Origin of the sequence: Paenochrobactrum gallinarii, assembly GCF_014205685.1 — a bacterium.
Classification (GTDB): Bacteria; Pseudomonadota; Alphaproteobacteria; order Rhizobiales; family Rhizobiaceae; genus Paenochrobactrum; species Paenochrobactrum gallinarii.
This window is the reverse complement of sequence record NZ_JACIIU010000012.1, coordinates 1-92,242: the sequence shown is the minus strand read 5'-3', so window position 1 is coordinate 92,242 and position 92,242 is coordinate 1. Positions and strand designations below refer to the sequence as shown.

Genomic DNA, 92,242 nt, shown 5'->3' with positions numbered 1-92,242 from the left:
AATCTTGGCTTCATCCATGTGAAGTACCTCTTTATGTCTATCCAAACAGGATAAGGGAAAATAAAGGCACTTACACAAAATTTAGAACAGTCCCATGTGTAACGTATATATACGTTACACTCTTGTTAAAATTCTTTTTGCTCAATTGATGGCAGCAGGTTTAGTTTTTCGAATTTAAGATGGTCGGTGATGACGGGATAAACCGCCAGAGCTTCCTGCATTAATTTAAGATTGGCTGCATTTGAATAACGCATCTGCCCCTCGGTTCCACCAAGGTGCCCGGTTATGTCCTCAATCGTTGAGAGCTGAACGCCATTCTGCTTGAGTGTATCCGTAAAACCGTGCCGCAAAGCATGTATGGTACGATCCCATAACTCTCCTTTGAAACCGTTTTTGGTATCAAGCAGCGGCATGAAGCTTTTATAAAAGCGGTCACCAGTATCGGTTATTTTTCCTGGCACATGTAACTCAGGGAACAATTCAACATATCCAAGCTTCTTGATGCAATGAACATAATCGACAAAACCAAGCCTCAGGATTTCTATTGGTATTGGCAGCACACGATCTGACTGCTCATTTTTAATAGAACGAAACTGATTTTCACGTATGTGTATCGCCCACACGCCCTCGATATTCAGCACATCATCGACTGAAAGACCTGTGATTTCAGCGCGGCGTGCACCAAGATAAGTCAAAAACATCGGCACATAAAATAGGGAAGAGTGAAATACTTGATCGCCAGACACCCGCCATTGTTTGGGTAGTGGACCGGAGCATCCTGTAAAGAGTGGTATTTGAAAAATTGGTCTGATCCGCTCAGGATCAGGCTTTTGGGTTAAACTACGAGCTTTGGATGCACTTATCTTTTTAGGCATTAGCCCATCAAGGCTTAAAGGCTGCATTGTATAGCCTGAAGCGCTCAGATGGCCCAGAAAATGTTTGAGATTACCAAGGTGGCGGCGAATGGTGGGAACAGCCAGGCCAATTTTAGGTGGTTCTTGTTTCAGCCGAATAGCTCGTTCGTGAACACTCGCAGATTCTTCACGTAACCGCGCAGTTGTCATAGCGCTCAAACGTCTGCTGCGGCCATAACCCGGCAGAATCTGATTAAAGTGCTGTCTCAGTGCAGCAAGGTGTACCTGTTCTACTTCGGAACTGTTCTTAATGCCATGCTCGGCCAGGATGCCAGTGAAGATACGGATAATAACGCGTACGTCTTCTGCCGTATCAGCTTGCCAGGTCGACTTATTGTTCTCAATGAGTAGCTCGCACTCCTTCATAAAGTTTTTGAGAGGAACTGCTTTAACTTTTGTGACAGATGGTGCCATCACAGGGATTGTCGGTACCACTGGTTCTGGATTTTCGGCAGGTGCTGGCGGTGTTGCCTCGATAGGTTCTTCTATCGGTTTCGGCGCAACTACCTGAGTAACAACCTCCTGTATAGTGACAGGGTATTCGAAGATGTATCGACCTTCGGTATTTAGCAAGACATCAGCACGGGCGCGAAAATACTCAGCCTTGGCCTTCTCTGCATTGAGAATACCAGCACTGATACCATGCTCTTGCATAAGAGCTTCGATTTCAGCTCTGAATGCGGGTGTTTCCGCAGCGTGCTTTTCGCCAAAATAAGTCGTAATAATATTGGTGTGTAATTCTTGCGGAACTGCAGATTGCTTGAGGTAACTATGTCCTACGCAATCAGGGTGCTGAAAGAGTGCCTGACGCGTGCCAAATTTCTCCAGTAGTCGATAAGCCCAGCCCACTTCCATGTCAGCAGTCATATTATCTAGATTCTGAAAGCCGCTACCAAAACGCTGCCCAGCAAATTGTAAATTTTCCATATGCTCATTCATCCGTATAATTTCGGATTGAAAGAGTTTTTCTAGGGCTTCTTTATTAATCATAGTGCTTTCAGGTTTCAGGCTGATTTCATGTAGCAGCAGGTTCAATTTACGAACCATATAGCCAGCCCGATGATGATCAGATTGTTTTAAGCTGAAAGCAAGATGCTGAACATCAATTGATGACCGCATTCGCACGGGGATTCGAGCCCGCCAATAAAATATATTCCCGCGTCTTTGAAGATTTTGCACTTCATGTCTAATTGCCATGAACCAACTCGCCAATGGGAGCAAAACACAGCAGAAGAATCATCTGAATGTGTCATAGCTCTGTGTCACAGTTTCGTGCACATTTGCGTTGGTCATTTGGAGAAGGGATTCTCAGCGGTTAATTTCTCAATTAAAATCAATAAGTTACTGATTTAGCTTGAAAAATTGGCTGGGGAACCTGGATTCGAACCAAGACTAACGGAGTCAGAGTCCGTCGTTCTACCATTAAACTATTCCCCAGTATGACCTTAACAAAATCAGTATCTTATGAGTGATTTTGTTGTCAGCACTTGATTAAATCATCTGCTGTCATCATCTGTGGCTCCCATCTAGCGAAGTGAAAGAAAGATGGCAAGAGCTAATTTAAAAATAATTGCATTTCTGTTGTTAATCAGCGGAAAAATCTGATTTCACTCAATTTTGTGCATAAAAAAATCGCGCAAAACCCAAATTTTAAGGGTTCTGCGCGATCAATTTGTTCAGATTTTTGATGATTAATCTTCAGGATCAATCAGAATACGACTCGCTGCTCCGTCCATATCCTCATATTGGCCGCTTTTGAGTGTCCAGAGAAACATCACCAGCCATAGTCCGCCTAAAAAAAGCGCAATCGGGATGAGGAATAATAAGATACTCAACGGTTTACAGCCTTCCATGTGGTTGGCGCGGCCTGTAATTTTTCATTGGCCGCTTTAATCTTCTTCGCTTCAGCTCTGCCTGCTTTTAAACGTAAAGCATTGCTGATGACAACAATAGATGAAATCGACATGGCTAATGCAGCTACCAGTGGCGTGACAAAGCCAAGTACCGCAAAAGGTACGGCCAGAAAATTATAACCAATAGAGATCATGAAATTTTGGCGGATCAGCTTATTGGCTTCTCTTGAGACTGCATAGGCAACCGGAACCGCACCTAGGCTTTCACGTAAGAACACGAAATCCGCAGCATTACGGCCAATATCGGCAGCGGTTGCCGGTGCCATGGATACATGCGCCGCAACGAGGGCAGGGGCGTCGTTGAGGCCGTCGCCGACCATCAGAACCTTGCTGCCTTCATTGCTTAAGCTTTGCACCAGCTTAGCTTTGTCAGCAGGCAAAACTTCGCCCTGAAAGCGCTCAATGCCTAAATATTTTGCCAGTGACTGAACAACGCTGATTTTGTCACCAGACATGATCGCAAGCTTGAGGCCGTTCTTCTTCAGCTTGTTGATAGCTTCCAGTGCATCTGCGCGTGGGCGATCTTCAAAGGAGAAGACTTGTACAATTTCACCATCAATAGCCAGGCAAGTCTGCGGGCCATCTGCCTGCATGGACGCTTGCTCTGTATCGCCATCAGCGGCAATCCATGCACGGCGACCAAGCTGATAGATCTTACCGTCTTTCATGGCTTTAATGCCGGAACCCGGAATTTCTTCGATATGATCAAAGCGGGTCGTTTGGCTTTGGGCTGCAAATTGTGCCAATGCCCTTGATAGCGGGTGAAGTGAATAAAGCGATAGCTCTGCGGCCATTTCCAGATGTTCAGCCGGAATTGTATCTTGATCGATCAGCCAAGGCTGTCCGAGAGTCAAGGTTCCGGTCTTGTCGAAAATGACATGATCAATTTCGGTCATGCGTTCCATCGCAGAGCCATCCTTGATCATAATGCCGTTTTCAAACAAGCGACGCGCGGCCACAACCTGTACAATCGGCACAGAAAGGCCAAGCGCACAAGGGCAGGTGATAATGAGCGTGGAAATACCGATATAAATTGATTTATACCAATCGCCGCTGATGAACATCCAGATCAGAAATGCCGAAAAAGCGGTAAGATGTACGGCAGGAGCATAAAGTTCTGCGGCACGGTCTGCAATGCGGCGATAACGGGCACGGCCACCTTCGGCCATATCCATCAGGCGTACCATTTCAGCCAAAAAGCTGTTGCTGGCGGCAGCTGTTGCGCGAATAACCAAAGGACCGGTAAGGTTAAGCGTACCGGCACGAATATCTGAGCCGGGGCCAACCGGCACAGCCAGACTTTCACCGGTTGCAATAGAGCAATCGAGTTCCGAATGGCCTTCTTCGATTTTCGCATCCACCGGAACGCGCTCACCAGCCGCCAGAATAATTTGCATATCCGGTTTGATTTCATCAATCGGCAGATAATTGCGCTCGCCATTTTGGCTGACGACAATTGCGCCGCGAGCCGCAAATTGTGAAAGGCCACGTACAGCCGAACGTGCGCGTTCACGCATCACATGGTCAAGGGTGCGGCCGATCAGCAGAAAGAAGAGCAGCGAAACAGAGGCATCAAAATAAGCATGCTGACCACTATGAATGGTTTCATACAAGCTCATGATGAAAGCAAGTGAAATGGCGATCGAAATCGGAAAGTCCATATTAAGGCGACCGGCTTTCAGGCCGCGCCATGCGGATTCGTAAAAAATACGACCGGAAAAAATCATGGTCGGCAGCGCAATCAGTGCCGAAATCCAATGGAACAGATCACGCGTTGCTGCTTCCGCACCAGACCAGACTGAAACGGAAAGCAGCATGATATTACTGCTGGCAAAACCTGCAACGGCCAGCGCAATGATAAGGCGGGTTAAGACCTCGTCTTTTTCTTTGCCGAGTTCAAAAATATGCGCCTCATAGCCCGCTTTATTGATGATATCGATCAGGGCAGGAGGTGTGGTATCTTCATCCCAGCGCACCGTTACGCGTTTGGAGGAAAGATTAACGCGGGCATATTTAACCTGTGGCTGCGCATTCAGCGCTTTTTCAATGGTTTGAATGCACAATGCGCAATGAATGCCCGGCACGGAGAGGTCAATCTGCCGTAAGCCGTCACCCAGTTTGCGGCTTGCAAGAAGCAGCTCATCGGGAGAGTAAATCTGGCCAGTGCTCATGTTTTGAGCATTGGGAGCGCAGCAGCTCATTTATATTCTCCGTTTACAATGATGAAACGGCGGATTTGACGATAAGGATCATCAAGGCCGGCTTCGGAATTAAGTTCGACAATCCATGCGCCTTCACCCAATTCAATTTTTGAGACGAATTGGCCTGTACCGGTTTTTTCCATGGTCACGGAGGTGTCATTGGCATCGCCGACAGGACGTTTGAAATGAGCGGTTGCGCTTGATGCATCGATTGCTTGCCCGTCTTTATCGAGCAGGTGATAGGTGAACTCACCGTTTTTATAGTCGAGCTTAGTTTCCCACAAGAGCGCTGCCTGTTCCTTACCGGTCAGCGCTTTCTCGTTAAATTCCTGACTGGCGACATAGGAGTTTTTAACAACCAGGCCACTCCAGCTGCCGATGGCAAAATAGGCCATAATCAGGTTCACGGTGATGATGACACCGAAGAACAGGCACATGATGCCCAACATGTGCCAACCGGTAAAGCCACGGCTTGTCATGCTTTTCTGTGTCATCAGTTTTTCTCCGGTGCAATAAAGGTCGCTTTGTAAGATGCAGATTCTTTGCCATCCACATCGCTGACCCGAATGGTATAAGTGGTACGGGCATCGGTGATTTCACGTGCCGGTATACTGACGAATAATCTGAGTGTTTTCAGACGATCCGGTTCTACAGGTATAATATAGTTACCCTCTGCTGTTGGTTCCACATCCTGCAATGTCACAGTCGCATTTGGCAGACCGTCAACGGAGACGCTGAATTCACGCGGCTGCGGGATCATGTTGAGCAATTTGACGGTGTACCCATTACGGATAGAGCCATCAGACAACAGAACATATTGCGGATTTCTGTCTTGCAGCACGTTAACGCCAATACGCTCACGCATATATAGCGAACCGAGCAACATCATACCAACCAACGCCCAGATTGCGAAGTAAACCAGGGTGCGCGGGCGCAGGATTTTCTTCATCGAGATGAGGTGAACTGCATCTTTGAACTTGTTTGGTGCTTCATAAACGCGTGCCGGATCAATCGGTGTAGTGCCGCCATTGGTCGCAAGGTTCATGTTCTCATGATAATCGTTCAATGTTGCGTAGGAGATCAATCCACGTGGCTTGCCGACCTTATCCATCACCGAGTTACAAGCATCAATGCAGAGGGCGCAGGTGATGCATTCGAGTTGCTGACCGTCACGGATATCAATGCCCATCGGACAAACAGCAACACAAGCGTTACAATCAACGCAATCACCAACCACTGCACCGGCAGCAATCGCTTTTTTCGAGCCGCGTGTGCGTGGTTCACCGCGCCAGTCATTATAGGTCACCGTCAATGAATTTTCATCAAGCATCGCCGCCTGAATACGTGGCCAAGGGCACATATAGGTACAGACCTGCTCACGCAGCAAACCGCCGAAAACATAAGTGGTTGCGGTCAAAATGGCGACGGTAATATAGGCAACAGGTTCGGCATAGCCGGTCACAACATCCATGAAGAGTGTGGGCGCATCGGCGAAATAGAAAATCCAAGCGCCACCCGTCATCACGGCAATCAGTAACCATATGCCGTGCTTAAGAACGCGCTTGATAATTTTATTGGCGTTATAAGGGCCGTTATTGAGCTTGATACGTGCATTGCGGTCGCCCTCAATGGCACGTTCGATAACCAGAAACAGGTCAACCCAAACGGTTTGCGGGCAGGTATAGCCACACCATGCGCGACCGGCAGCAGAGGTCATCAGGAAGAGACCGAGCCCCGCCATAATCAGCAAGCCAGCTATGTAGTAAAACTCTTGCGGCCAGATTTCGATAAAGAAGAAATAGAAGCGGCGATTGGCAATGTCGATGAGAACGGCCTGATCGGGCGCATATTCACCGCGATCCCATCGCAGCCAAGGCGTCAGATAATAAATGGAAAGCGTGACAAACATCACGATCCATTTAAAGCGGCGGAATTCGCCTACAACACGCTTAGGGAAAATTTTCACACGTGCGGCGTATAGGGCCTGACGGGTTTTAGGCGAGTTGACCGCTTGTGCATCGATCTGTTCGACGTCTGAATGATCTGACATCTTCCACTCCTATTTGAGTATCGCACAGGATTGGGGGAGGCGGTGGCGATACCCACATTACAATTATATGTTTGCCTAAATCATGGTTGCCTTTGGTAAGGCATTAACGACTTAGGAAAGCATATAGTGCGGAAGAGAGCCGGAAGGCAGTTGCCCGCCTTCCGGAAATTTATATTTATTCACCACCACCGAGGGAGTGAACATAGACAGCAAGCTGCTTGACAGTCGCGTCACCAAGGCGTTCGCCCCAGGCTGGCATAACGCCGTGCTGCGGGTGTTCGACCTGACGCATGATTGCATCTTCACCAGAACCATAGAACCAGATTGCATCGGTCAGGTTTGGTGCGCCGAAGTCGCGGATACCCTTGGCATCTTCACCATGGCAAACGGCACAGTTGTCAGCAAAAACCTGCTCGCCGGCCGGAACATGGGAAGCATCACGCGGGGTGCCGTTTAGGCTTACGACATAGGCTGCGACATCACGGATTTCCTGCGGTTCCAGCACGTCTGCATAGGCAGGCATCTGGGACATGCGGGTATCGTCGTCTTCTTCAAAACGAACGCCATGCTGAATGGTGAGCAGGATATCATCCAGCGTACCGCCCCACAGCCAGTCATCGTCATTCAGGTTAGGGAAACCAGGCGCACCTTGCGCGCCCGAACCGTGACACTGAACACAGTTGACCTTAAATGCAGCTGCACCACCGGCAATCGCATATTGACGCAATGTTTCGTCACCTGCGATTTCGTTGACATCTTTTGCCTTGATGGCATCGATGATGCTCTGACGGCCGGCTTCAACGGACGCATTTTCCTGCCAGAAGGCGCCACGGCTCGACCATTCCAGCATGCCGCTGGTGGAAGAGGAGATCAGCGGCCATGCCGGATAAGCAATTGCATAAGCCAGTGCCCATGCAATGGTTGCGTACCAAGTCCACAGCCACCAACGCGGCATAGGATTGTCAAGTTCGCGGATCCCGTCCCATTCGTGACCGGTCGTCTCAACGCCGGTTACTTCATCGACTTCTCTTTTAGTCATTCGCTTCATCCTTGAACAGAATGGCTTGTACTTCTTCTGCGCGCTTTTTGCTGCCCGGACGGAATGTGTAGGCAATGACAAAAAGGAAGAATAATGTCATCGCCAGCAGACCCCAACTGTCCGCAAAATGGCGCAATGTGTTATAATCCATGACTAAACTCCTTATCGCGCCTTAGGCGACTGATCGTAAGTTGAGAAGTCAACCAGAGTTCCTAACATCTGAAGATAGGCAACCAATGCGTCCATTTCAGTGATCTGCGCCGGATTGCCGTCAAAATCACCTGTCTTGGCCTTAGGATAACGTGCCAGCAAATCATCTGTATCTGCATCAGGATCTGCCTGTGCGACCAGATCTGCCTGGGCATTATCCAGCATTTCCTGGCTGTAAGGCACACCGACAGCGATATTTGCCTTCAGATTGGCAGTCATATCGGTGACTTTCAGCGGTGTATCTTTCAGGAACGCATAACTTGGCATAACGGATTCAGGTACGATTTTACGTGGCTCAATCAGATGCTGCACATGCCATTCGTTCGAATAACGGCCGCCCACACGTGCCAGATCTGGACCAGTACGCTTGGAGCCCCACTGGAAGGAATGGTCATACATGCTTTCTGCTGCCAGCGAGTAGTGACCATAGCGCTCCACTTCATCGCGGAACGGACGGATCATCTGGCTGTGGCAGAGATAGCAGCCTTCCCGGACGTAAATATCACGTCCGGCAAGTTCGAGAGGTGAATAAGGACGCATGCCGTCCACCTTCTCAATGGTGTTCTGCAACCAGAACAGCGGGGCGATTTCAACGATACCGCCGATGGTAACCACGAACAACGAGCCGATGAGCAAGAGCGTGGCGTTTTTCTCAATAGCTGAGTGCTTTTTAAGAAATGACATAGATCAACGTTCCTTATTCGGCTGGCTGCATGGTTGGTGCAGGGGTCGAGCCAGGAATGGCTGTCTCGTTTCTGAGTTTGCCACGAACAGTCATGTAGATGTTCCAGGCCATCACGATACCACCTGTCAGATACATCACGCCGCCAAGAGTACGGATGACATAGTAAGGGAACATGGCGATTACTGTTTCTGCGAAAGAGTAAACCAGGAAGCCCTGATCGTCATATTCGCGCCACATCAGACCCTGCTGAATACCGGCTACCCACATTGAAGCGGCATAGAGAACAATACCCAGAGTTGCGAGCCAGAAGTGCCAGTTGACCATACGGATCGAGTAGAGGCGGTCACGCTTCCACAGTTTTGGAGCAAGGTAATAAACCGCACCAAAAGTGATCATACCATTCCAGCCAAGTGCACCGGCGTGAACGTGACCAATGGTCCAGTCAGTGTAGTGCGAGAGGGAATTGACGGCCTTGATCGACATCAGCGGACCTTCGAAGGTCGCCATACCGTAGAAAGCAATAGCGGCAACCATCATACGCACGATCGGATCGGTACGCACTTTGTCCCATGCACCTGAAAGTGTCATCAGACCGTTGATCATACCACCCCATGAAGGCATCCACAGCATGATGGAGAAGACCATACCAAGGGTCTGCGCCCAGTCAGGCAGAGCGGTGTAGTGCAGATGGTGAGGACCTGCCCAGATGTAGAGGAAAATAATCGACCAGAAGTGCACAATCGACAGGCGATAGGAGTAAACCGGACGGTTTACCTGCTTAGGTACGAAATAATACATCATTGCAAGGAACGGAACGGTCAGGAAGAACGCAACAGCGTTATGACCATACCACCACTGGGTCACAGCATCCTGCACGCCGGAGAAAGCTGAGTAGCTCTTGGTTCCGAGGAAGGAGACAGGGATCGCCAGATTGTTGATGATGTGAAGCATCGCAATGGTGATGATGAAAGAGAGGTAGAACCAGTTGGCCACATAGATATGCGGCTCTTTACGGCGCAGAACTGTGCCGAGGAATACAGCCAGATAAACAACCCAGACAATGGTCAGCCAGACGTCGACATACCATTCTGGTTCCGCATATTCGCGGGACTGGGTGATGCCGAGCAGGTAGCCTGATGCCGCCATGATGAGGAACAGGTTGTAACCCCAGAAAACGAACCAGGCCAGATCGCCGCCAAAAAGGCGGGCGCGGCAGGTGCGCTGTACGACATAGAATGAAGTTGCGATCAGAGCGTTACCGCAGAAAGCAAAAATCACCGCTGATGTGTGCAGCGGGCGTACACGGCCAAAATTCAGCCATGGTTCGAAGTTTAAACTTGGGAATGCAAGTTGCGCTGCGATAACAACACCAACGAGAAAACCGACGACACCCCAGAATACGGTGGCAATAACACCATAACGGATCGGACCATCCATATAAGTGCTAGGGTCGGTTTCTTTCGATTTAAGGCTGTAATCTGCATTACGCAGAAGCAAAATAGTGAAAATTGCTATGACAGCAAAAGTAATCCACATGTGAGTTCTGAAGAGCTCATCATGTGAAAAACCGGCCATCAGCATTGCACATAATGCCAACAGTCCGGATATGACGGTTCCAGCTGCGTAGTTCATAAAAGTCCCCTCGCGGCGCATGACAAAACACTGCTTTGGTCACCGGAAGACTTTGGGATGCAAGATGCGTCGGTGCCAGAACAGTTATGACTGAAATTTTCTATCTGCAATTGTAGCGCGAGTGCATTGATTTTAATCAATGGAATTCACGGCTACAATGCGAACGGAAATTTATCCATTTATCGCAGATTCTTTTAAAATAAGAACTGCTACAGTCTGCCGCAGGTTTTTTTGAGCCATCTCAGAATAAGGCAAATGTATAGAGTCTGTGTAAAATATGTATCTAAGACTTATTTAAGAGAATAGTTTATGTCTCATTTTCAAAATTTGCTGTATTGTTTGTATGTATTAGAATAATTAAAATTTTTTGGCTTTTAAATCTATGGGAATTTTAGGTATTATTTTTATTTTAGATGATTATTATATTCGTTATTCTATTCTCACACATAATAATTGCTACTAATTTTGTGTGATTATGTCTTGATCTGATACATTATAGCGCAGTTGCACAAGATTCATACATTAGTCGCATAACGATAATTTTTCTGTGCATAGCGCGGGACTCGGAGAGGTTGCAGAAAAATCAATCAGTTGGTGGCTTAAACGGGAAGCGTCAGCACTACTTTAACCCCTTTCGCCTCACGGTTGATAAAATTAAGCGAGCCATTCATGCGGTTGGTTGCTGCCTTCACAATTGCAAGGCCTAAGCCGCTGCCATTTTCCGATTTATAACGGCCGCGGAAAAAGCGTTCGCTGATGTGTGGTAATTCTTCCGCCGGAATACCGGGGCCTTCATCCTCGACGATGATAGATACTTGTTCGGCTTCCATGTGGCAGGAACAATCAATATTGGCGCCTTCTGGGGAGTGATTGACGGCATTTTCCAAGATATTGCGTAAAGCCAGCGTGAAGAGCTGCGCATCTTTGATTTTCAAATTCTGGCACGGATCCTGAATTGTAATCGTGATGTTTTTGGGCTGTGTCAGCATGCGCAAATCCTGCGCAATCAGATGCATTAATTTGCCGGCATATTCCTCTTTAGATTTTGACGGATCTTCATCGGTTTCTAAGGAGGCCAGATCCAGCAACTGCTTAACCAGACGGGTGGTGCGGTCAACGCCGGTTGCAATCTGGCGCACGGCATTGTCGCGCACATGCTCATCTTTGCTGTTCATCGCAATGTGAGCTTGTGTTTTAAGCCCTGCCAATGGTGTTTTCAGCTCATGGGCTGCAAAAATAGCAAAGCTCTTTTCCCGTTCGCGTGCTTCTTCAACGCGGTTAAACAGGCCGTTAAGCGCATTGACGGCAGGCGCTATTTCGCTTGGCAGATTGTTTTCTTCCAGAGCGCTTAAATCATCGGCGGAGCGTTTTGATAAGGTTGAGGCAAGCAAACTTAATGGCAAAAGTCCGCGACGCACACTGATCCAGATCAGGCCGGCCAGAAACGGAAAGATCAAAAGTGCAGGTAAAATCAGGCCGGTGATCACATCACGCACAAGGCTGTTGCGCACGCTCATATTGTCGCCAACCATAATGCGCATGCCGAGCTGGGTGTTTTCAATGGTATAAACACGCCATGTCGAGCCCGAAACCACTGTATCGGAAAAACCGTTATTGGTTTGGGTCAGCATATCTTTGGGCGCACTTGCCGAACGGCCAACCAGATTGCCGTCAAGCGACCAGATCTGGCAGAATAATTGCCGGTCATAATTGGGAAAATCAGGAATGGGCTTTGGCGTAAACTGGCCGATGCCGCCTTCATCACCCACCTCGACACGGCGGTCGGTCAGCAGCGAATTGACCATATGCGCAGATTCCATCAAACGCGCATCCAGTACTTTTTTAACTTCTGCCTGCGTGCTGAGGTAAATCCAGCCGACCGCAAACAGCCAGACAAGGCCGGTCGTGCCGATAAGAATGGTAATCAGGCGTTTGCGGATAGAGCTCATTGTTCTTGTTCTGCCAGTCTGTAGCCAAGGCCGCGCACGGTTTTGATAAATTTCGAGCCTAATTTGGCGCGAAGATGATGGATATGCACTTCAACGGCGTTGCTTTCCACTTCTTCTTGCCAGCCATAAAGCGCTTCTTCGAGTGCGGTTTTGGAAAGGGTGGCGTTGGGGCGCTCCATCAATGCGCGCAAGACAGCAAATTCGCGGCGGGTGAATTTCAATAATGTATCACCGCGATGAACGGTCATTTGCGCCGGATCGAGCACGACATCCTGCCACTCAATTTTACCGGATGAGCGGCCATTGCTGCGTCGTGCGATGGCGCGGATACGCGCGGCGAGTTCATCTAGGTCAAAGGGTTTGCCGACATAATCATCTGCACCGGCATCAAGACCGGCAATGCGGTCGGCAATCTGGTCACGCGCGGTGAGAAGAAGCACGGGCAGATCGTTTTTGTTGCGCCTTAACTGCGCTAATATATCAAGGCCGGAGCCATCCGGCAGCATCAGGTCAAGCACAAGCGCATCATAATTTTGTGAGGCGATGGCGCTATAGGCATCTTCGCAGCCGGCAACCGCATCAACGGTAAAACCGGCAATGTTAAGTCCGACACTCAAGCCGTCCATAAGAATGGGATCATCCTCGACCACCAAGATGCGCATATATAAAGACCCGTTACTTTTTTTAACTTTTACTATTCCTAATGTTGCAGGCTTATCTTAAGGCTGACTTAAGGTGCATGTTTCATTGACTGATCTTAGAACCAAATCAATTATTTTATTTTTGTCTGACCGGAGCCGATTTATGAGACTGCTAACAGTGATATTAATGATGTTAATATCATCCGTTACCACGGCAAGTGCTAATCCTTTGCCTGTGGATGAAGCATTTCGCTTACAGGTTTTGAGTGCTGACGACCAAAAACTGGTTGTTAGCTGGAGCATTCATGACGGCTATTATCTTTATAAAGATCATATTGAAGCAACTGACAAACAAGGCAGTGCTCTGAAAATTGATGCGCCTGAAGGGGTCATGAAAGATGACCCGACCTTTGGCGCGATGCAGGTTTATTTCAACCGCACGACTGTTTCGTTTGATCTGAAAAATGATCAGCCGGTGACACTGACCTATCAGGGCTGCCAGAATGACGGTATTTGCTATCGTCCGGAAACGCGCACTATTGATCCGCTGACTTTAGCTGCTAGCAACCCGCACAGCGGCAATCTCGTGCAATCATCTTCTGCTGCGGTGCAGTGGAAAATGGAGGCGCCGGCAGTAAATGCGCCAATAGAAAGCACGTCAACGGCACCTGTTGCGACCTCCGCCGATGGTTTTCAGATTGCCCAGGACAAAGGCATGATCCAGTCATTGCTGGAGCGCGGCGGCACAGGTTTTCTGCTGCTGAGCTTCTTGGCTTTTGGTATTTTGCTGGCATTTACGCCTTGTGTTTTTCCAATGTATCCGATTGTGGCTGGCACTTTGGCGCGTGAAGGCGATAAGCTCACCCCGATGCGCGGTTTGCTGCTGACCTCGACTTATGTGGTGGCGCTGGCTTCAGGTTTCGCATTGATTGGCGCGGTTGCCGGATGGTCGGGACAAAATTTGCAAATGGCTTTGCAGTCGCCTTGGCTGGCATTGGCTGTGGCGATAGTCTTTATCATTTTAGCACTTTCAATGTTCGGGCTTTATGAATTGCAGCTCCCAAGCAGCTGGATGAGTGCTGTCAGCCGCCGCACCGGTGGTGGCAAGGGCTCACTTGGTTCGGCTGCCGTACTGGGCTTTAGCTCTGTGTTGATTGTCGGGCCATGTGTGACCGCGCCCTTGGCTGGCGCGCTGCTTTATATTGCCCAGACTGCCAATGTAAGTTTGGGTGCTGCTGCACTTTTTGCGCTGGGTCTTGGTAAAGGTATTCCGCTGATTATTCTGGCAACTTTCGGCAGTTCTGTTTTGCCGCGTGCCGGTGGCTGGATGGAAAATGTCAAAACCCTGTTTGGTTTTGGTTTTCTGGCAACCGCCATTTGGATGGCCGCACCTTTATTGCCATTGGGCGCTGATCTGTTCTTATGGGCGATCCTGCTCTTTGCTTTCTCGGCCTATCTGTTTGCCAAAGAATGGCACCGCATCGGTTTTCGTGTGGTTGCACGCACAGCTGCAACAACTGCGGTTGTTTATGGTGCCATCCTTATGCTCGGCGCATCTTTGGGTGGCGTTGATCCGCTCAAACCTCTGGCGCCGCTTGTCGCCTCTAACGGGCCATCGGGAGCATCGGTTCCGGCACTGCGCTTTGCTAATGTCGGTTCATCACACCAGTTGCAGACCAATTTGAAACAGGCACAGCAAGAGCGCCCGACAATGGTTTACTTTACCGCTGACTGGTGCGTGGCGTGCCATACAATTGAGCGCTCGGTACTCACCGATATGGCTGTGCGTCGCGGTCTGGCTGATTTTGATTTGATCAAAGTGGATTTGTCTGATGTCACACCGGAAAATGACGAGCTGATGCGTCAGCTTCGTGTGGCTGGGCCTCCGACGATGATTTTCTTTAATGAGCATTCAAAAGAAGTGGCGGATACGCGTCTGGTCGGTAATGTCACAACATCAACACTGACAGGCTCTGCGGCCAAAGCAGGTGGTGCCTGATATGAATGCTGTTTCAATGGGGCCTCTGGTAATGGATGGCAGCCGTTTTGCGGTGGTGCTGGCAATGGCCGCCTTTTTAATCATCACCGGCGTGATGAGCAGCAAAGTGGATCAGCGCTTTAATCGCTGGTCATGGATCGTGCTGATCGGCGCGGTTGTTGGTGCGCGTCTTGGCCATGTGATTTTAAACTGGGAGAGTTTCTCTCAGGAGCCATTACGTATTTTCTCACTATGGCAGGGCGGTTTCTACTGGCCGGGTGCAGCTGTTGCAATTGGCTTAGCAGTTATCTTTGCGCTGCCATCAATAGCCTTGCGGCTTTGGGCGCTGGTTCCGGTAGCATGTGCGGTGTTTGTGTGGAACGGTATCGGCATTTTAACCGCTACGACGCAGGCGATTGCATTACCGCCGCAAAGCTTTCAGACCATGAAGCAAGACGAATTTCGTTTTGATCAGACGAGTGGCAAACCGCTGGTGGTTAATCTCTGGGCGAGCTGGTGTCCGCCATGCCGCCGCGAAATGCCGATGATGGCGGATCTGGCTGCCAATAATGATCAGGCAGAATTTATCTTTGCCAATCAGGGTGAGGGGCAGGCTGCTATTCAAAAATATTTGCAGCAACATAATATAGTCTTGCCGCAAATCATTATGGATCAGTTTTCTGATCTGTCACGCCATTATGGCGCTCCCGGATTGCCTGCTACTTTATTTATCAGTGCCGATGGAATTCTGAGATCTGCACATCTTGGTGAAATATCCCGCGAAACACTGCAATCCAATATCAAACGTCTCAGCAATTAAAGCTTTAATTAAGCACAGAATGAAGGACATCACTGTGGCACTCACTTCACATATCAAAAACCGCACCGGAAATGTTACCGGACGATTGCTGATGCTGGGCGTTTTGCCTTTGCTGCTTGCTGCCTGCAACACCACCAAGCCTGCAACAACAGCCGGTGCAACAGTTGCCGCATCTGTAACGGCACCTGTTACACCGGTTGAAATTGCGAAGTCTAAGCAGGAGACGAAAACTGCTGATCTCAGCAATTACGCAAAAATGTATGCTGCCGTTAACGACAACGGCAACGTCATTCCGGCTATTGATATTTCAAAGGTTGAAAAGCGTAATCTGCGTCAGGAAGTAAATTATAAGACCTCGCATCCGGTCGGCACTGTGATTGTTGATCCTTATAAGCGTTATCTTTATCTGGTGATGCCGAATAATCGCGCCATGCGCTATGCGGTTGGTGTCGGCAGGGCGGGACTTGCATTCTCCGGTTCTGCCGACATTGCCCGCAAGGCTTCATGGCCGCGCTGGACGCCAACACAAAATATGATCAAGCGTAATCCGGAACACTATGCCAAATATGCCAGTGGACTGGAAGGCGGTGTCAGCAATCCGCTTGGTGCGCGCGCCCTTTATCTGCACCGCAACGGTCAGGACACACTTTATCGTATTCACGGCACCAACCAGCCCTGGTCAGTCGGTAAGGCCGCATCGTCAGGCTGTATCCGTCTGTTTAACCAAGATATTCTTGATTTGCACAAGCGTGTACCGGCTGGCTCCAAAGTGGTGGTGCTGAACCAGCAGGAATCCGGAAAAGGAGAATTTTAAAATGTTGAACCGACGTCAGATTTTGGCGGCTTCTGTTGCAGGTACCGCAGGCATGATGCTTGGGACGACAGCATTTGCCCAGAATATGCCAAGCGTCAATGAGGTGCTTTATGATCCGGAAATTCCGGTTCTGGGCAATCCGAAAGGCGATGTCACCATTGTTGAGTATTTCGATTACCAGTGCCCTTATTGCAAAAAAGGCCATGGCGAATTGCTTGATGTGGTTAAGCGCGACGGCAATGTGCGTCTGGTGATGAAGGACTGGGTGATTTTTGGTGAGCCTTCCACTTATGCGGCCAATCTTGTTTTGGCGGCAGAAGAAAATGGCCAATATGTCAAGGCGATGGATGCTTTGATGAAAACGCCTGGCCGTTTGACGAAAGAGCAAGTTGATGCAGCATTAAAAAAAGATGGTCTTGATCCGGCAAAGCTGGAAGCCACCTATAAAAAGCATGCCAATAAGATTGACGGTATTTTGCAGCGCAATATGGCGCAGGGTGATGCGTTCAATTTTGGCGGTACACCGTCTTTTGTCATCGGTACCCGTTTATATGGTGGCGTGATGAAGGAAAAAGACCTGATCGAAGCCATTAAAATGGCGCGCGCCGGCTGATTTTTGTCAATCAGGCGAAGATTGATAAGGCAGGTGTGTTCAGCGCACCTGCCTTTTTATTTGGCAAGGTTCATTTCAATGCGCCAATGCTTTAGAAGAATATCAGAAGTGATATGAATCGGAGTGTTAAGCGATGAGCGTGACAATTTATGGGATTAAAAGCTGCGATACGATGCGCAAAGCCTTTAACTGGCTGGAGAGTGCGGGGATCGACTATAAATTTCATGATTATAAAAAAGAGGGTGTCACGCAGGCAGATCTGGAACAATGGGCTGGAAAAGCCGGATGGGAAAAATTGCTGAACCGTGCCGGTACTACTTTTCGTAAATTGCCGGAAGAAGATCGCGCTGACCTGAACGGGCAGAAGGCAATCAGCCTGATGCTGGCACAGCCTTCGATGATTAAACGTCCGGTTTTGCTTAAAGGCGATCAGATCATCGTCGGCTTCAAGCCTGAGCTTTACGAAGAATTTTTCAAATAAGATTTACAATATAAAAAGAGTGGCCGGTTTGACTGGCCACTCTTTAAGCGCTTTTAGCGGGAAAATGCAGAAGTTTCCGCCAGATAATTTTGATAGCTGGTGCATTTCACATCCGGCTTGTCGCAAACCTCGCGGGCGAGACGTTCCATAGCGCGCCAATAAGCGCCATCATTCATCAGGACAAAATGGAAACCCATCTGAAATGGTGCGCGTTTGCCATTATATTCTTTGTCAAAAGCTGTTTTGAAAGCCTGATAACTGCGCTCTTCAAAACTGGCGGCTTGTTCCGGCTGTTCTTTGCCTTTGGAGTGGCGCACATATAAATTATAGTCCATGGCAATGACCGGGCGTTTGGACGGGCCTTCGGGAATAAGCGGCAGACCGAAAGTTGCCAATCCTTGTTTAACGGTCGGGCGCTCCGGTGCATTGGCAACACCCGATGCCTGATAAATAAAATTGTTCTTCCGCAGTGCATCCTGCACCGGTTTATCGTCGGACAAATAAGGGGCGCGAAAGCCGTTGATTTTATTGGCGACGAAATCCTGCCATTCGGCCGGTTCTCCGGCAATGTCATTATCTTTATAGGCCTGGGCGGTGATACGGTTGAACTCGCTGATCTCCTGATCCCAATCTTTGGCGCTCCATGCTTTGCCGTCAAAATGGCCGCAGCCATGACTGGCAATCTCGTGGCCTTCCAAATGCGCTTGCCAGATATGCTGAAGGCGCGTTTCCACTTCCTGTTTATCTTGTGCAAAGCCGACATTAGAGCTGCTGCGTTTTAATTTGGGCGGCTGATATTGGTTGCGGTCAGCGCGCTGCAATAAAAAGACACATGAGAGAAAATAGGTGAATTTCGCATCCGTTTGTTTGGCAAATTCGCGGCTTCTTGCCCAAAGTGCATTGTCATGCGCGCCGTCAAAAGAAATCAGCACATATTGCGTCTTGGGTTCTGCCGCTGTTGCCGTCATTACGGTTTGGCTGAAAATCAAGGAAAAGGCGGCGGCAAAATTGAGAAAACGCATTAACAAGGCCAATCATAGTTCGGACAGAATAGCAGGCAAAAAGCCATGCCACGAAGATATTATCTGTTCCTGATTCTTTGAAACGGGTTGTTATAACCACATTTATAATGCAGATGTCAGGCAACAGGGCTGTTTTCTAGATGTTGAATGTGGCAAAGGTCAGGTCATTGATATCAGAGAATAATCAGACTTGCGGTGGAAGCGGCAGCTTATTTGTCTGTCAGGGCTTACAAATGCTGCAAATTCCGATTAAAAGCTCATTTAAGTTAAAGTGATCAGCTTTGGTGTCCGGTTCTGTGGCTGGCATTAAAGCAAATAGAAACTCAAGGTTCAGACGGCAGGTTCATGGCAGACGATAGCTTCATTCGCGAGGTAAACGAAGAACTCCGGTCCGATCAGGCAAAAGCTGTCTGGCGGCGGTTTGGTCCGTTGATTATCGGTTGCGCAGTGGCCATTGTTTTGGGCACGGCTGCTAATGTCGCTTATACAAGCTGGACAGCCAGCAAATCGTCTGCTTCGGGCGATAAGTTCTTGGCGGCTCTTGATCTGGCCTCCGAGGGCAAAAATGATGAAGCTTTGACTGCGCTCGATGATCTGGAAAAAACCGGTTATGGTTCTTATCCGGCCTTGGCGCAATTACGTGCAGCCACTGTGCTGTTGCAAAAAGGTGATGCGAAAGCTGCCGTTGAAGCTTTTGATAAGGCTTCACAGGATAATGCAATTCCTGCACCATTGCGCGACATGGCGCGTTTGCGTGCAGCTTATATTCTGGTCGATAGCGGCTCTTATGACGATGTGGCCAAGCGCGTGGAAACCCTGTCAGCTGACAGCAATCCGATGCGCCACAGCGCCCGCGAAACTTTGGCTCTGGCTGCATGGAAGGCAGGGCGCAACGAAGATGCGGCCAAGCTGTTCAAGCAGAATGCCGATGATGCTGTTGCTCCGCCTAATCTTCGCCAGCGTGCCAACACCATGCTCGACCTGATGCGTGGCGCAGGCACTTTGTCTGAAGGCTGATATTTTACGAATAATACCGCTGTTTGATAGACGGTATTAAACTTTAAGAAAAACGGGGCATCTGATGGCATGGCTTTCAGGTGCTCTTATGACGATATGGGGAAAGCCCTTCAATGTCTTTTACTCTTGCTATTATCGGACGTCCGAATGTCGGCAAGTCAACTTTGTTCAACCGACTGGTCGGGCGCAAGCTCGCGCTGGTGGATGACCTGCCAGGCGTTACCCGTGACCGCCGGATGCATGATGCGAAACTTTATGATTTAAGGTTTCAGGTCATCGATACGGCAGGTTTGGAAGACGCTGCCAATGACACGCTGGAAGCACGGATGCGTGCCCAGACAGAACTGGCGATGACCGAAGCGGATGCCATTTTATTTGTTGTTGATGCAAAATCCGGTGTGACACCTGCCGATCTGACTTTTGGCGAAATGGTGCGCAAATCCGGTCGTCCGGTTATTCTGGTTGTGAACAAGACCGAAGCGCGCGGCAGTCAGGGCGGTCTTTATGATGCCTATACGCTGGGCCTTGGTGAGCCATGCCCGATTTCTGCCGAGCATGGTCTTGGTATGGCTGATCTGCGTGATGCTATTGTTGAAGTACTTGGCGAAGAGCGGGTTTTTGCCCGTGAAAAAGCCGAGGAAGCCGAACAGGCTGCTGACGCTGTTTTCACACCCGCTGCCATCGGCGCACTCGTTGGTGATGATATCGAAGACCCGGATGCAGAAAATGTTCCGGCCTATGATCCGACCAAGCCATTGCGTATTGCTATTGTTGGCCGTCCGAATGCCGGTAAGTCGACACTCATCAACACGATGCTGGGTGAAGACCGGCTGCTGACTGGCCCTGAAGCCGGTATTACCCGTGATTCGATTTCTGTCGATTGGGAATGGCGTGGTCGTCAGATCAAATTGTTTGACACAGCTGGTCTGCGCCGTAAATCACGCGTGCAGGAAAAGCTCGAAAAGCTCGCTGTATCTGATGGGCTGAATGCTATTCGCTTTGCAGAAGTTGTCATCATTGTGCTTGATGCGACTATCCCGTTTGAAAAGCAGGATTTGCAGATCGCTGATCTGATTATCCGTGAAGGCCGCGCTCCGATTATTGCGTTCAACAAGTGGGATCTGGTGGAAGACCGCCAGATGGTGCTTGCTGACCTTTACGAAAAAACTGCCCGTTTGTTGCCGCAGGTGCGCGGTATCCGTGCTGTGCCGATTTCAGGTGAGCGCGGGCAGGGCATTGATAAGCTGATGGAAAATGTGGCGATTACAGATGAAATCTGGAACCGTCGTATTTCGACAGGTAAGCTTAACCGCTGGCTGGAAGGGGTTATCACCCATCATCCGCCGCCAGCCGTTGCCGGCCGTCGTCTGAAGGTCAAATATATGACGCAGATCAAGACCCGCCCGCCAGGCTTCGTGGTTTCCTGCTCGCGTCCGGATGTGATGCCGCAATCTTATGTCCGTTATTTGATTAACGGTTTGCGTGACACATTCGAGATGCCGGGGGTTCCGATCCGCTTGTCGTTGCGTACATCGGATAATCCTTTTGCCAACCGCGCAAAGAAAAAGCGTTGAAATTAACGTTTTCTGAAATGATAAAAACTCCGGGCAATGTTCCGGAGTTTTTTGTTTTTTGAAAAAGATGTTATTTTTTTGTATTGAATAAGTAAGTTTTTTTCTTTTATTGTAGCGGTTAATATTTTGTTTTATGTGGATTTATATTTAATGAATAGGTGGATTGTTTAATCGTTATTTTAAATTTGCAATTAATTACATGATTTAATAAATCATTTACCAATATTACCGAGATATTAATGCACTCTTGTTAACTATCCATCAAGGTTAATACTTCATTATCGGCGTCAGTTGAGTGAGTTCGGTGTTAATTGAGTGGAGAGTTCGGTGCGCTTTTTGTCACTGCGGAAGTTTGGCCGCCGTTCCAAAGGCCTGTCACAAACAGAGTGGCAATATCCGGCTCAGGGTTATTGCCCTGAGGATGGGCGTTATTATGCCGTTCGCGCTTATCCGCGCGTTGAGCAGTCACGTCACGGTGTTATTGCTCCTGCAATGATGGCAGCGGCATTCAGCCTGCTGAGCACAACCGCTATTGCCTTTCAGGATATGGCCAGCCTTGTGACATCATCCGAGCAGGGCGATAATCGCTGGACTGCTTATATGACGCCAGCGCCTGCGGGTTCCGTTCATAAGGCGGAGATGCAATTTGTTGACGCCTCGTTGATTACAGGCTCGGTTGCGGCCGCTGGTATTAATGTCGAAGGTATCGGCAAGGTGGCTGTGGGTGGTGTCAGTCGTCAGGCAAAGCTTGGTGTTGATGATCCTGATCCGGATGAGGGGCGTATCGTGCGCGCCGATAAGCAGGGGCGAATCGTTACTATTGCGCCGGTCGCGCCGCAACGCGCTTTTAGTGCCGGCAGTTTGCTTGACCGTGTGAGCATGATTTCCCGTCCGGCAGAAAAATCCGATGCAAAAATGCGCTTTGATAAATCGCCGATTGAGGGGCAGGAAATTGCAATTACGATGGCTTTTCACAGGCCGGTTGTTGCTAAGCCTAAAGTGCCGGTTCCGTCCATGCTGGCAAGCCTGATCACCAATGATACGCCTGATTCTCTGGCGCTTGGTTATGCGCCGCCAAAACCGGATTATGCGCGTAATTCACCTTTTGAAACGATTCTCACGCCGGATGAATCGAATGGGCGCTTTGTTCCGCCAATCGGTCCTAAAGATCACGCATGGGCTGCAGCCCCTCTGCCTCCAGCTGCATTTGAGAAGAAGCAACAGCAGTGCCTGGCTGAAGCGGTCTATTATGAAGCACGCGGCGAAACCGTAAAAGGCCAGGTGGGTGTTGCACAGGTTGTGCTCAATCGCGTGCGAAATCCAGCCTATCCGGCCACGATCTGTGGTGTGGTTTATCAAAACCAAAATATGCTGAATGCCTGCCAGTTTTCCTTCGCCTGTGACGGGCAAAAGCATCGTGTCACGGAAATGGCTGAGTGGGAGATGGCCAAGCAGGTGGCAAAAACTGTCTCTGCCGGTCAGATCTGGTTGCCGGAAGTGGGCTCTGCTACTCATTATCATGCCACTTATGTCAGCCCCAAATGGGGTCCGACAATGGTGAAAGTTTCACAAATCGGACTGCATATTTTCTACCGTACTCGTTACGGCGGATGGAGCTGATTTTTGAGAGATTCGGTGCTTTGAGTGGCCTTGTAAAGCGTGTGCAAAAATGAATTTTTTATAACACATTGATTTTATTAGGTAAAAAACCTGCTAAGTGATGTGTTTCAGCGCCTTGACTAGAAGGCGGCGTGCCAATATGTTGCGCGCAACTTGAAAGTGAGCTTTTTTCTCCTCTTACGCATATAAAGGAGGTTCTTCATGGCAGGTGACAAAGACCTTAAGAAGCCATCGGAATCTGACGGTGCACAAGACGGACAGCAAGGTTCACCTTCATCGAATTTTGCTGAACGCTTAAGCAAGCTAGAGGCCAATTTGGTCAAAAAAGGGGCGCTTAAGAAACAAAATTCAAAGGACGAGCGATCTGAGAATTCAGCTCAAGTTGCGCAGGCCATGAAAATATCCAGCGAATTTATCGCCGGAATTGTAGTTGGAGCGCTAATTGGCTGGTCTATTGATCAGGTTGCTGCTACATCGCCTTGGGGATTAATTATCTTCCTCATGCTTGGCTTTGCAGCAGGCGTTCTGAACGTGCTACGCGTTACTGGCAAAGTCGCTGAAAAAGACGACTTAAGTTTAAGAGCGCAAGAGCACGAAAAAGAATAGATATTGTGTTGGCGTATTGCTAAGACAATTTTGACTTAGTGCGAAACTTGTGTAATGCACTTTTCGTGAAAGGCTTGTAAAAGCCGGTGACTTCAACGCCTGCGGGCAACGGACGATAGACGAGGTTAAGGTGGCAAACGATCCGATCCATCAGTTCCAAATTTCCCGGTGGATTCCTATCGACGTCGGCGGTGTCGACCTCTCTTTCACCAACGCATCAGCTTTTATGGTCGCAACTGTGGTTGTGGCTTCAGCGTTTCTTTTCCTTTCTTCATCGGGTCGCGGTCTTGTACCAACCCGTATGCAGTCAGTGGCAGAAATGGCTTATGAATTTGTCGCGACGAGCCTAAGGGACTCGGCCGGGTCAAAGGGTATGAAATTCTTCCCCTTTGTATTTACCCTGTTCATGTTCATTCTCGTTGCAAACTTCCTTGGTCTGTTCCCGTATTTCTATACGATTACCAGTCAGATCATTGTTACTTTTGCCCTCTCCATCCTCGTTATCGGAACTGTGATCATTTACGGTTTCTACAAGCATGGTTTTGGTTTCCTGAAACTGTTCGTGCCGCAGGGCGTCCCGATGATCATCGTACCACTGGTATCGATCATTGAAGTGATTTCGTTCCTGTCACGTCCGATCAGTCTTTCAGTTCGTCTTTTCGCCAGTATGCTGGCTGGACACATCACCCTTAAGATCTTTGCAGGCTTCATTGTTTCAATGGCTGCACTTGGTCCTATCGGTATTGGTGGCGCAATTCTCCCGCTCTTCATGACGGTTGCCATCACTGCACTGGAATTCCTCGTTGCATTCCTGCAGGCCTATGTTTTCACAGTCTTAACTTGCATGTACATCAATGACGCGGTGCATGCTGGTCACTAAAACTTCTCGCCGGCGGATTTCCGCCAGAACAGAAATCCGCATAGCTAATTAATCCAAAAGGAGCTCATCATGGAAGCGGAAGCAGCAAAATACATCGGCGCGGGTCTTGCCTGTTTCGGTATGGCCGGTACGGCCCTCGGTCTCGGCAACATCTTCGGCAGCTACCTTTCAGGTGCACTGCGTAACCCATCTGCAGCTGACAGCCAGTTCGGCCGTCTGGTGTTCGGTTTCGCTGTTACGGAAGCTCTGGGCATTTTCTCCTTGCTCATCGCGCTTCTGCTCTTGTTCGCTGTCTAAGATCGACGCAACAAATATGGCCTGACCGCGCTGTTCTTAAATTTTAAGGATTATGCGCGGTCGGCTGTTGCATATGACGCCTGAGTGAAGAGGAAGATTGGATGTTCGTGTCCACGGCGTTTGCCCAAACAGCAACGGAAGCCCAGCCTGTTGAAGCTGTGCATACCGAAACCGGTGTTGCCCATGAATCCGGCACGGGCGGCGTGTTTCCTCCGTTCGATTCTACCCATTACGCATCGCAGCTCTTGTGGCTCGCTATTACGTTTGGGCTTTTCTATCTGTTCATGTCCCGCGTGGTTGTACCGCGTATTGGTGGCGTGATCGAAACTCGTCGCGATCGTATCGCACAGGATTTGGATCAGGCAGCACGTTTGAAGCAGGACGCAGACAATGCGATCGTTGCTTATGAAACAGAACTGTCTCAAGCCCGTACCAAAGCCGCAGCAATCGGTAATGAAGCACGCGAAAAAGCGAAGGCAGAAGCTGAAGCTGAGCGTAGCGCTGTAGAAAAAACTTTGGAAGCAAAGCTTGAAAAAGCTGAAAACAACATTGCTGAAATCAAGGCGAAAGCCATGAGCGATGTTGGTTCGATTGCTGAAGAAACTGCAGCTGACATTATTGACGAGCTGATCGGTACCAAGGTTGATAAATCAACTGTTACCGCTGCTGTTAAAGCAGTCAGCGCCTAAAGGAGACGATGATGGACGCTACGTTTTGGGCACTCGTCGGCCTCGTAATTTTCCTAGGCATTGTTGTTTATCTTAAAGTGCCTGGCATGGTTGCCAAGTCTTTGGATGAGCGCGCTGCAAAGATTTCTAAAGAACTCGACGAAGCACGCACACTGCGCGAAGAAGCTCAGGCACTGTTGGCCGAGTATCATCGCAAGCGCAAGGAAGCGGAAAAGGAAGCAAGCGACATCGTTGCTGCAGCCGGCCGTGAAGCCAATGCGATTGTTGATGATGCCAAGCAGAAAACAGAAGAATATGTTGCTCGTCGCAACAAGCTTGCTGAACAGAAAATTGCCAGCGCTGAAGCTGAAGCAATTAAAGAAGTTCGCACTGCTGCTGTTGAACTGGCTGTTGCTGCTGCAACCCGTATCGTCGCCGACAAGGTTGATGCGAAAGCTTCTGCAACATTCTTTAAAGACTCGCTTGAACAGGTTAAATCCCGTTTGAACTAAGAGTTTTCATCAGTCTGATTTTTAAAACGCCATCTCTTGATTGAGGTGGCGTTTTTTATTTGGGGCTGACATAGATAGCTGTGAAGGGCTATTCTTGTCAGATGATGAGAGCAAGGCGGCGAAGCAGGCTCCGGAAAACTATTCAACCTGAGCTTTTGAAGTATTTTTGCGCAGGTATCACAGCTCGCTCCGCGGCCCAATTGACGGGTGTTAATCGCAATACGGCGATCCTGTTCTTCCATAAGTTGCGCGAAGTGATTTTCGAGAAGTTGGCTTCATCAGTGACGGGCTTGATGGGCGGCGATATCGAAGTCGATGAAAGCTATTTTGGCGGGCGAAGAAAAGGTAAACTCGGGCGTGGTGCAGCGTGCAAGGTTCCTCTCTTCGGGCTCTTGAAGAGAGGTCGCAAGGTTCATGTCGTTATCAGCTCAAATATCCGCACAGACACGCTTTTTCCAGCCATCAGGGACAAGGTGAGGCCGGACTCCGTCATCTAAACCAATAGTTTCGCTGCCTATGATGTTCCGGACGTTTCCGAGTTCCATCATGTCCGGATTAACCACTCGGGACTGTTCGCCGAGGACATCAATAACATCAACGGAGTCGCGAACTTCAGGAAGAAGGCCAAGCGTTATCTGTGCGGTTATAACGGTATTCCTAAGCAGCACTTTCACCTGTTCATCAAGGAATTTGAGCGGCGCTTCAATCACCGTCCTGTTGCCAGGCTCATCAAAGTTTTGCGGCAGTTGTGGCTCAAGTAACCATAGACTCACTATTTATGTTAGCCCCTTTAATTTTGGCTACAAAATTTGATTGTCTATGTCATGAGTTAAACAACAGTATTGGCTCTGCTGGGCAGAGCTGTATGGCATGTTAGATGCTCTTTAGGCTTAATTAATATAGAGCAAATCGCATTTCATCATATCTACGATGAGCGCATACAGACTTTTTGCCATAACTTTATCCCGTCAAGGGAGGAGCAGAAACCAGTTTGGCGAACTGATTTGCCTGCAAAGACGATAGCCACCTTGAGGAGCGTGCTTTTCTAGCGGATGAAGCGGCCTTTAATCGGGGCGAATGTATAACGATGAAGGCCGGGAACGGGCCCTGTTGTTTCAATCGCCTCACGGTGTTTCGCAGTGCCATAGCCGGCGTGGCCTTCAAAACCATATTCAGGATGATGTTTGCCTGCAAGTTCCATCATGCGGTCACGGGTAACCTTGGCAACAATAGATGCGGCTGCAATTGATATGGAACGCTGATCGCCTTTAATCAGTGCTTCAGCATTGCATGTCAGGTGAGGGGGCACATCGCGCCCGTCAACAAGCGCGTAATCTATTTTAACTGCTGACGCTGCCACAGCACGCTGCATAGCGGTGAGAGCGGCTTTACGGATATTGCTGTTATCAATTTCATCAGCCGACAGGCTGACGGCAGAGACGGCCAGAGCCTGCGTTAAAATCAGATCGTAGAGCTTGACGCGCTTTGCGGCGGTCAGACGTTTGGAATCGTCCAGACCTTCAGGTAAATTATCCGGATCCAGCACAACGGCTGCTGCCACGACCGGCCCTGCCAGCGGTCCACGACCTGCCTCATCAATGCCTGCTACAAATTGGCAACCATCTTGATAGAGCCGCTTCTCATGCGAGAAATCGGGCGTATAGATTAGGGGAAGGGCGGATGAAGAATCACTAATTTTACGAGCCATGCGCGAGATTAGAGCATTGAACCGTTAAAATTAAACAACGGAAATGCTCTTCTTGCCCACACAGGCACGTGAATAGAAGAGTGCCTCATTAAAACAATGAAAGTTGCGTGCCGCCTTCTTGCCTTGGACTGAACAGGTCGGTGCGTAATCGCTTCTTAGTCGTATTGAGGCCAAGTTTCTTGGCGGCAATTTCAAAACGTCTGCCGATCTGCCAGGCATATGGGCCTTCACCGCGCATGCGCTTGCCCCATTCCGCATCATAATCCTTGCCACCACGCATGGAGCGTAAAAGCGACAACACATGGCGATATTTGTCAGGATAATTGCGCAATAACCATTCTTTAAATAAGGGTGCAACTTCCAGCGGGAGACGCAGCAGAACATAACCGGCTTCTTCAGCTCCTGCGGCGGCAGCTGCATCCAGAATACGCTCGATCTCATGATCATTAATACCGGGAATGACAGGCCCCAGCATTGCAGATACAGGAATGCCAGCTTGTGAAAGTTCCCGCATGGTTTGCAGGCGCAATGTTGGCGTTGCAGCGCGTGGCTCCATTGTACGGGATAATTTGGCATCCATAGTGGTGACGGAGAGAGCGACCTTGACCAAGCCTTTTTCCGCCATACGGCTTAAAATGTCGATGTCACGCGTAATCAAGCCGGACTTTGTGATGATGGCAACTGGATGTTGTACATCTTCCAGCACTTCGAGAAGGCCACGCATGATACGCCATTTTTTCTCTACCGGTTGGTAAGGGTCGGTGTTGCTGCCAATGGCAATAGTGCGGGGAATATAACCGGATTTGGACAATTCACGCTGTAACAGATGCGGTGCATCCGGTTTGGCAAAGAGTTTGGCCTCAAAATCAAGACCTGCCGACAGCCCCATATAACTATGGGTCGGACGAGCGAAACAATAGATACAACCGTGCTCGCAACCACGATAGGGGTTAATGGAGCGGTCAAAGCCAAGATCAGGCGAATCATTGCGGGTGATGATGCTGCGCGGCTTCTCAACCTGCACTTCAGTTTTAAAGGGCTCAAGCTCTTCAAAGCTTTGCCAGCCGTCATCAAAATCATCACGCGAAAATTGTTCGAAGCGACCGGACGGATTGATGCCGGCAGCACGTCCGCGTCTTCTGGATTGGTCAACCCGTAAGCCGTTTTCGGCGATGATCGCATTGGCATGTTCGGTGCGCCCGCTGCCAAAAGCTGCTGTATCTGCCTGCTGGATAGCATCCATCGTCTTCTCCTTCGCGGAAAAGTGCCGCCCTGAGGGCGTTTCCTGATTATTTGATAGTTACGGGCAAGATCTTAGAATCTGTACTCCGTCTGTTCTTTTATATATAGAACGGAAATCAGAACATTACAAGAACAATATCTGTGGTTATTTTTTGCGGCGCAGATGCTCGTCAAGCCGAGGCATGATCTCGACGAAATTGCAGGGCATGTGGCGGTAATCAAGCTGATATTGCAGAATATTGTCCCATGCATCACGACAGGCACCGCTTGATCCTGGCAGGGCAAAGACAAATGTCTGGTTTAACAGGCCGCCGAGTGCGCGTGACTGAATGGTCGAGGTGCCGATTTTCTCATAAGAGATTCGATGAAAAATGGTGGAGAAACCATCCATCCGTTTTTCAAATAAAGGTTCAAGCGCTTCCGGGGTGACATCGCGACCGGTAAAACCTGTGCCGCCGGTGGTGATAATCACATCGATATCGGCCTGTTGCGACCATTTAGTTACAATGTTGCGGATGGCTTCGATATCATCCGGTACGATGGCGCGTTCAACGAGTTTGTGCCCTGCATCGCTTAGCCTTTGTTGCAATGTATCGCCGGACTTGTCATCGGCCGGTGAACGCGTGTCGGAGACGGTCAGAACTGCGATGCCGACCGGAATAAAACTGCGTTCATTGGCCATGGCATAGCTCCTTTAATGATTGCCATAGGTTTGGGTGGTGACCACAAACCAATCAGGATGGGCTTGGCGAATTTGCTGTTTTGCTTGCAACATGTTTTCGCAGGAGGAAAAAATCGCAAAACATGTGGCGCCTGAGCCGGACATCTGGACAAAATCAGCACCCGATGCTGCCAGCTCATCTAAGCGGGATTGCAATTGTGGTGCCAGTGTTTCCGCAGGCCTGAATAAATCATTGCGGGTCTTGCGCAAATAGGCACAAACCTCATCAATGCTTTGAAAAGCATTGGGAGCAATCAATGACGGATTATCGCGCTTATTCAGTGCTTTAAAAATGGTTGGGGTGGCAAGTGCCGTGCCGTCATTAATCAGCAAAATATGCAGAGCCGGAAACTCAACGAGCGGTGACAGGTCTTCACCAATGCCTCGCACCAGAAGTGGGGCGCCGTTTTGCTGGCTGTGCAAACACATTGGCACATCGGCACCCAGATGTAAGCCGAGTTCCAACAGCGCTTCATAAGGCAGATCAAGCTGCCAAAGCTCATTGAGCGCTGTGAGGGCCGCTGCGGCATCGGTTGAGCCGCCGCCAATACCGGCTGCAATCGGCAGTTTCTTTTCCAGATGAATATGAACCGGGGGGCATTTTGATGGGGTCTGTGTGCGTAGCAGGTCACGCGCTTTCAGCACCAGATTGTCATTATTAAGCGGGATAAAAGGCGCATAATAACCGCTAACGGTAAAGTCATCGTGCAGAGCAGGTGTGACACTGATGTGATCGCCGAAATCGCCAAAAGCGACAATCATTTCCAACTCATGATAACCATTGGCGCGTTGGCCGGTAACATGCAGCGCAAGATTGATTTTTACCGGCGCCAGACGGGAAATCGTCGCGCCATCACTAGCGGAAACACTGATAGACATGAAAACAGTTTAATCCTTGCGGACGCGATATTCGCCGGTTTCAGGATCTTGCTCCAAGGTGCCGTGGGCGCGGTTTTGCGCTTCTTTTTCCTCACGGCGGACTTTCTTGGAAACCCGCACCGCTTCACGTTTGAAAGAGCGGTAAACATACCATGCAGCGGCTGCAATCAGCAGAAGAAAGAGTATCTGGGGCATGGTTCATTCGTCCTTAAACCGTCGTGCTTGTGGGGGCTCTGCACTTATCCAGCTGGATATATCTATCATAATGCAGAGATAAAGCGTTGCAATGCTTTTATTCAGTTCACGCTTCAAAGGCCATAGCGGGACCAGAGCGCTTTTTCTTCTAATTTGGAAAGCATGGCATCACCGGTTTGCATCGCCACTTGCGCCATCGCATCTGTGCTGAAGCCTATGGAGGGGAGTTTTTTGCCTAAAAATCCGCGCTGTGGCTGAATGAGGTTTAGTTTGGTTTTGGAGCCATAATGTTTCATCAAATGGCTGCGAATATCGCCCAGACTGTCTACAAGACCAAGTTCCTTACCCTTGATGCCTGTCCAGAACAGACCGCTGAAAAGATCAGGGTCATCACTTAATTTTGTGCCGCGACGCTCCAGCACCATATCAATGAAAGTCTTATGCACTTCCAGTTGCAGTGCTTTCAGGCGTTCGATATCTGCTTCTTTTTCCGGCAAAAACGGATCAAGCGAAACTTTGTTTTGGCCAGCGGTATAAACGCGGCGTTCGACACCGATTTTCTTGATCAGTTCAGTAAAGCCGAATGAGGAAGAAACGACACCAATGGAGCCGACAATGGAAGATGGATCAGCAATGATTTCATCGCCTGCAAGTGCGATCATATAGCCGCCTGATGCAGCTACATCTTCAACAAAGACAAAGACTTTTTTCTTCTTTTCCTCAGCCAGTGCACGGATGCGCTGATAGATAAAGCGTGACTGCACAGGCGAGCCGCCCGGTGAATTGATGGTGATGGCCACAGCGGGGGCTTGTTTGTCGCTAAAGGCTTTTTGAAGTTCGGCCGCTACACCTTCCAATGAAAGGCTCGGACGCAGACTGTTGCCGCCGCTCATAATGGCGCCATGCAGCCGCACAACCGGAATTTCAACGCTCGTTGAGCGAAAACGACGTGGCATGAGTCGGGCAAGAAACTTAACCAAAGTGAGTGGCTCCGTAGTCTGAAGGGCAGTATGTTTTCTATTCATTGTCTTCATTAAATGCTTATTTAGGAAGCAAATTTGAAAACGCAAAGAAAAACGCCCGATCAGAGGACTGATCGGGCGTTTTTTATCTGTTTTTTGTTTAAATGCGCGTTTTAGTTGGAGCAACACGCAGGAGCAGATAACCGATCACTGCGGAGGGGCCGGAGCCCATCAGAACGCCGAGTTTGGTTTCTGTCTGCATCAGCTCGGATGGGAAGGACAGCAAGCCGATAAAGATACTCATGGTGAAACCAATACCGCAAAGAATGCCAACGCCATAAAGCTGCAGCCATGTGGCACCCATCGGCTTTTGTGCAAGACCCAGTTTGATGGCAAGCCATGCCGCACCAAAAACACCGATCTGCTTACCGATGAACAAGCCACCGGCAATGCCGAGTGTCAGGCTGTCGGTGACCACATCCATATTGATGCCGGTGAAGGAAATACCCGCATTGGCAAAACCAAAAATCGGCACAATCAGGAAGGCAACAGGCTTTGCCAGCGCATGTTCCAGAATATGCAATGGCGATGACATATTGTCAGGGCTGCCCGGTGCCGGCTTCAACGGAATCGACAAAGCGGTAATAACACCTGCAACGGTTGCATGTACGCCGGAATTCAGCACGAAGAACCACAAAGCAGCACCTACAACCAGATAGGGCAGGATCTTCATCACGCCCATGCGGTTCATAGCAAAAAGCACGATTGCAGCACCGGCTGCCGCGCCCAAAAATGGCAGCGAGATTTCAGCCGTATAAAAGACAGCGATGATTGCAACGGCTGCAAGATCATCAAGGATCGCAAGCGTTGCTAAAAACACTTTCAGGCTGGTTGGCACGCGCGAGCCAAGCAGCGATAAAACACCAAGCGCAAAGGCAATATCGGTGGCGGAAGGCACCGCCCAGCCACGCACTTTGGCCGGATCATCAAAGTTTAGCCACGCAAAAAGCAGAGCCGGAACAATAACACCGCCTGCAGCAGCCAGACCCGGTAGCATACGATTCGGCCAGCTTGCCAATTGTCCGTCGACAAATTCGCGTTTGATTTCCAAGCCAACAAGCAGGAAGAAAACGGCCATCAACAGATCATTGATCCATTCCAGCACGCTTAAAGGCCCCACCTTGGTGGCAAGGCCGCCAAAATAGCTGGTAGCAATAGGTGAGTTAGCAACAACCAGCGCAAGCGCAGCTGCGGCCATCAAAGTTATACCACCGGCGGATTCTGCATCGAGAAAACGGCGCATGATGGAGGTCGGGCGGACGGGCTGGGAATTTTGATTCATCAGTCAGAGTGCCTGTTGGTTATTTTTGCATGGAATGGCCAAAAAGCCATTTGAAGAAAGCAGTCAAAAAAGACTTGTGAGACCGTTATTAATGGCAATAGCCCGTTCTGTGAAGCTATTACCGGTATTTTCGTGCAAGTTTAGCACCGGCTCAAAACTTAGCGGAGCCTTACTGCCCTTCACGCCAATCACGATCAGGCGGATTGCAGCTGCTTGCGGGCGCGGGTGGACAGGGATAATGCGGATAGCACCAAAGCGTGAAGATAATGCGGTGAGAATCGCAAAAATCGATGCAGGACGGGCGATAATTGCCACTGAACCAGTTGGTTTTACGATTGCTGCTGCCGTTTTAATCCACGCCTCAAACATGTCGGGCGGCATCACATGGGCTTCAGCTTTAAGAGCGTGTGGTGTTGAGCGGTCGGCTGCTGAATTAAACGGCGGGTTCATGATAGCAAAATCAAAATAATTACTAATAAGACCCGCTTCTTCACGCTTCTTTCCGGTCAAAGACACGTCGGCATTTAACAGTGACAGCCGCGGTGCCAATTGGGAATTGACCTCTAAGGCCATGGATTTGCGTGCAAATTCCGTCATCAGTTCGGAGCGTTCAATCAGCGTTACCTGCGCTTGTTCACAGCGCGCCGCAACGGCAAAACCGGCCGCACCCGCACCCGCACCCAGATCTGCAACGCGCCCGATGAAGCCATCCGGCACTGAGGCTGCCAGCATCATGGCATCCACGCCGGAACGGTGACCTTTTAAGGCTGGCTGGATGAGGTGAAAACGCCCGCGATGAAAAACATCTTCTGTCTCGCCGAAAGCTTCAGGAAGTGCGGTTTCTGGCAATGTTATTTCAGGCATATATTATTGTCGCAATTCAGTTTCGATACCGGCATCGATCAGACATTGTCTGGCGCGCTCTTTTTCTGATTTTTCCACCATCAGACGGCGGGGTAAAATGCCTAAGGAACCTTCGATGATGCTCATATTGGTGTCGGCAATAAAATAGCCGATATCGGCCTCTTTCATCAAAGCTTCGGCAAAGGATAATAAAACCGGATCATTGGTGCGCAATAATTCATACATGGTCTTTAAGCACCCTTTGTCATATTTGCACGAACCGGCATATTTTATTCCCCGGATACCGTATTTATTGATTTATATCACTGTGCCGACAATTAGTAGCGTTGACAACAGGTGCCTGACGATGTTGTGAACAGCTTAACAATCATTTATAGCGCAGATTATCAAAATTTGCTGCTTGAGCATTAAGTGACGCTTGAATAATGTATGGGCGCATACAGGAGTAATGACATTGGGTGTGGTTCTCAACATCGGCGATACAAAAACGAATGCAGGTTCGGTTCAGCCTTTGATCGACCTGACCAAGGCCGATATGGCACGGGTTAACGAATTTATTCTGGCTCGGGCTGGTTCTGATGTCGAAATGATTCCTGAAGTGGCGAACCATCTGATTTCGTCAGGCGGCAAAAGATTGCGTCCGATGATGACTTTGGCAACTGCCCGAATGTTCGGCTATGAAGGCACTGGTCATATCAGTCTCGCAACATCTGTTGAATTCATGCACACGGCTACGCTTTTGCATGATGATGTGGTGGATGAAAGCGATCTGCGCCGCGGCAAAAGCACAGCGCGCATGATCTGGGGTAATCAGGCCAGTGTTCTGGTTGGCGATTTTCTGCTGGGTCAGGCCTTTAAAATGATGGTGGATGTCGGCTCATTGGAAGCACTCGATGTGCTGGCGACATCGGCTTCGGTTATTGCTGAAGGTGAGGTCATGCAATTGGCGGCAGCCAAAAACATGGACACCACAGAAGAAGAATATCTGGCCGTTATTAAAGCTAAAACAGCTGCGCTTTTCTCAGCTGCGGCAGAAGTTGGCCCGATCATTGCCGATGCAGGTGATGGGCCGCGCAAAGCTTTAAGTTCTTATGGTCTTAATCTCGGCCTTGCTTTTCAGCTGATTGATGATGCGCTGGATTATGGCGGCAGTGCCGCGGATTTGGGTAAAAATACCGGTGACGATTTCCGCGAAGGTAAAATCACCATGCCGGTTCTGCTTGCCTATAATCGCGGCTCGGATGAAGAACGTGTGTTTTGGAAACAGGCGATGGAAGAGGGCAATAATGATGATGCTTCTCTTGCTAAAGCGACCGAACTGATGCTGAAAGCCAATTCCATCGCGGACACTGTACAGCGTGCGCGCGATTTTGGTGAAATGGCACGCGAAGCACTTGTTGATCTGCCAAACGGCGCTCATAAAGATGCGCTGATTGAAGTGATTGATTTTTGCATCAGCCGCGTGAACTGATTTGTTATACTGCCTCTTAAATAGCGGAGGCAGTAAACATCACCGCAAAAAAGCCATGGTTTGAAGTCCAGCTGTTTATTGGATCAAATAACCGGACAATGCGGATCAAAAAGCCGGAAGCAACGGCTGTCAGATAAGGATTTTCATTTATCAATCTTACTGACAGAATGAAAAAGGATAGTTTGGAATGCGGCGCCGCCCAGTTTTACGTCCTCTTTATGCAGCTTTGAGCATTTTGCTCTCCGGTGCTGTTTTGCCTGTTTCCGGTTTTGCTTCGACCACTGACAGCACGACACAGGCAGAGCCTTATAAATCCATCCGCGTTGGTTCTTTTGCCGGTGCTTATCTGGCGGGTCGTGTTGCTGAAAACGACAATAATATGCCTGCAACGATTGATTTTTATCGTCAGGCATTGGCGTTTGATCCGGGCAATTTGCAGTTGAAACAGGATTTGCTGCTGGCTTTGCTGACCAATGGTCAGTTTGAAGAGGCGCTGCCATGGGCAAAAGAGCTGCAAAATAATGCGGAAATTGAACGTTTTTCCCGCCTTGCATTGGCGGTGGATGCTATTTCACGCAAACAATTTCGTCAGGCGCGACCGCTGCTCAATTATTCCGTGCAATCGGACATGGATAAATTATCCTCGCAGCTGATTAAGGCCTGGGCAAATTATGGCGCCGGTAATCCCAAAAATGCGGCATCTGCGGTTGAAGCGATCAAAGGGCCGCAATGGTTTACGCTTTTCCGCACCTACCATTCGGCATTGATGGCGGATTTGTCTGGTCAGGTGAAGGCGGCTGAAGATTTTTATCAAAAGGCTGTTGCCGATAAAGCTGGTGGTGGTGCTGCACCTGATACATATGAGCGTATTGTCATTTCATATGCCAGTTTTAAAGCGCGTCATGGTGACATGAAAAGTGCGGTTGAGATTTTAAAAAGCGCAGAAGAATTGCTGACAGGGCGTAAAACTCTGGCTGAAATGCGCCATATGCTTGAGGCTGGCAAAGCGCCGGTACAACTGATTGCTACACCACAACAAGGGGCGGCAGAGGTGCTTTATGCGCTCGGTACGGCGATTAATCGTTCCGGTGCAGAGGCTTTTGCCAAATTATATTTGCAGATGTCACTGCCGTTGCGACCCGCTGATGATGCAACAATGTTTCAGCTTGGCGATATTTCAGCCAAATTGCGTCAGCCGCAAAGTGCAATTGATTATTATGGCCGTGTTTCGGAAGATTCGTTCTATCGTATTGATGCCGAAATGCAGCTCGCGCTGAACCTAGCGGAAAGCAAAAGAGAAAAAGAAGCGATTGAGCATCTGAACGCGCTGCTAGAGCGCGACAGCAAAGACATGCGCACCTATCTGGCTTTGGGCAGTGTTTATGCGCAGGCAAAAGACTATGCTAATTCGGCCAAAACTTACGATCAGGCTGTGGCGCTGATTGAAAAGCCGGAGCGCGCCGATTGGACGATTTATTTTCAGCGAGGCATTTCTTATGAGCGCTTGAAAGAATGGGACAAGGCCGAGCCTAATTTTAAAAAAGCGCTCGAACTTTTCCCCGATCAGCCGCAGGTTTTGAACTATCTGGGCTATTCATGGGTTGATATGGGTATCAATCTGGATGAAGCGCTGGATATGATCCGCAAGGCGGTCGAACTGCGCCCGCAGGATGGTTACATCACAGATTCGCTCGGCTGGGCTTATTACAAGCTCGGGCGCTATGATGATGCGGTGGCGGAACTTGAAAAGGCGGTCAAACTGCGCCCTGAAGATGCCACCATCAATGACCACTTAGGTGATGCTTATTGGCAGGTCGGGCGCCAGCTGGAAGCAACTTTTCAGTGGCACCATGCCATCGCCGGTGAGCCGGAACCCGAAGAGCTTGCCAAGATTGAGGAAAAACTCAAAAAAGGTTTAAACCCGCCTGAAAATCCGGTCAAAGCGGATACACCGGCAGATGCAAAGCCGGAACCGAAGCTTTAAGGCGGTTTTCATATCCCGATCGATATCATTTACAGGCTTGGTTCAGCTAAAGCTTGACCCATGCAGACGGACAATTTAGACCGAGCTATTCTCTTGAAACACAGACGAGGCCCGTACGTGACTACCACGCTGCCTGACCACATGCATCCGACCCGCTCTTTTCAGGGCTTTATCATGGCGCTCCAGAATTACTGGGCGAACCATGGCTGCACAATTTTGCAGCCATATGACATGGAGGTCGGCGCAGGGACGCTGCATCCGTCCACCACATTGCGCGCGCTGGGGCCGAAACCTTGGAATGTTGCCTATGTGCAGCCTTCACGCCGCCCGAAAGACGGTCGCTATGGTGAAAATCCGAACCGTATGCAGCATTATTACCAGTATCAGGTTTTGCTTAAGCCAAGCCCGCCAAACTTACAGGAGCTTTATTTAGGCTCGCTGAAGGCGATTGGTATTGATACTGAATTGCACGATATCCGCTTTGTGGAAGATGACTGGGAAAACCCGACCACCGGTTCTTGGGGCTTAGGCTGGGAATGCTGGTGTGATGGCATGGAAATTTCGCAGTTCACTTATTTCCAGCAGGTTTGCGGCATTGAATGTTCGCCGGTTGCGGGTGAGCTGACCTATGGTTTGGAACGTCTGGCTATGTATGTGCAGGGCGTCGATAATGTTTACGACCTGAACTTCAATGGTCTGGAAGGTGAGGACAAGGTCACTTATGGTGATGTGTTCTTGCAGACAGAGCAGGAATATTCGCGTTACAATTTCGAGATCGCCAATACAGAAATGCTGCACCAGCATTTCATTGATGCGGAAGCAGAATGTAAGGCTGTGCTTGCTTTTGGCGCACAAGAGGCGGGGAGTGCTGAAAGCACGACTGGGAATAAAAAAGATGCGACGAGTGCTGAAAGCACGAGCGGGGCATTACATAAGTGCGTTTTCCCGGCCTATGACTATGCGATTAAAGCATCGCATATTTTCAACCTGATGGATGCCCGTGGTGTTATCTCGGTGACTGAACGTCAGAGCTATATCTTACGTGTTCGCAATCTGGCGCGCCAATGTGGTGAAGCCTTCCTGCAGACCGAAGCCGGTGGCGTAAACTATAAAAATGAGACACGCTGATGCCTGATTTATTGCTTGAGTTATTTTCGGAAGAGATCCCAGCTCGCATGCAGCGTAAAGCAGCAGGCGATTTCAAAAAGCTTATCACTGATGGCTTGGTGGACGCAGGGCTGACCTATGAGGCGGCCACTAGCTATTGGACACCACGTCGTCTGGCGCTTGATATTCGCGGCCTGACAGTGCGTTCCAAAGATATCCGTGAGGAAATCAAAGGCCCGTCCACATCAGCGCCGGAGCAGGCGATTGCAGGCTTCTTGCGTAAGGCTGGTTTAAACGATGTCAGCGAAGCGCATGTGCATAGTGACCCGAAAAAGGGTGACTTCTATGTGGCGCATTTGGTGAAAACCGGCCGTACGGCGGAAGAGATTGTTGCGGAATTAGTACCTGCAACCATCCGCAATTTCCCGTGGCCGAAATCCATGCGTTGGGGCAAGGCTTCTGCCAAGTCCGGTGCGTTGCGCTGGGTGCGCCCGCTGCAATCAATCCTTTGCACCTTCGGTCCTGAAACCGAAGAAACCAAAGTGATCGAGTTTGAAGTGGATGGTATCCATTCCGGCAATGTTACTTTCGGACATCGTTTCTTAAGTGATGGTCAGCCGATCAAAGTGCGCCGCTTTGACGATTATGTCGAAAAGCTGGAAAAAGCTTTTGTGGTGCTGGATGCTGAACGCCGCAAAGAAATCATCGCCACCGATGCCCGCAATCTGGCTTTCGCTTCCGGTCTTGATCTGGTTGAAGATGCTGGTTTGCTGGAAGAGGTTTCCGGTCTGGTGGAATGGCCGGTTGTGCTGATGGGTGAGTTTGAGGAAGAGTTCCTCGCTATCCCGCCGGAAGTGATCCAGCTGACCATTCGCGTTAACCAGAAGTGCTTTGTTACCCGCAAACAGGGTGAAGAAACCGCGCTTTCAAACAAGTTCATTCTGGTATCCAATATTGTTGCCCGTGATGGCGGCAAGGAAATTGCATTTGGTAACGGCAAGGTTGTGCGGGCACGTCTGTCTGATGCTTTGTATTTCTGGCACACTGATCAGGCGAACATGCCTGATATGGACAAGTTGCAAGCGTCTGCTGCCAAATTTGCACTTGATCTGGCCAAGCCGCTTGATCAGCGCATGGCGCGTCTGGATAGCTTGAATGTGACCTTCCATGCCAAGCTTGGTACACAGGGCGCACGTGTTGCACGTATCGAAAGTCTGGCCGCAGCAATAGCACCGCTGGTCGGTGCTGATGTCGCCTTGACCAAGCGTGCTGCCGTGCTGGCAAAAGCAGATTTGCAGACCGAAGTTGTCGGCGAATTCCCTGAATTACAGGGTGCGATGGGGCATAAATATGCGCTTCTTCAGGGCGAAAACCCAAGTGTTGCGCAAGCATTGGAAGATCATTACAAGCCGCAAGGCCCATCCGACCGCGTGCCGCGTGATCCGGTTTCCGTTGCGGTTGCCTTGGCCGATAAGATCGATACGCTGACCGGTTTCTGGGCGATTGATGAAAAGCCGACAGGCTCAAAAGATCCTTACGCTCTGCGCCGTGCAGCTTTGGGTGTTATCCGCCTGATCCTCGACAACGATGTGCGTGTAGCGCTGAAATCTTTAATCCAAAATGCTGAAAGCGGCCTTGCATCCGTTGATGGCTTGGCTTCGCGTGATGTGAGCACAGATCTTCTCTCCTTCTTCCATGAACGCTTCAAAGTTTATTTGAAGGATGAAGGTGCGCGTCATGATGCGATTGATGCGGTTCTGTCTGCTGATGCCGACAATCTGCTTCTTGTTGCACGTCGCCTTGAAGCACTGATTGTCTTTATCAATACAGAAGACGGCAAGAATTTGTTGGCCGGTACAAAACGCGCTGCCAATATTCTGGCCGCAGAAGAGAAAAAAGGCGCTGTCGCTGATGTCGCCATTGATGCATCGTTATTCACGCAAGACGAAGAAAAAGCATTGCATCAGGCTGTGAAGGCAGCTTCTGTAGAAGCTGAGGCTGCAATCAAGAGGGAAGACTTTGCCGCAGCAATGACGGCAATGGCACTGTTGCGCGCGCCGGTTGATGCTTTCTTTGAAGGCGTTCTTGTTAATGACGACAATGAAAAAGTGCGCGCCAACCGTCTGGCTCTCTTGAAGGCCATTCGTGATGTGACCTCGCAGGTGGCGGATTTCTCTAAAATCGCTGGCTGATAAGACCATATAAAATTATTAAAAACGCGTCTCTCACGGGGCGCGTTTTTTGTTTGGCCAGGCTCTATGTATTTTGTCGCATTATCCCGCGCAAAACCGGTACCCACTTTTGCTGGAAATGCTCTAATAATTTTCTGGGCTTGCTCGACAGCTTTGGTTAAACAGAGCTGACAGGAGATTATAACGTGTCCCGAATGATGAAACTGGATCAGAGCGGTGTTCAGGCTGCTGTAGATGTGCTGGCGGATGGTGGCTTGGTCGCTATCCCGACCGAAACCGTTTATGGTTTGGCGGCAGATGCCACCAATGGCGAAGCGGTTGCCAGTATTTTTGCCGCCAAAGGTCGTCCGCACTTTAATCCGTTGATTGCGCATGTCAGTGACTTGGACATGGCCAAACGCTATGTGCAGTTTGATGCCGTGTCGGAAGCGCTTGGCCATCATTTCTGGCCGGGGCCGTTAACGCTGGTGCTGCCGCTTTTACCGGCAAATGAAGGGCATAATATTCATCCACTTGCCACTGCCGGACTTGAAACATTGGCTGTTCGTATGCCGCAAGGGGCAGTGCGCGATATTATCAGGCAATTTGATCGTCCTATCTCTGCGCCAAGTGCCAATCGTTCCGGTCGTATCAGCCCGACCAGTGCTGAGGCGGTGGCGGAAGATCTGGGCGGGCGCGTGGATCTGATTTTAGATGCTGGCGCTTGCGAAGTGGGCTTGGAATCCACCATTGTGAAGGTGGAGGGTGACGCACTTTATCTGCTGCGCCCGGGCGGTTTGGCGGCAGAGGAAATTGAAGCATTTACCGGTAAACCATTGCTGCGCCTTGATCAGCGCGCCGCCATTCAAGCGCCGGGAATGTTGAAATCCCATTATGCACCGAATGCGCAAATGCGTCTGAATGTGGATGCAGTTCATGCCGGTGAGGCATTGCTTGCTTTTGGCCAAACCCGTGTGCAGGGCCATGAAAAGGCGGTTGCTACGCTCAATCTGAGCGAGAGCGGAAATTTGCGTGAAGCGGCGGCCAATCTTTTTGATTATATGAAAAAACTCGACACCTATGGCGCTGCAACCATCGCGGTGGAACCTATTCCGGTGAGTGGGTTGGGCGAGGCCATTACTGATCGTTTGGCGCGCGCTGCGGCTCCCAGAGATTGATAAATTAAAAGGTAGATAAGATGGCTGTGGCTCTATCGTCTGAATTAATCGGGCAATTTAAAGCGATTGTCGGTGATGCGTATGCCTTGACCGATCAGACCGACATCGCTCCTTATCTGACAGAACAGCGTGATCTTTATCATGGGCGCTCAATGCTTGTGCTGCGTCCCTCCAGCACTGAGCAGGTTGCAGCTATTTTAAAGCTTGCCAGTCAAACCGGAACGGTGATTGTGCCGCAGGGCGGCAATACGGGGCTGGTTGGTGCGCAGCAGCCGGACGAAAGCGGTAAAGCGGTGGTTTTATCGCTTGGTCGTATGAATAAAATCCGTGCCCTTGATCCGGTTGGAAATCTGATCACCGTTGAAGCCGGTGTGATCTTGCAAAATGTACAAGAGGCGGCAGATAAAGAAGATCGCCTGTTTCCCTTGTCACTTGGCTCGGAAGGCTCTTGCCAGATTGGTGGCAATTTAAGTTCCAATGCGGGCGGCACAGCGGTGCTAAGCTATGGCAATATGCGTGAGCTTTGTCTGGGGCTGGAAGTGGTATTGCCGACAGGCGAGATTTTAAATGATCTGCGTTACGTCAAAAAAGACAATAGCGGCTATAATCTCAAAGACTTATTTATCGGTGCGGAAGGCACGTTAGGCGTTATCACCGCGGCTGTTTTGAAGCTTTTTCCCAAACCTAAAGGCAAAGCCGTTGCCTATGCGGGGCTAAAATCGCCTGCTGCTGCATTGCAATTGTTTAAAATTGCCACCGAAAAGGCAGGCCCTGCTCTAACCGGTTTTGAACTGATGCCGCGCATCGGCGTGGAGTTTACCGTCAAACATGTGGAAGGCGCGCGCGATCCGCTGCAAGCGCCGCATGACTGGTATGTGCTGATAGATATTTCTTCAAACCGCAGCCAAGAAGACGCACAAAACCTGATGGAAGATATTCTGTCAGTGAGCTTTGAGGCCGGTATTGTGCAGGATGCAGCATTGGCCGCCACAATCGCACAAGCGCAATCTTTCTGGAAAATGCGTGAGGAAATGTCTTGGGCGCAAAAGCCGGAAGGCGGCTCAATCAAACACGATATTTCTGTACCTGTCGCATCCATTCCGGCTTTCATTGCGGAAGCAAGCCATGCTGTGATGCAAATGGTGCCCAATGCCCGCATAGTTTGCTTTGGTCATATTGGCGATGGTAATTTACATTTTAACATTTCGCAGCCATTAGATGCCGAAAAGCAAGCGTTTTTAAGCCTTTGGGCGGCGGTTAATCATGAAGTTCATGCCATTGTGGATAAGTATCATGGCTCAATTTCAGCCGAACACGGCATTGGCCAACTGAAACGTGAAGAGCTTTTGCACTATAAATCACCTGTTGCTGTGGATTTGATGCGCCGTATCAAGCGGGAACTTGATCCGTCAGACATTATGAACCCCGGAAAAATATTATAAAACAATGTGTTAATGGATATTTGATTGCCTGAAGCACAACTGTAGCAAGATTGCTACAGTTGCGCGTTGTTGTCTTTATAAGGTTTCCGAAACCTTACAGGCGTTTTTGTTCTGGTAACCAATAATAATGGTCAGGATTTCTTAACCTAACTTCTTAAAGCCGTCGGTAATAACCATCGCCTATTGTTACCTCCAACGAAGCCGCAAAAGGCTCGCAAAGTGAAGCCTCTAAAGAGGTTCGCAGGCAAACAGGGCGTAAGATGCGTAAACAGGAACAACAACAGCCGGTATGGGCAAACAGAGAGCTGCGGCTCAACCCGTTTCGTTTTCCGCAAGTGGTCAGCTATGCTAATCACGAGCGCGAAGAGCTGGTGACTTTTACCCTCAATGAGCGTGGCGCTGTTATTCGCCGCGTTATGCCGTCAAGCGGTATGCCAATGTCTGTTTCGGTGCCTGCATCAGCATTTATTGGTGTGACGGCACGTGCGGCGGAAGATGCAAATGGCCATATCACCGTAACGCTTGAGCTGATGCATGCTGATCCGCAATTGTCGGTGCCGTTGCTGGTGGCGCATGATCTGGCCGATGTGGCTGATGACTGGCGCGCATGGGCAAGCGCCTTTGACCTGCCGATGATGCTGGTTGAGCAAGACGGCGTTGCACGTTGCTTGGATGAAAGCGCAAGCCTGACAGTGAGCGAGCAGGGGACGCAGAAGAATATCCGCCGCCCTCGTTTTATGGCTCGTCACAAAACATCCGGTTTAGGCATGCGACTGGTGGTCGGTGGCAAAGCTGTTATTTCGCCACGTTAAGCGTTCAAAATTGTTTTTGCGGCCTGCAAAATATGCGCGCCGCCAATGATGCTGTGTTTAAGCGCCATTGTTTCTACTAAGATATAACCATTGAAAAACTGGCTGAGATGAATGCGGGCTTCATGGCTTTCGCTTAACGCTGAGCGCAGCAAATAGGCCGCTCCCGCTGTCAGTGACAAAAGTCTTAAATAAGCGGTTGCACCAGCCAGCGCATCATCTGTTTTTTTATCCGCCAGACATTTCTGCAAATAGCTTGTGGCTTGTTTCAGATCATTGATCGCATTACTGAGTGCGATGCCGCATTGTTGCAATTCAGGTCGTTTGGCTTGCGCGGCAGCATCTGCCTCTTGGGAAAGTTCAGTAATAAACCCGTGAATATGCTGACCATCTTCTAATGGCAATTTGCGCGTGACAAGATCAATCGCCTGAATGCCGTTAGTGCCTTCATAAATCGGTGTGATGCGCGCATCACGCAGTAATTGTGCAGCGCCCGTTTCTTCTATATAGCCCATGCCGCCATGCACCTGCACACCAAGGGATGCAACGTCCACGCCTGTATCGGTGGAGAAAGCTTTGGCAAGCGGGGTGAGAAGGCTGGCCCGATTTTCCCAAAAACTCTTTTGATCCGGCTCGGCCATATTGGCCATATCGAGCGCAAAGGCGCAATTATAAGCAATTGAGCGGGCGGCCTGCGTCAACGCTTTCATAGTGAGCAACATGCGTTGCACATCAGGATGAACAATAATGGCTTCTGCCTGCGCGGATGAGGGCGTGCCGCTGCTTCGTCCCTGCATACGTTCTTTGGCGTAAGCTATGGCTTTTTGGGTGGCCGCTTCAGCAACGCCGACCCCTTGGATACCGACCAGCAAACGGGCATTGTTCATCATGGTGAACATGCAGGCAAGGCCGCGGTTTTCTTCGCCGATCAGATAGCCGACAGCGCCGGCTTCGTTGCTTTCGCCGCTGCCATCACCAAAAATCATTGTGCAGGTAGGGGAGGCATGTATGCCGAGTTTATGTTCCAGTCCGGCACAAAAAACATCATTGCGCTGGCCGAGGCTTCCATCTTGTTTACTTAAAAATTTCGGCACCAGAAACAGTGATATGCCTCTGCTACCTTCCGGTGCATCAGGCAGACGTGCAAGCACCAGATGAATGATATTGTCGCTCAGATCATGTTCGCCATAGGTGATAAAAATTTTCTGGCCGAAAATACGATAGGTGCCGTCATCATGTCGCTCTGCACGGCAGCGCAAAGCGCCAAGATCAGAGCCTGCTTGCGGCTCCGTCAGGTTCATGGTGCCCATCCATTCACCGGAAATCAGCTTGGGCAAATAGGTGTCTTTGATGGCTTGGCTTGCGTGTTGTTCCAGTGCTTCAACAGCGCCAATGGTGAGAATAGGGCCAATGGCAAAACCAAGTGATCCGGCATTCCACATTTCATTGACGGCAACAGAGAGGGACACCGGCAGCCCTTGGCCGTCATAGTCCGGTGATCCGGTCAGGCTGTTCCATCCGGCGGCTGCCCAATCCTGATAAAGCTCTTTCCAGCCTTTCGCAGTGGTGACGTGTGCTTCTTGTAAAGTCGCGCCTTCCTGATCGCCTGATTGGCGCAGTGGAACAATGCGGTTTTCAGTAAAGCGCGCTGCCTCATCCAGAATTGCACTGAGCAGATCTTGGCTTAGGTCGCCAAAGCGCTCTTCTTGCAATGCCTGCTCAAGTCCGGTGGTTTTTGTGCCGGTGACTTTTAGCAATGTGTGCAAAATATCCGTGACGGGTGCGCGATACATGAAGCCCTCCATCTGTCATGCGTGTGATAGAAGTATCGGCTGGGCTTAGAGGGGTCAATGAGCGTTTTTACTTATGAGGGATATAAAAATCCCGCCTTTTCGGGGCGGGATTTTAAACTTATTGCTCTTGCTCGCGGATAATGGCGCGCCAGCCGATGTCGCGGCGGCAGAAACCATTTGGCCAGTCGATCTTTTCGATCGCTTCATAAACCTTGGTCTGGGCTTCGCTCACTGAGCTGCCGGTGGCTGTCACATTCAAAACGCGACCGCCATTGGCAACAAGATTGCCGTCTTTCAGCGCGGTGCCTGCATGGAAGATTTTCACATCTTCGGTTTTGGCGGCTTCGTCGAGGCCTTTGATCACGCTGCCTTTTTGCGGTGCTTCCGGATAGCCTTTGGCCGCCATGACGACTGTCAGTGCAGTTTCATCTGAAAATGTCGGGCTGACTTCATCAAGTTTGCCGTCAGCAGAAGCTGTCAGAAGTTCCAAGAGGTCAGATTGCAGGCGCATCATCAGTACCTGACATTCAGGGTCGCCAAAGCGGGTGTTATATTCAATCAGTTGCGGGCCGTCTTTGGTGATCATCAGACCGGCAAAGAGAATGCCCGAAAACGGATGACCAAGCTCTGCCATGCCGCGCATGGTTGGTTCGATCAGCTCTTTCATGGTGCGCTCAACCATTTCGGCAGGCATCACCGGCGCTGGTGAATAAGCACCCATACCGCCGGTATTCGGCCCCGTGTCGCCGTCGCCCACGCGCTTGTGGTCTTGTGCGGTGCCGAAAGGAATAGCGGTTTTGCCATCGCAGAGGCAGAAGAAACTTGCTTCTTCACCATCAAGATAGGCTTCCACGACAACTTCTGCGCCAGCCTGCCCAAAAGCCCCTTCAAAGCAGGCATCAACTGCTTCAAGCGCATCTTCCAGCTCCATTGCAACAACCACGCCCTTGCCAGCGGCAAGGCCGTCAGCTTTCACCACGATTGGTGCGCCTTGCTGGCGGATATAGGCTTTAGCTTTGGGCGCATTGTTGAAGCGGCCATAAGCACCAGTTGGAATGTTGAAACGGGCGCAAAGGTCTTTGGTAAAGCCTTTGGAGCCTTCAAGCTGTGCTGCACCTTGTGAAGGGCCAAACACGCGGATGCCGTTTTTGCGTAAAGAATCGCTCAAACCATCAACAAGCGGTGCTTCAGGGCCAATAACGACGAGGTCGATTGTTTTTTCTTTGGCAAATGCAACCACCGCATCGTGGTCTTCTACATTGAGGCTAACCAGTTCAGCATGGTCAGCAATACCGGGATTGCCCGGTGCACAATAGAGTTTATCAAGCAGTGGTGAGGCTGAGATTTTCCATGCTAAGGCATGTTCACGTCCGCCGGAACCAATCAACAGGACTTTCATAACTTGCTCCATCTTCGCTTGATCAGTAATAAGAGAGTATGTTGCTGGTTGTCTATTGACGAATGGGCAGACGGGCAAGGCCAAAGGCAAAGATTTTTCATGCTTTTGGTATGCTCAACCGCAAAAGTTTAAAAATTTTGAACAGGACAGATCGCATTATGGCGTCATCAAAAGCAGATCAGCATATTCAATCACGGGATGTCCGTGGTCGCGTTAAGGATGCGCCGTCCGGTCACTGGGCTTATAAAATACTTCCGCCAACGCTTTGGCCTTATGCGCAGCTGGCACGTTGGGATCGCCCGATTGGCTGGCAGTTGTTGCTTTGGCCGTGTCTGTGGTCAACCGCTTTGGTGGCCGGCGCAGGGCTTGCCAATGTGGATGCAACAAGCGTTGAAAGCGTTTGGAGTGTCCTGCCTTCCATCTGGCACATTATTTTGTTCACTATTGGCGCAATTGCGATGCGCGGTGCAGGCTGCACCTATAATGATCTGGTGGATCAGGATATAGACGATCAAGTTGATCGCACCCGTTCGCGTCCTTTGCCGTCAGGGCAGGTAACCCGCAAACAAGCCAAGATTTTTCTGGTTCTGCAAGCATTGGTTGGTTTGCTGGTTGTTTTGCAATTCAACTGGTTTTCTATTTGGTTGGGCGTCGGCTCTCTGGCGATTGTTGCAGCCTATCCGTTTATGAAGCGCATCACTAACTGGCCGCAATTTGTGCTGGGGCTTGCTTTCTCATGGGGCGCGCTGATGGGCTGGGCAGCTGATCGTGGCAGCCTCGCACTGGCACCCGTGCTGCTTTATATCGGCTCGATCATGTGGGTCATCGGCTATGACACCATCTATGCTCATCAGGATAAGGAAGATGATGCGCTGGTGGGCGTACGCTCAACCGCGCGTTTGTTTGGCAGCCGCACAAAACAGGCTTTGTTTGTGCTTTATGGCGGTGCATTGATTTGTTTTGCGGCAGCTTTTGCGGTTGCCGAAGTGCCGATGCCGGCTTTAGCCGGATTGCTTGCGGCAGCGGCGCATATGTTCCGCCAGATCAGAGTGCTGGATATTGATAATCCGGATCAGTGCCTGCATTTGTTTAAATCCAATCACATTGTCGGATTTTTGATTTTTGCAGGGCTTGTTTTCGGCTCACTTTGGTTTGTGATTAAGCCGCTCATTTGAGCGGCTTAATTTTTTGCGTTTTACGGGTAGAGACGGGCAGATTGCCAATCTGATTCCGGGTCAGGACGCGTAAACTGCACGCGGTCATGCAGACGGAATGCACGATCATGCCAGAATTCAATGGATGTCGGACGGATTCTAAAGCCTGACCAGTATGCGGGGCGCGGAATTGAGCCGATTGCATAACGTGTAGTGTATTCAGCAACCGCTTTTTCTAAGGCGAAACGGCTTTCCAGCGGGCGCGATTGTTTGGAAGCCCAGGCGCCGATACGGCTGCCGCGGGCGCGCGATGCATAATATTCATCGGCTTCAGCGTCGCTTACTTTTTCAACCGGTCCGCGGACGCGCACCTGACGGCGCAGGGATTTCCAGTGGAAACACATGGCGGCTTTTTCGGCAAAAAGCACTTCACGACCCTTTTGGCTTTCGTAATTTGTGTAAAAAACAAAGCCCCGTTCATCGAAATCTTTGAGCAAAACCATGCGTACATTTGGCATGCCATTTTCGTCGACGGTTGCAACTGCTACGGCATTCGGGTCATTCGGTTCAGAAGCTTCTGCTTCTTTCAACCATTCACCAAACAGTTGAAATGGTTCGGAAGCTTGCGTAAAGTCACCATTCGTTAACTTGCTATCGCTCATAATCACGCCTTTATCGCACCAAAAAAAGGAAACGCATTGGTCAGCCGTAATGCGCACCTTATGTTAAAGACAAGTTTCGTACCTTCGATCGCACCCAAATGCTATCGTTGGGTGGCCTTGTGCAGCCTGATTTTTGTGACAGGTTGCGCGATGGGTGGTGTCAGTATCGAAAGTGCTGTTCCTGATGCATCATCCATAACAGGTTCAGTTACACCTTCACAACAGCCGGATACGGACAATGAAACGCTTTCCGACCGCAATGCCATCCGCAATGTGGTGTCGGGACTTGATTTCAACACATGGGGCATGAAACCGGTGCCATGGGCAAATCCCGATACAGGCAGTCAGGGCGTGATTAATCAGGTTTCTGAGGTGCAGAAAACGGATGGTCTGTGCCGTGAATTTGAAACATCACGACAGGCATTTAACGGTGTTTCGCTCTATCGCGGTGAAACTTGCATGCGAAAAACTGGCGATTGGGTGCTGAAATCCTTCGCACCTTTGTAATTATTGCGCTTTATTTGCACTTAACCTGTCATTTTTTACGCGTTTCGGAGAATAAATCTGGAACTTTGCGGCTATGATGCGCATATATGATTTAACTATGTTATTTTATCTATCATTCGTGAGAGAGGGTGTATATGCGCGATCCCTATAGCGTGTTGGGCGTCGCTAAATCTGCGAAGCCCGAAGAAATTAAATCTGCATTTCGTAAGCTGGCGAAAAAATATCATCCGGATCAGAATAAAGATGATCCGCAGGCTCAGACTAAATTTTCTGAGATCAATCAGGCTTATGAAATCATTGGTGATAAAGACCGCCGTGCGCAATTTGACCGCGGCGAGATTGATGCTGAAGGCAAACCTGCCTATCAAGGTTTTGGTGGAGGCGGTGGTGGTGACCCGTTTGCAGGCTTTCGTCAGGGCGCTGGGCAAGGTGGCTTCCGACAAGCAGGCGGCTTTGGCGGTGCGGAAGATATTTTCAGCGAGATTTTTGGCGGCGGATTTGGTGGCGCACGCCAACGCGCCAGTCGTCCAGCCAAGGGGGCTGATCTTGCGGCCACGATTTTTGTGAGCCTTGAGCAGGTGATGGGCGCCGAAAAGGTTGAAGCTGTTTTCCCGAACGGCAAAAATCTGGCGATTAAGTTACCGGCCTTTGTGGAAGACGGACAGGTGATCCGCCTGAAAGGGCAGGGCGAGCAACCCATGGGTGGTGTCGCCGGTGATGCGATGGTGACGGTCAAATTCAAGACGCATCCGCGTTTTGAAGTGAAGGGTCGTGATTTGCATCTGGATCTACCGGTCAGCATTAAAGAGGCAGTGCTTGGCGGTCGTGCGGAAGTGGAAACACTGACCGGACGTCTCGCGGTTAAAATTCCGGCATGGTCAAGCTCTGACAAAGTACTGCGTTTGAAAGGCAAAGGTTTACCGGTCAAAACAGGTGGACATGCTGACTTGTTTGTACATATTCGTTTGATGCTGCCAGAAAACGGCGATGAAGCATTGAAAACATTTTTTGAGAAAGCAGATGCCTCGTAATAAAATCAGGCAATAATCATGCAGTATTCACGCAAACTTGTGCTTGAATTTATAAAGTGAATGGTTTTATTACGTTACTCAACTAAATCATAGTGCCTTGGAAAATGCCGGTTCCGCTTTGAACCGGCATTTTTTAAGGATTTCATAGGAATGAATCCTCATCATCACCAGCAATGATGATCGTGAGGATTTGTTTTTTCATGTCATTTCACTCACATTGCTTGAACCTTGAGCCTAGCTGTGCAATAGGGCAAGTAGTGAAAAATTTCGATGAGGACCGGTGTATGACCGCAAAGTCTGGGTTGTTGCAAGGCAAACGCGGATTGATTTTGGGCGTAGCCAATAATCGGTCAATCGCCTGGGGTATAGCAAAAGCTGCTCATGAGGCGGGGGCTGAACTGGCTTTCACCTATCATGGTGATGCTCTTAAGAAGCGCGTAGAACCACTGGCAGCAGAATTGGGCGCATTTGTTTGCGGCGATTGTGATGTTGCTGATGGTGCCAGCATTGATGCAATTTTTGAAACATTGGAACAGAAGTGGGGCAAGCTTGACTTCGTCGTGCATGCTATCGGCTTCTCTGATAAGGATGAGCTGACAGGTCGTTATGTCGACACGTCAGAAGCCAACTTCAACAACACCATGTTGATTTCAGTTTATTCGCTGACAGCGATTTCGCGTCGTGCAGAAAAACTGATGAAGGACGGCGGCTCCATCTTGACGCTGACCTACTATGGTGCAGAAAAAGTTATGCCTAACTACAATGTTATGGGCGTGGCAAAGGCTGCTCTTGAAGCCAGCGTTAAATATCTGGCAGTGGATTTAGGCCCGCAGAACATTCGTGTTAATGCGATTTCCGCAGGTCCGATTAAGACGCTTGCTGCTTCCGGCATTGGTGATTTCCGCTACATTCTGAAGTGGAACGAGTATAACGCACCACTGCGTCGTACCGTGACCATTGATGAAGTGGGTGATGTCGGTCTGTACTTCTTGTCAGATCTTTCCCGTTCGGTGACCGGCGAAGTCCATCACGCAGATTCGGGCTATCATGTCGTTGGCATGAAAGCTGTCGACGCTCCGGATATTTCTGTCATTAAAGATTAAAGGTGTCGCTGTGACCCGGGAAATTATTTACTTTTCGCGTCACGGCGAAACTGACTGGAATGTTTCACAACGCGTTCAGGGTCAGCTTGATATCGACATTAATGATAATGGCAGATCTCAGGCCGACCGGAACGGGTTGATGCTGAAAGAACTGATCGGCACTGCCGACGGTTTTGATTTTGTTGCAAGCCCTTTGCGCAGAACGCGCGAAACGATGGAGCGTATCCGTCGTGGTATGGAGCTTGATCCTTCCGCATACCGCACCGACCCTTTGCTGATGGAAGTCAATTTTGGCGACTGGCAGGGCTTTATGCTGGAAGATATCGCGAAAAAACGCGATGATCTCATCCATGAGCGTGCCCACGACAAGTGGAACTTTGTGCCGCCGGGTGAATTTGCTGAAAGCTATCAGATGCTGTCAGAGCGCATCCAGAAATGGATTGCGACTGTTGATCAGAAAACTGTTTGCGTGACCCATGGCGGCTGCATTCGCACACTGTTTCATGTCTATGGTGGTTTGGACGGCCATGATGCAGCCAATCTGATGATTCCGCAGGATAAAATCCTGAAGCTGGAAAATGGCCAGCTGAGCTGGCACTAAATTTCTTTAACTAGTCACGAAAATCAAAAACAAGCGCTCCTTGAATATCAAGCAAGGGGTCGATCAGCTTTTTGAAATTGTGATGGGTGGCATCGTAAAATTGCGGGTTATGAACCAGCGGTTCTCCGACATAATAATTACGGTCGCCCTCGGAGTTAAACGTGACAATAAAGCCAAGCGTGAAGCCTTGGCTCACACATTCACCGCTTATCTGTTCGCCAAAAGAGATGGATTGAATATAGGGCTTGCCATCGCGCAGGCAGTGCTGTTGCAGGTTTTTAAACTCTGCAACGATCTGATCTTTCTGCGCTATTGTCACATCAGCTTTAAAGCGAAACAGAACAATATGTCTGATCGTGCCGGATTTATAATCATTCTTTGTAAATTGAGCTGCGCCGACACGGTTTAAATCTTGCCTAAGCTGGGCTTCTGCCGGTAATGCTTGGCTGATTGCTGCCATGAAAATATCTTTTAAAAAATGTGAAGGTTAGCTCTGCCGCTCATACGCGCAGAGCTGTGATGTAAATTCTCACAATCAAGGGGCATCTTGCAGGTCGGTGACATAGCGCACATCATCCACCTGATCATAAAGAATGATAACCTTCATGCCCGGTTTGATAAAGCTGTAGTCAAACTCGTCAGGCAGTTGGTAGCGTTTATTGTCATCAAGTGTGATGGTTTCATTGGCTTCATCGATGGAGCGTATTTTACCCTCGACATCTTCTGCCATCACGCTGGTGGTGAAAAGCGATACAATAATAAAGGCAAGGCCGAATAGATATTGCATGTCTGCGCCTCTTTTTTGTGTTGCTGACCGGTTGCTGCGATTCGGTCATTGCGGCACGGTCAGAATATTTTATGATAACATTTTGCTGTGCCAGCGACTTACTCAATTTTAGTCGTAGATTGGATTGTCTCTGTTTGCCTGTATATTGTGTCAAAATGAGAGTTTTAACGGGGTTAAATCAGGGAAATAGTACTGAAATGGCAGCATTTGATTGTCGCTTGTTTGACCTTGAGGCAAAAGCTTCATAAAACCAGTTCAGTCATATTGTACCGGCACATATAATTCAGGCAGCACACATGTCTCACAATAGTTTCGGCCATCTTTTCCGCGTTACCACATGGGGTGAAAGCCATGGGATAGCTTTGGGCTGTGTTGTTGACGGATGTCCTCCGGGCATCACTTTTACTGAGGCAGAGATCCAGACTTATCTCGATAAGCGTAAACCGGGTCAGTCTAAATATACCACACAGCGCCGCGAGCCGGATCAGGTGCGCGTGCTTTCGGGCGTGATGCTGGGTGAGGATGGCGTGACCATGACCACCACCGGCACACCGATTTCGATGATGATCGAAAACACCGATCAGCGCTCAAAAGATTATGGCGAAATCGCCCGTCAGTACCGTCCGGGTCATGCCGATTACACCTATGATGTCAAATATGGCATTCGTGATTATCGCGGTGGCGGACGCTCATCAGCACGTGAAACGGCAGCCCGTGTGGCCGCCGGTGCTATCGCCCGCAAGATCGTTCCGGGGTTGAAAGTGCGCGGCGCATTGGTTGCCATGGGGGTGCATGATATTGATCGCAGCCGCTGGGATTGGAATGAAGTGGATAATAATCCGTTCTTCACACCTGATGCCGGTTCGGTTGAAGTGTTTGCCAATTACCTTGATGGTATTCGCAAATCCGGTTCTTCCGTTGGCGCTATTCTGGAAGTGGTGGCTGAAGGTGTGCCAGCCGGAATTGGTGCACCGCTTTATGCCAAACTCGATCAGGATATTGCCAGCAATCTGATGTCTGTCAATGCAGTTAAAGGCGTTGAAATTGGCAATGGTTTTGAAGCTGCCCGTTTAACCGGCGAGCAAAATGCCGATGAAATGCGCGTGGATGCGGATGGTAATCCGCATTTCCTTTCCAACCATGCCGGCGGCATTTTGGGTGGCATTGCAACCGGCGCGCCGGTAGTTGCCCGCTTTGCAGTGAAGCCTACATCTTCCATTTTGACGCCGCGCCGCTCAGTTGATGCAGATGGTAAGGAAGTGGATGTGGTGACTAAAGGTCGTCATGATCCGTGTGTCGGTATCCGTGCCGTGCCGATTGGTGAGGCAATGGTGGCCTGTGCAATAGCCGATCATTATCTGCGCCATCGCGGCCAGACCGGCCGCTGAATCAAATTCTCCGTGTTTTTATAGAAATCACTGAATTTTAAGAGGTTTTCTCTATGGCGACACGGCTTTATTGGCACGATGTTTTTCTCCAGCATCTGACACCGGCTGGTCATCCTGAACGGCCGGATCGCCTTCGCGCTTTGTTGAGCATGCTGGATGAGGGTGACTTTTATAATCTTGAGAGGGTGGAAGCACCATTTGGTGATGAAGCGACCATCCTTTTCGCGCATAGTGAAAAATATGCCGAGATAATTAAAAATCAGATCCCGCTTTTTGATGATGCAGATGCGGGATCAGACAAGCCTGAACCGATCATTAAAATTGCCAATGACACTTATGTCAGCCCGCAAAGCTGGCAGGCAGCTTTAACGGCGATTGGCGCGGCCAATGCAGCCGTTGATGATGTATTTAGCGGTCAGGCAGATAATGTGTTTATTGCGTCACGTCCGCCTGGTCATCATGCCGAGCCGGAAGAGGCAATGGGTTTTTGTTTCTTTAACAATGCCGCCATTGCCGCCCGCTATGCACAAAAGCGCTATGAGGCAGAACGGGTCGCGATCATTGATTTTGACGTGCATCATGGCAATGGTACGCAAGCAATTTTTGAAAATGATAAAAGCGTACTTTATTGCTCCACCCATCAGGAGCCGCTTTTTCCGGGCACCGGACATAAGAATGAGCAAGGGCTTGGCAATATCGTTAATGCGCCTTTATCGCCTGAGAGCGGAAGCCGAGAATTTCGTGAGGCAATCAAGACCCGTATTTTGCCGGCGCTTGATAATTTCCGTCCCGATTTAATCCTGATATCTGCGGGCTTTGACGCGCATTATCTTGATCCGCTGGCGCAAATAAACTTGGATGAAGGTGATTTTGACTGGGTAACCGGCAAAATTATGGAGCGGGCAGATCGTTTTTGCGCTAATCGTTTAGTGAGCATATTGGAAGGCGGTTATGATTTGCAGGGTCTGTCAGTGTCGGCAGCAGCACATATTAAACGCCTGATGGAAGGATGAGCGAAATGAATGCAGAACAGCAGAACGCAGATATTGCACAAATGAGCTTTGAGCAGGCGATGGAGCAGCTGGAGCGTATTGTTGAAGATCTGGAACGTGGCGATGTTCCGCTGGAGCAATCTATCCGCATTTATGAACGCGGCGAAGCTTTAAAAAAACATTGCGATACATTACTGAAATCGGCTGAAGATAAAGTTGAAAAAATCCGCATTGGCCGTGATGGTCAGGCGGTGGGTACCGAGCCGCTTGATCCGGCTTAACTCCATAAAGATTTAATATAAGCCGCTAGGGGTGCCAGCGTCCCGCCAAACAGATAGGGGCCTGCACCCCAAACGGCAGTCCAGCCGAGTGCGTCGATGATATTAGCGCCTAAAAAATGCGAAAAACGCATATGCATGGAACCGGCGATAATGCCGTTAAGCTGGCGCAGGATGACAACAAAACGCGCTGTGGCGACCATATAAATGCCGCGTTTTTCAAACTGTTCTTCAAAGCTTTGCAGGCGTTCAGGTGTGAGTTTGATATGGCTGCCGTAACGCTCTAATAATTTGCGCCCGCCAAAGCGTCCGATCAGATAGCCGGTGCAGTCACCCAGTACCGCAGCAGTAAAACAAGCGATCAATATGGCTGGCAAGCTTAAACTGCCTTTGAGTGCGAGAAGAGAAGCGGCAATCAACGCGCTTTCTCCCGGCACTGGTACGCCGAAAGATTCAAAATAGATAATGATAAAAAGAGCCAGGGCTCCATAAGATGCCAAATAGGGTTCAATATATTGCATTTACACTCTGGCAGTTTGGTTCGAAAAGATGATCCGGCGTTTATGGCCGGATCATTATAAAAATAATCTATAGGTGATTATCTTAAAGTGCGTTTGCCGGTGATGGCATGATAAATCACCAATACGATAATCGCACCGGCGACGGAAACAATCAGGCTGTAAATATTCAATCCTGTGACACCCTGCTCGCCGAAGGCGGTGAACACCACCCCGCCGATGATGGCGCCGAAAATGCCCAAAGCGATGTCAAACAACATACCTTGGCCACTTTTATTCACTATTTTACTGCCGATAAAGCCTGCAACGAGACCTAATATAATCCAACTTATAATAGACATTGGTTTTCTCCTAAAAAATAGGCAATGCGATGGATACAGAGCAGAAATTTTCACAACACTATCAGATTGGCAAGGCATAATACTTGCCAGATCCGAATATTGGCATAGGATCAAGCATTATAGATTATTAAATTATAGCCACAGGAGTTTTTTATCATGGGAATGTCTGACAATAATTCACCTAAATCTCCGGTGCCGGGCGGTAGTCTGGCAAAGCCAGTTTTAGTGGCGCTTGGCGCGTTGCTGGTCGGGCGTATGCTGAGCGGCAAGCATGATGAAACGAATGAAGCGCAGACCATTGAACCGCCTGTACAACCTCAAACGGAAGACAATAATTCCGGTGGCTTGCTCGGCGCGGTATTGGGTGGTCTTGGCGGGTTGCTGGCCAGTGCCGCGGGCGGTGCGGCTGCTTCAACGCCAACCGCTGGCGGTACTACAGGGCTTGGTGGTGTTCTTTCCGGTGGCCTCGGCGGATTGCTGGATCAGCTGACGCAGGCCGGTCACGGCAGCAAGGTGGAATCATGGTTGGGGCAGGGCGAAAATGCCGCCATTCAACCCGATGAACTCGGCAGTGCTATCGGCCAGAAAACACTAAGCGAAATTGCCCAGCAGGCTGGTGTTAACGAGCAGGAATTGCTGGCACAGCTTTCCAATGTTTTGCCAGGTGTTATCGATAAGCTGACGGCTAATGGCAAGGTGCCGGATATGCATGAGATTGCACAACTCTTGCAAAAACAGCCTTAAAACTAAGGCCAGTTCAGTTAAAGCACTTGTGCTTGTTCTGATAATTCCCACATATCCACTTCAGAGATCATGCAGCATTGAATATGCTGCATGATGATAATGCTTCTTTAAAATGAGAGGTTGCAGCATGAGCTTTTTCCCCGGTGAAGATCCGGCCATTGGCGATAAAAAGGCTGTCGATCTGATTGAAACTTTGATTATTCCGCGCACCAGTGATGTTGGCGGGCTTGAAGTGCGACGTGCTTTGCCAACCGCCAAGCGTCGCTTGGTCGGGCCTTTCATTTTCTTTGACCGGATGGGGCCTGCCATTTTGCGTGCCGGTGATGCGCTTGATGTGCAGCCACACCCCCATATCGGGCTCTCTACCGTCACTTATCTTTTTGATGGTCATATCAAACACCGAGATAGTCTCGGCACAGAAATGGTGATTTCGCCGGGTGATGTGAACCTGATGACTGCCGGACGCGGCATTGTGCATTCCGAACGCTCGCCGGAAGAATTGCGCGGGCCGCCATTGTCCATTTCCGGTGTGCAGACATGGTTGGCGCTGCCGGAACACTTGGAAGATATGAAGCCGGATTTTGCCCATACGACCAAAGCTGATTTGCCGGAAATGCGTGACAAAGACTTTTCCGGTCGGTTGATTATGGGCGGTTTACATGGGCTGAAATCACCCGTGCATCAATATAGCGATACGCTTTATGCCGATATCCGGATTGAGGCGGGTGGACGCTTCCATATTCCGGCGGTGGCTGAAGAGCGTGCGATTTATATTTTGGATGGCAGTGTGAATATTGCCGGCGATGTTTTCGGCTCCAATCAGCTGCTTGCCTTTCGTGAGGGCGATGACATTATCGTGAATGCTGCACCGGGTGCTAATGGAGGTTCGGCGCATATTATGCTGTTTGGCGGCGCAAGTCTGAATTCAAAGCGTTATATCTGGTGGAACTTTGTTTCATCATCAAAAGAACGCATTGAGCAGGCAAAAGAAGAGTGGCGCACCGGAAAGTTCGATATAGTTCCCGGCGATGAAGAAGAGTTCGTGCCCCTGCCGGAGTGAAGCGGCAGAATGTATCTTGTTGGAGTACAGCCAGCAAATGATACCCTGCCGGAATAAGTAACAGCTTAGAAATAAGCCTTAGGATAAAAGCTCTGTCATGCTACTAAGCCCACCAATTAAGGCTGTCAGACCTTTGAAGCTTGCCATAATCTTATGGATTCTATAGGCAGGTGTCCAAATAGGCGGAGAATTATCATGACACGACCTGTCACCCCCTTACTTGATCAGGTGAACATCCCTTCAGACTTGCGCGATCTGCCCGAAGCAGAACTGCCGCAACTGGTCGATGAGTTGCGTGCCGAACTGATTGATGTTGTTTCGACAACAGGTGGTCATTTGGGCGCTGGCCTTGGTGTGGTGGAACTGACGGTTGCTTTGCATCACGTGTTTGATACACCGCATGACCGTATTATCTGGGATGTGGGGCATCAGACCTATCCGCATAAAATTCTGACAGGGCGTCGTGATCGTATCCGCACCCTTCGTCAGGAAAACGGGCTTTCGGGTTTCACCAAGCGCTCTGAAAGTGAATATGATCCGTTTGGCGCGGCGCATTCTTCCACATCGATTTCGGCCGGCCTCGGCATGGCTGTGGCCAGCGAACTTTCAGGTGATGCACGTAACGTCATCGCGGTGATCGGTGATGGCTCAATGTCGGCTGGTATGGCTTATGAAGCCATGAACAATGCCGGTGCGCTGGATGCCCGCCTGATCGTTATTCTCAATGATAATGATATGTCGATTGCCCCGCCGACAGGTGCGATGAGTGCCTATCTGGCACGCCTCGTATCTGGCCGCACCTATCGTTCACTGCGTGAAAATGCCAAGCAACTGGCTAAAAAACTGCCGAAATTCTTGCAGGATAAAGCGCGTAAATCTGAAGAATATGCACGTGCTTTCTGGACAGGCGGCTCACTGTTTGAAGAACTTGGCTTTTATTATGTCGGGCCGATTGATGGTCATAATCTTGATCATTTGCTTCCCGTATTGAAAAATGTCCGTGACATGCAAGACGGGCCGATCCTTATTCATGTTGTGACCCAAAAGGGTAAAGGTTATGCGCCGGCAGAAGCGGCCGCAGACAAATATCACGGCGTGAACAAGTTTGATGTGATTACAGGGGCGCAGGCCAAACCACCGGCAAATGCACCAAGCTATACCAAAATTTTCGGCACCAGCCTGATTGAAGAAGCACGCCACGATGACAAAATCGTAGCGATCACTGCGGCTATGCCGGGTGGAACCGGCATTGATCTTTTTGGTGAGGCTTTTCCAAGCCGGACTTTTGATGTCGGTATTGCCGAGCAACATGCGGTGACTTTTGCCGCAGGTCTGGCAAGTGAAGGTTTTAAGCCATTTGCCGCGATTTACTCGACATTTTTGCAGCGTGGTTACGATCAGGTTGTGCATGATGTTTCCTTGCAAAATCTGCCGGTTCGTTTCCCGATTGACCGCGCGGGGTTGGTGGGAGCGGATGGTGCCACCCATGCAGGCTCCTTTGACACAGGCTTTTTGGCAGCTCTGCCGGGCTTTGTGGTGATGGCAGCATCCGATGAAGCAGAGCTGCGCCATATGGTGCGCACCGCCGCTGAATATGACGAAGGCCCGATTTCATTCCGCTATCCGCGTGGTGATGGTGTCGGTGTTGAACTGCCGGAGCGCGGCTCAGTATTGGCAATCGGTAAGGGACGCATTGTGCGTGAAGGCAGCAAGATAGCGCTCCTCTCATTCGGCACCCGTTTGCAGGAATGTTTGGCTGCTGCCGATGTGCTTGATGCAGCCGGGCTTTCGACCACTGTTGCGGATGCACGTTTTGCCAAGCCGCTGGATCAGGATCTTATCCGCCGCTTGGCGCGCGAGCATGAAGTGCTGATCACCATTGAAGAAGGTGCAATCGGCGGTTTCGGCACGCATGTGTTGCATTTTCTGGCGCGTGAAGCTTTGCTTGATGGCGGTTTGCGGGTCCGTACACTGACATTGCCGGATGTGTATCAGGATCATGCTAAGCCGGAAGTCATGTATGCTAATGCCGGTCTTGACCGTGCAGGGATTGTCCATGCAGTTTTTGCCGCGCTTGGCCGTGAGGAAATTGCCGCACCTTTTCGCGCCTGATCATGCCGCTTTGTGACGATTGGCCACTTGCTTAAAATGCTTGGCTGCGTCATGAAAGCGCGATGAATGATATGAGTGATCCTTCCGCCCGATTGCGTCTCGATCAGCTATTGGTTGAGCGAAAGCTTTTTGCCACGCGTTCGCGTGCGCGGGATGCTGTCGCACGTTCAACTGTGCAGGTCGACGGACAGGTGGTTGCCAAGCCGGGTGCGCTGGTGGCGCGCAACGCAGATTTAAGTGTTGATGATCCGGCAAGCAGCTATGTCTCACGGGCAGCGCTCAAACTTATTGCAGGGCTCGATCACTTTGAATTGGATGTGAAGGGTCGCTTTGCACTTGATATCGGCGCTTCTACTGGTGGCTTTACACAAGTACTGCTGGAGCGCGGTGCTGCTCATGTGGTGGCGGTTGATGTCGGCCATGATCAATTGCATAAAAGTCTGGCGTGCCATAAAAATGTGACCAATCATGAGGGCTTAAATGCCCGCCATTTGGATTTCAGTCATCTGGATGGCCATGCGATTGATTGTGTGGTGTCTGATGTCAGCTTCATTTCGTTGAAACTGGCTCTGCCGCAAGCATTGCAATTGGCGGTTCCCAATGCCATTTGCGTGTTACTGGTGAAGCCGCAATTTGAAGCCGGACGCGAGGCCATCGGCAAAGGTGGCTTGCTGCGTGATCCGTCACAAGGCCCCGTTATTGCAGAGAATTTGCGCGATTGGCTGAATATGCAAGCCGGCTGGCGCGCATTTGGAATATGTGTTTCCCCCATTGAAGGCGGAGACGGTAATTTAGAATATTTACTGGCAGGAATAAAAGACCAATGAGCACACGCGTAACAATCAGCTCGGTAGGCGCAGGCGGCGATGGTGTTGCCATGACCGCCGATGGTCAGGTTTTCGTGCCGTTTACACTGGCGGGTGAAGTAGCCAATATTGCGCGTGATAAAAATCGCGGCACCGTCATGTCTTTGCTTGAGCCCTCACCAGAGCGTCAGGCCGCAGTGTGTGTGCATTTTGAAGATTGCGGCGGTTGTTCTTTGCAGCACTGGCAGGCCGAACCGTATCAGGCGTGGAAGCGCGGACTCGTCGTGGCTGCGCTTAAAGGCTTTGGCATTGATGTGGAACCGGAGCCATTGGTGGCTTGTGCGCCTTATAGCCGCCGCCGTGTGGTTTTTGCTGCCCGCAAAACTGAAGGTGCGATGCTGCTGGGCTTCAATCGTCATTTGAGCCACGAGATTATCAATATCTCTGAATGCGTGGTGGCCGTGCCTGAAATCACCGATCGGCTGGAAGATTTACGCGGCCTTGCTTCTGTCATCGCGCCCGGTTCCAAGCCTTTTAAATTAGCGGTAACAGTTACAGCCTCCGGCCTTGATATTGCAGCACAAGGCTGCGGTTCGCCGGATGACAAAACACGGCTTGCTTTGACCGAATATGTGGTGGCGCATAAATTCGCGCGCCTTGCCTCTGACGGTGAAATTATTGTTGAACCCAAAAAGCCGCTTATTCATTTTGGCAAAGTTCCGGTCAATATTCCGTCTGGCAGCTTCTTGCAGGCAACGCAAGCTGCTGAAGAAACGATGGTGGAACTTGTCACCAGACATATGGGCAAGTCTAAAAAGACCGCCGACCTTTTCTGCGGTGTTGGTACATTTGGTTTGCGTATTGCCGAGAAAAATGCCGTTCACTGCATTGAAAATGATGCGCCGGCTTTGGCAGCCCTTGATCGCGGTATTCGTCATGTGCAGGGCTTGAAGCCGGTGACAGTTGAGCGTCGCGATCTGTTTCGTCGTCCGCTTCTGGTGCGCGAATTGACGCCTTATCAGGGCGTTGTGTTTGATCCGCCACGCGCTGGTGCTGAGGAGCAGGCGCGCGAACTGGCAAAGTCTAAAGTCACAAAAGTTGCAGCGGTTTCGTGCAATCCGGTGACATTGGCGCGGGATTTATCCATTCTGGTTAAAGGTGGTTATAAGATCGACAAGATCGTGCCGGTTGACCAGTTCCTGTGGTCATCACATGTGGAAACAGTTGCTCTGCTGACCAAGAAATAAGATGAACATTTCGTTGACTTAAACAGCGATTTCGCTTCTAATCTTAAAAAGACAGCCGATAGCGGCTGTCTTCAACTGAAGGAGATTTATGCGCAGCGTTCTTATTGTCGGATTTTCGATTTTGGCCATGGGCTCAAAATCACAATAAGTATTGCCCGAATTTTGGGTAGTGAGTTTCGCATATAATTAACTCTTCAGGTGCTTTCATGAAAGAAAGAACAAGTTTTATCCGCCCTATGGTTGCAGGGGATGTCGAGCGTTCGGCCGATATTTGGTTGCGTGCCTCTAAAATCGCCCATGGTTTTCTTGGGTATGAATTGCTGGAAGATCAGCATCAGCTAATGAAAGATGTCTATCTTTTACAGGCGGAAAACTGGGTGATTGTCAGTGATGATCAGGTGGTTGGCTTTGTTGGTTTCATCGATAATTTTATTGGTGGCCTGTTTGTTGATCCGGATTTTCAAGGGCAGGGCTATGGTTTAAAACTATTGCAACATGCGCATGATTTGAAAAAACATCTGGAATTGCAGGTCTATGAACGTAATCAGAAGGCCGTGAAACTTTATCAGCGATATGGTTTTGAAATCATTCAGCGTGATGAAACGGATGATGATGGATTGCCATTTGCACAGCTGACGATGGTGCTGAATAGCTGATTAGAGCGCCGTTTGCCAGACTTGGCACACAAAGGTCGCTCTAACACTTTAAAATTAGAGCATAATTTTACCTTAAACTGATCCAGGTTTAAGGAATTATGCTCTAAAATAAAAAGAGCGGTTTTCATGAATCACTTTCATCGAAAACCGCTCTTATGCTTTGATTTTTATAAACAAAAGCTTTTTTTAAAATTAAACAGCCGTGCCGCCGACAGTCATCTGATCCATACGCAAATGCGGTTGGCCAACGCCGACAGGCACCCATTGGCCGCCTTTACCGCAATTGCCTGTGCCGTTATCCAGCTTTGAATCGTTGCCTAGCATGGTGATGCGCTGCATGGCTTCAGGACCATTGCCGATCAGCATTGCGCCTTTAATAGGGGCAGTGATTTTGCCGTTTTCGATTTTATAAGCTTCGGTGCAGCCGAACACGAATTTGCCGGAAGTGATGTCCACCTGACCGCCACCGAAGGAGACAGCATAAATACCGTTTTTGACCGACGTGATGATTTCCTCCGGTGTTTTGTCACCGGACAGCATAATGGTGTTGGTCATACGGGGCATAGGGGCATGGGCATAAGATTCGCGGCGTCCGTTGCCGGTTGGCTGCATCCCCATCAGGCGGGCATTTTGGCGATCTTGCATGTAATTAACAAGCTTGCCATCTTCAATCAGCACGGTGCGATTGGTTGGGGTGCCTTCATCATCAATTGTGAGTGAGCCTCGACGCTGCATGATGGTGCCGTCATCAACAACAGTCACACCTTTAGAGGCAACCTGCTGCCCCATCAGGCCTGCAAAAGCTGAGGTTTTCTTGCGGTTGAAATCACCTTCCAGACCATGGCCAACGGCTTCATGCAGCATGACACCCGGCCAGCCATTGGCAAGCACAATATCCATGGTTCCGGCAGGTGCGGGCACGGCCTCCAGATTAACCAGTGCCTGACGCAATGCTTCATCAGCTGCATATTGCCATGCGTCAGTTGCAATAAATTCACCAAACAGCGCACGTCCGCCATGGCTGAAAGAGCCGGTTTCCTGACGGTCGCCGGAACCTGCAACAACAGACACGTTGAGACGAACCATCGGGCGCACATCACGCACGAAATGGCCGTCGGCACGCAAAATCTCAACTTGTTTCCAGGATGCTGCAACAGATACGGAAACCTGACGCACTTTTGGATCTTTGGCGCGCAAATAGGCGTCAATCTCTTGGAGAAGCCGCACTTTGGCATCAAAACCCGGAGAGCCGATCGGATTTTCATCGGTGTAAAGCTGACGGTTGGTGCCAAGCGGTGCAGCACTATATTGTCCACTATAGCCGTGGCTGGTAGCAGAAACAGCATCCGCTGCACGTGTTAATGCCGCAAGTGACAATTCACCTGCATGGGCATAACCAATGGCCTCACCGGCAACCGCTCGCAGACCAAAGCCCTGATCCTGATTGAAAGCACCGGTTTTTAACCGGCCATTATCAAAGCCCAATGATTCGGCTTCGCCATATTCCAGATAAAGCTCGCCATCATCGCTGCCTTGCAGTGTCTGGCTTAAAATACGCTGAATATCGTCGCGATTGGCGTCAAAACTATCAATCAGGCTTTTCATAAAAATACATCCTGCAAACTTATCACATTTGCAGGATGTAGGCGTTTCAACAGTGAAGAACAACCGCTTGTTTAAGGAAGAGCGTCAAAGCCTTCAGCAAAGCCCTTCAAATCAACAGGAATACCAATGCCTTCTTCCGGTGTCTGGAACACGATGAATGTGGCCGATTTGCCGGCACGGAAGGTTTTCATCAAAGCATCATCAAGGATGACTTCTGCATAGCAGCCATCTTCAAAGCAGCGCACGAAATAAGCGCGGCCAATATCTTTGCCATCAACATTAAGGCCAAGGCCGTTTGGCAGCAAAACGCCGAGAGGTGCCAGTACGCGTAAGATGCGTGCTTTATTGTCAGCCGTTTTTAACACGACGACGGAAAGGCCCAGTTCAGGACGGTCTGCTGCGACAACATTCTGGATGAGGGCGCATTGTTCGTTCTGGGCTCCTGCCGGTGTGTCACAAAGGATTGACCATTCACCATGTTTGGAGCGCAGCGTACCTTTTTGATTGCCCGCAGTGCTCGTAGTGCTTGTCTGTTCGGTAGCAGTCGGCGCTTGCTGCTGTGCGGTGTTCTGGGCAAGGGAGATGCTGGATGAACCAGCAAAAATGCCACCAAGACACAAAGAGAAAATTGCTAATTGCTGAGAAATTTTACGAACAGTCATGGAAGCTCCAGATCGAATCACCGTGGTACTATGGCGCTGTACCGGCATAAAAAGTATATTATCATCTTCAATAAGGCGAAATGATAAGACTTCCAATGAGATGTTGCGCATTTTTATTGAAATTGACTTAAAACAGGGCGGAATTGTGAGAAAAGAGCCGAAACTGCGCCACTATGCACAAGATTTTGATTGAAACTCTTTAGGGATTTTTTCTTTATTTTACATGGTCACGCGCAAAAATGCCGCATGATAACATATTCGCCTTCCTTGCGGTGTGCGCTAAGGTGTGGTTGAACGCCAAATGGGGGATGGCGGTTGTTTTTGTAGGGATAGCTGGCGTCCAGCCTGCAAAAGGCTACAATGGGAGAGAATTCTGGTGAGAAAGATTTTTGCCACATCAATGGGCACCGTATTTGGTGTTCTGGCACTTCTGTGGACCAGTATATCTGCGCAGGCAGACCAGCCGCGCGATTGGGAATACAGATTCCAAGAACCTGCTACCGGTATTATGGAGCAGATAAAATGGTTTGAAGAGTATACACTCTGGTTCATTATTCCGGTGACGACACTGGTGCTTCTTCTGATCCTCTGGGTCATTTTGAAGTACCGCGCCAGTGCCAATCCGGTTCCGTCTAAAACAAGCCATAACACCATGATTGAGGTTATCTGGACGACTGGTCCGGTAATAGCACTTGTGTGTATTGCTATTCCGTCATTTCAGCTTCTGACAGCGCAATATTCGCCTGATGATGCAGCACTGACCGTAAAAGCGACCGGTTATCAGTGGTACTGGGGCTATGAATATCAGGTTGAAAATCAAGTCAGCTTTGATTCTCTGATGCTTCAGGAAGGCGAACGTGCTGATGCAGGTAAAGAAGATATCGCGAAATATCCGCGTCTGCTCGCTGTTGATAATGAAGTGGTTGTGCCGGTTGGTGAAACCGTCCGTCTGCTGGTTACAGCAGCCGACGTTATTCACTCATGGGCTATTCCGGCTTTTGGTGTGAAAATGGATGCGGTACCGGGTCGATTGAACGAAGCCTGGTTCAAGGCTGACCGTGAAGGCCTTTATTATGGCCAGTGTTCCGAGCTTTGCGGCAAGGATCATGCGTTCATGCCGATTGCAGTCCGTGTTGTTTCCAAGGCAAATTATGAAACTTGGTTGGCAGCGGCGGCTTCTGACGTAAACGGTGCCAATAAGGCGCTGAGGGCTGCTGTTGAAGGTGGTCAGGCAACAAATAAGGTGGCAGCTGCCGGCAATTAATTCCGGTAAGCACCTCTGTTGAGAAACGGGAGCAATCTCATGGCTGGCACAGCAGCTCAAGACATACACGACGACCACAAGCCAAAAGGCTGGGTACGTTGGGTCTATTCGACCAACCACAAAGATATCGGTACTTTGTACCTTATTTTTGCAATTATCTCCGGCATTATCGGCGGCGCTTTGTCTATTGCGATGCGCGCCGAATTGCAGGAGCCGGGCATTCAGATATTCCACGGTCTGGCTGCTATGGTTTACGGCGTTGAAGGTGATGCGGCAATGGATGCCGGTAAGCACATGTTCAACGTGTTCACCTCGATGCACGCGCTTATCATGATCTTCTTCATGGTGATGCCAGCGCTGATCGGTGGTTTCGCCAACTGGATGATCCCGCTCATGATCGGTGCGCCTGATATGGCGTTCCCGCGTATGAACAATATCTCCTTCTGGCTTTTGCCTCCGGCATTGCTGTTGTTGTTGATCTCCTTCTTCGTGCCGGGTCCTGCCGGTGGTTGGGGTGCAGGTGGTGGCTGGACACTTTATCCGCCGCTTTCAACATCCGGCCAGCCAGGTCCTGCAGTGGATTTTGCCATTCTGTCGATCCACATTTCCGGTGCTTCGTCCATTCTTGGTGCGATTAACTTCATCACCACGATTTTGAACATGCGCGCGCCGGGTATGACTCTGCACAAGATGCCGCTTTTTGCATGGGCTGTGCTGGTTACAGCATTCCTGCTTCTGCTTTCCTTGCCGGTTCTGGCAGGTGGTATCACCATGCTTCTGACCGACCGCAACTTCGGCACTGCATTCTTTGCACCTGATGGCGGTGGTGATCCGATCCTTTACCAGCATCTGTTCTGGTTCTTCGGTCACCCTGAAGTTTATATTCTGATTTTGCCGGGCTTCGGTATCGTCAGCCACATTATTTCAACCTTCTCCCGTAAGCCAATCTTTGGTTATCTGGGCATGGCTTATGCGATGGTTGCTATCGGTGTTGTCGGTTTCGTCGTCTGGGCGCACCATATGTACACTGTCGGTTTGTCGCTCGACACCCAGCGTTACTTCGTGTTCGCAACCATGGTTATCGCGGTACCGACGGGTATTAAGATTTTTTCGTGGATTGCTACAATGTGGGGTGGCTCGATCACCTTCCGCGCACCAATGCTCTGGGCAATCGGCTTCATCTTCCTGTTCACCATTGGTGGTATGACCGGTGTTCAGTTGGCTAATGCTGGTCTCGACCGTTCATTGCACGATACATATTATGTGGTTGCACACTTCCATTACGTGCTGTCACTGGGTGCCGTGTTCGCGATCTTTGCGGGCTGGTACTACTGGTTCCCTAAAATGACCGGTTATATGTATAGCGAGTTTACTGCGAAGCTGCATTTCTGGCTCACCTTCATCGGTGTGAACCTGATCTTCTTCCCGCAGCACTTCCTAGGTCTTGCCGGTATGCCACGCCGTTACATCGACTATCCGGATGCTTATACCGGCTGGAACATGGTTTCGTCTTACGGCTCATACATTTCCGGTTTTGCGGTTCTGATCTTCCTTTACAACGTCTTCGAAGCATTTGCGAAGAAGCGTGAAGCAGGTGCAAACCCATGGGGTGAAGGCGCAACCACGCTGGAATGGCAGCTGTCATCGCCGCCACCATTCCACCAGTGGGAAGAGTTGCCACGCATTAAATAAGAGAATACTAATAAGACTTCCGGGCGGCATATCGCCGTCCGGAAGCCGACAGTGACGATAAATGAATGTTTTCGTAAATCGGTTGAGCTTTTCGAAAATATTCATTGTCCGGCTTAAATCGTTCAATGAGGAATGAAGGGTGTGAACCCTTAGGAAATGAGAGCCTGGTCTATCATGTCTGTGATTGAGAAAAATATAAGTTCCGATAATGAATATCGTCTCTCTGAGGCGATGGCGTCGGATTATATCACGCTGTTAAAACCGCGTGTGATGTCACTTGTGGTGTTTACAGGCTTTGTTGGTTTGATGGCAGCACCGGGGCATATGAATCCGGTTTTGGCCGCCATCACCATCCTTTGCATTGCTGTTGGTGCCGGTGCATCGGGTGCTTTGAATATGTGGTATGATGCCGATATCGACATCATCATGAAGCGTACCCGCAACCGCCCGATACCGGCTGGCCTGATCTCGCCAGAGCAAGTGTTGGTTTTCGGTCTGACGCTTTCGGTTCTCTCGGTGCTGACACTTGGCCTTTTGGTTAACTGGCTTTCCGGTGCGCTGCTTGCCTTCACCATTTTCTTTTATGTGGTGATTTATTCCATGTGGTTGAAGCGCTCAACCCCGCAGAACATTGTGATCGGCGGGGCTTCAGGGGCGTTCCCTCCAATGATCGGCTGGGCAGCCGCTACAGGCTCCATCAGCCTTGACAGCATTGTGTTGTTTTTGATCATTTTCCTTTGGACACCTCCGCATTTCTGGGCGCTGTCATTATTCATGAGTAATGATTATGAAGCTGCCCGCATCCCGATGATGCCGAATGTGAAGGGTGAAGCCTCCACCAAGCGACAGATTGTCGGCTATTCGCTGATCATGGCGCCGGTGGGTGTTTTGCCATGGGTATTGGGCTTTGCCGGTCTTACCTATGGTGTCGTTTCAATTCTTATGGGGCTGGCTTTTGTTTATTATGCATGGCGTTTGCTGCACGCACCGACGCATGAAACAATGATCGCGAGTGCCAGAAAATTGTTCCGTTTTTCTCTGCTTTATCTGTCAGGACTGTTTGCGACACTGTTGGCAGAGGTACTGGTTTATAAAGCCCTTGTTGGATTTGGAGTTATAGCATGAGCACGTCTAACAACGAGCTGGAACTGATCAAGCCGACAGAAAAGCAGAAGCGCGCACAGCGTAACCGTTCCGTTGGTCTGGCTATCGCCTTGGCGCTGTTTGTGGTTATTGTTTATGTCGGCACATGGGCCAAGCTTGGTGCGAATGCACTGATCCGGCCAATGTAACGAATATTAAGGGGGAGGGAAGAATGGGCATTCAGCAGGGTGATAAAAACGCCAAGAAGGAAACTTCTAACCGTGTTATCGCATTTGCGTGTCTAAGCTTTTTTGCCTGTATGGTGGGGGCAGCTTATGCCTCTGTTCCGCTTTATCGACTGTTTTGTCAGGTTACTGGTTACGGCGGTACGACACAGCGTGTTGAGCAATATTCTGACAAAATCCTCAATCAAACGATCAAAGTTCGTTTTGATGCCAATACAGCTGGTGGCCTGCCGTGGGATTTTAAGCCGGTTCAGCGTGAGGTAGAGCTGAAAATCGGTGAGACGACGATGGTAAAATATGAAGCCATCAATAAGTCTGACGGGCCAACCTATGGGCGAGCAACCTTTAATGTGACACCTGGCCGTGCCGGCGCTTATTTCAATAAGGTGGAGTGTTTCTGCTTTACCGATACAACACTGGCTTCCGGCGAAGATATGGAAATGCCGGTGCTTTTCTTCGTTGATCCGGATTTTGTTAATGATCCGGATCTGAAAGATGTAAAAACAATCACACTTTCCTATACTTTTTTTCCAATTGATGAGCCTAAGCCACTTGCGGCGGCCAAGGTTGGCGATAAACTGGACAGTGAGGGGAAATTATAACGATCGCTTCACTTTTGCGAGTAAGCATTCAGAGGAGCTCTGGGGAGAGACATGGCTGATACCCATCAGAAAAATCATGATTACCATATCATAGCACCAAGCCCGTGGCCGTTTATCGGTTCGGTCGGTGCCTTTGTGCTGGCGCTTGGCGGCATTGCATATATGCGCTACCTGAATGCCGGTGAACTGCACCTGTTCGGTATCAATCTGGTGACACCATGGCTGTTTGTCATGGGTATCGCCATCGTTCTCTACTGCATGTATGGCTGGTGGAGCGATACGATCAAAGAAGGCAAAGAAGGCCATCACACCCGCGTGGTGTCGATCCACCTGCGCTACGGCATGATCATGTTCATCGCTTCCGAAGTGATGTTCTTTGCCGCTTGGTTCTGGGCATTTTTTGATGCAAGCCTTTTCCCAAATGATGCCGAGCAAGTTGCGCGCGCTGCTTATACCGGCGGCATATGGCCTCCGCAGGGCATTGAAGTGCTCGATCCGCTGCATCTGCCGCTTTATAACACCATCATTCTGCTGCTTTCAGGCACAACATTGACATGGGCACATCATGCAATGCTGGTCAAAGATCGCACCGGTATGATTGCAGGCTTGGCACTTACAGTCGCGCTTGGCGTGTTGTTCTCCTTCGTACAGGCTTATGAATATGCCTATGCGCCATTCGGCTTCAAAGATTCGATCTATGGTGCCACCTTCTTCATGGCGACCGGTTTCCACGGGTTCCACGTATTCATTGGTACAGTGTTTCTGGCTGTTTGCTTGTTCCGCGCCATCCGCGGTGATTTTGACGGCAAGAACCATTTCGGTTTTGAAGCTGCTGCCTGGTACTGGCACTTTGTGGACGTGGTCTGGCTGTTCCTCTTCTTCACCATGTATGTATGGGGAAGCTGGGGTGGTGTGATCCATCACTAAGATTGATTTGTTTAAAATCAAAGGGCGGCTGTGGTGACACGAGCCGCCTTTTTTAATGCGGCAGTCTTGCGTGGCGCAATAATAAGGCGCAAAAAGACCATGGGAGATGAAGTTCATGACAAAGCATAACCATTCCACTGGTAACGGTGTTGATCCGATTAAAGCCGGTATTTTAGGCCGGTGCCCGAATTGCGGTGAGGGCAAATTATTCAACGGCTTTTTGAAGGTCGCTAAATCCTGCCATGTCTGCGGACAGGATTATTCCTTTGCAGATTCCGGTGACGGGCCGGTGGTTTTTGTCATTCTCATTATCGGTTTTATTGTGCTGGGACTGGCGCTTTGGCTTGAGACGAATTTTCAGCCGCCACTTTGGCTGCATCTGATTATCTCCATACCTTTGGCGATTGTTTTGAGTCTGGTTTTGGTGCGCTGGCTCAAAGGCGTGCTGATTACGCTGCAATTCAAGCATAAAGCCGCTTCCGGCCAGCTTGATGATAAACACACTGATAATGGACAATAGTATGCAGGTCACCAAACGCTGCAAGCCCGACACACGCAGATTTCCGTGGGGCGTGATTGTTGTCTATCTTATCTGTTTAGGGATTTTGCTGAGCCTTGGCACATGGCAGGTCAAGCGCCTGTTCTGGAAAGAGCAACTGCTGGCTTCCATTACTGAAAATATCAAAGCGCCACCGGTTTCGGTGGCCGTGATGGAAGATATTTTAAAACAGACGGGCAGCGTTGAATATCGGCCGGTCATGGTCACCGGTACATTCATGCATGAGGGCGAGAGGCATTTTCTGGCGACCTTTAAAGGTGAGGCCGGATTTTATGTCTATACGCCGATGCAGATGGAAGACGGGCGTTTTGTGCTGATCAATCGCGGCTTTGTGCCTTATGGCCGTAAAGATCCGCAAACACGACTTGAAGGGCAATTGGATGGCCCCGTGACGATTACAGGGCTGGCGCGTGATCGTCTTGAGGTGAAACCCTCCAGTTTTGTGCCTGATAATGATCCGGCACAAAATATCTTTTATTGGAAAGACTGGGCTGTGATGGCGGAAACCGGTGGTGTGCCTGATCTGGAAACACTGGTTCCTTTCTTTATTGATGCTGATGATACACCCAATCCCGGTATTTTGCCGATGGGGGGCGTCACTAATATTGAGCTGCCGAACAAGCATCTGGAATATGCCGTCACATGGTATGGTCTGGCTTTGGCACTCACCGCAGTGGTGGGGGCTTATCTGTGGCGTTGGCGCTATCCTAAAACCACGTCATAATCACGCTTAAAGCTTGACTTTTAGCGGCGCTAAGCCCAACTCCTGAATAGATTGTTTTGCTGGCTCAGCAAAGCACGGTTGATGACGCCTTGAATGAAGAGATCATGATTATGTCCTTAAACGTGGAACAGCGCCCGAAACTGGAAATTCGTCTCTGTGGCCCACGCGGTTTTTGCGCTGGTGTTGACCGCGCTATTCAGATCGTCATTCTGGCTTTGAAAAAATATGGCGCGCCGGTCTATGTGCGTCATGAAATCGTGCATAACCGTTACGTGGTTGAAGGTCTGCAAGCACGTGGTGCGGTTTTTGTTGAAGAACTGCATGAAATTCCGCTTGAACATCGCGAACAGCCGGTGGTTTTTTCAGCGCATGGCGTGCCGCAATCGGTGCCGGCAGATGCGGAAGCTAAAAATCTTTTCTATCTGGATGCAACATGTCCGCTTGTATCCAAAGTGCACAAGCAAGCTATGCGTCATGAGCGTCAGGGGCGTCATGTCATTCTGATCGGCCATTCCGGCCATCCGGAAGTTATCGGCACTATGGGGCAGTTGCCGGAAGGCGCGGTCACACTGGTTGAAACCGTTGAAGATGCCCGTAATTGTGTATTTGCTGATCCTGATAATCTGGGCTTTGTCACGCAGACCACATTGTCGGTGGATGATACGGCGGGCATTGTTGCCGAGCTACAAAAACGCTTTCCAAACCTGTTGGCACCTGCTGCCGAATCTATCTGCTATGCGACGACCAATCGTCAGGAAGCCGTGAAAGAGGCAGCTCCGGGTTGTGATTTGTTCTTGATTGTTGGTGCGCCTAACTCATCCAACTCCAAGCGCTTGGTGGAGGTTGCTGAACGGGCGGGGGCGAAAAAATCTTTGCTGGTGCAGCGTGCCGACGAAATTGACTGGGATGGCCTTGGCAATATTTCAGTGCTTGGCCTGTCTGCTGGTGCATCTGCGCCGGAAATCATTGTTAACGAGATTATCGAAGCGTTTAAATCGCGTTTTGAAGTGCAGATCGAGCTGGCCATCACAACGGTTGAAACTGAAAACTTTTTGGTGAATCGTCAGTTGCGTGATGTTGATCTGACCGTGCAGGACATGGCATTCGTTAACGGTGAGCGCTAATTGAAAAAGACTGATAACAGTTGAGCACAAGCTTGGCTGAGGGGAAGAATATTTATGGCCGTTTACACGGATATTAATGAAGTCGAGCTTGCTGCGTTTTTAAGCAATTACAATATCGGCACGCTGACTTCTTATAAGGGCATTGCTGAAGGTGTCGAAAACACCAATTATCTGCTTCATACGACGGCTGGCGCTTTTATTCTGACCCTTTATGAAAAGCGGGTAAACCCGCAGGAATTGCCGTTTTTCTTAAAACTCATGCAGCATCTTTCTGCTGAAGGATTGGAATGCCCGCAGCCGGTTGTTGCCGGTAATGGCGAGATGATTGGTGAACTGGCTGGCCGTCCGGCCGCTATTGTCACCTTTTTGGAAGGCATGTGGCTGCGTAAACCTGCCGCTGAACATTGCGAAGCATTGGGTGTCGGCCTGGCTCAAATGCATCTGGCCGGTCAAAGCTTCACTATGGAGCGTAAGAATGGCTTAACTGTCGATAATTGGCGGCCATTATGGCAGCAATCTTTGGCTCATGCCGATAAGATCGAGCCAGCTCTTATCGATGAAGTGGAAGCGGATTTAGCCTATCTGGAAGCCAGCTGGCCGCAAGATTTGCCACGCGGTGTTATCCATGCCGATCTGTTTCCGGATAATGTCTTCTTTCTGAATGGCAAATTGTCAGGCTTTATCGACTTCTATTTCGCCTGTACGGATATTCTGGCCTATGATGTTGCTGTATGTCTCAATGCATGGTGCTTTGAAAAAGACCACTCTTATAACCAAACCAAGGGTGCTGCGTTGCTGCGCGGGTATAATTCGGTGCGGCCATTGTCTGTTGCTGAGACAGAAGCTTTGCCGGTGCTTTCACGCGGTGCTGCCCTGCGTTTCATGCTCACCCGTCTTTATGACTGGCTGACAGTACCGGATGGCACTTTCGTGGTTAAAAAAGACCCGATGGAATATGTGCGCAAATTGCGCTTCCACCGTCAGGTGGAAAATGCCTGCGAATATGGCTTGCCCCGTCTCGTTGTAACAAGCGGAGAGCAGGCGTGAAAGAGATACAGGCTTTCACTGATGGTGCATGTTCAGGCAATCCGGGACCGGGGGGCTGGGGCGTTGTGCTGCGTTGGAATGGTAATGAAAAAGAGCTGAAGGGCGGCGAAGCGGATACGACGAATAATCGTATGGAGCTGATGGCCGCTATTTCGGCACTCAAGGCTTTGAAACAGCCTTGCCGTGTCGATCTTTATACCGATAGCGTTTATGTGCGTGATGGCATTTCCAGCTGGATTGAGGGCTGGAAGCGCAATGGCTGGAAGACAGCTGCGAAAAAGCCGGTTAAAAATGCCGAATTATGGCAGGAGCTGGATGAGGCGCGTAAAGCGCATGATGTCAAATGGCATTGGGTTAAAGGCCATGCAGGGCATCCGGAAAATGAGCGCGCCGATGAACTGGCACGCGCAGGCATGGAGCCGTTTAAACCCTATAAGCCTGCTTTTACATCGCTTAAAGTCAAGTAAGCGGCTAAGGCGTTTTTAAGAAAAAGGGCAGATCATGAAATCCATGATCTGCCCTTTATTTTTAAAGCTGTTCCAGCAGTGCGGATGCAGCGGATGTGACCGCCTGACCTGGCTGTTCTTCAATGTTGAGAACTTTTACCACACCATCTTCGATCACGGCTGAATAGCGCTTGGAGCGTACGCCCATGCCGCCACCGGTGAAATCGATATCAAGACCTGCTGCCTTGGCAAATTGTGCGCTGCCATCGGCGAGGAATGTGATTTTATCCTGTGCACCGGTGCTGTTTGCCCACGCATTCATGACAAATACGTCGTTGACGGCAGTGACGGCTACAGTGTCGACGCCTTTGGCTTTGATCGCATCAAAATTATCGAGGAAGCCCGGCAGATGGCTCATGGTGCAGGTTGGGGTAAAAGCACCCGGCACTGCGAAGAGCACAACCTTTTTGCCCTTGAAAACCTCATCAGTGGTGACATCTTTAACGCCGTCACTGGTTTTCACTTTGAAAGTTGCATTTGGCAGTTTGTCGCCGACTTTGATGGTCATGTTGGGTCTCCCTGAATATGGTCTTTCTTATATAGGTATCATGAACAGTTAAGTCGAGTTTACTGCTTGTGTTCAAGTGAAATATTTACAAATCTTTTTGGTAAAAATTTTTGAAATCTTGTCGCTTGCGATTTTAGGAATGCGCTTAAAAGTTATTTTAGCATTCAGAAAAATTGACAGCCGGTCGCGATTAAGACAGAGTTTAGGTTTATCAGAAATGACGAGTAATATGTTGGTCGGTTAGTCTGGCAAGCTAAGGTCTCACCTGTTGTGCGTTGAAAGGCAGGAGGTAAAGATTAGTAAAGCTGAAGAACTGCAAAATGGTTTTTTAAATGGTCAGTTTTTGCTGGCCATGCCCAATATGGTGGATGAGCAATTTGCTCGTTCAGTTGTTTATATTTGTGCGCATTCACCGGAAGGTGCAATGGGCTTTATCATCAATCAGCAACAGTCGATTGGCTTTACCGATTTGCTGGAGCAGATTGGTATCATCAAAGAAGAAGATGCGATTATTCTGCCTGACCATCAACGCAAGCTGATGATCCGCAATGGCGGGCCGGTGGATAAAAATCGCGGCTTTGTTATCCATTCGAGTGATTATAGTGTTTCTTCCACCATGCCGGTTGCCGAAGATGTTTCTATGACCGCAACGGTCGATATTGTCCGCGCTATTTATGACGATAAGGGCCCGCGCCAAGCCATTATGACGCTTGGTTATTCTGGCTGGGGGGCAGGGCAGCTGGAGGCGGAACTGGCGCAAAATGGCTGGCTGACATGTCCGGCGAATAATGCCCTTTTGTTTGATGGCGATATCAGCAGCCAATATGAACGGCTATTGTCGGAAATCGGCGTTGATATTTCCCGCCTTGTGACCAGTGCCGGAAGAGCCTGAAGCCTTTAAAATGATGAAACAAAAAAACTGACCGGAGACGGTCAGTTTTTTTTAAATCATTTAAGCTTTTTCAGTTTGCTCTGCCGGTGGTTCATCTTCTGGCATTGTTTCTTCATCTGTGCTCTGATCCGGTGCTTGTTCTTTTTCCATTCCCTGCTGGGTCAGGATAAGGGTCGCATCATCAACCATCATCGGCTCACCGAACATGAAACTTTGAACATATTCGCAACCGATCTGCGCCAGATGTTCTGCATCATGCTCGCTCTCAACGCCTTCGGTTACAACCGCAAGTCCCAGATCATGTGCCATGCTGATGATGGAGCGCAGCAACGTGTTTTTCTGTGGCTGGTCGCCGATGACAAAAGAACGGTCGATTTTGATAATATCGAACGGGAAGCGGGTCAGATAGGAAAGTGACGAATAGCCCGTGCCGAAATCATCCAGTGACAAGCCGATGCCCATTGTCTTCAAACGATTGAGCACATGGGTGGACTGCTCAGGATTTTCCATCAAAACGGATTCGGTCAGTTCCAGTTTCAGACTGCCCGGTTGCAAATGAATACGCGAGATTACCGAACGCACATCACTGATGAGATCCTGACGGATAAGCTGCGTGCTGGAGAGGTTGACCGAAACAAAGAGATCAAATTTCGGGAATTGCTCCTGCCAGTTAGAAAGAGTTTCGGCTGCTTTTTGCATGGCAAACATGCCAAGCTGGATGATGAGTCCTGAATTTTCTGCAATCGGAATAAACTCTGATGGCGAAATCGGCCCGCGTCTTGGATGATCCCAACGCATCAATGCTTCAAAACCGGCAACCATTCCATCTGAAAGACGCACGATCGGCTGATAGGCGAGGCTGATTTCCTCACGTTCAATGGCGCGGCGCAGATCAGATTCGAGCTGCAATTTATCACTGCCGATTTCACGCAATGCCGGACGGAACGGCTCGATTTTATCGCCGCCACAGCGCTTGGCCTGATACATGGCAAGCTCTGCATCCTTGACGAAATTTTCGGCACTGGTGGCAGCTTTTGTCCAGCTGATAAGGCCAACAGAAGCGGTCAGCACGATTTCGCGCTTGGCATAGGCAATCGGCGCACGCACAGCCTGACGCAGCGCCTCAGCAAAGGCCGCAATACGTGCCGGATCACTTTCAGAGGCCAGCAGCAAACCAAACTGGTCGGAGGAGAGGCGCGATAGGGTATCTTGCGGTTTGAGCAGGCGGAACAGACGGCGCGAAATTGTGAGCAGGATGGTGTCACCTGCCGACATACCGAGGCTGTCATTGACCTGCTTAAAGCGATCGATATTGATGATGAAAACAGTCGGGCGGAAGCGGATTTCTTCCTGCGCCATGTTCATCACGCTGTTTAAGCGATCAAGGAACAATTCGCGGTTAGGCAGACCGGTGAGATTATCATGCACCGCATCATGCAACAGGCGCTCTTCGGCTTTCTTCTGTTCGGTGACGTTAACAAGTGTGCCGACACAACGCACCACTTCGCCATCAAGGCCGATAACAGGACGCGCACGCAGCGAATACCAGTGATAATGGCCGTCATTAGCGCGCAGACGGAAGGTCTGGCTGATTTTGCCGCGACGGTTTTCAAGCAGCGCGTCCAATGTTGCGCGGAAACGGTCACGATCATCACCATGCATCACCGGCAACCAGTTGCGCACTGCACTTTGCAAGGAACTGGCGCTGCTACCTAAATAATGCGCAATATCAGGCGTGGTGGTTACGCGGTCACGCGGCACATCCCAATCCCAGACAATATCACCGGCACCGATCACGGCGAGCGCCTGACGCTCCATGTCAGAGAGCAGGCCAAGCTGCATTGCGCCACCGGCAAAAGCGTGCTGCATCACGGTAAAACCAATGAGCAGAACGATCAGCACGAGGCCGCCCCCGAGTGCAGGCTGCACAATATCGTTATCGACAAGGCCGGTCACTGTCATCCAGCCGCCGATCAGCCAGATCAGAATAAGCAACCATGCCGGTATCAGCATAATGGCGCGGTCATAGCCTTTGAGCGCCAGATAGCCGATGAGGCAGATGCCGCTGACAACGGTGAGCGCCAGTGATATACGGGCAATACCGGAGGCAATTGGCGGGTCGAAAATAGCAACACCGGCAAGCGCTAACAGGCCAAGCACCCATGTCACCGCACCATAGCTGAAATGGTCATGCCAGCGGTTGAGGTTGAGATAGGTAAAAAGAAAAATGACGAGCGAGGCGGCAAGGGCAACTTCAGTGCCGGCACGCCAGACTTGTTCATTGCCGGGAGTGATGGCAATCAGCTTTGTCCAGAAGCCGAAATCAACGCAAATATAGGCAAGGACTGCCCATGCAAGGGCTGCGGTTGCCGGAAAAAGCGATGTTCCTTTGACCACAAACAAAATGGTGAGGAACAAGGCCAGCAGGCCGGAAATACCAAGCAGAATGCCGCGATAAAGCGTGTAGGAGTTAACGGTGTCTTTATAAGCATCCGGCTCCCACAGATAGACCTGTGGCAGATTGGTGGAGGCAAGTTCGGCAACAAAAGTAACAACTGTGCCCGGATTGATGGTGATGCGGAACACGTCGGCATCAGGGCTTGGCTGGCGATCAAGCGCAAAACCCTCACTCGGCGTGATAGAATTGATGCGGTTGGAGCCCAGATCAGGCCAGACAATACCGGAATTGACCAAGCGGAAATGCGGCGCGACAATCAGCCGGTCGATCTGCTCATCAGTCGGATTGGCAATGGCAAAAGCCGCCCAGTCACCCGATGAGCGGCTTTTGCCGTCAGCCTGCACTTCAATACGGCGCACAATTCCATCAGGGCCGGGAGCAGTTGAAACCTGAACGCTTTCGCCCTGATTGCGGAAGATCTCGACAGCACGAGTGAGATCAAGAGCAACATCACTTTTGGAAATTTTGATGGGCTCGACAGCAAGAGCCGGCGTGGCAATAAAACTTGTCAGTACAAGCGTGATCATCAAGGCAGCAAATTGAGCCATTAAATTCAGCCTTTTCAGGGCTTTGTTGCGATAGCTTTTAATTGCCGGCACTGTTTTACACCTTGTTGTCGATATTGTATTTATCGCTTTCAAGCAGGGATAAAAGAATATGATCCTGCCATTTTCCGTTGATTTTCAGATAAGAGCGCAAAAGACCCTCTTGCTGAAATCCAGCTTTTTCGAGAAGACTAATCGAACGTATATTATTGGGAATACAGGCAGCTTCAAGCCTGTGCAAGCCAAGATGCTGAAATGCGAAGGGGATAACTAAGGCAAGCGCTTCGCTCATATAGCCATTTCCTGCATAAGGAACGCCGCTCCAGTAGCCGATCATTCCGTTTTGCCCAACACCCCGCCTGATATTATTCAGCGTTATGCCGCCGACTAATTGCTGATCACTATTACGAAAGATGAAGAAAGGATAGGTCGTACCTTTGTTTATCTCTTCCTGATAGTGGCGAATTCTGTGCCGGAATGCACTTTTTTCCAATACATCCGGTGTCCATGTCGGCTCCCATGGCGTCAAAAATGCTCTGCTTTTTTCACGCAGCACTTTCCATGCCTGATAATCACTTAAATAAGGCTCTCTGATATGAACCTTTATTCCTTGTAATTTCAGGCTGTTATTGCGCATGAAGGGCAAAGCTATCATGGATGTGCCTTAAGGAGGATATCGTTCAGCCTGTAACCGTCAAAAGCGAATTTAAAAAAGCCGGCGGCGCTATGCTACCGGCTTTTCTAATGTGTTAAATTGCTAATTGAGGCTTTTTTACGCGCTTGTGCAAAGAGCTGCCCAATGTGTCGAAGTCCATCAGCTTACCAACCGGGCCAACGGCTGCGATGGTGGGCTTGGTATCAACAAACAAACGACCGGCAAGATCGGTCAGACGTTCCGGCGTAATCAGCGACAGGCGATCCATCAGCTCCTGATTGTCAACAGGGCGGCCATAAAGCATAAATTGGCGCGCCAATTGTCCGGCACGGCTGGAAGCGCTTTCTTGTGCCATCAACAGGCCGGCGCGATATTGTGCGCGGGCGCGATCAACTTCTTCAATGCTGATATGGTCGGATACTTTGTGCAATTCATCAATGATGACAGGCACGAGCTCAACCATTTCATCACGGCCGGTTGCCGCATGGATGCCAAAAATGCCGGTATCGGAAAAGCCCCAATGGAAGGCATAGACTGAATAGCACAGACCGCGTTTTTCACGCACTTCCTGAAAAAGGCGTGAGGACATGCCGCCGCCAAGAACCATAGAAAGCAATTGCGAGGCATAAAAATCACGCACATGATAGGCGCGACCTTCAAAGCCTAACAGCAATTGTGCATCCATCAGGTCACGATCTTCGCGGAAATCACCGCCAACATAAGTGGCAATGTTTGGCACTGGTGCTGTGTTGGTGGAGCGGAAACTGCCAAGGCGCTGTTCTACTTCACGCACAAATTCGTCGTGATCCACACCACCGGCAGCCGTTACAACCATACGGTCAGCACTATATTGCTCATTCATATAGCTGCGCAGATCGGCCGAGGTGAAACCGGCAACCGTTTCAGGTGTACCTAAAATAGCGCGGCCAATCGGTTGGTGGCGGTAGGCCGTTTCGGTGAAACGGTCAAAAACAATATCATCAGGCGTGTCATGCGCGGCACCAATTTCCTGCATAATGACCTGTTTTTCGCGCTCCAGCTCGTCTTCATCGAACTTGGAGCTGGTCATGATATCGGCCAGAATGTCGATGGCAAGCGGCATATCGTTGCGCATAACACGGGCATAATAAGAGGTGGTTTCAACGCTGGTGGCTGCATTGATCTCACCGCCGACATTTTCAATATCGGCGGCAATCTGCCATGCGGATCTGTTTTCTGTGCCTTTAAAGGCCATATGTTCTAGAAGATGTGCGATGCCGTGGTGGTTTTCCGCTTCGTTGCGCGCTCCAGCTTTTACCCAGATACCCAATGCCACACTTTCAATATGTGGCATTGTGTCCGTGGCAATGGTCAGCCCGTTGGACAGGCGGGTAACTTGAATACTCATCCGCGGGTAGCTCCCTGCTTAGCCGCTCTGGAGTGGGCAGACACGTAATCTTCTACGGTTTTCAGCTCATTATCCAAAACAGTAAATTTTTCTTTTCGAGTCATCAGGTCAGCTAACCAGTGTGGAAGAGCCGGGTCAATGCCGGATGCTGATTTTACTGCTTCAGGGAATTTGGCCGGATGGGCGGTGGCAAGACATACCATCGGGGCAGAAGACTTGTGCAAATCGCGTGCAACTTTCACGCCGATAGCTGAATGCGGATCAAGCAAATAGCCGTCTTTTTTCAATACAGACTGGATCATTGCCGCTGTTTCATCGACATCAGAGCGTCCGGCGCCAAATTCTGCACGGATGCGTGCGAGCGCGCCAGCTTCGATAGTGAACTGGTCGGATTGCTTCAAATTGTCCATCATTGAACGCACAGCTGCTGCATCACGATTATGTGCTTCAAACAGCAAACGCTCGAAATTGGACGAGATTTGAATATCCATTGACGGCGAGGTGGTTTGCGCAACACCACGCATTTCGTAAGAACCATCAGCAAGCGTGCGTGCCAGAATGTCATTGTCATTGGTGGCAATGAGAAGCTGGTCAATCGGCAGACCCATTTTTTTAGCGACGAAGCCCGCAAAAATATCGCCGAAATTACCGGTCGGAACACTGAAAGAGACGCTGCGATCTGGCGCGCCAAGGCTAAGCGCAGACGTGAAATAATACACGATCTGCGGCATGATACGTGCCCAGTTGATGGAGTTGACGCCGGAAAGCGACACGGCATCACGGAATTTCAAATTGTTGAACATGCCTTTGACGAGGTTTTGGCAGTCGTCAAAATTACCGTTGATGGAAAGGGCATGGACATTGGCGGCTGTCGAACTTGTCATCTGGCGTTGCTGCACCGGAGACACACGACCATTCGGGAACAGAATGAAAATATCGGTGCGGTCACGTCCGGCAAAGGCTTCAATGGCAGCGCCGCCGGTGTCGCCTGATGTGGCGCCAACGATTGTTGCGCGTTCGCCGCGTTGTGCCAGCGTATAATCCATCAGGCGCGCCAGCAATTGCATGGCAACGTCTTTAAACGCTAATGTCGGCCCGTGGAAAAGTTCCAGCACAAATTCATTAGCACCGGTTTGTACCAAAGGGCACACCGCATCATGGCGGAATGTGCCATAGGCTTCCTCGACCATTTTGCGGAAATCATCAGCCGGAATTTCGCCGTCGATAAAAGGTGTGAGTACTGCGATTGCGATATCCACATAAGATTTGCCGCGAAGTGCACGAATCTCAGCCGCGCTGAACTGCGGAAATTCTTGTGGTAAATAAAGGCCGCCATCACGAGCCAGACCAGCCAGTAAAGCATCGCTGAAACCCAGAACTGGTGCTTCGCCCCGCGTACTTACATATTTCATTTTAAAACAGCCTTCGTTCCCGATTGCATCTTGGTTTTGCTATTTTCTGCGATATCGCATAAAAGAGAATTGTATATCACACGTCGTCAGGGGTTGCTCTTAGCTTTAAAAAACACGAAAACAACCTTTCAGAATGTTCGATATACAAATTCTACAGAACATTGGTATAGAACAGGTTGATTAGTGCAGGGAAGACCGCTTGATGCAGAAATTATCCTTTACGCGTGCAGCGATTGTCACAGCATTGTTGCTGGGTGTTGCTGGCTGTAACACAACCGGCACCAAAGATGCCGCTGAAAACACCAATGTGGCCGAAGATAACCGCATTACATCCGATGAATTGCGAGCTTATTGCCCGAGCGTTTCTTTGCGTGAAGGAACGGCTTATTTCTCAAAATACGCAAAAAGCAGTGAGAAAACCTCAGATCAGCTGATCTATCAGGCAACCATCACGGATACGACGCGTGCTTGTAAATATGGCAACGGCACCATGACGATGGAAGTTGCAGCCGCAGGGCGCATTGTTCCAGGTGCAAAATTTAATGCAGGCACTACCAAAATGCCGATCCGCGTGGCTGTATTGCAGGGCGACAAGGTGGTTTATTCCAAACTACATCAGCAGCCGGTGTCATTGAGCGCCAGAACAGCATCGCAATTTGTCTTTAATGATAATCAGGTAACTATTCCATTGCCTGATAAAGAAAATATTCAGGTCTTTGTCGGTTTCGACGAGGGGCCTTATAATACTAAGTAATACTGTCATTGGCCGGATAATGGTTTATCCGGCCAATTTCTTTGGTTGTATATTTTATTTTATCTTTTAATAATTTTATCTCATTATTTATTTTTTCTCTGAAAGAGTAACGATTGGTTTTAATCCGAACGAAACTGTTGGGCATATTTGATGCTGTTCCAGTCATCGCTTTGGGGCTTTTTTTATTATGCGCGGTTTCCGCAAGAATTCTTTCCCATTATGTGGATGATTATTTGAACCGTGCTGAGGCTGATAGCTATACGCAGGAATTGCTCAGACAGACGAATAAAATATTGGAGCAGGCAAAAGAGAAGATCAATGAGATCAATCAATCACCGCATGAGTTTTGTTCCGCTAATGATTTACGCTTTATAAGAAATACTATTTACTCAAGTGGTTACATTACAGATTTTGGTCGATTAAAAAATGAGAAGCTGCAATGTTCGGTTTTACTGGGCAATAATATTCCGCAATGGAATAGCTATTCACATGGCATTTTGCGTGCTGACGGGTCGGTTATCTATGGCGATACGCCCTTATTCTCATCGTTCAATCGTGGCGTTATTTTAAATATTCATAACGCAAATGTGGTTTTTAATCCCGATCTATTGTCAAGTTTTGAGAAGCCGCATTATAGATTTTCGGTCTATGCCGGAGCGCCTGCGCTTAATGCTGTTGTGCGGCTTTTCTATCATCCTGAAAACAATAATATCGAAGCGCCTGATAATATTATTGGCTCAAAAAACTGGATTGAGGACGATCAGTATTTTTATAAACTATGCTCGCCGGAAACATATATTTGTGTGATTACGGTTGCGGATCAACAAGCCTATCAGAATAAACATAGGCTGATTGATACGGTGTTTACAATTCTCGGCCTGGTGATCGGTGGCTTGGCGGCTTTGTTGTTGTTGCGTTATTCGCATAATGCACAAACTCTGAGCATGCAGCTGATAAGGGCGATCGCGCGGCAGGAGCTGGATGTCCGCTACCAGCCGATTGTTAATGTCAAAACCGGCGAGATCATCGCTTTTGAAGCTCTAATCCGGTGGGAGGTGCACCCTGATGATTATGTGCCACCTGATGCGTTGATCGAACTGGCTGAAAAAGCTGGCTTCATTACCCGAATAACCTGCTATGTGCTGAACCGTGTCCAGGCGGATATGGGGCTGATTTTACAAGATCACCCGCAACTGCGGATCAATATCAATATTGCGGCCTGTGATTTGCAGCAAGAAAGTTTTTACGAAGCATTAGCGCGTTTTCAAAATAAGGGTATTCGGCCGCATCAGATCGGCATCGAACTGACGGAACGTTCAGCCGCGGACAGTCATGCGTTCAGAGGGATTGAACGGCTGCGCGCTCTTGGACATAAAATTTATTTGGATGATTTTGGCACCGGTTATTCCAGTTTGGCACTGCTTGGTAAAATTCAGGTGGATGCGCTTAAAATGGATAAGGCTTTCACACAAACGGTCGGCACTGACGCTTTGACCGTGTCGATTGTGCCGCAAATTCTTTCCATCGCACAAGAATACAAGCTTGGCATTGTGGTAGAGGGCATTGAGACGGAAGAGCAGGCTGCTTATTTCAAAGCTCTGCCTTTATCCATTGCAGCGCAGGGCTGGTATTTTGGAAAGCCACAAAATATTAACGAAGTTCAGCGATTGATGGGCATAAGCAGTAAAAAGAAGAAAAAATCCGCTTTTTAGTTCTTGTTCTTTAACGGTTTTAATCCAAAGAATATTCGGGTGAACTATAGCAGAGCAAAAAAATATGGCTGAAGCTGTAAAATATCCGTCGGCATTTCTACGCTGTATTTCACTGGTGCCATAAATAAATCTTTATTGAAGTGATTAAGGTCTGATGAACCATTGGCAGCATTCATGAAATATTCGTCAACCAATATAGGTTAGTATATCGCTATGCATAAACGATATGAAGCAGTTTTAGAGCCTACCGGTCTGTGGTCCGTCTTTGATGACGAAGAGGGAATTCCGGCAATGATCGGTGATCGTATTTTGATCGGCCTGAGTGAAGAAGAGGCTGAAGAGGCAGTTGTGGTGTTAAGTCAGCCCCAAAAGAGCGCTGGTCGCAGCGTCGCCTGATCAAAGAATTTTCGCGCATTTTAAGTGCGCGGCATTTAAAAGTTACCTGACATTAAAAAGCCGGGGCGATGGTTAAATCCTGCTCCGGCTTTTTCTTTTATGAGCTTAAATGCTTTAAGCTTCAGGCATCGCTCCAGATCGACAAAGCTTCTACGGTTGCCAGCAAATCTTTGTGACGGCTGATGACGGTTTCAGCACCTTCTTCGGTCAGCTGGTCTGCATGTCCCGGATAGCTGTGTGCGCCGCCGGTGAAGCCGATAACGCGCATGCCGGCACTGCGGGCTGCCTGTACGCCATGGGTTGAATCTTCCACGACTATGACATCCTTTGGCGCAACGCTGAATTGTTGGGCTGCATAAAGAAAAACATCCGGTGCCGGTTTGCTTTTCTTAGTGCCGACTTCCGGCGCCGAGAAAATATGTGGTGCGAAACGGTCGTAAAGGCCGGTGCGGTTGAGAGTGATTTTCAAACGCTCCATGCTGGAATTTGAGCCGATACAGAACGGATATTTGAGCGCGCTGATGACGTCTTCAATATCATCAATAATCTGCACTTCTTTTCTTAAGCGGTCATCCAGCTCGACATTGACTTTATCAAGCAGGCTTGCCGAAAAAGGCAGGCCGGATTGGCGCTCGACTTCCAGTAATGTATTCTTCCAGGTTAAACCGGCAAATCGTTCTGCCATCTCTTCGGCTGATACCTCATAACCGGCATCGGTGAGAAGTTCGGCTTGCACTTGCGCGGCAATAATTTCTGAATCAACGAGAACGCCATCGCAATCGAAAATAATCAATTTAGGTGCAGACATAAAAACGATCCATCAGTGATAGTTGTGCCAAACCTTGTGCGGTTTCGGCAAAAAATGAGGCAAGTGAGCTATAGGGCAGGCGGTATCAGACCGCCAGCCTTTTCTAATCTGAATGCGTAAACAGCTACGATATGTATCAGACCTCACCAGCCAGCTCACGGCGTTTACGGTCAAGTTCTTCGCTGTAGCGACGCAATGTATGGCTTTCGCTGAGAAGGCCGATCACTTTACGCTCCTGCGTATTGTTGATGACAGCTAAAGCTTCACTTTCGCTGCGATCAAAGCGTGATACTGCTTCTTTGGCATTCATTTCGGGCAGCAGATAAGCTTGCTTGAAGCGCAGTAAATCACGCAAATCACCGTCTTTGTCCTTATCTGCAAAGCTGCTGGAATAAACCTCCGGCAGCGAAATCATGCCAACATAGCGTCCCGTTTCATCAACAGCGATCACGCGCTGGGTCGAGCCAAGCGGAAACTCTTCATAAAACTTCTGCAAGTCCGTATCAATATTCACCGTGCGTACGTCGTGACGCATCATTTTATTGACCGTCAGATTGCGTATCCAGCCAATATCATGGGCACTGCGGATGCTCTCACCGCGCAGATGAAAACGCCATGTCGCAAAGGAATAGCCGAAGGTTTTGCGCACTAGCATTGAGGAGGCAAGTACGGCACCCAGCACCAGCATCATGATCGGAAAATCACCGGTCAGTTCCAGCGCCAGAAATGTCATGGTCAATGGACCGCCAATAATAGCCACGGCAAATGAACTCATGCCGATGACTGCATAGACAGCGGGCGTGAGCGTTGTTGGTAGAATAAAGCCAAAAATAATGGCAAATAATTTGCCGATCAATGCACCGAGAAAAAGGGAGGCAAAAAACAAACCACCACGAAAGCCGGAGCCGATTGAAATAGCGGAGGCAACGGATTTGGTGATGATAAGAAAGATGATGGCGAAGAAAGAAAGCTCTATGCCGACATCAAAATGCAAAGCCCCGTGGCCGGAGCCCAATACCTGTGGCGAGAAAAGTGCAATCACACCCACCATCGCGCCACCGACCATCGGGGTTAAAATAGCTGGTATAAAGCTTTTGCGAGCTGATTTTTCCACATAAGTAACAAGTCTCATCACCACAATGCCAAGGCCTGCACACATCAGTCCGAGCATCAGTGCCGGAAGGAAGTCGCCGGTGGTAACAGCTTCCAAACTGCCGATATTGATTTCCATAGTCGCACTGCCCAGCGAGCGCGTCACCAAGGTGCCAATGATTGCAGCAACCACAACAGGTGCCAAAGTGGCAATCGAATAGGCGCCGATAATTAATTCAAACGCATAAAAAGCACCGGTGAGCGGCGCATTAAACGCACTGGCAATCGCCGCCGCAGCACCACAACCCACAAGGGTGCGCATATCCGAGCGACGCAATTGCAATGCACGGCCAATCCGTGAAGCGAAGCCGCTGGAAAGCTGGGTGAAGGCTGCTTCCAGGCCCACCGATGCACCAAATCCATTGGAGATAAGGTTCTGCCCCACCAGAATAAAACTGTCGGTGAGCGACAAGTGCCCGCCATGTAAGGCATTGGCTTCGATGGGGTCGACGATAGGTTTTTTGTGCCATCTGGCCAAAACCCAGATAATGCCGCCCATCAAAACACCACCTGCCATAGGGGCAATGAGAGCAGACCATGGCAGACTGCTGGCGGCAGCACTTAAGTGATCATCGGCGCCGATCTCAAACACAGCCTGATGCAGCCACTGTGAGATCTGGCTAATAGCGGCAACCACAAATGCAGAAATAAGACCGACGATAGCCGCAGCAATCACGAGCCCCAGCTCGCTGCTTCGTACCAGCGCACGCCATCTGAACGGAACGAATAGCAGGCGCACATAAGGTGTGTGGCGCAGCTTTACCCAGTCAATCATCAGTTTCTGCTCACTTGTGTGGCCATATTTCGTCGCTTATGGCCGGATCATGCTTCTCTGTTTACAGGTGAAATAGTGGAGCGATTTGGCTTAAATAAGTCCTAATTTTCAATGCTAAATGTTAATTTAGCGCTTGGAAAAATGAAGGTCGGATTCATATTTGAGCGCTTTTGAAAGTTTTTTGAAATTTATATCCGCTTTCTATCAAGGTCAGAACCTCGCATTCCTCGGGCTTTAAACTCTGATTAATAAAAAGTTTACAATTTCAATGGGTTGTCGTTAACTTGATGTTTACCCTGTTCGGTAACCATAAGGCCAAGTTTAGTAACGCGTCCTCAAGTTATCGAGTATCCCATGTCTTTAGTCCGTCTTGTGAATGAATTGCCGGTTGAGGCTCCTCGTGCCGCCTGGCTTGATACCATCCTCAAGGGTGATTGTGTGGCGGCTCTTGAGCGTCTGCCGGATCATTCAGTTGATGTTATTTTTGCAGACCCTCCGTACAATCTGCAATTGGGTGGTGATTTGCACCGTCCGGATCAGTCAATGGTATCTGCTGTTGATGATCATTGGGATCAGTTTGAAAGCTTTCAGGCCTATGATGCCTTTACACAAGCATGGCTTTTGGCCTGCCGCCGTGTGTTGAAGCCGAATGGTACCATCTGGGTTATCGGTTCCTATCATAATATTTTCCGCGTTGGTGCCAAGTTGCAGGATCTGGGCTATTGGATGCTCAATGATGTGATCTGGCGCAAAACCAACCCGATGCCTAATTTCCGTGGCCGCCGCTTCCAGAATGCGCATGAAACGCTGATCTGGGCTTCGCGTGACGAGAAAAGTAAAGGCTATACTTTCAACTATGAAGCGATGAAAGCTGCCAATGATGATGTGCAGATGCGCTCTGACTGGTTGTTCCCTATCTGCACCGGCCATGAACGTCTGAAAGACGAAAACGGCGATAAAGTTCACCCGACACAAAAACCGGAAGCTCTGCTTGCGCGTATTTTGATGGCCTCCAGCAAGCCGGGTGATGTTATTCTGGATCCGTTTTTTGGTTCAGGCACAACCGGTGCAGTTGCTAAACGTCTTGGTCGCCACTTTGTCGGTATTGAGCGCGAACAGGATTATATCGAAGCAGCGACTGCGCGTATTGCAGCTGTTGAGCCACTGGGCAAAGCCGAATTGAAGGTGATGACCGGCAAGCGCGCTGAGCCGCGTGTGGCTTTCACCAGCGTGGTCGAAGCAGGCATGCTGCGTCCGGGCACTGTCTTGTGTGATGCGCGTCGTCGCTATGCGGCAATCGTGCGCGCAGATGGTACATTGGCTACCGGTGGCGACGCTGGTTCCATCCACCGCATGGGTGCCAAGGTACAGGGCTTTGATGCCTGCAATGGCTGGACGTTCTGGCACTATGAAGAAAATGGCGTGCTGAAGCCGATTGATGATCTGCGCAGCGAAATCCGCAAGCAAATGGCTGCCGCCGGCGTTTGATGCCCTTTAATATTTCAACGAGACAAAAACGCCTGAAAGCAATTTCAGGCGTTTCTTATTTTAAACGGTCAATTTATAGGCGGCGAGATCGGATCGTAAATTGGCCGGATCAGTAAAATGGATTGCTTGCCAGCCAGCTTCCAGTGCCGCATCAATATTGGCTCTATTATCATCAATAAACAGGGTGACTGTGGGGTCGAGATCGAAATTACGCACATGCAGATCGTAAATCTCACGCTCCGGCTTCATCACGAAAACATCGCCTGAAACCGTGGCACCGCGCGGTTCTTTCAAAAAGGTAAAGCGCTCTTGTGCTTCACGAAATGTGTCGGAGGCAAAGTTGGTCAGCATGGTTACATCATGTCCGTCGGCAATCAGCTGACGTAAAATGGTGACCGTATCCTCATAAGCATATGGTACCATTTTATGCCAATTTTGGCGAAAGCCTTTAATATGTACTTCATGATCGGGAAATTGTTCAATCAGGAGATTTTCGGCTTCTTCCCATTTCCTGCCACGGTCTTGTTGCAGATTCCATTCATGGGTGCAGATATTTTTAAAAAACCAATCCCTTTCAGCTTGATCAGGTATCAGATCGGCAAAGCCTAAATGCGGGTCATAATGAATTAATACGCTGCCGATATCGAAAACGATATGTTTAATCGCAGTAGTCATTTCTTACCTCCTGAACTTGCCCTTAATTTTAAATATGTCGGGTAGTGCAGCAGCAATCGCCTTTTTCATCACGGTCGGCAAGGCTTCCTCTGCCAGCATTTCCGCTGCCGACCACCAGCCGTCATTGACCTGACGCTTATCGGCACTAGTTGTATGGTAAACGGTGAGATGTAATTCAAAATGGGTGAAAATATGGGTAATAATGCCGGCATTACGCCAGTTGGCATGAAAAGGCGCAGCACTTAAATCCGTACTGCCATCCATGCGTGAATTCCAGACTGATCCCGGAACCTCGGCCATATTTTGCAGTAAGCCTTTTTCGGTTCGCTTGCGCAGTAAAATAGAGCCGTCATCGGCCTCAGCCACAAAAGCAGCACCCAACCGGACAGGGCGTTCTTTCTTTGGTGCTTTGACTGGAAAATGCTCCGGATCGTGATCTTTCAGGGCAAGACAAAAATCATTTAACGGACATAGGGCACAGGCAGGGCGTTTAGGCGTGCAAATCGTTGCGCCTAAATCCATCATCGCTTGGGCAAAATCACCAGGCCGGTCAACAGGTGTGATTGCTTCTGTGAGTTCGCGTATTTGCGGCTTTGCCTGTGGTAATGCGGTGGTAATGGCATAGAGCCGGGTGACAACGCGTTCGACATTACCGTCAACCACCGCTTCTGGTTGGTTAAACGCAATGGCTGCAATGGCGGCAGAAGTATAATCGCCAATACCGGGTAGTTTTTTTAATTCGGCCGCACTTGCCGGAAAAAGTCCGTCATGTTCTGAGACAACAAGTTCGGCGCATTTTTTCAAATTGCGGGCGCGGGAATAATAGCCAAGTCCTGCCCATGCACGCATGATGTCATCATCATCGGCAGCGGCTAAAGCGTCAACTGTCGGCCATGTTTTGGTGAATTTCAGAAAATAAGCTTTGACTGCTTCAACGGTTGTTTGTTGCAACATAACTTCCGACATCCACACTTTGTAAGGATCAGCTCTTATCCCTTGTGCAGATTGTGCAGGCGTTATGCGCCACGGTAACACCCTGTGATGTCTATCATACCAACGAAGTAGTGCTTGTGCTGTATTCATGAGTTAAGTGTTACGATATGTAAGAGCCCCCGAATTCTCCGGACATTTTCTCACCCTTAATTAAGGGTTAGGAGTAATGTTAGGCATATGACTAGTCATAATTCGCATATTG

Annotated in this window: 89 protein-coding genes, 1 tRNA gene and 1 pseudogene; 51 read left to right on the top strand and 40 right to left on the bottom strand. The window is 49.6% G+C overall.

The genetic code is table 11. The annotated features are described in order from the left end of the window. Nucleotides 1-125 precede the first annotated feature (125 nt). From FHS77_RS11765 to FHS77_RS11710, 12 genes are all read right to left on the bottom strand, one after another. Nucleotides 126-2,111 (bottom strand): site-specific integrase, encoded by a 1,986-nt coding sequence (locus FHS77_RS11765; protein ID WP_184223576.1) that lies wholly within the window; start codon nucleotides 2,109-2,111, stop codon nucleotides 126-128. 166 nt (nucleotides 2,112-2,277) lie between these two features. After that, nucleotides 2,278-2,351: transfer RNA gene (locus FHS77_RS11760), tRNA-Gln, on the bottom strand. Between the two features lie 254 nt (nucleotides 2,352-2,605). Continuing rightward, a complete protein-coding gene (gene ccoS / locus FHS77_RS11755; RefSeq protein WP_184223574.1) occupies nucleotides 2,606-2,749 on the bottom strand; it encodes a cbb3-type cytochrome oxidase assembly protein CcoS in 144 nt (47 codons plus the stop codon). Next, nucleotides 2,746-5,028: a cation-translocating P-type ATPase gene (locus tag FHS77_RS11750; protein WP_184223572.1), complete on the bottom strand. Its 2,283-nt coding sequence runs from the start codon at nucleotides 5,026-5,028 to the stop codon at nucleotides 2,746-2,748. Before FHS77_RS11750 ends, ccoS begins: the two co-directional genes overlap by 4 nt. After that, nucleotides 5,025-5,522, bottom strand: coding sequence for a FixH family protein (locus FHS77_RS11745; protein WP_184223570.1), 498 nt, complete (start codon nucleotides 5,520-5,522; stop codon nucleotides 5,025-5,027). Before FHS77_RS11745 ends, FHS77_RS11750 begins: the two co-directional genes overlap by 4 nt. Next, nucleotides 5,522-7,078: a cytochrome c oxidase accessory protein CcoG gene (gene ccoG / locus FHS77_RS11740; RefSeq protein WP_184223568.1), complete on the bottom strand. Its 1,557-nt coding sequence runs from the start codon at nucleotides 7,076-7,078 to the stop codon at nucleotides 5,522-5,524. Before ccoG ends, FHS77_RS11745 begins: the two co-directional genes overlap by 1 nt. Nucleotides 7,079-7,253: 175 nt before the next feature. Beyond that, entirely contained in the window at nucleotides 7,254-8,117 is an 864-nt protein-coding gene (gene ccoP / locus FHS77_RS11735; RefSeq protein WP_184223566.1) for a cytochrome-c oxidase, cbb3-type subunit III, read from the bottom strand. Further along, nucleotides 8,110-8,268, bottom strand: coding sequence for a cbb3-type cytochrome oxidase subunit 3 (locus tag FHS77_RS11730; RefSeq protein WP_184223564.1), 159 nt, complete (start codon nucleotides 8,266-8,268; stop codon nucleotides 8,110-8,112). Before FHS77_RS11730 ends, ccoP begins: the two co-directional genes overlap by 8 nt. Before the next feature lie 11 nt (nucleotides 8,269-8,279). Continuing rightward, a complete protein-coding gene (gene ccoO / locus FHS77_RS11725; RefSeq protein ID WP_184223562.1) occupies nucleotides 8,280-9,011 on the bottom strand; it encodes a cytochrome-c oxidase, cbb3-type subunit II in 732 nt (243 codons plus the stop codon). A gap of 13 nt (nucleotides 9,012-9,024) precedes the next feature. Then, the gene (gene ccoN, locus FHS77_RS11720) at nucleotides 9,025-10,644 is read right to left on the bottom strand and encodes a cytochrome-c oxidase, cbb3-type subunit I (protein WP_184223560.1); all 1,620 of its coding nucleotides are present in this window, start codon (nucleotides 10,642-10,644) and stop codon (nucleotides 9,025-9,027) included. Between the two features lie 599 nt (nucleotides 10,645-11,243). After that, nucleotides 11,244-12,593 (bottom strand): ATP-binding protein, encoded by a 1,350-nt coding sequence (locus FHS77_RS11715; RefSeq protein WP_184223558.1) that lies wholly within the window; start codon nucleotides 12,591-12,593, stop codon nucleotides 11,244-11,246. Further along, complete coding sequence (locus FHS77_RS11710) at nucleotides 12,590-13,255, bottom strand: response regulator (RefSeq protein ID WP_184223556.1); 666 nt, start codon at nucleotides 13,253-13,255, stop codon at nucleotides 12,590-12,592. Before FHS77_RS11710 ends, FHS77_RS11715 begins: the two co-directional genes overlap by 4 nt. 142 nt (nucleotides 13,256-13,397) lie before the next feature. Here FHS77_RS11710 and dsbD point away from each other — a divergent pair, with 142 nt between their 5' ends. From dsbD to FHS77_RS11685, 5 genes are all read left to right on the top strand, one after another. Next, complete coding sequence (dsbD, locus tag FHS77_RS11705; protein WP_184223554.1) at nucleotides 13,398-15,233, top strand: protein-disulfide reductase DsbD; 1,836 nt, start codon at nucleotides 13,398-13,400, stop codon at nucleotides 15,231-15,233. A gap of 1 nt (nucleotide 15,234) precedes the next feature. Continuing rightward, nucleotides 15,235-16,032 (top strand): TlpA disulfide reductase family protein, encoded by a 798-nt coding sequence (locus tag FHS77_RS11700; protein ID WP_184223552.1) that lies wholly within the window; start codon nucleotides 15,235-15,237, stop codon nucleotides 16,030-16,032. 34 nt (nucleotides 16,033-16,066) lie between these two features. Continuing rightward, nucleotides 16,067-16,846: a L,D-transpeptidase gene (locus tag FHS77_RS11695; RefSeq protein WP_343061010.1), complete on the top strand. Its 780-nt coding sequence runs from the start codon at nucleotides 16,067-16,069 to the stop codon at nucleotides 16,844-16,846. A gap of 1 nt (nucleotide 16,847) precedes the next feature. Further along, nucleotides 16,848-17,459: a DsbA family protein gene (locus FHS77_RS11690; RefSeq protein ID WP_184223550.1), complete on the top strand. Its 612-nt coding sequence runs from the start codon at nucleotides 16,848-16,850 to the stop codon at nucleotides 17,457-17,459. A 133-nt stretch (nucleotides 17,460-17,592) separates the two neighbouring features. Beyond that, a complete protein-coding gene (locus FHS77_RS11685) occupies nucleotides 17,593-17,940 on the top strand; it encodes an ArsC family reductase (RefSeq protein WP_184223548.1) in 348 nt (115 codons plus the stop codon). 53 nt (nucleotides 17,941-17,993) lie between these two features. Here the strand turns inward: FHS77_RS11685 and FHS77_RS11680 are convergent, their stop codons facing one another. After that, entirely contained in the window at nucleotides 17,994-18,908 is a 915-nt protein-coding gene (locus FHS77_RS11680; RefSeq protein ID WP_374786254.1) for a polysaccharide deacetylase family protein, read from the bottom strand. Nucleotides 18,909-19,307: 399 nt separating this feature from the next. Between FHS77_RS11680 and FHS77_RS11675 the strand changes: the two genes are divergently transcribed. The 9 genes and pseudogenes from FHS77_RS11675 to FHS77_RS11635 all read left to right on the top strand — a co-directional run bounded on the left by FHS77_RS11675 (nucleotide 19,308) and on the right by FHS77_RS11635 (nucleotide 26,897). After that, complete coding sequence (locus FHS77_RS11675; protein ID WP_184223544.1) at nucleotides 19,308-19,979, top strand: tetratricopeptide repeat protein; 672 nt, start codon at nucleotides 19,308-19,310, stop codon at nucleotides 19,977-19,979. 113 nt (nucleotides 19,980-20,092) lie between these two features. Continuing rightward, the gene (gene der, locus FHS77_RS11670; RefSeq protein ID WP_184223542.1) at nucleotides 20,093-21,553 is read left to right on the top strand and encodes a ribosome biogenesis GTPase Der; all 1,461 of its coding nucleotides are present in this window, start codon (nucleotides 20,093-20,095) and stop codon (nucleotides 21,551-21,553) included. A 327-nt stretch (nucleotides 21,554-21,880) separates the two neighbouring features. Beyond that, a complete protein-coding gene (locus FHS77_RS11665) occupies nucleotides 21,881-23,173 on the top strand; it encodes a cell wall hydrolase (protein ID WP_184223591.1) in 1,293 nt (430 codons plus the stop codon). A 201-nt stretch (nucleotides 23,174-23,374) separates the two neighbouring features. Continuing rightward, nucleotides 23,375-23,779 (top strand): AtpZ/AtpI family protein, encoded by a 405-nt coding sequence (locus tag FHS77_RS11660; RefSeq protein WP_184223540.1) that lies wholly within the window; start codon nucleotides 23,375-23,377, stop codon nucleotides 23,777-23,779. Nucleotides 23,780-23,909: 130 nt separating this feature from the next. Then, entirely contained in the window at nucleotides 23,910-24,659 is a 750-nt protein-coding gene (locus FHS77_RS11655) for a F0F1 ATP synthase subunit A (RefSeq protein ID WP_184223538.1), read from the top strand. A gap of 69 nt (nucleotides 24,660-24,728) precedes the next feature. After that, the gene (locus tag FHS77_RS11650; protein ID WP_007632966.1) at nucleotides 24,729-24,956 is read left to right on the top strand and encodes a F0F1 ATP synthase subunit C; all 228 of its coding nucleotides are present in this window, start codon (nucleotides 24,729-24,731) and stop codon (nucleotides 24,954-24,956) included. Between the two features lie 101 nt (nucleotides 24,957-25,057). After that, on the top strand, nucleotides 25,058-25,645 hold the full coding sequence (locus FHS77_RS11645; RefSeq protein ID WP_184223536.1) for a F0F1 ATP synthase subunit B: 588 nt from the start codon (nucleotides 25,058-25,060) through the stop codon (nucleotides 25,643-25,645). Between the two features lie 11 nt (nucleotides 25,646-25,656). Then, a complete protein-coding gene (locus tag FHS77_RS11640) occupies nucleotides 25,657-26,136 on the top strand; it encodes a F0F1 ATP synthase subunit B (protein ID WP_184223534.1) in 480 nt (159 codons plus the stop codon). A 104-nt stretch (nucleotides 26,137-26,240) separates the two neighbouring features. After that, nucleotides 26,241-26,897: pseudogene (locus tag FHS77_RS11635) on the top strand (IS1595 family transposase). Nucleotides 26,898-27,181: 284 nt separating this feature from the next. Here FHS77_RS11635 and FHS77_RS11630 read toward each other — a convergent pair. The 9 genes from FHS77_RS11630 to FHS77_RS11590 all read right to left on the bottom strand — a co-directional run bounded on the left by FHS77_RS11630 (nucleotide 27,182) and on the right by FHS77_RS11590 (nucleotide 34,274). Continuing rightward, on the bottom strand, nucleotides 27,182-27,844 hold the full coding sequence (locus FHS77_RS11630; RefSeq protein WP_184223532.1) for a ribonuclease HII: 663 nt from the start codon (nucleotides 27,842-27,844) through the stop codon (nucleotides 27,182-27,184). An 88-nt stretch (nucleotides 27,845-27,932) separates the two neighbouring features. Then, the gene (locus FHS77_RS11625) at nucleotides 27,933-29,087 is read right to left on the bottom strand and encodes a PA0069 family radical SAM protein (RefSeq protein WP_184223530.1); all 1,155 of its coding nucleotides are present in this window, start codon (nucleotides 29,085-29,087) and stop codon (nucleotides 27,933-27,935) included. 144 nt (nucleotides 29,088-29,231) lie between these two features. Then, nucleotides 29,232-29,768, bottom strand: a complete 537-nt coding sequence (gene moaB / locus FHS77_RS11620; RefSeq protein WP_184223528.1) for a molybdenum cofactor biosynthesis protein B — start codon at nucleotides 29,766-29,768, stop codon at nucleotides 29,232-29,234. A gap of 12 nt (nucleotides 29,769-29,780) precedes the next feature. Further along, nucleotides 29,781-30,680, bottom strand: coding sequence for a 4-(cytidine 5'-diphospho)-2-C-methyl-D-erythritol kinase (locus tag FHS77_RS11615; RefSeq protein ID WP_184223589.1), 900 nt, complete (start codon nucleotides 30,678-30,680; stop codon nucleotides 29,781-29,783). 15 nt (nucleotides 30,681-30,695) lie between these two features. Next, nucleotides 30,696-30,881 (bottom strand): hypothetical protein, encoded by a 186-nt coding sequence (locus FHS77_RS11610; protein ID WP_184223526.1) that lies wholly within the window; start codon nucleotides 30,879-30,881, stop codon nucleotides 30,696-30,698. Between the two features lie 113 nt (nucleotides 30,882-30,994). Next, nucleotides 30,995-31,906: a S49 family peptidase gene (locus tag FHS77_RS11605; protein ID WP_425498149.1), complete on the bottom strand. Its 912-nt coding sequence runs from the start codon at nucleotides 31,904-31,906 to the stop codon at nucleotides 30,995-30,997. A 97-nt stretch (nucleotides 31,907-32,003) separates the two neighbouring features. Then, a complete protein-coding gene (nhaA, locus tag FHS77_RS11600) occupies nucleotides 32,004-33,185 on the bottom strand; it encodes a Na+/H+ antiporter NhaA (RefSeq protein ID WP_184223522.1) in 1,182 nt (393 codons plus the stop codon). Between the two features lie 63 nt (nucleotides 33,186-33,248). After that, entirely contained in the window at nucleotides 33,249-34,049 is an 801-nt protein-coding gene (locus FHS77_RS11595; protein ID WP_184223520.1) for a tRNA1(Val) (adenine(37)-N6)-methyltransferase, read from the bottom strand. Between the two features lie 3 nt (nucleotides 34,050-34,052). Further along, nucleotides 34,053-34,274, bottom strand: coding sequence for a putative signal transducing protein (locus FHS77_RS11590; protein ID WP_184223518.1), 222 nt, complete (start codon nucleotides 34,272-34,274; stop codon nucleotides 34,053-34,055). Between the two features lie 229 nt (nucleotides 34,275-34,503). On the opposite strand from FHS77_RS11590, the gene FHS77_RS11585 reads away from it, so the two are divergent. From FHS77_RS11585 to FHS77_RS11555, 7 genes are all read left to right on the top strand, one after another. Further along, nucleotides 34,504-35,520, top strand: a complete 1,017-nt coding sequence (locus FHS77_RS11585) for a polyprenyl synthetase family protein (protein ID WP_374786256.1) — start codon at nucleotides 34,504-34,506, stop codon at nucleotides 35,518-35,520. 187 nt (nucleotides 35,521-35,707) lie between these two features. After that, nucleotides 35,708-37,504, top strand: coding sequence for a tetratricopeptide repeat protein (locus FHS77_RS11580; protein ID WP_184223515.1), 1,797 nt, complete (start codon nucleotides 35,708-35,710; stop codon nucleotides 37,502-37,504). 141 nt (nucleotides 37,505-37,645) lie between these two features. Next, nucleotides 37,646-38,632, top strand: a complete 987-nt coding sequence (locus FHS77_RS11575) for a glycine--tRNA ligase subunit alpha (RefSeq protein ID WP_184223587.1) — start codon at nucleotides 37,646-37,648, stop codon at nucleotides 38,630-38,632. Further along, nucleotides 38,632-40,803, top strand: a complete 2,172-nt coding sequence (gene glyS / locus FHS77_RS11570; protein WP_184223513.1) for a glycine--tRNA ligase subunit beta — start codon at nucleotides 38,632-38,634, stop codon at nucleotides 40,801-40,803. The genes FHS77_RS11575 and glyS overlap by 1 nt, the downstream gene beginning before the upstream one ends. Nucleotides 40,804-40,988: 185 nt before the next feature. Next, nucleotides 40,989-41,960: an L-threonylcarbamoyladenylate synthase gene (locus FHS77_RS11565; protein WP_374786255.1), complete on the top strand. Its 972-nt coding sequence runs from the start codon at nucleotides 40,989-40,991 to the stop codon at nucleotides 41,958-41,960. A gap of 20 nt (nucleotides 41,961-41,980) precedes the next feature. Then, complete coding sequence (locus FHS77_RS11560; protein ID WP_184223511.1) at nucleotides 41,981-43,402, top strand: FAD-binding oxidoreductase; 1,422 nt, start codon at nucleotides 41,981-41,983, stop codon at nucleotides 43,400-43,402. Between the two features lie 260 nt (nucleotides 43,403-43,662). Next, on the top strand, nucleotides 43,663-44,214 hold the full coding sequence (locus FHS77_RS11555; protein ID WP_184223509.1) for a DUF6101 family protein: 552 nt from the start codon (nucleotides 43,663-43,665) through the stop codon (nucleotides 44,212-44,214). Here the strand turns inward: FHS77_RS11555 and FHS77_RS11550 are convergent. Together FHS77_RS11550 and purD are read right to left on the bottom strand one after the other, a co-directional pair. Next, on the bottom strand, nucleotides 44,211-46,004 hold the full coding sequence (locus FHS77_RS11550; protein ID WP_184223507.1) for an acyl-CoA dehydrogenase family protein: 1,794 nt from the start codon (nucleotides 46,002-46,004) through the stop codon (nucleotides 44,211-44,213). The genes FHS77_RS11555 and FHS77_RS11550 overlap by 4 nt on opposite strands. Nucleotides 46,005-46,122: 118 nt before the next feature. Then, nucleotides 46,123-47,403 (bottom strand): phosphoribosylamine--glycine ligase, encoded by a 1,281-nt coding sequence (purD, locus tag FHS77_RS11545; RefSeq protein WP_184223505.1) that lies wholly within the window; start codon nucleotides 47,401-47,403, stop codon nucleotides 46,123-46,125. Nucleotides 47,404-47,561: 158 nt separating this feature from the next. Here purD and ubiA point away from each other — a divergent pair, with 158 nt between their 5' ends. Further along, on the top strand, nucleotides 47,562-48,578 hold the full coding sequence (gene ubiA / locus FHS77_RS11540; protein WP_184223503.1) for a 4-hydroxybenzoate octaprenyltransferase: 1,017 nt from the start codon (nucleotides 47,562-47,564) through the stop codon (nucleotides 48,576-48,578). Nucleotides 48,579-48,598: 20 nt separating this feature from the next. Here the strand turns inward: ubiA and pdxH are convergent, their stop codons facing one another. Continuing rightward, nucleotides 48,599-49,219, bottom strand: a complete 621-nt coding sequence (gene pdxH, locus FHS77_RS11535) for a pyridoxamine 5'-phosphate oxidase (RefSeq protein ID WP_184223501.1) — start codon at nucleotides 49,217-49,219, stop codon at nucleotides 48,599-48,601. Between the two features lie 60 nt (nucleotides 49,220-49,279). Between pdxH and FHS77_RS11530 the strand changes: the two genes are divergently transcribed. From FHS77_RS11530 to FHS77_RS11515, 4 genes are all read left to right on the top strand, one after another. Then, nucleotides 49,280-49,726: an RT0821/Lpp0805 family surface protein gene (locus tag FHS77_RS11530; protein ID WP_246431308.1), complete on the top strand. Its 447-nt coding sequence runs from the start codon at nucleotides 49,280-49,282 to the stop codon at nucleotides 49,724-49,726. A 134-nt stretch (nucleotides 49,727-49,860) separates the two neighbouring features. After that, the gene (locus tag FHS77_RS11525) at nucleotides 49,861-50,757 is read left to right on the top strand and encodes a DnaJ C-terminal domain-containing protein (protein WP_184223499.1); all 897 of its coding nucleotides are present in this window, start codon (nucleotides 49,861-49,863) and stop codon (nucleotides 50,755-50,757) included. Between the two features lie 284 nt (nucleotides 50,758-51,041). Next, the gene (fabI, locus tag FHS77_RS11520) at nucleotides 51,042-51,860 is read left to right on the top strand and encodes an enoyl-ACP reductase FabI (RefSeq protein ID WP_184223497.1); all 819 of its coding nucleotides are present in this window, start codon (nucleotides 51,042-51,044) and stop codon (nucleotides 51,858-51,860) included. A gap of 10 nt (nucleotides 51,861-51,870) precedes the next feature. Then, nucleotides 51,871-52,461: a histidine phosphatase family protein gene (locus FHS77_RS11515; RefSeq protein WP_184223495.1), complete on the top strand. Its 591-nt coding sequence runs from the start codon at nucleotides 51,871-51,873 to the stop codon at nucleotides 52,459-52,461. A gap of 10 nt (nucleotides 52,462-52,471) precedes the next feature. On the opposite strand, the gene FHS77_RS11510 is transcribed toward FHS77_RS11515, so the two are convergent. Together FHS77_RS11510 and FHS77_RS11505 are read right to left on the bottom strand one after the other, a co-directional pair. Further along, nucleotides 52,472-52,921 (bottom strand): Dabb family protein, encoded by a 450-nt coding sequence (locus FHS77_RS11510; protein ID WP_184223493.1) that lies wholly within the window; start codon nucleotides 52,919-52,921, stop codon nucleotides 52,472-52,474. A gap of 75 nt (nucleotides 52,922-52,996) precedes the next feature. Continuing rightward, entirely contained in the window at nucleotides 52,997-53,248 is a 252-nt protein-coding gene (locus tag FHS77_RS11505; RefSeq protein ID WP_184223491.1) for a DUF1344 domain-containing protein, read from the bottom strand. A gap of 296 nt (nucleotides 53,249-53,544) precedes the next feature. Here FHS77_RS11505 and aroC point away from each other — a divergent pair, with 296 nt between their 5' ends. The 3 genes from aroC to FHS77_RS11490 are packed head-to-tail and all read left to right on the top strand — an operon-like array spanning nucleotide 53,545 to nucleotide 55,909. Beyond that, complete coding sequence (gene aroC / locus FHS77_RS11500; protein ID WP_184223489.1) at nucleotides 53,545-54,636, top strand: chorismate synthase; 1,092 nt, start codon at nucleotides 53,545-53,547, stop codon at nucleotides 54,634-54,636. 53 nt (nucleotides 54,637-54,689) lie between these two features. Further along, a complete protein-coding gene (locus FHS77_RS11495) occupies nucleotides 54,690-55,649 on the top strand; it encodes a histone deacetylase family protein (RefSeq protein ID WP_184223487.1) in 960 nt (319 codons plus the stop codon). A gap of 5 nt (nucleotides 55,650-55,654) precedes the next feature. After that, nucleotides 55,655-55,909, top strand: coding sequence for an exodeoxyribonuclease VII small subunit (locus FHS77_RS11490; protein WP_184223485.1), 255 nt, complete (start codon nucleotides 55,655-55,657; stop codon nucleotides 55,907-55,909). Here FHS77_RS11490 and FHS77_RS11485 read toward each other — a convergent pair. Together FHS77_RS11485 and FHS77_RS11480 are read right to left on the bottom strand one after the other, a co-directional pair. Continuing rightward, nucleotides 55,906-56,427: a DedA family protein gene (locus tag FHS77_RS11485; protein ID WP_184223483.1), complete on the bottom strand. Its 522-nt coding sequence runs from the start codon at nucleotides 56,425-56,427 to the stop codon at nucleotides 55,906-55,908. The two genes, FHS77_RS11490 and FHS77_RS11485, sit on opposite strands and share 4 nt — an antisense overlap. Before the next feature lie 77 nt (nucleotides 56,428-56,504). Further along, nucleotides 56,505-56,765: a GlsB/YeaQ/YmgE family stress response membrane protein gene (locus tag FHS77_RS11480; RefSeq protein ID WP_184223481.1), complete on the bottom strand. Its 261-nt coding sequence runs from the start codon at nucleotides 56,763-56,765 to the stop codon at nucleotides 56,505-56,507. Between the two features lie 156 nt (nucleotides 56,766-56,921). Between FHS77_RS11480 and FHS77_RS11475 the strand changes: the two genes are divergently transcribed. From FHS77_RS11475 to FHS77_RS11450, 6 genes are all read left to right on the top strand, one after another. Further along, entirely contained in the window at nucleotides 56,922-57,509 is a 588-nt protein-coding gene (locus FHS77_RS11475; protein WP_184223479.1) for a YidB family protein, read from the top strand. Between the two features lie 127 nt (nucleotides 57,510-57,636). Continuing rightward, entirely contained in the window at nucleotides 57,637-58,569 is a 933-nt protein-coding gene (locus FHS77_RS11470) for a pirin family protein (RefSeq protein ID WP_184223477.1), read from the top strand. A gap of 195 nt (nucleotides 58,570-58,764) precedes the next feature. After that, nucleotides 58,765-60,681 (top strand): 1-deoxy-D-xylulose-5-phosphate synthase, encoded by a 1,917-nt coding sequence (gene dxs / locus FHS77_RS11465; protein ID WP_184223475.1) that lies wholly within the window; start codon nucleotides 58,765-58,767, stop codon nucleotides 60,679-60,681. A gap of 62 nt (nucleotides 60,682-60,743) precedes the next feature. Continuing rightward, nucleotides 60,744-61,508, top strand: coding sequence for a TlyA family RNA methyltransferase (locus FHS77_RS11460; protein ID WP_184223473.1), 765 nt, complete (start codon nucleotides 60,744-60,746; stop codon nucleotides 61,506-61,508). After that, a complete protein-coding gene (locus FHS77_RS11455) occupies nucleotides 61,505-62,734 on the top strand; it encodes a class I SAM-dependent RNA methyltransferase (RefSeq protein ID WP_184223471.1) in 1,230 nt (409 codons plus the stop codon). Before FHS77_RS11460 ends, FHS77_RS11455 begins: the two co-directional genes overlap by 4 nt. Before the next feature lie 206 nt (nucleotides 62,735-62,940). Next, complete coding sequence (locus FHS77_RS11450) at nucleotides 62,941-63,390, top strand: GNAT family N-acetyltransferase (RefSeq protein WP_184223469.1); 450 nt, start codon at nucleotides 62,941-62,943, stop codon at nucleotides 63,388-63,390. Nucleotides 63,391-63,582: 192 nt separating this feature from the next. On the opposite strand, the gene tldD is transcribed toward FHS77_RS11450, so the two are convergent. Together tldD and FHS77_RS11440 are read right to left on the bottom strand one after the other, a co-directional pair. Beyond that, nucleotides 63,583-64,995, bottom strand: a complete 1,413-nt coding sequence (tldD, locus tag FHS77_RS11445; protein ID WP_184223468.1) for a metalloprotease TldD — start codon at nucleotides 64,993-64,995, stop codon at nucleotides 63,583-63,585. 71 nt (nucleotides 64,996-65,066) lie between these two features. Further along, nucleotides 65,067-65,657 carry an invasion associated locus B family protein gene (locus tag FHS77_RS11440; protein WP_184223465.1) on the bottom strand — a complete coding sequence of 197 codons (591 nt, stop codon included), beginning with the start codon at nucleotides 65,655-65,657 and terminating at the stop codon, nucleotides 65,067-65,069. Nucleotides 65,658-66,033: 376 nt separating this feature from the next. Here FHS77_RS11440 and coxB point away from each other — a divergent pair, with 376 nt between their 5' ends. The 11 genes from coxB to rnhA all read left to right on the top strand — a co-directional run bounded on the left by coxB (nucleotide 66,034) and on the right by rnhA (nucleotide 75,391). Then, nucleotides 66,034-66,921, top strand: a complete 888-nt coding sequence (gene coxB, locus FHS77_RS11435) for a cytochrome c oxidase subunit II (protein ID WP_445482854.1) — start codon at nucleotides 66,034-66,036, stop codon at nucleotides 66,919-66,921. A gap of 39 nt (nucleotides 66,922-66,960) precedes the next feature. Beyond that, on the top strand, nucleotides 66,961-68,613 hold the full coding sequence (gene ctaD / locus FHS77_RS11430; protein WP_184223463.1) for a cytochrome c oxidase subunit I: 1,653 nt from the start codon (nucleotides 66,961-66,963) through the stop codon (nucleotides 68,611-68,613). A gap of 174 nt (nucleotides 68,614-68,787) precedes the next feature. Further along, nucleotides 68,788-69,738 (top strand): heme o synthase, encoded by a 951-nt coding sequence (locus FHS77_RS11425; RefSeq protein ID WP_184223462.1) that lies wholly within the window; start codon nucleotides 68,788-68,790, stop codon nucleotides 69,736-69,738. Beyond that, the gene (locus tag FHS77_RS11420; RefSeq protein WP_184223460.1) at nucleotides 69,735-69,905 is read left to right on the top strand and encodes a hypothetical protein; all 171 of its coding nucleotides are present in this window, start codon (nucleotides 69,735-69,737) and stop codon (nucleotides 69,903-69,905) included. The genes FHS77_RS11425 and FHS77_RS11420 overlap by 4 nt, the downstream gene beginning before the upstream one ends. 23 nt (nucleotides 69,906-69,928) lie before the next feature. After that, a complete protein-coding gene (locus FHS77_RS11415; protein ID WP_184223458.1) occupies nucleotides 69,929-70,543 on the top strand; it encodes a cytochrome c oxidase assembly protein in 615 nt (204 codons plus the stop codon). Between the two features lie 51 nt (nucleotides 70,544-70,594). After that, nucleotides 70,595-71,470: a cytochrome c oxidase subunit 3 gene (locus FHS77_RS11410; RefSeq protein ID WP_184223456.1), complete on the top strand. Its 876-nt coding sequence runs from the start codon at nucleotides 70,595-70,597 to the stop codon at nucleotides 71,468-71,470. A gap of 115 nt (nucleotides 71,471-71,585) precedes the next feature. Beyond that, entirely contained in the window at nucleotides 71,586-71,990 is a 405-nt protein-coding gene (locus FHS77_RS11405) for a DUF983 domain-containing protein (RefSeq protein ID WP_184223454.1), read from the top strand. A gap of 1 nt (nucleotide 71,991) precedes the next feature. Further along, nucleotides 71,992-72,753 (top strand): SURF1 family protein, encoded by a 762-nt coding sequence (locus FHS77_RS11400; RefSeq protein WP_184223452.1) that lies wholly within the window; start codon nucleotides 71,992-71,994, stop codon nucleotides 72,751-72,753. 110 nt (nucleotides 72,754-72,863) lie between these two features. Further along, nucleotides 72,864-73,877, top strand: coding sequence for a 4-hydroxy-3-methylbut-2-enyl diphosphate reductase (ispH, locus tag FHS77_RS11395; protein WP_184223450.1), 1,014 nt, complete (start codon nucleotides 72,864-72,866; stop codon nucleotides 73,875-73,877). Between the two features lie 54 nt (nucleotides 73,878-73,931). Continuing rightward, on the top strand, nucleotides 73,932-74,924 hold the full coding sequence (locus tag FHS77_RS11390; protein ID WP_184223448.1) for a homoserine kinase: 993 nt from the start codon (nucleotides 73,932-73,934) through the stop codon (nucleotides 74,922-74,924). Beyond that, on the top strand, nucleotides 74,921-75,391 hold the full coding sequence (rnhA, locus tag FHS77_RS11385; protein WP_184223446.1) for a ribonuclease HI: 471 nt from the start codon (nucleotides 74,921-74,923) through the stop codon (nucleotides 75,389-75,391). The genes FHS77_RS11390 and rnhA overlap by 4 nt, the downstream gene beginning before the upstream one ends. 61 nt (nucleotides 75,392-75,452) lie before the next feature. Here the strand turns inward: rnhA and FHS77_RS11380 are convergent, their stop codons facing one another. Then, on the bottom strand, nucleotides 75,453-75,938 hold the full coding sequence (locus tag FHS77_RS11380) for a peroxiredoxin (RefSeq protein ID WP_184223444.1): 486 nt from the start codon (nucleotides 75,936-75,938) through the stop codon (nucleotides 75,453-75,455). A gap of 295 nt (nucleotides 75,939-76,233) precedes the next feature. On the opposite strand from FHS77_RS11380, the gene FHS77_RS11375 reads away from it, so the two are divergent. Then, nucleotides 76,234-76,830: a YqgE/AlgH family protein gene (locus FHS77_RS11375; RefSeq protein ID WP_184223580.1), complete on the top strand. Its 597-nt coding sequence runs from the start codon at nucleotides 76,234-76,236 to the stop codon at nucleotides 76,828-76,830. Nucleotides 76,831-76,890: 60 nt separating this feature from the next. Here the strand turns inward: FHS77_RS11375 and FHS77_RS11370 are convergent, their stop codons facing one another. The 4 genes from FHS77_RS11370 to thrC form a co-directional block, all read right to left on the bottom strand. Beyond that, nucleotides 76,891-79,836: an EAL domain-containing protein gene (locus FHS77_RS11370; protein WP_184223443.1), complete on the bottom strand. Its 2,946-nt coding sequence runs from the start codon at nucleotides 79,834-79,836 to the stop codon at nucleotides 76,891-76,893. Between the two features lie 55 nt (nucleotides 79,837-79,891). Further along, nucleotides 79,892-80,488, bottom strand: coding sequence for a GNAT family N-acetyltransferase (locus tag FHS77_RS11365; RefSeq protein ID WP_184223441.1), 597 nt, complete (start codon nucleotides 80,486-80,488; stop codon nucleotides 79,892-79,894). 94 nt (nucleotides 80,489-80,582) lie between these two features. Further along, nucleotides 80,583-81,875, bottom strand: coding sequence for a M16 family metallopeptidase (locus tag FHS77_RS11360; RefSeq protein WP_184223439.1), 1,293 nt, complete (start codon nucleotides 81,873-81,875; stop codon nucleotides 80,583-80,585). Further along, nucleotides 81,872-83,287, bottom strand: coding sequence for a threonine synthase (gene thrC, locus FHS77_RS11355; protein ID WP_184223437.1), 1,416 nt, complete (start codon nucleotides 83,285-83,287; stop codon nucleotides 81,872-81,874). The genes FHS77_RS11360 and thrC overlap by 4 nt, the downstream gene beginning before the upstream one ends. Before the next feature lie 202 nt (nucleotides 83,288-83,489). On the opposite strand from thrC, the gene FHS77_RS11350 reads away from it, so the two are divergent. The 3 genes from FHS77_RS11350 (at nucleotide 83,490) to FHS77_RS11340 (ending at nucleotide 86,149) form a co-directional block, all read left to right on the top strand. Continuing rightward, on the top strand, nucleotides 83,490-84,041 hold the full coding sequence (locus FHS77_RS11350; RefSeq protein ID WP_184223434.1) for a hypothetical protein: 552 nt from the start codon (nucleotides 83,490-83,492) through the stop codon (nucleotides 84,039-84,041). A gap of 233 nt (nucleotides 84,042-84,274) precedes the next feature. Beyond that, a complete protein-coding gene (locus FHS77_RS11345) occupies nucleotides 84,275-85,753 on the top strand; it encodes an EAL domain-containing protein (RefSeq protein WP_184223432.1) in 1,479 nt (492 codons plus the stop codon). Nucleotides 85,754-85,966: 213 nt separating this feature from the next. Continuing rightward, on the top strand, nucleotides 85,967-86,149 hold the full coding sequence (locus FHS77_RS11340) for a hypothetical protein (protein WP_184223430.1): 183 nt from the start codon (nucleotides 85,967-85,969) through the stop codon (nucleotides 86,147-86,149). Nucleotides 86,150-86,270: 121 nt separating this feature from the next. Here the strand turns inward: FHS77_RS11340 and FHS77_RS11335 are convergent, their stop codons facing one another. Both FHS77_RS11335 and FHS77_RS11330 read right to left on the bottom strand, forming a co-directional pair. Further along, nucleotides 86,271-86,957: an HAD family hydrolase gene (locus FHS77_RS11335; RefSeq protein WP_184223428.1), complete on the bottom strand. Its 687-nt coding sequence runs from the start codon at nucleotides 86,955-86,957 to the stop codon at nucleotides 86,271-86,273. Between the two features lie 136 nt (nucleotides 86,958-87,093). Continuing rightward, the gene (locus tag FHS77_RS11330; RefSeq protein WP_184223578.1) at nucleotides 87,094-88,881 is read right to left on the bottom strand and encodes a chloride channel protein; all 1,788 of its coding nucleotides are present in this window, start codon (nucleotides 88,879-88,881) and stop codon (nucleotides 87,094-87,096) included. 357 nt (nucleotides 88,882-89,238) lie between these two features. On the opposite strand from FHS77_RS11330, the gene FHS77_RS11325 reads away from it, so the two are divergent. Further along, the gene (locus tag FHS77_RS11325; RefSeq protein ID WP_184223426.1) at nucleotides 89,239-90,372 is read left to right on the top strand and encodes a site-specific DNA-methyltransferase; all 1,134 of its coding nucleotides are present in this window, start codon (nucleotides 89,239-89,241) and stop codon (nucleotides 90,370-90,372) included. 60 nt (nucleotides 90,373-90,432) lie between these two features. On the opposite strand, the gene FHS77_RS11320 is transcribed toward FHS77_RS11325, so the two are convergent. Both FHS77_RS11320 and mutY read right to left on the bottom strand, forming a co-directional pair. Further along, on the bottom strand, nucleotides 90,433-91,047 hold the full coding sequence (locus FHS77_RS11320) for an HAD family hydrolase (RefSeq protein ID WP_184223423.1): 615 nt from the start codon (nucleotides 91,045-91,047) through the stop codon (nucleotides 90,433-90,435). Nucleotides 91,048-91,050: 3 nt separating this feature from the next. Continuing rightward, nucleotides 91,051-92,130, bottom strand: a complete 1,080-nt coding sequence (gene mutY, locus FHS77_RS11315) for an A/G-specific adenine glycosylase (protein ID WP_184223421.1) — start codon at nucleotides 92,128-92,130, stop codon at nucleotides 91,051-91,053. Between the last annotated feature and the right edge of the window lie 112 nt (nucleotides 92,131-92,242).

Bases quoted from the DNA above. Each gene is read 5' to 3' on its own strand.
- nhaA (WP_184223522.1), bottom strand. From the start codon at position 33,185: ATGAATCAAAATTCCCAGCCCGTCCGCCCGACCTCCATCATGCGCCGT.
- FHS77_RS11730 (WP_184223564.1), bottom strand. From the start codon at position 8,268: ATGGATTATAACACATTGCGCCATTTTGCGGACAGTTGGGGTCTGCTG.
- FHS77_RS11420 (WP_184223460.1), top strand. From the start codon at position 69,735: ATGAGCACGTCTAACAACGAGCTGGAACTGATCAAGCCGACAGAAAAG.
- FHS77_RS11365 (WP_184223441.1), bottom strand. From the start codon at position 80,488: ATGATAGCTTTGCCCTTCATGCGCAATAACAGCCTGAAATTACAAGGA.
- ccoO (WP_184223562.1), bottom strand. From the start codon at position 9,011: ATGTCATTTCTTAAAAAGCACTCAGCTATTGAGAAAAACGCCACGCTC.
- FHS77_RS11475 (WP_184223479.1), top strand. From the start codon at position 56,922: ATGGGAATGTCTGACAATAATTCACCTAAATCTCCGGTGCCGGGCGGT.
- FHS77_RS11560 (WP_184223511.1), top strand. From the start codon at position 41,981: ATGGCTGTGGCTCTATCGTCTGAATTAATCGGGCAATTTAAAGCGATT.
- FHS77_RS11630 (WP_184223532.1), bottom strand. From the start codon at position 27,844: ATGGCTCGTAAAATTAGTGATTCTTCATCCGCCCTTCCCCTAATCTAT.
- FHS77_RS11460 (WP_184223473.1), top strand. From the start codon at position 60,744: ATGAATGATATGAGTGATCCTTCCGCCCGATTGCGTCTCGATCAGCTA.
- FHS77_RS11710 (WP_184223556.1), bottom strand. From the start codon at position 13,255: ATGCGCATCTTGGTGGTCGAGGATGATCCCATTCTTATGGACGGCTTG.
- FHS77_RS11690 (WP_184223550.1), top strand. From the start codon at position 16,848: ATGTTGAACCGACGTCAGATTTTGGCGGCTTCTGTTGCAGGTACCGCA.
- FHS77_RS11750 (WP_184223572.1), bottom strand. From the start codon at position 5,028: ATGAGCTGCTGCGCTCCCAATGCTCAAAACATGAGCACTGGCCAGATT.
- dsbD (WP_184223554.1), top strand. From the start codon at position 13,398: ATGAGACTGCTAACAGTGATATTAATGATGTTAATATCATCCGTTACC.
- FHS77_RS11610 (WP_184223526.1), bottom strand. From the start codon at position 30,881: ATGCCCCAGATACTCTTTCTTCTGCTGATTGCAGCCGCTGCATGGTAT.
- FHS77_RS11340 (WP_184223430.1), top strand. From the start codon at position 85,967: ATGCATAAACGATATGAAGCAGTTTTAGAGCCTACCGGTCTGTGGTCC.
- FHS77_RS11685 (WP_184223548.1), top strand. From the start codon at position 17,593: ATGAGCGTGACAATTTATGGGATTAAAAGCTGCGATACGATGCGCAAA.
- FHS77_RS11580 (WP_184223515.1), top strand. From the start codon at position 35,708: ATGCGGCGCCGCCCAGTTTTACGTCCTCTTTATGCAGCTTTGAGCATT.
- FHS77_RS11745 (WP_184223570.1), bottom strand. From the start codon at position 5,522: ATGACACAGAAAAGCATGACAAGCCGTGGCTTTACCGGTTGGCACATG.
- FHS77_RS11640 (WP_184223534.1), top strand. From the start codon at position 25,657: ATGGACGCTACGTTTTGGGCACTCGTCGGCCTCGTAATTTTCCTAGGC.
- thrC (WP_184223437.1), bottom strand. From the start codon at position 83,287: ATGAAATATGTAAGTACGCGGGGCGAAGCACCAGTTCTGGGTTTCAGC.
- FHS77_RS11550 (WP_184223507.1), bottom strand. From the start codon at position 46,004: ATGTATCGCGCACCCGTCACGGATATTTTGCACACATTGCTAAAAGTC.
- purD (WP_184223505.1), bottom strand. From the start codon at position 47,403: ATGAAAGTCCTGTTGATTGGTTCCGGCGGACGTGAACATGCCTTAGCA.
- FHS77_RS11675 (WP_184223544.1), top strand. From the start codon at position 19,308: ATGGCAGACGATAGCTTCATTCGCGAGGTAAACGAAGAACTCCGGTCC.
- tldD (WP_184223468.1), bottom strand. From the start codon at position 64,995: ATGAAAAGCCTGATTGATAGTTTTGACGCCAATCGCGACGATATTCAG.
- ispH (WP_184223450.1), top strand. From the start codon at position 72,864: ATGTCCTTAAACGTGGAACAGCGCCCGAAACTGGAAATTCGTCTCTGT.
- der (WP_184223542.1), top strand. From the start codon at position 20,093: ATGTCTTTTACTCTTGCTATTATCGGACGTCCGAATGTCGGCAAGTCA.
- FHS77_RS11360 (WP_184223439.1), bottom strand. From the start codon at position 81,875: ATGAGTATTCAAGTTACCCGCCTGTCCAACGGGCTGACCATTGCCACG.
- dxs (WP_184223475.1), top strand. From the start codon at position 58,765: ATGACACGACCTGTCACCCCCTTACTTGATCAGGTGAACATCCCTTCA.
- FHS77_RS11660 (WP_184223540.1), top strand. From the start codon at position 23,375: ATGGCAGGTGACAAAGACCTTAAGAAGCCATCGGAATCTGACGGTGCA.
- FHS77_RS11575 (WP_184223587.1), top strand. From the start codon at position 37,646: ATGCATCCGACCCGCTCTTTTCAGGGCTTTATCATGGCGCTCCAGAAT.
- ccoG (WP_184223568.1), bottom strand. From the start codon at position 7,078: ATGTCAGATCATTCAGACGTCGAACAGATCGATGCACAAGCGGTCAAC.
- mutY (WP_184223421.1), bottom strand. From the start codon at position 92,130: ATGAATACAGCACAAGCACTACTTCGTTGGTATGATAGACATCACAGG.
- FHS77_RS11415 (WP_184223458.1), top strand. From the start codon at position 69,929: ATGGGCATTCAGCAGGGTGATAAAAACGCCAAGAAGGAAACTTCTAAC.
- pdxH (WP_184223501.1), bottom strand. From the start codon at position 49,219: ATGAGCGATAGCAAGTTAACGAATGGTGACTTTACGCAAGCTTCCGAA.
- FHS77_RS11320 (WP_184223423.1), bottom strand. From the start codon at position 91,047: ATGACTACTGCGATTAAACATATCGTTTTCGATATCGGCAGCGTATTA.
- ubiA (WP_184223503.1), top strand. From the start codon at position 47,562: ATGGCGTCATCAAAAGCAGATCAGCATATTCAATCACGGGATGTCCGT.
- FHS77_RS11680 (WP_374786254.1), bottom strand. From the start codon at position 18,908: ATGACGGCAACAGCGGCAGAACCCAAGACGCAATATGTGCTGATTTCT.
- FHS77_RS11525 (WP_184223499.1), top strand. From the start codon at position 49,861: ATGCGCGATCCCTATAGCGTGTTGGGCGTCGCTAAATCTGCGAAGCCC.
- FHS77_RS11510 (WP_184223493.1), bottom strand. From the start codon at position 52,921: ATGGCAGCAATCAGCCAAGCATTACCGGCAGAAGCCCAGCTTAGGCAA.
- FHS77_RS11700 (WP_184223552.1), top strand. From the start codon at position 15,235: ATGAATGCTGTTTCAATGGGGCCTCTGGTAATGGATGGCAGCCGTTTT.
- FHS77_RS11625 (WP_184223530.1), bottom strand. From the start codon at position 29,087: ATGGATGCTATCCAGCAGGCAGATACAGCAGCTTTTGGCAGCGGGCGC.
- FHS77_RS11440 (WP_184223465.1), bottom strand. From the start codon at position 65,657: ATGACTGTTCGTAAAATTTCTCAGCAATTAGCAATTTTCTCTTTGTGT.
- FHS77_RS11645 (WP_184223536.1), top strand. From the start codon at position 25,058: ATGTTCGTGTCCACGGCGTTTGCCCAAACAGCAACGGAAGCCCAGCCT.
- FHS77_RS11405 (WP_184223454.1), top strand. From the start codon at position 71,586: ATGACAAAGCATAACCATTCCACTGGTAACGGTGTTGATCCGATTAAA.
- FHS77_RS11325 (WP_184223426.1), top strand. From the start codon at position 89,239: ATGTCTTTAGTCCGTCTTGTGAATGAATTGCCGGTTGAGGCTCCTCGT.
- FHS77_RS11480 (WP_184223481.1), bottom strand. From the start codon at position 56,765: ATGTCTATTATAAGTTGGATTATATTAGGTCTCGTTGCAGGCTTTATC.
- FHS77_RS11715 (WP_184223558.1), bottom strand. From the start codon at position 12,593: ATGAGCTCTATCCGCAAACGCCTGATTACCATTCTTATCGGCACGACC.
- FHS77_RS11490 (WP_184223485.1), top strand. From the start codon at position 55,655: ATGAATGCAGAACAGCAGAACGCAGATATTGCACAAATGAGCTTTGAG.
- FHS77_RS11370 (WP_184223443.1), bottom strand. From the start codon at position 79,836: ATGGCTCAATTTGCTGCCTTGATGATCACGCTTGTACTGACAAGTTTT.
- FHS77_RS11765 (WP_184223576.1), bottom strand. From the start codon at position 2,111: ATGGCAATTAGACATGAAGTGCAAAATCTTCAAAGACGCGGGAATATA.
- FHS77_RS11650 (WP_007632966.1), top strand. From the start codon at position 24,729: ATGGAAGCGGAAGCAGCAAAATACATCGGCGCGGGTCTTGCCTGTTTC.
- fabI (WP_184223497.1), top strand. From the start codon at position 51,042: ATGACCGCAAAGTCTGGGTTGTTGCAAGGCAAACGCGGATTGATTTTG.
- FHS77_RS11350 (WP_184223434.1), top strand. From the start codon at position 83,490: ATGCAGAAATTATCCTTTACGCGTGCAGCGATTGTCACAGCATTGTTG.
- FHS77_RS11495 (WP_184223487.1), top strand. From the start codon at position 54,690: ATGGCGACACGGCTTTATTGGCACGATGTTTTTCTCCAGCATCTGACA.
- FHS77_RS11425 (WP_184223462.1), top strand. From the start codon at position 68,788: ATGTCTGTGATTGAGAAAAATATAAGTTCCGATAATGAATATCGTCTC.
- aroC (WP_184223489.1), top strand. From the start codon at position 53,545: ATGTCTCACAATAGTTTCGGCCATCTTTTCCGCGTTACCACATGGGGT.
- ctaD (WP_184223463.1), top strand. From the start codon at position 66,961: ATGGCTGGCACAGCAGCTCAAGACATACACGACGACCACAAGCCAAAA.
- FHS77_RS11590 (WP_184223518.1), bottom strand. From the start codon at position 34,274: ATGTATGAATTATTGCGCACCAATGATCCGGTTTTATTATCCTTTGCC.
- glyS (WP_184223513.1), top strand. From the start codon at position 38,632: ATGCCTGATTTATTGCTTGAGTTATTTTCGGAAGAGATCCCAGCTCGC.
- ccoP (WP_184223566.1), bottom strand. From the start codon at position 8,117: ATGACTAAAAGAGAAGTCGATGAAGTAACCGGCGTTGAGACGACCGGT.
- FHS77_RS11380 (WP_184223444.1), bottom strand. From the start codon at position 75,938: ATGACCATCAAAGTCGGCGACAAACTGCCAAATGCAACTTTCAAAGTG.
- FHS77_RS11335 (WP_184223428.1), bottom strand. From the start codon at position 86,957: ATGTCTGCACCTAAATTGATTATTTTCGATTGCGATGGCGTTCTCGTT.
- FHS77_RS11605 (WP_425498149.1), bottom strand. From the start codon at position 31,906: ATGAATAGAAAACATACTGCCCTTCAGACTACGGAGCCACTCACTTTG.
- FHS77_RS11505 (WP_184223491.1), bottom strand. From the start codon at position 53,248: ATGCAATATCTATTCGGCCTTGCCTTTATTATTGTATCGCTTTTCACC.
- FHS77_RS11455 (WP_184223471.1), top strand. From the start codon at position 61,505: ATGAGCACACGCGTAACAATCAGCTCGGTAGGCGCAGGCGGCGATGGT.
- ccoN (WP_184223560.1), bottom strand. From the start codon at position 10,644: ATGAACTACGCAGCTGGAACCGTCATATCCGGACTGTTGGCATTATGT.
- FHS77_RS11390 (WP_184223448.1), top strand. From the start codon at position 73,932: ATGGCCGTTTACACGGATATTAATGAAGTCGAGCTTGCTGCGTTTTTA.
- FHS77_RS11485 (WP_184223483.1), bottom strand. From the start codon at position 56,427: ATGCAATATATTGAACCCTATTTGGCATCTTATGGAGCCCTGGCTCTT.
- moaB (WP_184223528.1), bottom strand. From the start codon at position 29,768: ATGGCCAATGAACGCAGTTTTATTCCGGTCGGCATCGCAGTTCTGACC.
- FHS77_RS11470 (WP_184223477.1), top strand. From the start codon at position 57,637: ATGAGCTTTTTCCCCGGTGAAGATCCGGCCATTGGCGATAAAAAGGCT.
- FHS77_RS11595 (WP_184223520.1), bottom strand. From the start codon at position 34,049: ATGCCTGAAATAACATTGCCAGAAACCGCACTTCCTGAAGCTTTCGGC.
- FHS77_RS11450 (WP_184223469.1), top strand. From the start codon at position 62,941: ATGAAAGAAAGAACAAGTTTTATCCGCCCTATGGTTGCAGGGGATGTC.
- FHS77_RS11530 (WP_246431308.1), top strand. From the start codon at position 49,280: ATGTTAAAGACAAGTTTCGTACCTTCGATCGCACCCAAATGCTATCGT.
- FHS77_RS11410 (WP_184223456.1), top strand. From the start codon at position 70,595: ATGGCTGATACCCATCAGAAAAATCATGATTACCATATCATAGCACCA.
- FHS77_RS11400 (WP_184223452.1), top strand. From the start codon at position 71,992: ATGCAGGTCACCAAACGCTGCAAGCCCGACACACGCAGATTTCCGTGG.
- FHS77_RS11555 (WP_184223509.1), top strand. From the start codon at position 43,663: ATGCGTAAACAGGAACAACAACAGCCGGTATGGGCAAACAGAGAGCTG.